This window comes from Streptomyces sp. NPDC058576 (assembly GCF_042718715.1).
Taxonomy (GTDB): domain Bacteria; phylum Actinomycetota; class Actinomycetes; order Streptomycetales; family Streptomycetaceae; genus Streptomyces.
In genome coordinates this window covers 1-115,343 of sequence record NZ_JBHXPF010000010.1, presented here as the reverse complement: position 1 = coordinate 115,343, position 115,343 = coordinate 1, and the positions used below count along the sequence as shown (strand labels likewise).

The 115,343-nt window shown below is 71.2% G+C and carries 104 protein-coding genes, 1 pseudogene and 1 riboswitch (1 of these 106 running past the window's edge); of the genes and pseudogenes, 83 read left to right on the top strand and 22 right to left on the bottom strand.

What is annotated here, in order from left to right; all coding sequences use genetic code 11:
- Positions 1–216, bottom strand: partial view of a hypothetical protein gene (locus ACFWRV_RS11145; RefSeq protein ID WP_384331646.1) — the 5' portion only. Its footprint begins 108 nt before the window's first position; the window shows 216 of its 324 coding nt (coding positions 1–216); its start codon is at positions 214–216; its stop codon lies beyond the left edge, outside the window.
- 288 nt (positions 217–504) lie between these two features.
- Here ACFWRV_RS11145 and ACFWRV_RS11140 point away from each other — a divergent pair, with 288 nt between their 5' ends.
- From ACFWRV_RS11140 to ACFWRV_RS11125, 4 genes are all read left to right on the top strand, one after another.
- Complete coding sequence (locus ACFWRV_RS11140) at positions 505–735, top strand: hypothetical protein (protein ID WP_384331643.1); 231 nt, start codon at positions 505–507, stop codon at positions 733–735.
- Positions 736–1,150: 415 nt separating this feature from the next.
- The gene (locus ACFWRV_RS11135; RefSeq protein ID WP_384331640.1) at positions 1,151–1,681 is read left to right on the top strand and encodes a DUF4396 domain-containing protein; all 531 of its coding nucleotides are present in this window, start codon (positions 1,151–1,153) and stop codon (positions 1,679–1,681) included.
- Positions 1,682–1,820: 139 nt separating this feature from the next.
- Positions 1,821–2,231: a four-helix bundle copper-binding protein gene (locus tag ACFWRV_RS11130; protein ID WP_384331637.1), complete on the top strand. Its 411-nt coding sequence runs from the start codon at positions 1,821–1,823 to the stop codon at positions 2,229–2,231.
- Positions 2,232–2,508: 277 nt separating this feature from the next.
- Entirely contained in the window at positions 2,509–2,607 is a 99-nt protein-coding gene (locus ACFWRV_RS11125) for a DUF6233 domain-containing protein (protein ID WP_384331634.1), read from the top strand.
- 545 nt (positions 2,608–3,152) lie between these two features.
- Here the strand turns inward: ACFWRV_RS11125 and ACFWRV_RS11120 are convergent.
- The 4 genes from ACFWRV_RS11120 to gcvT form a co-directional block, all read right to left on the bottom strand.
- The gene (locus ACFWRV_RS11120) at positions 3,153–4,538 is read right to left on the bottom strand and encodes an L-serine ammonia-lyase (protein WP_384331631.1); all 1,386 of its coding nucleotides are present in this window, start codon (positions 4,536–4,538) and stop codon (positions 3,153–3,155) included.
- A gap of 205 nt (positions 4,539–4,743) precedes the next feature.
- Complete coding sequence (gene glyA, locus ACFWRV_RS11115; RefSeq protein ID WP_384331628.1) at positions 4,744–6,003, bottom strand: serine hydroxymethyltransferase; 1,260 nt, start codon at positions 6,001–6,003, stop codon at positions 4,744–4,746.
- A gap of 19 nt (positions 6,004–6,022) precedes the next feature.
- Positions 6,023–6,400, bottom strand: coding sequence for a glycine cleavage system protein GcvH (gene gcvH, locus ACFWRV_RS11110; protein WP_384331625.1), 378 nt, complete (start codon positions 6,398–6,400; stop codon positions 6,023–6,025).
- Between the two features lie 111 nt (positions 6,401–6,511).
- Entirely contained in the window at positions 6,512–7,636 is a 1,125-nt protein-coding gene (gene gcvT / locus ACFWRV_RS11105) for a glycine cleavage system aminomethyltransferase GcvT (protein WP_384331622.1), read from the bottom strand.
- Between the two features lie 173 nt (positions 7,637–7,809).
- Positions 7,810–7,907, bottom strand: a riboswitch (glycine riboswitch).
- A 163-nt stretch (positions 7,908–8,070) separates the two neighbouring features.
- On the opposite strand from gcvT, the gene ACFWRV_RS11100 reads away from it, so the two are divergent.
- The 10 genes from ACFWRV_RS11100 (at position 8,071) to ACFWRV_RS11055 (ending at position 18,375) form a co-directional block, all read left to right on the top strand.
- Positions 8,071–8,745, top strand: a complete 675-nt coding sequence (locus ACFWRV_RS11100; RefSeq protein WP_384331619.1) for an AAA family ATPase — start codon at positions 8,071–8,073, stop codon at positions 8,743–8,745.
- An 87-nt stretch (positions 8,746–8,832) separates the two neighbouring features.
- A complete protein-coding gene (locus tag ACFWRV_RS11095) occupies positions 8,833–9,603 on the top strand; it encodes an enhanced serine sensitivity protein SseB (protein ID WP_384331617.1) in 771 nt (256 codons plus the stop codon).
- A 157-nt stretch (positions 9,604–9,760) separates the two neighbouring features.
- Entirely contained in the window at positions 9,761–10,549 is a 789-nt protein-coding gene (locus tag ACFWRV_RS11090) for an enhanced serine sensitivity protein SseB C-terminal domain-containing protein (RefSeq protein ID WP_384331613.1), read from the top strand.
- 217 nt (positions 10,550–10,766) lie between these two features.
- On the top strand, positions 10,767–12,437 hold the full coding sequence (locus ACFWRV_RS11085; RefSeq protein ID WP_384331610.1) for an ABC transporter substrate-binding protein: 1,671 nt from the start codon (positions 10,767–10,769) through the stop codon (positions 12,435–12,437).
- 85 nt (positions 12,438–12,522) lie between these two features.
- A complete protein-coding gene (locus tag ACFWRV_RS11080; RefSeq protein WP_384331607.1) occupies positions 12,523–13,527 on the top strand; it encodes an ABC transporter permease in 1,005 nt (334 codons plus the stop codon).
- A gap of 1 nt (position 13,528) precedes the next feature.
- Positions 13,529–14,491, top strand: coding sequence for an ABC transporter permease (locus ACFWRV_RS11075; protein WP_384331604.1), 963 nt, complete (start codon positions 13,529–13,531; stop codon positions 14,489–14,491).
- 6 nt (positions 14,492–14,497) lie between these two features.
- Entirely contained in the window at positions 14,498–15,490 is a 993-nt protein-coding gene (locus ACFWRV_RS11070; protein WP_384331601.1) for an ABC transporter ATP-binding protein, read from the top strand.
- A complete protein-coding gene (locus ACFWRV_RS11065; protein ID WP_384331598.1) occupies positions 15,487–16,716 on the top strand; it encodes an ABC transporter ATP-binding protein in 1,230 nt (409 codons plus the stop codon). Before ACFWRV_RS11070 ends, ACFWRV_RS11065 begins: the two co-directional genes overlap by 4 nt.
- 18 nt (positions 16,717–16,734) lie before the next feature.
- Positions 16,735–17,406, top strand: coding sequence for a trimeric intracellular cation channel family protein (locus ACFWRV_RS11060; RefSeq protein ID WP_384331595.1), 672 nt, complete (start codon positions 16,735–16,737; stop codon positions 17,404–17,406).
- An 87-nt stretch (positions 17,407–17,493) separates the two neighbouring features.
- Positions 17,494–18,375, top strand: coding sequence for a thioesterase family protein (locus tag ACFWRV_RS11055; RefSeq protein WP_384331592.1), 882 nt, complete (start codon positions 17,494–17,496; stop codon positions 18,373–18,375).
- 202 nt (positions 18,376–18,577) lie between these two features.
- Here the strand turns inward: ACFWRV_RS11055 and ACFWRV_RS11050 are convergent, their stop codons facing one another.
- Positions 18,578–19,201, bottom strand: a complete 624-nt coding sequence (locus ACFWRV_RS11050) for a TetR family transcriptional regulator (RefSeq protein WP_384331589.1) — start codon at positions 19,199–19,201, stop codon at positions 18,578–18,580.
- Between the two features lie 116 nt (positions 19,202–19,317).
- Between ACFWRV_RS11050 and ACFWRV_RS11045 the strand changes: the two genes are divergently transcribed.
- The 3 genes from ACFWRV_RS11045 (at position 19,318) to ACFWRV_RS11035 (ending at position 21,283) form a co-directional block, all read left to right on the top strand.
- Positions 19,318–19,473: a hypothetical protein gene (locus tag ACFWRV_RS11045; protein ID WP_384331586.1), complete on the top strand. Its 156-nt coding sequence runs from the start codon at positions 19,318–19,320 to the stop codon at positions 19,471–19,473.
- 62 nt (positions 19,474–19,535) lie between these two features.
- Entirely contained in the window at positions 19,536–19,937 is a 402-nt protein-coding gene (locus ACFWRV_RS11040; protein ID WP_384331583.1) for a hypothetical protein, read from the top strand.
- Positions 19,938–20,113: 176 nt separating this feature from the next.
- Positions 20,114–21,283, top strand: coding sequence for a cysteine desulfurase family protein (locus tag ACFWRV_RS11035; RefSeq protein ID WP_384331580.1), 1,170 nt, complete (start codon positions 20,114–20,116; stop codon positions 21,281–21,283).
- 6 nt (positions 21,284–21,289) lie between these two features.
- Here the strand turns inward: ACFWRV_RS11035 and ACFWRV_RS11030 are convergent, their stop codons facing one another.
- Positions 21,290–22,045, bottom strand: coding sequence for an N-acetylmuramoyl-L-alanine amidase (locus tag ACFWRV_RS11030; RefSeq protein WP_384331577.1), 756 nt, complete (start codon positions 22,043–22,045; stop codon positions 21,290–21,292).
- 61 nt (positions 22,046–22,106) lie between these two features.
- Between ACFWRV_RS11030 and mnmA the strand changes: the two genes are divergently transcribed.
- Positions 22,107–23,243: a tRNA 2-thiouridine(34) synthase MnmA gene (mnmA, locus tag ACFWRV_RS11025; RefSeq protein WP_384331574.1), complete on the top strand. Its 1,137-nt coding sequence runs from the start codon at positions 22,107–22,109 to the stop codon at positions 23,241–23,243.
- Between the two features lie 41 nt (positions 23,244–23,284).
- Here mnmA and ACFWRV_RS11020 read toward each other — a convergent pair whose 3' ends face one another.
- Positions 23,285–24,088 (bottom strand): alpha/beta fold hydrolase, encoded by an 804-nt coding sequence (locus ACFWRV_RS11020; protein WP_384331571.1) that lies wholly within the window; start codon positions 24,086–24,088, stop codon positions 23,285–23,287.
- Between the two features lie 74 nt (positions 24,089–24,162).
- Positions 24,163–24,498, bottom strand: coding sequence for a DUF427 domain-containing protein (locus tag ACFWRV_RS11015; RefSeq protein ID WP_384331568.1), 336 nt, complete (start codon positions 24,496–24,498; stop codon positions 24,163–24,165).
- Between the two features lie 139 nt (positions 24,499–24,637).
- On the opposite strand from ACFWRV_RS11015, the gene ACFWRV_RS11010 reads away from it, so the two are divergent.
- From ACFWRV_RS11010 to ACFWRV_RS10935, 16 genes are all read left to right on the top strand, one after another.
- Positions 24,638–25,177 (top strand): TIGR00730 family Rossman fold protein, encoded by a 540-nt coding sequence (locus ACFWRV_RS11010; RefSeq protein WP_384331565.1) that lies wholly within the window; start codon positions 24,638–24,640, stop codon positions 25,175–25,177.
- A 199-nt stretch (positions 25,178–25,376) separates the two neighbouring features.
- Positions 25,377–26,066, top strand: a complete 690-nt coding sequence (locus ACFWRV_RS11005) for an SDR family oxidoreductase (RefSeq protein ID WP_384331562.1) — start codon at positions 25,377–25,379, stop codon at positions 26,064–26,066.
- A 47-nt stretch (positions 26,067–26,113) separates the two neighbouring features.
- Positions 26,114–27,142 (top strand): methionine synthase, encoded by a 1,029-nt coding sequence (locus ACFWRV_RS11000; RefSeq protein ID WP_384331559.1) that lies wholly within the window; start codon positions 26,114–26,116, stop codon positions 27,140–27,142.
- Positions 27,143–27,174: 32 nt separating this feature from the next.
- On the top strand, positions 27,175–29,406 hold the full coding sequence (ligA, locus tag ACFWRV_RS10995; protein WP_384331758.1) for an NAD-dependent DNA ligase LigA: 2,232 nt from the start codon (positions 27,175–27,177) through the stop codon (positions 29,404–29,406).
- A gap of 374 nt (positions 29,407–29,780) precedes the next feature.
- A complete protein-coding gene (locus ACFWRV_RS10990; RefSeq protein ID WP_384331557.1) occupies positions 29,781–32,015 on the top strand; it encodes a putative bifunctional diguanylate cyclase/phosphodiesterase in 2,235 nt (744 codons plus the stop codon).
- 115 nt (positions 32,016–32,130) lie between these two features.
- Positions 32,131–32,427 carry an Asp-tRNA(Asn)/Glu-tRNA(Gln) amidotransferase subunit GatC gene (gene gatC / locus ACFWRV_RS10985; RefSeq protein WP_003966094.1) on the top strand — a complete coding sequence of 99 codons (297 nt, stop codon included), beginning with the start codon at positions 32,131–32,133 and terminating at the stop codon, positions 32,425–32,427.
- A 5-nt stretch (positions 32,428–32,432) separates the two neighbouring features.
- Positions 32,433–33,935, top strand: coding sequence for an Asp-tRNA(Asn)/Glu-tRNA(Gln) amidotransferase subunit GatA (gene gatA / locus ACFWRV_RS10980; protein WP_384331554.1), 1,503 nt, complete (start codon positions 32,433–32,435; stop codon positions 33,933–33,935).
- Positions 33,936–33,940: 5 nt separating this feature from the next.
- Entirely contained in the window at positions 33,941–34,174 is a 234-nt protein-coding gene (locus ACFWRV_RS10975; RefSeq protein ID WP_355083231.1) for a hypothetical protein, read from the top strand.
- Between the two features lie 16 nt (positions 34,175–34,190).
- Positions 34,191–35,699, top strand: a complete 1,509-nt coding sequence (gatB, locus tag ACFWRV_RS10970; protein ID WP_384331551.1) for an Asp-tRNA(Asn)/Glu-tRNA(Gln) amidotransferase subunit GatB — start codon at positions 34,191–34,193, stop codon at positions 35,697–35,699.
- 78 nt (positions 35,700–35,777) lie between these two features.
- Positions 35,778–37,037: an arsenic transporter gene (locus tag ACFWRV_RS10965; RefSeq protein WP_384331755.1), complete on the top strand. Its 1,260-nt coding sequence runs from the start codon at positions 35,778–35,780 to the stop codon at positions 37,035–37,037.
- Between the two features lie 132 nt (positions 37,038–37,169).
- Positions 37,170–39,278 carry a phosphocholine-specific phospholipase C gene (locus tag ACFWRV_RS10960; protein WP_384331548.1) on the top strand — a complete coding sequence of 703 codons (2,109 nt, stop codon included), beginning with the start codon at positions 37,170–37,172 and terminating at the stop codon, positions 39,276–39,278.
- A gap of 190 nt (positions 39,279–39,468) precedes the next feature.
- Positions 39,469–41,709, top strand: a complete 2,241-nt coding sequence (locus tag ACFWRV_RS10955; RefSeq protein ID WP_384331545.1) for an MMPL family transporter — start codon at positions 39,469–39,471, stop codon at positions 41,707–41,709.
- Positions 41,687–42,244 (top strand): GNAT family N-acetyltransferase, encoded by a 558-nt coding sequence (locus ACFWRV_RS10950; protein ID WP_384331542.1) that lies wholly within the window; start codon positions 41,687–41,689, stop codon positions 42,242–42,244. Before ACFWRV_RS10955 ends, ACFWRV_RS10950 begins: the two co-directional genes overlap by 23 nt.
- 81 nt (positions 42,245–42,325) lie before the next feature.
- Positions 42,326–42,970, top strand: coding sequence for a hypothetical protein (locus tag ACFWRV_RS10945; protein WP_384331539.1), 645 nt, complete (start codon positions 42,326–42,328; stop codon positions 42,968–42,970).
- A 210-nt stretch (positions 42,971–43,180) separates the two neighbouring features.
- A complete protein-coding gene (locus ACFWRV_RS10940) occupies positions 43,181–43,357 on the top strand; it encodes a hypothetical protein (RefSeq protein ID WP_384331536.1) in 177 nt (58 codons plus the stop codon).
- Positions 43,358–43,488: 131 nt separating this feature from the next.
- Positions 43,489–46,635: an AAA family ATPase gene (locus ACFWRV_RS10935; RefSeq protein WP_384331533.1), complete on the top strand. Its 3,147-nt coding sequence runs from the start codon at positions 43,489–43,491 to the stop codon at positions 46,633–46,635.
- 17 nt (positions 46,636–46,652) lie between these two features.
- On the opposite strand, the gene ACFWRV_RS10930 is transcribed toward ACFWRV_RS10935, so the two are convergent.
- From ACFWRV_RS10930 to ACFWRV_RS10920, 3 genes are all read right to left on the bottom strand, one after another.
- The gene (locus ACFWRV_RS10930) at positions 46,653–46,859 is read right to left on the bottom strand and encodes a DUF6191 domain-containing protein (RefSeq protein ID WP_384331530.1); all 207 of its coding nucleotides are present in this window, start codon (positions 46,857–46,859) and stop codon (positions 46,653–46,655) included.
- A gap of 39 nt (positions 46,860–46,898) precedes the next feature.
- On the bottom strand, positions 46,899–48,116 hold the full coding sequence (locus tag ACFWRV_RS10925; protein ID WP_384331527.1) for a PQQ-dependent sugar dehydrogenase: 1,218 nt from the start codon (positions 48,114–48,116) through the stop codon (positions 46,899–46,901).
- A 128-nt stretch (positions 48,117–48,244) separates the two neighbouring features.
- Entirely contained in the window at positions 48,245–49,201 is a 957-nt protein-coding gene (locus ACFWRV_RS10920) for an aldo/keto reductase (protein ID WP_384331752.1), read from the bottom strand.
- A gap of 167 nt (positions 49,202–49,368) precedes the next feature.
- Here ACFWRV_RS10920 and ACFWRV_RS10915 point away from each other — a divergent pair, with 167 nt between their 5' ends.
- The 11 genes from ACFWRV_RS10915 (at position 49,369) to ACFWRV_RS10865 (ending at position 64,861) form a co-directional block, all read left to right on the top strand.
- Entirely contained in the window at positions 49,369–50,316 is a 948-nt protein-coding gene (locus ACFWRV_RS10915) for a 2-hydroxyacid dehydrogenase (RefSeq protein ID WP_384331524.1), read from the top strand.
- Between the two features lie 409 nt (positions 50,317–50,725).
- Positions 50,726–53,548, top strand: a complete 2,823-nt coding sequence (locus tag ACFWRV_RS10910) for a putative bifunctional diguanylate cyclase/phosphodiesterase (protein WP_384331749.1) — start codon at positions 50,726–50,728, stop codon at positions 53,546–53,548.
- 218 nt (positions 53,549–53,766) lie between these two features.
- Positions 53,767–55,623, top strand: a complete 1,857-nt coding sequence (locus ACFWRV_RS10905; protein ID WP_384331521.1) for an acetolactate synthase large subunit — start codon at positions 53,767–53,769, stop codon at positions 55,621–55,623.
- 23 nt (positions 55,624–55,646) lie between these two features.
- On the top strand, positions 55,647–56,174 hold the full coding sequence (gene ilvN / locus ACFWRV_RS10900) for an acetolactate synthase small subunit (protein WP_003966072.1): 528 nt from the start codon (positions 55,647–55,649) through the stop codon (positions 56,172–56,174).
- A 117-nt stretch (positions 56,175–56,291) separates the two neighbouring features.
- Complete coding sequence (gene ilvC / locus ACFWRV_RS10895; protein WP_384331516.1) at positions 56,292–57,293, top strand: ketol-acid reductoisomerase; 1,002 nt, start codon at positions 56,292–56,294, stop codon at positions 57,291–57,293.
- A 288-nt stretch (positions 57,294–57,581) separates the two neighbouring features.
- Complete coding sequence (serA, locus tag ACFWRV_RS10890; protein ID WP_384331514.1) at positions 57,582–59,174, top strand: phosphoglycerate dehydrogenase; 1,593 nt, start codon at positions 57,582–57,584, stop codon at positions 59,172–59,174.
- 225 nt (positions 59,175–59,399) lie between these two features.
- Positions 59,400–61,868 (top strand): Tox-REase-5 domain-containing protein, encoded by a 2,469-nt coding sequence (locus ACFWRV_RS10885; RefSeq protein WP_384331511.1) that lies wholly within the window; start codon positions 59,400–59,402, stop codon positions 61,866–61,868.
- Between the two features lie 116 nt (positions 61,869–61,984).
- Positions 61,985–62,683 (top strand): hypothetical protein, encoded by a 699-nt coding sequence (locus ACFWRV_RS10880; RefSeq protein ID WP_384331508.1) that lies wholly within the window; start codon positions 61,985–61,987, stop codon positions 62,681–62,683.
- Positions 62,680–63,210 carry a hypothetical protein gene (locus ACFWRV_RS10875; protein WP_384331506.1) on the top strand — a complete coding sequence of 177 codons (531 nt, stop codon included), beginning with the start codon at positions 62,680–62,682 and terminating at the stop codon, positions 63,208–63,210. The genes ACFWRV_RS10880 and ACFWRV_RS10875 overlap by 4 nt, the downstream gene beginning before the upstream one ends.
- Positions 63,211–63,302: 92 nt before the next feature.
- Positions 63,303–64,085 carry an isoprenyl transferase gene (locus ACFWRV_RS10870; RefSeq protein ID WP_384331503.1) on the top strand — a complete coding sequence of 261 codons (783 nt, stop codon included), beginning with the start codon at positions 63,303–63,305 and terminating at the stop codon, positions 64,083–64,085.
- Between the two features lie 62 nt (positions 64,086–64,147).
- Positions 64,148–64,861 (top strand): nucleotidyltransferase domain-containing protein, encoded by a 714-nt coding sequence (locus ACFWRV_RS10865; RefSeq protein WP_384331500.1) that lies wholly within the window; start codon positions 64,148–64,150, stop codon positions 64,859–64,861.
- 15 nt (positions 64,862–64,876) lie between these two features.
- On the opposite strand, the gene ACFWRV_RS10860 is transcribed toward ACFWRV_RS10865, so the two are convergent.
- Positions 64,877–66,025: a PucR family transcriptional regulator gene (locus ACFWRV_RS10860; RefSeq protein ID WP_384331497.1), complete on the bottom strand. Its 1,149-nt coding sequence runs from the start codon at positions 66,023–66,025 to the stop codon at positions 64,877–64,879.
- A gap of 191 nt (positions 66,026–66,216) precedes the next feature.
- Between ACFWRV_RS10860 and ACFWRV_RS10855 the strand changes: the two genes are divergently transcribed.
- The 24 genes from ACFWRV_RS10855 (at position 66,217) to ACFWRV_RS10740 (ending at position 94,134) form a co-directional block, all read left to right on the top strand.
- A complete protein-coding gene (locus tag ACFWRV_RS10855) occupies positions 66,217–67,143 on the top strand; it encodes a proline dehydrogenase family protein (protein ID WP_384331494.1) in 927 nt (308 codons plus the stop codon).
- A 53-nt stretch (positions 67,144–67,196) separates the two neighbouring features.
- A complete protein-coding gene (pruA, locus tag ACFWRV_RS10850) occupies positions 67,197–68,828 on the top strand; it encodes an L-glutamate gamma-semialdehyde dehydrogenase (RefSeq protein ID WP_384331491.1) in 1,632 nt (543 codons plus the stop codon).
- A 247-nt stretch (positions 68,829–69,075) separates the two neighbouring features.
- Complete coding sequence (locus ACFWRV_RS10845) at positions 69,076–70,143, top strand: S1 family peptidase (RefSeq protein ID WP_384331488.1); 1,068 nt, start codon at positions 69,076–69,078, stop codon at positions 70,141–70,143.
- A gap of 173 nt (positions 70,144–70,316) precedes the next feature.
- Entirely contained in the window at positions 70,317–70,868 is a 552-nt protein-coding gene (locus tag ACFWRV_RS10840; RefSeq protein WP_384331485.1) for a GNAT family N-acetyltransferase, read from the top strand.
- Positions 70,869–71,206: 338 nt separating this feature from the next.
- Positions 71,207–71,335, top strand: coding sequence for a hypothetical protein (locus ACFWRV_RS10835; protein WP_384331482.1), 129 nt, complete (start codon positions 71,207–71,209; stop codon positions 71,333–71,335).
- 198 nt (positions 71,336–71,533) lie between these two features.
- Complete coding sequence (locus ACFWRV_RS10830; RefSeq protein ID WP_384331479.1) at positions 71,534–72,577, top strand: 3-isopropylmalate dehydrogenase; 1,044 nt, start codon at positions 71,534–71,536, stop codon at positions 72,575–72,577.
- A gap of 256 nt (positions 72,578–72,833) precedes the next feature.
- Complete coding sequence (locus ACFWRV_RS10825; RefSeq protein ID WP_384331476.1) at positions 72,834–73,937, top strand: branched-chain amino acid aminotransferase; 1,104 nt, start codon at positions 72,834–72,836, stop codon at positions 73,935–73,937.
- Positions 73,938–74,181: 244 nt separating this feature from the next.
- Positions 74,182–74,766 (top strand): hypothetical protein, encoded by a 585-nt coding sequence (locus ACFWRV_RS10820; RefSeq protein WP_384331474.1) that lies wholly within the window; start codon positions 74,182–74,184, stop codon positions 74,764–74,766.
- Positions 74,767–74,792: 26 nt separating this feature from the next.
- Positions 74,793–75,092: an RNase A-like domain-containing protein gene (locus tag ACFWRV_RS10815; RefSeq protein WP_384331471.1), complete on the top strand. Its 300-nt coding sequence runs from the start codon at positions 74,793–74,795 to the stop codon at positions 75,090–75,092.
- An 11-nt stretch (positions 75,093–75,103) separates the two neighbouring features.
- A complete protein-coding gene (locus ACFWRV_RS10810) occupies positions 75,104–75,772 on the top strand; it encodes a contact-dependent growth inhibition system immunity protein (protein ID WP_384331468.1) in 669 nt (222 codons plus the stop codon).
- Entirely contained in the window at positions 75,769–76,353 is a 585-nt protein-coding gene (locus tag ACFWRV_RS10805) for a hypothetical protein (protein WP_384331465.1), read from the top strand. The genes ACFWRV_RS10810 and ACFWRV_RS10805 overlap by 4 nt, the downstream gene beginning before the upstream one ends.
- A gap of 26 nt (positions 76,354–76,379) precedes the next feature.
- The gene (locus ACFWRV_RS10800; protein WP_384331462.1) at positions 76,380–76,763 is read left to right on the top strand and encodes a contact-dependent growth inhibition system immunity protein; all 384 of its coding nucleotides are present in this window, start codon (positions 76,380–76,382) and stop codon (positions 76,761–76,763) included.
- Between the two features lie 105 nt (positions 76,764–76,868).
- Complete coding sequence (locus ACFWRV_RS10795) at positions 76,869–77,900, top strand: agmatine/peptidylarginine deiminase (protein WP_384331459.1); 1,032 nt, start codon at positions 76,869–76,871, stop codon at positions 77,898–77,900.
- 38 nt (positions 77,901–77,938) lie between these two features.
- Complete coding sequence (locus ACFWRV_RS10790; protein WP_384331457.1) at positions 77,939–78,586, top strand: TetR/AcrR family transcriptional regulator; 648 nt, start codon at positions 77,939–77,941, stop codon at positions 78,584–78,586.
- Positions 78,587–79,039: 453 nt separating this feature from the next.
- Complete coding sequence (cimA, locus tag ACFWRV_RS10785) at positions 79,040–80,647, top strand: citramalate synthase (protein ID WP_384331453.1); 1,608 nt, start codon at positions 79,040–79,042, stop codon at positions 80,645–80,647.
- A 297-nt stretch (positions 80,648–80,944) separates the two neighbouring features.
- On the top strand, positions 80,945–81,919 hold the full coding sequence (locus tag ACFWRV_RS10780) for a LacI family DNA-binding transcriptional regulator (protein ID WP_384331450.1): 975 nt from the start codon (positions 80,945–80,947) through the stop codon (positions 81,917–81,919).
- A gap of 88 nt (positions 81,920–82,007) precedes the next feature.
- Positions 82,008–83,684, top strand: coding sequence for an ABC transporter substrate-binding protein (locus tag ACFWRV_RS10775; RefSeq protein ID WP_384331447.1), 1,677 nt, complete (start codon positions 82,008–82,010; stop codon positions 83,682–83,684).
- 42 nt (positions 83,685–83,726) lie between these two features.
- Entirely contained in the window at positions 83,727–85,013 is a 1,287-nt protein-coding gene (locus ACFWRV_RS10770) for an oligopeptide/dipeptide ABC transporter ATP-binding protein (protein ID WP_384331444.1), read from the top strand.
- Positions 85,010–85,990, top strand: coding sequence for an ABC transporter permease (locus ACFWRV_RS10765; RefSeq protein WP_384331442.1), 981 nt, complete (start codon positions 85,010–85,012; stop codon positions 85,988–85,990). The genes ACFWRV_RS10770 and ACFWRV_RS10765 overlap by 4 nt, the downstream gene beginning before the upstream one ends.
- Positions 85,991–85,993: 3 nt before the next feature.
- Positions 85,994–87,001 (top strand): ABC transporter permease, encoded by a 1,008-nt coding sequence (locus ACFWRV_RS10760; protein ID WP_384331439.1) that lies wholly within the window; start codon positions 85,994–85,996, stop codon positions 86,999–87,001.
- Positions 86,998–87,984, top strand: coding sequence for an ABC transporter ATP-binding protein (locus tag ACFWRV_RS10755; protein ID WP_384331436.1), 987 nt, complete (start codon positions 86,998–87,000; stop codon positions 87,982–87,984). The genes ACFWRV_RS10760 and ACFWRV_RS10755 overlap by 4 nt, the downstream gene beginning before the upstream one ends.
- A 33-nt stretch (positions 87,985–88,017) precedes the next feature.
- Positions 88,018–89,430: a GH1 family beta-glucosidase gene (locus ACFWRV_RS10750; protein WP_384331433.1), complete on the top strand. Its 1,413-nt coding sequence runs from the start codon at positions 88,018–88,020 to the stop codon at positions 89,428–89,430.
- Positions 89,431–89,583: 153 nt separating this feature from the next.
- On the top strand, positions 89,584–92,697 hold the full coding sequence (locus ACFWRV_RS10745) for a glycoside hydrolase family 3 N-terminal domain-containing protein (protein WP_384331431.1): 3,114 nt from the start codon (positions 89,584–89,586) through the stop codon (positions 92,695–92,697).
- Positions 92,698–92,754: 57 nt separating this feature from the next.
- On the top strand, positions 92,755–94,134 hold the full coding sequence (locus ACFWRV_RS10740) for a hypothetical protein (RefSeq protein WP_384331428.1): 1,380 nt from the start codon (positions 92,755–92,757) through the stop codon (positions 94,132–94,134).
- 124 nt (positions 94,135–94,258) lie between these two features.
- Here the strand turns inward: ACFWRV_RS10740 and ACFWRV_RS10735 are convergent, their stop codons facing one another.
- The 4 genes from ACFWRV_RS10735 to ACFWRV_RS10720 all read right to left on the bottom strand — a co-directional run bounded on the left by ACFWRV_RS10735 (position 94,259) and on the right by ACFWRV_RS10720 (position 99,231).
- Positions 94,259–94,705: a hypothetical protein gene (locus ACFWRV_RS10735; RefSeq protein ID WP_384331425.1), complete on the bottom strand. Its 447-nt coding sequence runs from the start codon at positions 94,703–94,705 to the stop codon at positions 94,259–94,261.
- 183 nt (positions 94,706–94,888) lie between these two features.
- Positions 94,889–97,381 (bottom strand): hypothetical protein, encoded by a 2,493-nt coding sequence (locus ACFWRV_RS10730; protein WP_384331422.1) that lies wholly within the window; start codon positions 97,379–97,381, stop codon positions 94,889–94,891.
- A gap of 148 nt (positions 97,382–97,529) precedes the next feature.
- Complete coding sequence (locus tag ACFWRV_RS10725) at positions 97,530–98,006, bottom strand: hypothetical protein (RefSeq protein ID WP_384331419.1); 477 nt, start codon at positions 98,004–98,006, stop codon at positions 97,530–97,532.
- A gap of 220 nt (positions 98,007–98,226) precedes the next feature.
- Positions 98,227–99,231: a YdcF family protein gene (locus ACFWRV_RS10720; RefSeq protein ID WP_384331416.1), complete on the bottom strand. Its 1,005-nt coding sequence runs from the start codon at positions 99,229–99,231 to the stop codon at positions 98,227–98,229.
- A gap of 150 nt (positions 99,232–99,381) precedes the next feature.
- On the opposite strand from ACFWRV_RS10720, the gene ACFWRV_RS10715 reads away from it, so the two are divergent.
- Positions 99,382–99,615 (top strand): hypothetical protein, encoded by a 234-nt coding sequence (locus ACFWRV_RS10715; protein ID WP_384331413.1) that lies wholly within the window; start codon positions 99,382–99,384, stop codon positions 99,613–99,615.
- Positions 99,616–99,746: 131 nt separating this feature from the next.
- On the opposite strand, the gene ACFWRV_RS10710 is transcribed toward ACFWRV_RS10715, so the two are convergent.
- Complete coding sequence (locus ACFWRV_RS10710; RefSeq protein ID WP_384331410.1) at positions 99,747–100,334, bottom strand: TetR/AcrR family transcriptional regulator; 588 nt, start codon at positions 100,332–100,334, stop codon at positions 99,747–99,749.
- A gap of 147 nt (positions 100,335–100,481) precedes the next feature.
- Here ACFWRV_RS10710 and ACFWRV_RS10705 point away from each other — a divergent pair, with 147 nt between their 5' ends.
- The 3 genes from ACFWRV_RS10705 (at position 100,482) to ACFWRV_RS10695 (ending at position 102,767) form a co-directional block, all read left to right on the top strand.
- Complete coding sequence (locus ACFWRV_RS10705) at positions 100,482–101,429, top strand: NAD(P)-dependent oxidoreductase (protein ID WP_384331407.1); 948 nt, start codon at positions 100,482–100,484, stop codon at positions 101,427–101,429.
- A gap of 24 nt (positions 101,430–101,453) precedes the next feature.
- Positions 101,454–102,326, top strand: a complete 873-nt coding sequence (locus ACFWRV_RS10700) for a GyrI-like domain-containing protein (protein WP_384331404.1) — start codon at positions 101,454–101,456, stop codon at positions 102,324–102,326.
- A gap of 198 nt (positions 102,327–102,524) precedes the next feature.
- Positions 102,525–102,767 (top strand): hypothetical protein, encoded by a 243-nt coding sequence (locus ACFWRV_RS10695; protein ID WP_093441505.1) that lies wholly within the window; start codon positions 102,525–102,527, stop codon positions 102,765–102,767.
- A 72-nt stretch (positions 102,768–102,839) separates the two neighbouring features.
- Here the strand turns inward: ACFWRV_RS10695 and ACFWRV_RS10690 are convergent, their stop codons facing one another.
- Both ACFWRV_RS10690 and ACFWRV_RS10685 read right to left on the bottom strand, forming a co-directional pair.
- The gene (locus ACFWRV_RS10690) at positions 102,840–103,112 is read right to left on the bottom strand and encodes a DUF397 domain-containing protein (protein WP_384331399.1); all 273 of its coding nucleotides are present in this window, start codon (positions 103,110–103,112) and stop codon (positions 102,840–102,842) included.
- Positions 103,113–103,153: 41 nt separating this feature from the next.
- A pseudogene (locus ACFWRV_RS10685) lies at positions 103,154–103,948 on the bottom strand (Scr1 family TA system antitoxin-like transcriptional regulator); the annotation flags it as partial.
- 113 nt (positions 103,949–104,061) lie between these two features.
- On the opposite strand from ACFWRV_RS10685, the gene ACFWRV_RS10680 reads away from it, so the two are divergent.
- The 5 genes from ACFWRV_RS10680 to ACFWRV_RS10660 all read left to right on the top strand — a co-directional run bounded on the left by ACFWRV_RS10680 (position 104,062) and on the right by ACFWRV_RS10660 (position 108,999).
- Positions 104,062–104,475 carry an ATP-binding protein gene (locus ACFWRV_RS10680; RefSeq protein WP_384331397.1) on the top strand — a complete coding sequence of 138 codons (414 nt, stop codon included), beginning with the start codon at positions 104,062–104,064 and terminating at the stop codon, positions 104,473–104,475.
- 110 nt (positions 104,476–104,585) lie between these two features.
- Entirely contained in the window at positions 104,586–105,551 is a 966-nt protein-coding gene (locus tag ACFWRV_RS10675) for an NAD(P)/FAD-dependent oxidoreductase (RefSeq protein WP_384331394.1), read from the top strand.
- Between the two features lie 137 nt (positions 105,552–105,688).
- The gene (locus tag ACFWRV_RS10670; protein ID WP_384331391.1) at positions 105,689–106,294 is read left to right on the top strand and encodes a dihydrofolate reductase family protein; all 606 of its coding nucleotides are present in this window, start codon (positions 105,689–105,691) and stop codon (positions 106,292–106,294) included.
- 413 nt (positions 106,295–106,707) lie between these two features.
- Entirely contained in the window at positions 106,708–108,231 is a 1,524-nt protein-coding gene (locus ACFWRV_RS10665) for a catalase (RefSeq protein ID WP_384331388.1), read from the top strand.
- Between the two features lie 159 nt (positions 108,232–108,390).
- Positions 108,391–108,999, top strand: coding sequence for a GNAT family N-acetyltransferase (locus tag ACFWRV_RS10660; protein WP_384331385.1), 609 nt, complete (start codon positions 108,391–108,393; stop codon positions 108,997–108,999).
- Positions 109,000–109,139: 140 nt separating this feature from the next.
- Here the strand turns inward: ACFWRV_RS10660 and ACFWRV_RS10655 are convergent, their stop codons facing one another.
- The gene (locus ACFWRV_RS10655) at positions 109,140–109,436 is read right to left on the bottom strand and encodes a hypothetical protein (protein WP_384331382.1); all 297 of its coding nucleotides are present in this window, start codon (positions 109,434–109,436) and stop codon (positions 109,140–109,142) included.
- 228 nt (positions 109,437–109,664) lie between these two features.
- On the opposite strand from ACFWRV_RS10655, the gene ACFWRV_RS10650 reads away from it, so the two are divergent.
- The gene (locus ACFWRV_RS10650; RefSeq protein ID WP_384331379.1) at positions 109,665–110,081 is read left to right on the top strand and encodes a VOC family protein; all 417 of its coding nucleotides are present in this window, start codon (positions 109,665–109,667) and stop codon (positions 110,079–110,081) included.
- Between the two features lie 270 nt (positions 110,082–110,351).
- Here the strand turns inward: ACFWRV_RS10650 and ACFWRV_RS10645 are convergent, their stop codons facing one another.
- Positions 110,352–110,921: an MSMEG_1061 family FMN-dependent PPOX-type flavoprotein gene (locus tag ACFWRV_RS10645; RefSeq protein ID WP_384331376.1), complete on the bottom strand. Its 570-nt coding sequence runs from the start codon at positions 110,919–110,921 to the stop codon at positions 110,352–110,354.
- Positions 110,922–111,132: 211 nt separating this feature from the next.
- Between ACFWRV_RS10645 and ACFWRV_RS10640 the strand changes: the two genes are divergently transcribed.
- The 4 genes from ACFWRV_RS10640 (at position 111,133) to ACFWRV_RS10625 (ending at position 115,293) form a co-directional block, all read left to right on the top strand.
- Complete coding sequence (locus ACFWRV_RS10640; RefSeq protein ID WP_384331373.1) at positions 111,133–112,200, top strand: FecCD family ABC transporter permease; 1,068 nt, start codon at positions 111,133–111,135, stop codon at positions 112,198–112,200.
- On the top strand, positions 112,197–113,285 hold the full coding sequence (locus ACFWRV_RS10635) for a FecCD family ABC transporter permease (protein ID WP_384331370.1): 1,089 nt from the start codon (positions 112,197–112,199) through the stop codon (positions 113,283–113,285). The genes ACFWRV_RS10640 and ACFWRV_RS10635 overlap by 4 nt, the downstream gene beginning before the upstream one ends.
- A gap of 19 nt (positions 113,286–113,304) precedes the next feature.
- Complete coding sequence (locus ACFWRV_RS10630; RefSeq protein ID WP_384331746.1) at positions 113,305–114,159, top strand: ABC transporter ATP-binding protein; 855 nt, start codon at positions 113,305–113,307, stop codon at positions 114,157–114,159.
- 102 nt (positions 114,160–114,261) lie between these two features.
- Positions 114,262–115,293 (top strand): iron-siderophore ABC transporter substrate-binding protein, encoded by a 1,032-nt coding sequence (locus ACFWRV_RS10625; RefSeq protein WP_384331367.1) that lies wholly within the window; start codon positions 114,262–114,264, stop codon positions 115,291–115,293.
- Positions 115,294–115,343 lie beyond the last annotated feature (50 nt).

Genomic DNA, 115,343 nt, shown 5'->3' with positions numbered 1-115,343 from the left:
TTCGGCGAGAACGCCGTACTGCCGTTCATAGCGGAACATCGCCGCGAGATCGGCATGATCACGCAAGTGCAGCACCTCTTCCAAAGAAGCCGCCGTCACCGGACGCGAGTCCTGCCCCCGGACCTCAACCTGCCGCGCGGCCCAGCCCTCGTCATCGGCCTCGAAATGCAGCCACAGATCTTCGTCCTCGTAGTAGGTCCGGAACCAGGTCGTCATGCCGCAATCCTGACCCACGACCTTGACCAAAGAGATAGGGGCACCCCCCCGCGGAAAGCAACATCCCGGCCGCCGGTCCTGGGACCGGGCATCTGCACGGTCTCGGAATCGACCCGGCCGACGGCAGCGTCTACGCCGGGGCCACCTCGGCGTCTTCCGCCTCAGCGGCGGGGAGGCGGTCCGGGTGGCCGATTGCTACCAGGACACCATGGGCTTCACCATCACCGGCCCATCCACCTTTCGGGCCAGCGGCCACCCCTCCCCGACCGGCGCTCGCCCCGCCTGGGCTTGATCCGCAGCACCGATGCCGGCCGCACCTGGAAGACCCTCTCCGCCGAAGGCGAGGCAGACTTCCACTCCCTGCAACAGGCCAGCGCAGCCGGCGCAGCCCTGTACGGCTTCGACAGCCAGAGCGGCCGGCTCTGGGTCAGCGCCGACAACGGCCGCAGTTGGAGCAAGCGCGCAAAGCAGCCGCTTCTCGACCTCGCCGCACACGCCGAGGAGACCGAGACGGTGTAGACCGCCACGGGCAAGGGCCTTGAGCGCAGCACCTACGGCGGGCGCACCTTCAGCGGTGTTCCCGCTGCCCCCGGCCTAGTCGCCGTCAACGCGCTCGAGCCCGGCCTGCTGGTCGCCCTCGCAACGGACGGCCGCGTTCTCAGCAGCCATGGTGGCCGTCCTTGGACCGAGCAAGGTCGCCTTCCCGGTGCCGGTGATCCCACCGTGCCGGACCGCTGTGACAGCGCAGCGACTGCTGGCCTCCGACCGTACCGACTCCATCTACCAGTCCACCGATGCCGGTCGCACCTGGAAGGCCCTCCACCAGCCGGCACCAACGACGGAGGACCAGCAGAAGAATACCCCTAGGGGGTATATGGTTCGGATGTGAGGCCCGGAGAGCGGACCACACTGGACGGGAATGGGGATGAAGGTTATGGACCACAGCACTCACCAAACCGGCCATGCACACGACCCGGCCGCCCGTGAGGGCCACCGTGCGCACGCCGATCAACACGGGGAGCACGCGCACGGGGCGTCCTGGCCGACGGCCGCCAAGGCCACCCTGCACTGCCTGACCGGCTGCGCCATCGGTGAGATTCTCGGCATGGTCATCGGCACCGCGCTGCTGTGGGGCAACGTGCAGACCATGGTCCTGACGATCTCGCTGGCGTTCCTCTTCGGCTACTCGTTCACGCTGTTCGCGGTCCGCCGGGCCGGCCTGGACTTCAAGAGCGCGGTCAAGGTGGCACTGGCCGCCGACACCGTCTCGATCGCCGTCATGGAACTGGTCGACAACGGCATCATCGCCCTGACCCCCGGCGCGATGGACGCCCACCTGTCGGACGGACTGCTCTGGTCGGCGCTCCTGGGCGGGTTCGTCGTCGCGTTCCTGATCACCACGCCGGTGAACAAGTGGATGATCGGTCGCGGCCAGGGCCACGCCGTCGTCCACGCTTACCACTGACCTCCTACGCGCATCGCGCCTGGTGCACCGCCTGGTGCACCAGGCGCGTTCGCGCTGATGGGAGTTAGCTGGAGGTATACCGGGGGCTCGAGAGGCGGCCAACCGGATCCGCCGACCCCACGGTGAAGGAGGCATTCCCATGTCCACCACCGTGAAGGACATGCTCGCCACCTACCCGGCCGACCTCGGCGACGTCGACCGCGAGAAGCTCACCCGCTGTATCGAAGAGTGCATCGCCTGCGCCCAGGCGTGTACCGCGTGCGCGGACGCCTGCCTGTCGGAGGGCATGGTCGGCGATCTCACCAAGTGCATCCGCACCGACATGGACTGCGCCGACATCTGCACCGCCACCGCGTCCGTGCTCTCCCGGCACACCGGCTACGACGCCAACATCGCCCGCGCCATCCTCAAAGCCTGCGCGACCGCCTGCAAAGCCTGCGCCGACGAATGCTCCTCGCACGCCGACATGCACGAACACTGCCGCCTATGCGCCGAAGCCTGCCGCTCCTGCCAACAGGCGTGCAACGAAATGCTGCATGCCCTCGGCTGACCGCCCCAGGGCCGCGTGATCCCCTGCGCCTGCCACGTCAGCTCCAGTGCGGGCCTGGCGCTGCTCGGCACGGTGCCCGACCGGCCTCCTGACCCGCCTCGGCTCCGGGGTCTGCGGGTGTACATCGAGAAGCAGATCGCGGAGACCGACACGGATAGGTACATGGTTGGGGCTTCAGCGCGACGCGACCTTGGAAGCCCTCGCCTGAGCCGGGCGACCGACTCGCCGCAGCGGTCGCGACGCCGGTGGCCCGAGGGGCAGCCACCTTCCTCCTCCTGTGGCCGCCCCGAAGCCGCGAGTTGCTCTTACCGACCCGGAGTCCGAGCCGTGTCCGCGATGCCGCCCCGACAGCGAACTGGGCATCGACGTGGGGTGACCCTCCGGTGACCACGCTGGCCACGGCATCGAACGTCGCTTGGAGTGCGCGGCGGTTGTCGGACCCCGACAAGCACGTCGGTCTGCGCCGGAAACTGGCATCGTCCACTCCAGCAGCGCAAGCAGTGGTCACCGGCAGCTGCGTGGAGACGGGCGCCGGTGGACGGCCGGTGGACAGACGCCTTCGGACGAGCCAGTACGAGGCCGCACGGGGAAACCTGCCGCACGTGGTCTGATCAGGCAAAACGTGACCAGACGGCACGGCGCGGCACCATCCGACATGAACGCTTTCGGTCTCGTAATGCGTAGGTCTCGCTACCCGACGCGTGTACCGGTTGCACTCCGTACTCGACAACGGTTAGGGCGCATGGTCGTCCTGGAGGCACCGCGCATTCCTCAAGAACGCGGCAAAGCAGGGACATCTCAGGGACTTTTCAGGGACTTTCACGTCTGTCCCAGGGAGGTTCCAGGGACTTTCCGCCGCGTAAGCAGGGAAGGCCCTGGCAGCGCTGAAAGACGCGAACGCGCTGGTCAGGGCCCATCTGTCTAGCATTCGATGATGTTCACCGCGAGCCCGCCCCGCGCCGTCTCCTTGTACTTCACGCTCATGTCGGCCCCGGTCTCCTTCATGGTCTTGATGACCTTGTCGAGGGAGACCTTGTGACTGCCGTCGCCCCGCAGCGCCATCCGCGCCGCGGTGACCGCCTTCACCGCCGCCATGCCGTTGCGCTCGATGCAGGGGATCTGGACGAGGCCGCCGACCGGGTCGCAGGTCAGGCCCAGGTTGTGTTCCATGCCGATCTCGGCGGCGTTCTCCACCTGCTCGGGGGAGCCGCCGAGCACCTCGGCCAGGGCTCCGGCCGCCATCGAGCAGGCCGACCCCACCTCGCCCTGGCAGCCGACCTCGGCGCCGGAGATGGAGGCGTTCTCCTTGAAGAGCAGGCCGATCGCGCCGGCCGCCAGGAGGAAGCGCACGACGCTGTCCTCCTTCTCGGCCTCCGTGCAGCCGCTTGCCGCGAAGTTCATGTAGTAGTGCAGGACGGCGGGGATGATGCCCGCGGCCCCGTTGGTGGGGGCGGTGACGACGCGGCCGCCCGCCGCGTTCTCCTCGTTGACCGCCATCGCGTAGAGGGTGATCCACTCCATCGCGTGTGCCTGCGGGTCGCCCTCGGCGCGCAGCTGGCGGGCCGAGTTCGCGGCGCGGCGGCGGACCTTGAGACCGCCGGGGAGGATGCCCTCGCGGGACATGCCGCGCGAGACGCAGGCCTGCATGACGCGCCAGATGTCCAGCAGCCCCGAGCGGATCTCCGCCTCGGTGCGCCAGGCCAGCTCGTTCTCCAGCATCATCGAGGAGATGGACAGGCCGGTCTCGCGGGAGAGCCGCAGCAGTTCGTCGCCGGTCCGGAAGGGGTGTTTCAGGACCGTGTCGTCCGGGACGATCGGATTCTCCCCGGCCACCGCGTCCTCGTCGACGACGAAGCCGCCGCCGACGGAGTAGTACGTCTTCTCCAGGAGCGGGGCGCCCTCGGTGTCGTACGCGAAGATCGTCATGCCGTTGGCGTGGTACGGGAGCGCCTTGCGGCGGTGCAGGACCAGGTCGTCGTCGAAGGCGAACGGGATCTCGTGCATGCCGAGCAGATTGATCCGGCCGCTGGAGCGGATCTTCTCGACCCGGCCGTCGGCGGACTCCACGTCCACGGTCTGGGGCGACTCGCCCTCCAGGCCGAGCAGGACCGCCTTGGGCGTGCCGTGCCCGTGGCCGGTCGCGCCGAGGGAACCGTACAGCTCGGCCCGTATCGAGGCGGTGTGCGCGAGCAGGCCCTCGTTCTTCAGGCGGCGCGCGAACATCCGGGCGGCGCGCATCGGGCCCACCGTGTGGGAGCTGGACGGGCCGATGCCGACCGAGAAGAGGTCGAAGACCGAGATGGCCACGGGAGGACTCCTTGGGGGGTGGGAAGACGCCGTTGTCTGCCTGGGTGGTGCGGGAAACGGGCCGGTGGTGCGGTACGGGCCGGGGTGAGGCCCGCGGGACAGGTGGGGCAAAAGGTGGAGCGGGGGACATGGGACGGGGCACCACGCTCACCTTGTTCAGTGTGCGCGGTGCCCCGCCCTTTTGCGCAGAACCGCGGGCCAGGTGCTACTTCAGGCCGGGGTACAGCGGGAACTTCTCGGCCAGCGCGACCACGCGGGCCTTGAGGTCGTCCGCGTCGTAGGACGGCTTCAGGGCGGCGGCGATGATCTCCGCGACCTCGGTGAAGTCCTCGGCGCCGAAGCCGCGGGTGGCGAGCGCCGGGGTGCCGATCCGCAGGCCCGAGGTGACCATCGGGGGACGCGGGTCGTTCGGGATGGCGTTCCGGTTGACCGTGATGCCCAGCTCGTGGAGCCGGTCCTCGGCCTGCTGGCCGTCCAGCGCGGAGTTGCGCAGGTCGACCAGGACCAGGTGCACGTCGGTGCCGCCGGAGAGGACGGAGACGCCGACCTCGGTGACGTCGGCCTGGACCAGGCGCTCTGCCAGGATCCGCGCGCCGTCCAGGGTGCGCTGCTGGCGCTCCTTGAACTCCTCGCCCGCCGCAATCTTGAACGAGACCGCCTTGGCCGCGATCACGTGCTCCAGCGGGCCGCCCTGCTGACCCGGGAAGACCGCCGAGTTGATCTTCTTGGCGAGCTCCTGGGTGGAGAGGATCACGCCGCCGCGCGGACCGCCGAGGGTCTTGTGCGTGGTGGTGGTGACGACGTGGGCGTGCGGCACCGGGTTGGGGTGCAGGCCGGCCGCGACCAGGCCCGCGAAGTGCGCCATGTCGACCATCAGGTACGCGCCGACCTCGTCCGCGATCCGGCGGAAGGCGGCGAAGTCCAGCTGGCGCGGGTAGGCGGACCAGCCGGCCACGATCAGCTTCGGCCGGGACTCCTTGGCGAGGCGCTCGACCTCCTCCATGTCCACGGTGCCGCTCTCGTCGACGTGGTACGGGACCACGTTGTAGAGCTTGCCGGAGAAGTTGATCTTCATGCCGTGGGTCAGGTGACCGCCGTGGGCCAGGTTCAGACCCATGATCGTGTCGCCCGGCTTCAGCAGCGCGAACATCGCGGCCGCGTTCGCCTGGGCGCCGGAGTGCGGCTGCACGTTCGCGGCCTCGGCGCCGAACAGGGCCTTGATCCGGTCGATCGCGATCTGCTCGACGACGTCGACGTGCTCACAGCCGCCGTAGTAGCGGCGGCCGGGGTAGCCCTCGGCGTACTTGTTGGTGAGGACGGAGCCCTGCGCCTCCATGACCGCGACCGGAGCGAAGTTCTCCGAGGCGATCATTTCGAGGGTGGACTGCTGACGGTGGAGCTCGGCGTCGACGGCGGCGGCGACGTCCGGGTCCAGCTCGTGGAGGGAGGAGTTCAGAAGCGACATCAGGGGGTCCCTTAAGGTCTCAGTTGCCGGAGAACGCGGTGTACTCGTCGGCGGAGAGCAGATCGGCCGGCTCCTCCGCGACGCGCACCTTGAACAGCCAGCCGCCCTCGAAGGGAGCGGAGTTCACCAGCGAGGGGTCGTCCACGACGTCCTGGTTGGCCGCCGTCACCTCACCGGTCACCGGCGCGTACAGATCGCTGACGGACTTGGTCGACTCCAGTTCGCCGCAGGTCTCGCCCGCGGTCACCGTGTCGCCGACCTCCGGGAGCTGGGCGTAGACGACGTCACCGAGCGCGTTGGCCGCGTACTCCGTGATGCCGATGGTGGCCACGCCGTCCTCGAGGGCCGACAGCCACTCGTGCTCCTTGCTGTACCGCAGCTGCTGGGGGTTGCTCATGACCTGAATTCTCCTGTACGCGGGGGAGTGCTGATGAACGGTGGTCTTACGGTGTGAGACGCGACGGCGTGACGTCAGTGACGCCCGAAGAGCCCGGCTCGTCCCGGGATATCACTTCTGGCGCTTGTAGAACGGCAGCGCGACGACCTCGTACGGCTCGTGCGTGCCCCGGATGTCCACGCCCACGCCCTCGGTGCCCGGGGCGGCGAAGGCCGCGTCCACGTACGCCATGGCGATCGGCTTGCCCAGGGTCGGGGACGGGGCGCCGGAGGTGACCTCGCCGATCACCTGGCCGTCCGCGACCACCGGGAAGCCCGCGCGCGGGACCCGGCGGCCCTCGGCGATCAGGCCGACCAGCTTGCGCGGCGGGGCGCTCTCGGCACGCTCGGCGGCGGCCCGCAGCGCCTCGCGGCCGACGAAGTCGCCCTCCTTCTCGAACTTCACGACCCGGCCCAGGCCCGCGTCGAACGGGGTGAGCGCGGTCGTCAGCTCGTGCCCGTACAGCGGCATGCCCGCCTCCAGGCGCAGCGTGTCCCGGCAGGAGAGCCCGCACGGGATCAGGCCGTGCGGAGCGCCGGCCTCGGTCAGCGCCCGCCACAGCTGCTCGGCGTGCTCGGGCGCGACGAAGAGTTCGAAGCCGTCCTCGCCGGTGTAGCCGGTCCGGGCGATCAGCGCCGGAACCCCGGCGACCGTGCCCGGCAGGCCCGCGTAGTACTTCAGCCCGTCCAGGTCGGCGTCGGTGACGGCCTTCATGATGGCGGGCGACTCGGGGCCCTGGACCGCGAGCAGCGCGTACGCGTCGCGGTCGTCGCGCACCTCGGCGTCGAAGCCGCTGACGCGCTCGGTGAGCGCGTCCAGCACGATCTGGGCGTTGCCCGCGTTGGCGACGACCATGTACTCGGTGGCCCCCGCCTCACCGAGCCGGTAGACGATCAGGTCGTCCACGATCCCGCCGTCCTCCTGGACGATCATCGTGTAGCGGGCGCGGCCGCTGCCGACGGTGGCGATGTTGCCCACGAGCGCGTAGCTCAGGAAGGCGGCCGCCTCCGGCCCGGTGACGGTGATCTCGCCCATGTGCGACAGGTCGAAGAGACCGGCCCGGGTGCGTACGGCGTTGTGCTCGTCGCGTTCACTGGCGTACCGCAGGGGCATGTCCCAGCCCGCGAAGTCGGTCATGGTGGCGCCGAGCGAGCGGTGCAGTGCGTCGAGGGCGGTGAGACGGGGGGCAGTGCTCATGGATACGGCTCCAGGGCATGACGACGTCAGGACGAATCCTCCCCATCTGTCATCGGAACCTGAGAGGTTCGCCGATAGCCCCTGGCGGGGTATGCCCCTGGGGGGCGCCCGGTTCAGGGGGCTCGGCTTGCACCTTGGGTGGAGCCGCTGGGCGGCTCGCTTTTCAGATCTGCCTCATCCACGCGGTACGGGGCCTGAGAGATTCAAGGGAGGATCTTGCTCCTTCGGCGCCCGGCTCACACTGTGGCCGGAACTCTCCCGCGCGGATTCGAACGGCCGGTATGCAGTTGGCGGGGTCATCATCGCACGCATTGGGGGAGAGTGGGGGGCCAGGTCCCCACGCAGGTGAAGACGGCGAGGTCGGTTGTGCCGTATTGCCTTTTCTTTACACTTCAGGGGCAGGCGAGGGTGACCCGACGGCAGGGGGATGGGCGATGACGGTGCAGCGGTCGGTACCGACCGCGGGGGTCGCGCACGGCGCGATGCCCGCACAGCCCGGCGCACCCGTGCGGGAGCTGCTGGGGACCCGCGCGCCGGTCGTACGCGATCTGCGCGGGCGCACGGGCTACGGCCCGCACAGCCTCGATTTCGCCGCCTGTGACATCGTCGTGGTCTCCGGACTCCCCGGCAGCGGGAAGTCCACCCTCATCCGCCGGGCCGTGCAGGCCCGGGCCATCGACTCCCAGAACACCCGCGACCGCTGGTCCGCCGCCCTGCCCCGTTTACTCCCCTACGCCCTCTACCGCCCCCTGGTGCGCGCCGCGCACTACCTCGGCCTCTGGAACGCCCTGCGCTCCGGCGAATCCGTCGTCGTGCACGACTGCGGCACCCAGACCTGGGTACGCCGCTGGCTCGCCCGGCACGCCGTGAGCCGGGGCCGCACCCTCCATCTGGTCCTGCTCGACGTGACGCCCGAGGTGGCCCGGCAGGGGCAGCGCGAGCGTGGTCGCGGCGTCTCCGGCTACGCCTTCGCCCGTCACCGGCACGCGGTTGCCCGGCTGCTCCGCGACACCGAACAGGGCCTGCTGCCCGCCGGCTGCACCTCCGCGGTGCTGCTCGACCGCGAGGGCGCGGGGACGCTCGGCCGGATCTCCTTCACGGACGCCTGAGCCCCGGCCGCCCGCTCCGGTTAAGGTGCTGGCCGGAGCAGAGGCCGCCGCGCGCGGCCGAGGCGGTGGAGAGAGGGCACAGAAGCAGTGGACATTCCGGTACCCGCACCGGCGCATCCCCAGCAGGGGTGGCCCGCCAACGAGCTCGAAGAGGTGCTGACGGCCTCGCTCGGCGTCCCGGACGCGGGCGGCCGCCTCGTTGAGGTGCTGGGCCGCAGCTCCGTCTGGGTGCCGCTGCCGAACGGCGGCACCCCCGCGAGCGCGGACCTCGATCTGCCGATGATGGAGATCGACGGCGCGGCCTTCGTCCCCGTCTTCAGCTCCGAGGCCCAGTTCCTCAGCTGCGTCGGCAGCCATCTGTCCTTCGCCGTCGCGCCCGCCCGCGACTTCGCCCGGGGCCTGCCCCCGCAGGTCGGCATCGCCGTGAATCCGGGCGGCGCCGTCGGCATACCGCTGCCGCCGCCCGCCGTCGCCGAACTCTGCCGGGCCGGCCGCACCGCCCTGGACGGGCCCGCCACCGGCGGCCGGGTCCGGCTGTTCGAGCCGGACTGGCAGCACGACCCGGTCGACTTCCTCACCGCGGTGTCCGAGGAGTTCGAGGCCACCGCAGTGGTGAGCACCGCCCGCCGGGCGCTGGCCAGCATCGAGGGCGGCGACCCGGTCCTCTTCGTCGGCGTCGAGTTCGCCACCTGGGACGGAGCGGGACAGAGCGCCCCCATGGACGCCATCGGCCGCGCGCTCGGCCGGGTCCAGGTGCCCTGGCCGGTCAACCTGGTCCTGCTCGACGTGGCCCAGGACCTCGTCGGCGACTGGATGCGGGAGAAGGTACGCCCGTTCTACCGGCGCGAGGGCCACTGATCCATCGGCGCGGGGGTCCGGGGGCCGGGCGCCGTCGGACCAGGGCGTCAAGTCGGTGTCAGAAGTGGCGCATAAGCTGGTTTGATGGCGTGGTCGCTCCCCTGTGCCCGGGGGCGACGGCGTGAAGGCGACGGATCGACGAGGGGCGGAACCCAGGGTGAGTGCGTCAGGCACTGCGGCGGCCGGCAAGGTCGAGCACCTGCTGCGCCAGGTGACCCCCGGGCGTTACGACGCCTACGAGGCGCTGCTCGCCGCGGTCGCCGAGGGCCGGATCTGGATGCTGCTCTGGCACGGCACGGCCGGCTCACCCGACGCCCAGTACGGAAACATGGAGATCGACGGCCTGGGCTACGCCCCCTGCGTCACCTCCGCCCAGGAGCTCTCCGCCAGCGGCTGGAACCGGGCCCACGAGCTGGTCACCGGGCGTGACATCGCCCGCGCCCTGTTCCCGGACCGCTGGGGCGTCTGGCTCAACCCGCACGCCCCCGGCGGCGGCGTCGGCATCCCCTGGCTCGACCTGCGCCGCATCGCCACCGGCCTGGACCGGCTGCCCGCCGGACCGCTCCGCCTGTCCGAGCCCGCCATCGAACTGCCCCAGTTCTACGCCCTGCTCACCCAGAACGCCCACCGCACCCCCGCGATCCGCTCGCTGCGCCGCGCCTGGGTGCACCCCGCGGTCGGCGTCCCGTATCTCGCGATCGGCCTCGACCTCTACGACACCGGCCGCGCCTCCGTCGAATCGGTGCGCGAGATGATGCGCCAGTCGGTCGGCGCGGTCCCCGAGGGGCTGCCCGTCTCCACCGTCGCCCTGTCCGACGAGTACGACCCGGTCGGCATGTGGCTGCGCGCGAACGCCCGCCCCTTCTACGACCGCGAGGCCCACGCCCCAGCAGGCCCGCCGTCGGCCGCCGCCCCCGGCTACGGATACCCGCCCCTTCCCCGCTGAGCTGCGACGGGCGGCAGATCCGGCCATCGGGTGGCGAACGCCCGCTGATGTCCGGCTTGTTAACTCGCACCGGGAGGATGTCCCGGAACTGGACGGTTTGTTAACTGTCCGGGTCTCGACTAGGTCTCACCGCTATCCGGACTGTTCTCTTGCGGCAGGCACCGTCTGTAGTGTGCGGCCATCAAACCTCACCACATGGCGAACCAGGGGTGGACCCATGCGAATATTCAAGTCCCGGGCTGTCCGGGCGATCACGACAGCGGTCGCTGTCGGTCTGATCGCCACGGGCTGTTCCAGCGAGCGGGACGAGGGCGGCTCCAAGGGGGGCGACAAGGACACCTTCGTCTTCGCCGGAGCCGGTGACCCCGGTTCTCTCGACCCGGCCCTCGCGAGCGACGGCGAGACGTTCCGCGTCACCCGGCAGGCCTTCGAGGCGCTCCTGGAGCACGAGCCCGGCGGCAGCAAGCTCGTCGGCGGTCTCGCCGAGAAGTGGGCGAGCGACGAGGCCGGCAAGGTCTGGACGTTCAACCTGCGCCAGAACGTGAAGTTCCACGACGGCGAGGCGTTCAACGCCGCCGCGGTCTGCGCGAACTACGACTACTGGTTCAACTGGAAGGGCACGTACCAGTCCAGCGCGGTCTCCTACTACTGGCAGACCATCATGGGCGGGTTCGCCAAGAACGAGGACCCCGAGACGCCCAAGCCGAACTACAAGTCCTGCACCGCCAAGGACGACAACACGGCTGTCATCGAGGTCAACGAGCCCTCCGCGAACCTTCCGGGCGGCTTCTCGCTCCAGGCCCTGGCGATCCACTCGCCGAAGGCCCTGAAGGAGTACGCGAAGCAGGACGCGAGCGCCAAGGGCGACGCGATCACGTACCCGAAGTACAGCCAGGAGGCCGGCACGGTCGCCGGCACCGGCCCGTACAAGATCACCAAGTGGAACAAGGGCAACAAGGAAGTCTCCTTGCAGCGCTTCGACGACTACTGGGGCGCCAAGGCCAAGGTGAAGAACCTGGTCTTCCGCACCATCTCCACCGAGGAGACCCGCCGCCAGGCGCTCCAGGCGGGTGACATCGACGGTTACGACCTGGTCGCGCCCGCTGATGTGACGACGCTGGAGAAGGAGGGTTACGAGGTCCCGACCCGTGACGTCTTCAACATCTTCTACGTCGGCATGAGCCAGTCGGCGAACCCGGCGCTGAAGAAGCCCGAGGTCCGTCAGGCGATCACGCACGCCATCGACCGCGAGAACCTCGTCAACACCCAGCTGCCCGAGGGCGGCAAGGTCGCGACCCAGTTCATGCCCGACACGGTCGCCGGCTTCTCGGACAAGGTGAAGACGTACCCGTTCGACACCGCCAAGGCGAAGGACCTCCTCAAGCAGGCCGGCGAGGAGAAGCTGAGCATCGACTTCTGCTACCCGACCGAGGTCACCCGCCCGTACATGCCTGCCCCGCAGGACATGTTCGAGCTGATGAAGGCCGACCTGGAGAAGGCCGGCATCACCATCAAGCCGAAGGCCATGAAGTGGGCCCCGGACTACCTGGACGCCACCGAGGCGGGCTCCTGCGCCCTGCACATGCTCGGCTGGACCGGTGACTTCAACGACGGCTACAACTTCATCGGCACCTGGTTCGCCGGACCGGACAAGCAGTGGGGCTTCAAGGACGAGAAGGTCTTCGACGCCGTGAACGCCGCTTCCGAGATCGCGGACCCGGCCGGTCGCACCGAGGCCTACAAGAAGGCCAACGAGGCGATCGCGGAGTACGTCCCGGGCGTGCCGATCTCGTCGTCGCCGCCGGCCATCGCGTTCGCCAAGAACGTCAACCCGCCGAAGGTCTCCCCGCTGACGCAGGAGAACTTCGCCGAGTACACCTTCACCTAATCGCACCCCAGCGGTACCGCCGGCCCCCACCCACCTGGTGCCCGGGCGGACCCGCATCGACGCACGTGAGAAAGGGGCATGCGGGGTGCTGCGACTCGTCGTAAGAAGACTTCTCCAGCTCATTCCCACCCTGCTCGGCCTGTCGGTTCTGCTGTTCCTCTGGCTGAACCGACTGCCCGGCGGACCCGCCACAGCGATCCTGGGCGAGCGGGCCACCGAAGCCGAAGTAGCGAGAATCAACCGCGCACTCGGGCTCGACGAGCCGGTGCACGTCCAGTACTGGCGGTTCCTCAAGCGCATCTTCGAGCTCGACCTCGGAACCTCCACCCAGACCGGACAGCCGGTGTGGGACGAATTCACCCGCGCCTTCCCCGCCACCGTGGAGCTGAGTCTCGCGGCGATCCTCATCGCCGTCGTCGTCGGCATCCCGATGGGCTACCTCGCGGCCAAGCACCGCGGCGGCTGGCTGGACGTCGCCTCCGTCTCCGGATCGCTGCTCGGCATCTGCATCCCGGTCTTCTTCCTGGCCGTACTGCTGCGCGGGATCTTCTCCGTACAGCTGCAGTGGTTCCCGAGCCAGGGGCGGCTCGACTCCGGCATCGACGCCACCGACGTCACCGGATTCGCCGTCCTGGACGGCCTGTTGACCGGCGAGTTCGACGCGAGCTGGAACGCGATCATGCACTTGATCCTGCCCGCCGTCGCGCTGGCCTCGATCCCGCTCGCCGTCATCGTCCGGATGACCCGCGCCAGCGTCCTGGAGGTGCTCGGCGAGGACTACATCCGCACCGCCGAGTCCAAGGGCCTCGACAAGAAGACCGTGCGGGGACGCCACGTGCTGCGCAACGCGCTGCTGCCCGTGATCACCGCGGTCGGCCTGCTGACCGGCAGCCTGCTCTCCGGCGCGGTGCTCACCGAGTCCGTCTTCGACTTCGGCGGCCTCGGCTCCTTCATCCGTACCGCGATCGACGGCCGCGACTACCCGGTCCTCGTCGGGTTCATTCTCTTCATCGCGATGGTGTACGTGCTGATCAACCTGCTGGTCGACCTCGCGTACAGCATCATCGACCCGAGAGTGCGGGTGCACTGACGTGACGATCCTGACCAACAAAGCAGACAAGATCGACCGTCTCGCGGAGCTGACCCAGAGCTCCGAGACCGTCACCGGCACCAGCCTGTGGCGCGAGGCGTTCCGCCGGATGCGCTCCAGCAAGATGGCGATCATCGGTGCGGTCATCATCGGCGCGTTCGTCCTCATCGCCATCGTCGGGCCGTTGGTGGCCCCGCACGGCGCCACCGCGCAGAACTGGCGCAGCGAGGTCTTCCCCAACCAGGGCAAGTTCGTCGGCATGCGCGGCGAGAACTGGTTCGGCCTGGACCACCTGGGCCGCGACATGTTCTCCCGCTGGCTCGTCGGAGCCCGCCAGACGCTGCTCGTCGGTGTGGTCTCCATGCTCATCGGCCTGATCGTCGGCGCGCTGGTCGGTGTGCTCTCCGGAGCCGCCGCGACGCTCGGCGGCAAGGCCGGGCAGCGCGTCGACACCGTGATCATGCGCTTCACCGACATCATGCTGTCGCTGCCGTCGCTGCTGCTGGCCGTCTCCATCGCCGCGGTGCTGGGCCAGTCGCTGACCACCGTGATGATCGCCGTGGGTGTCGTCCAGATCCCCATCTTCGCCCGCCTGCTGCGCGGTTCGATGCTGGTGCAGGGCGGCGCGGACTACGTGCTCGCCGCGAAGGCGGTCGGCATCCGGCGCAAGCGGATCGTGCTCACGCAGATCCTGCCGAACTCGCTGAGCCCCGTCATCGTCCAGGCCACGCTGAGCCTGGCCACCGCGATCATCGAGGCCGCGGCCCTGTCCTACCTGGGCCTCGGCAACCCCGACCCGGCCGTTCCCGAGTGGGGCGTGATGCTCTCCCAGGCACAGCGCTTCTTCGACAACGAGCCGATGATGGCCGCCTATCCGGCCATCGGGATCATCATCACCGCCCTCGGCTTCACCCTGCTCGGCGAGGCCATGCGCGAAGCCCTCGACCCGAAGTTGCGAGGCTGAAGTCCCATGTCACTGCTCTCCGTTGAGGAACTCAGCGTCACCTTCACCGCCCGCGGCCGCAAGGACGCCACGGCCGTGGACGGCGTCTCCTTCGAGGTCGACCAGGGCCAGGTCGTGGGCCTGGTCGGCGAGTCGGGCTGCGGCAAGTCGGTCACCTCGCTCGCCCTGATGGGCCTGCTGCCCCGCAAGGGCGCGAGGATCGGCGGCCGCGCCGAGTTCGACGGCCAGAACCTGCTGACCATGAACGAGCGCAAGCTCCGCGATCTGCGCGGCAGCCAGCTCGCCATGATCTTCCAGGACCCGCTCTCCTCGCTGAACCCGGTCGTCCCCATCGGGATTCAGGTCACCGAGATCCTCCAGCGCCACCGCGGGCTGAAGGGCGAGAAGGCCCGCAAGGAAGCGGCCTCGCTGCTCGACCGGGTCGGCATCCCCGACCCGGACCGGCGGCTGAAGGAGTACCCGCACCAGCTCTCCGGCGGTATGCGCCAGCGGGCGCTGATCGCCATGGCGGTCGCCTGCGCCCCCCGGCTGCTGATCGCCGACGAGCCGACGACCGCCCTGGACGTGACCATCCAGGCGCAGATCCTGGAGCTCCTGAAGGAGCTGGTCGACCAGGAGGGCACCGCCCTGCTGATGATCACGCACGACCTCGGCGTCGTCGCCGGCCTCTGCGACGAGGTCAACGTCCTCTACGCCGGCCGGGCGGTGGAATCGGCGGGCCGCCGCGAGCTGTTCGCCCACCCCAGCCACCCGTACGCGCACGGGCTGCTCGGCTCCATCCCGCGCCTGGACGCACCGCGCGGCGAGCCGCTGCACCCGATCCGCGGGTCCATCAACGACAAGATCGCCTGGGCGGACGGCTGCGCGTTCGCGCCCCGGTGCGACCACTACACGATGGAGTGCCTCACCGGCACCCCCGAACTGACCGAACCACGCACGGCCGGACACCAGGTGCGCTGCGTCAACCCGGTCCTGCCCAAGGCGGAGGTCCCGGCATGAGCCTGCTCGAACTGGACGGCGTCAAAGTCCACTTCCCGGTCAAGAAGGGCCTCTTCTTCGACCGTACGGTGGGCCACGTCTACGCGGTCGACGGCGTCTCGCTGTCCATCGAGGCCGGCCAGACGTACGGTCTGGTCGGCGAGTCGGGCTGCGGCAAGACGACCCTCGGCCGCGCGGTCCTGCGGCTGAACGACATCACCGACGGCGGGGTCGTCTTCGACGGCACCGACCTGGCGAAGCTGCCGTCGGAGGAGATGCGGGCCTTCCGCCGCCGCCTCCAGATGGTCTTCCAGGACCCGCTGGGCAGCCTCAACCCCCGGCAGAACATCGAGTCGATCCTGTCCGAGGGCATGGCCGCCCACGGCATCGGCAAGGACCAGGCGGAGCGCCGGGAGAAGATCAAGGACATCCTCGCCAAGGTCGGCCTGCCGTCCAACGCGATGTCCCGCTACCCGCACGAGTTCTCCGGCGGCCAGCGCCAGCGCATCGGCATCGCCCGCGCGCTGGTCCTGGAGCCGGACGTGATCATCTGCGACGAGCCGGTGTCCGCGCTCGACGTCTCCGTCCAGGCACAGGTGATCAACCTCCTGGAGGAGCTCCAGGAGTCCCTCGGCCTGACCTACCTGGTCATCGCGCACGACCTCGCGGTCGTCCGGCACATCTCGGACGTCATCGGGGTGATGTACCTGGGCGGGCTCGTCGAGGAGGCCCCGAGCGACGCGCTGTACGCGGGGCCCCGGCACCCGTACACCAAGGCGCTGATGTCGGCGGTCCCGGTGCCGGATCCCGAGGTCGAGGACCGCCGCGAGCGCATCCTGCTCCACGGCGACCTGCCCTCCCCGGCGAACCCGCCGGCCGGCTGCCGCTTCCACACCCGCTGCCCGTGGGTGCAGGAGACCAAGTGCGCCACGGAGCGCCCGCCGCTGCTGGACACCGGCGACGGCCACAAGGTGGCCTGCCACTTCACGGCCGAGATCGAGGCCGGGACGGTGAAGCAGACTCTGGCGACCGGGATCGAGGCGGTCACCGGCACGGAAACGGTGGCAGCCGAAGCGGTGGAGGTCTCGGAGGGCGAGACCGCCGCCGAGCCGGCGGACGTCGCTCCGGAGAAGGGGGAGACTCCGGAGGAGGAGGCTCCGGAGAAGGAGGAGCCCGCGACCGTACCGGCTCAGGCTCAGTCCGACGCGGGCAAGGCCGACCGGTCGGAGGACAGCCCCAAGGCCTAGGACCGGCACAATTGCCCGGTGCTCACCGAACTGTTCACGCCCTCCGTCCAGCATGCGCTCGATCTCGTCGGGATCTTCGTCTTCGCGATCTCGGGCGCCCTGCTCGCCGTCCGCAAGAACTTCGATGTCTTCGGCATCGCGGTCCTCGCGGAGGTGACAGCGCTGGGCGGAGGGCTGTTCCGCGACGTCATGATCGGTGCGATCCCGCCCGCGGCCTTCACCGACCTCGGCTACTTCATCACTCCGCTGTTCGCCGCCGTCCTGGTCTTCTTCCTCCACCCGCACGTGGAGCGCATCCAGGTCGGGGTCAACGTCTTCGACGCGGCGGGGCTCGGGCTGTTCTGCGTGACCGGCACGGTCAAGGCGTACGAGTACGGGCTCGGGCTCACCGCGTCGGCGGCGCTGGGTCTGGCCACGGCGGTCGGCGGCGGTGTGCTGCGCGACGTGCTCGCCAACGAGGTGCCCTCGCTGCTGCGCTGGGACCGCGACCTGTACGCGGTGCCCGCGATCGTCGGCGCGACCATGGTGGTCCTCTGCATCCGCTTCGACACGCTCAACGCGCTGACCAGCGGGTTGGCGGTGATCGCCGCGTTCGCCCTGCGACTGCTGGCGCTGCGCTTCCACTGGCGGGCGCCGCGTGCGTACAACCGGTCCTCCGCCCGGGCCGAGGAGGGCTCGGCGGCGACCTGAGGCGGGTCCGCCGGCGTGATGCGCCCGCCATGATTCGGCAACGAAAAAGCTACCGCTCAGTAATGCAGTCGATGTACCGTGCATGCCATGGCACAGGCAGCGACTGAGGCAGTGACCGGCGCGGCGCGGACCGCACGGGCGACCATCGGCGACAGCGAGTTCGACCGGGACACCGCGGTCACCCTGCGCGAGGACGGCGTCTACGACGCCGAGCTCTCCGCGGGCTGGACCATCATCCACGCCGTCAACGGCGGCTATCTGCTGGCCCTGCTCGGCCGGGCGCTGGGCGAGGCCCTGCCGCACCCCGACCCGTTCTCCGTATCGGCGCACTACCTCACCGCCTCCGCGCCCGGCCCCGCCGTGATCCGCACCGAGGTCGTCCGGACCGGCCGCACCCTCTCCACCGGCCAGGCCTCCCTCTTCCAGTACGCCGAGGACGGCACCGAGGTCGAGCGCATCCGGGTCCTGGCCACCTACGGCGACCTCGACACGCTCCCCGACGACGTCCGCACCACGGCCCTGCCGCCCGCCATGCCCGACCGGGACCACTGCCTCGGCCCGAGCGGCGGCGCGCCCCGGATCCCCGGCAGCTCCGCCATCACCGACCGCCTCGACATCAAGCTCGACCCCGCGACCGTCGGCTGGGCGGTCGGCGCCCCGTCCGGCAAGGGCGAGATGCGCGGTTGGTTCGGCCTGGCCGACGGCCGTGACGCGGACCCGCTGTCGTTGCTGCTCACCGTGGACGCCCTGCCGCCGACCTCGTTCGAGCTGGGCCTGACCGGCTGGACCCCCACCGTCGAGCTGACCACCCACATCCGCTGCCGCCCCGCCCCGGGCCCGCTGCGCGTCGCCATCACCACCCGTAACCTCGCGGGCGGCTTCCTGGAGGAGGACGCCGAGGTCTGGGACAGCGCCGACCGCCTGGTCGCCCAGTCCCGCCAACTGGCCAAGGCCCCGCGCGACAAGTAGGCGCACGGGGCGAGAGCCTGCCCCGCCCCGCCCCGCACCGCCCGGCCGCCGCATCCTCGTCGACCCGCGCCGCTGGACGAGCGGCCCCCGGGCGGCCGTCGACGGGGACGCCACCGCCGCGCTCGACTCTCCCGTAGCAGCAGGCCCGGGTGTCACAGCGGATCGAGGACTCCCGTCGACTCGCGGCCGGCCCGTGCGTGCCTCACGCCTCGTCCAGCCAGTGCGCACGGCCGATGGTGACCAGCCGCAGCCGCCGCCGGGCCACCCGGACGACCTCCGCCTCACCCGCCGGCCCGGCCTCCAGCAGGGTCGACGTGGTGACCACCATGTGGTCCACATAGAGGCCGCCGAGCATCAGGAGATCGTCCTCGCTCCAGCCGGCGGACCCCGCCTCCTGGCCGAGCGCGCACGCCACCTCCTCCGCGAACCGCCGCAGTTGGGCCGCGATCGCCTCGCGCACCGGGCCGACCCCGCCGTGCTGCTCGCGGGCGATGAACCGGAAGTGGGCGGGCTGCGCGCCGACATGGCGCGCTATCACCTCCACGCTGCGGTCCACGCGCTCCTCGCTGTCGCCCGTCTCCGCGAGCACCGCCGCGATCAGCCCGTGCAGGCTGCCCAGGGTCTCCTCGACCAGCGCGACGCCGAGCGCGGCGGTGTCCTCGAAGTGCCGGTAGAAGGCCGTCGGGGTGACTCCGGCGGCCCGGGTCACCTCGCGCAGTCCCAGGCTGCTCAGACTCTGGTGCTCCAGGAGGGCGAGCGCCGCGTCCAGGAGGGTCTGGCGGGTCCTGAGCTTCTGGGTCTGGCGGATTCCGACGGTGTGACTCATGCCATTCAGTAAACAACCGTTCTCCGAGTCCAGGGAAGGGTCAGGGGTTTAGACTTCCCAGTCAGTGAACACTCGTACTCCGAACGGCCTTCGTCGTCGCACAGAGAGGTTCCGCCGTGCTCGTCCTCGTCGCCGCACTGCTTCTGCTGGGCATCCTCCTCGGGGCGGTCGCCCACCTCCCGCTGCCGCTGACCCTGGCCGCCGCGGCCGTGATCGGCTGCTGGCTGCTGGTCTTCGCCGTGCGCGAGCGCACGGCGCGCCGCACCCACTGACCCGCCGCACCCGCACCCGCCGAGCCTGTCGTGTCCCGGACCGATCCGAAGGAGCTCGCACCATGACCCTCACGACCCTCATCGACCGCACCCGCCGGACGACCGACTCTCCTGCCGAGGCCCACGGGGATGCCGAGGTCGCCGACCTCGCCCCCGTCGCGGATGCGCCTGCGGGTCCGGACCCGGATGCGGATGCGCGTACGGACACCCCCGCCGCCCGTGCCGTGGGCCGCGAGGCGGACGGTCTCGCCGTCGCCTCCTTCGTCCTCGGCCTCGTCGGGCTGCTGGTCTTCAACATCGTGCTCGGACCCATGGCGATCGTGATGGCGCTGCTGGCCCTGGTCCGCCGCACCCGCCGCCGGGGACGCGCCCGCCTCGGCCTCGCCCTGGGCGTCGCCGACCTCGCCGTGCTCGGTGTCCTGGTCACCGTCAACGGCACCGTCGGCTGGAGCATCGGCGGCTGACACACGCCCCCCACGCGGCCCCGCGAGCCGCTCTCCCGTTCCGGATCGGGCTCCGGACCGGGGCCTGTCGCCGGTCTCCGAACCGGTCCGTCGCACCCCGTGCGGGCGTGCGCGGGGGCCGGGCCGTGACGCGCCCGGCGTGCGCCCCACCCCGGGCTCGTAGAATCGGCCCCACCATGGCTTACCTCGACCACGCCGCGACCACCCCGATGCTTCCCGAAGCGATCGGGGCGATGACCGCCCAGCTCTCCGTCACCGGCAACGCGTCCTCGCTGCACGCCGCCGGACGCCGGGCCCGCCGCACCGTCGAGGAGTCCAGAGAAGCCCTCGCCGACTCCCTCGGCGCACGCCCCAGCGAGGTCGTGTTCACCTCCGGCGGCACGGAGGCCGACAACCTCGCCGTCAAGGGCCTCTACTGGTCCCGCCGCGACGTCGATCCCCGCCGCACCCGGGTCCTCGCCGGCCCCGTCGAGCACCACGCCGTCCTCGACGCCGTCGACTGGCTCGCCGAGCACGAGGGCGCGAACGTCGACTATCTTCCCGTCGACCGCCACGGCCGGGTCCACCCCGAAGACCTGCGCGAGGCGATTCTCCGGGACCCCGACGACGTCGCGATGATCACCGTGATGTGGGCCAACAACGAGATCGGCACCATCATGCCGGTACGTGAACTGGCCTCGGTGGCGGCGGAGTTCGGGATCCCCATGCACGCCGACGCGGTCCAGGCCTTCGGCCAGCTGGAGGTCGACTTCGCCCGCTCCGGACTGGCCGCGATGACGGTCAGCGGGCACAAGATCGGCGGCCCGTTCGGCATCGGCGCACTGCTGCTGGGCCGCGACCACACCCCCGTACCCGTCCTGCACGGCGGCGGCCAGGAGCGGCACGTGCGCTCCGGCACCCTGGACGTGCCCGCCGTCGCCTCCTTCGCGGTCGCCGGGCGACTGGCGGCCGAGCGGCGCGAGCAGTTCGCCCGGCGCGTGGGCTCCCTGCGCGACGACCTCGTGGCCGCCGTGCGCCTGGCCGTGCCGGACGCCGTGCTCGGCGGCGACCCCGACCCGGCCGGACGCCTTCCCGCCAACGCCCACTTCAGCTTCCCCGGCTGCGAGGGCGACTCCCTCCTGCTGCTGCTGGACGCCCAGGGCATCGAATGCTCCACCGGCTCCGCCTGCACCGCCGGGATCGCCCAGCCCAGCCACGTGCTCCTGGCGACCGGGACCGACCCGGACCTGGCCCGGGGCACCCTGCGCTTCTCGCTCGGCCACACCTCGACCGAACAGGACGTGAAGGCGCTCGCCGAGGCGATCGGCCCGGCGGTCGAACGGGCGCGGACGGCCGGGCTCAGCTGAGAGCGCTCACCCCGAGGCCTTCGCGGAAGCGGAGGCGGAAGGTGTGGCCGAAGGGGTGGGCGGGGCCGCCGCGGCGCGGCGCACCAGCTCCAGGTAACGGTCCCAGTCCCAGTGCGGACCCGGGTCGGTGTGGTCGGTGCCCGGCACCTCCACATGCCCGATGATGTGCTCCCGGTCGATGGGTATGTCGTGGCGCGCGCAGATCGACGCCGTGAGCCGCGCCGAGGACGCGTACATCGCCTTGGTGAGGTCCTTCGGCCGGTCCACGAACCCCTCGTGCTCGATGCCGACCGCACGTTCGTTGTAGGCGCGGTTGCCCGCCTGGTACGCCACGTCCAGCTCGCGGATCATCTGCACCACCCGCCCGTCCTGCCCCACGATGTAGTGCGTCGCGGCCTGGTGGGCGGGGTTCTGGAACACCTTCACCGCGCTGTCGAAGCTGCCCTGGGTGACGTGGATGATCACCCGGTCGATGGCGAAGTCGTCAGGCCGGTCCGCACGCCGCCAGTTCGCCTCCGAGGCCGCCACCCAGGTCGCCCCCGCGTAGTCCAGCTCGCCCGGCTTCCGTGGCTTCTCGACGCCGGGCACCTGCCACCACAGCCGCTTCACCTGGTCGCGCGCGAGCACGGCGGCGGTGCCGGCGGCCGCCACCGCGCCGCCGCCGATCAGCAGTGCGCGGCGGCTGACGCCGTCCGCCGGCTTCTTCCGCGAAGGCTTTCCCGAACGCTTTCGCGCAGCCCGGGTGCTCCCGTTGTTCCCCATGTGATCGTCAACGCTTATCCGCGAGCGTTCGGTTCCCGGCGACCCGTACCCTGGAGGGGCTATGACTCAGACTTCCCAGCGCCCCCTGCGTGTCCTCGCCGCGATGTCGGGCGGCGTGGACTCCGCCGTCGCCGCCGCCCGCGCCGTCGAGGCGGGCCACGACGTGACCGGTGTCCACCTCGCCCTGTCCGCGAACCCCCAGTCCTTCCGGACCGGGGCGCGCGGCTGTTGCACCATCGAGGACTCCCGGGACGCCCGCCGCGCGGCCGACGTCATCGGTATCCCGTTCTACGTCTGGGACCTGGCGGAACGCTTCCGCGAGGACGTCGTCGAGGACTTCGTCGCGGAGTACGAGGCCGGGCGCACGCCCAACCCCTGCCTGCGCTGCAACGAGAAGATCAAGTTCGCCGCGCTGCTCGACAAGGCGCTCGCCCTCGGCTTCGACGCCGTGTGCACCGGCCACTACGCCACGGTGGTCCTCACCGAGGACGGCAGCCGTGAACTGCACCGCGCCTCCGACATGGCCAAGGACCAGAGTTACGTCCTCGGCGTCCTGGACGAGAAGCAGCTCGCCCACGCCATGTTCCCGCTCGGCGACACCCTCACCACCAAGGACGAGATCCGCGCCGAGGCCGAGCGGCGCGGCCTCGCCGTCGCCAAGAAGCCCGACAGCCACGACATCTGCTTCATCGCCGACGGCGACACCCAGGGCTTCCTGGCAAACCGCCTCGGCGGCCCGGCCGAGGGCGACATCCTCGACGAGTCCGGTACGAAGCTGGGCACCCACGAGGGCGCGTTCGGCTTCACCATCGGCCAGCGCAAGGGCCTGAAGATCGGCCACCCGGCCCCCGACGGCAAGCCGCGCTACGTGCTGGACATCTCCCCGGTGAACAACACCGTCACCGTCGGCCCCGTCGAGGCCCTCGACGTGACCTCGCTGACCGCGATCAAGCCCCGCTGGTGCGGAACGCCGCCGTCCGGCCCGGGGACGTACACCGCCCAGCTCCGCGCCCACGGCGGCGAGTGCGAGGTCACCGCCGAGCTGGTGGACGGCTCCGAGCTGAACGTCGCCTTCACCGAGCCGGTCCGGGGCGTCGCCCCCGGCCAGGCGGTCGTCCTCTACGACGGCACGCGCGTGGTCGGCTCGGCCACCATCGCCACGACGGTCCGCCGCGAGCGGGTTCCGGCGGGCGGCTGAGCAACCGGCGGCACGAGGCCCGACACCGGGCCCCGTGCCGCCTACGACGCCTGACGGTACGCGTACACGTCCGTGGCGAAGAAGTCCGTCAGCACCGGGGCGAGCACCTGGGGCGCCACCTCGCGCACCTGGCCCGTCAGTGTCCGGTGCCGGCCGCGCGGCAGGGCCTCGGCCAGGGTCCGGGTCGCCGCGCGCGCCGGGGCGCTGCTGAAGCCGCCGCAGATCACCAGGGTCCGGGCGGCGATCGCCGAGAACCGCTCGGCGGGGATCGCCCCGTCGCCCAGCAGCGCGTCGTCGTACGCCAGCGTGTGCGCCAGCGCCTCCAGCTCCGCCCACACCGGGGTCCGCCGCATCCGGGCGGCCGTCTCCTCGGCGACACCCGTCATGGACAGGAACAGGTCCACCGCCCCGCCCCGGTCGCGGGCGGCCAGCAGCCGGTGCAGCCGGGTCGTGCAGCGGGCCTTGAACAGCAGGCCGGACGCCCCCGGCGTGTAGGGCGGCTCATACACGGCGAGCAGCTCCACCGGGAGCCCGGCGGCCGCCGCCTCCAGGGCGAGCGCCCCGCCGGACGACATCCCGAAGACCGACGCGCCCGCCCCGGCCGCACCGACGACGGCGGCCAGATCCTCGACCTCCCGCTCCACCGCCCAGCCCCCGGCGTCACCGCTGGCGCCCCGGCCCCGCCGGTCGTAGGTGAGCACCGTGAAACGCGGCGCGAGCAGGGCGGCCAGCGGCGCCTCGGCCACGGCGGTGCCCAGCGCCCCGCCGACCAGCACCAGCGGCGGCCCCTCGCCCTGGCGGCGGTAGGCGATCGGCGTGCCGTCGGCGGAGAGAATCCTGTCCATGGGAGAGGAGACCGGGGCGGCCGCGGAAACTCATCGCTCCGCCCGGAAAAACTTCCCGGGCGGCGCATCGCGCGTCAGTCGGCCACCGCCTCCGCGGCGTAGAAGCAGAAGTGGTCCTTGATCGCGGCGACTTCGGACTTCGGGTCCGGGTAGGCCCAGACGAGATCGGCGGCCCCGGGCAGCGACCAGTAGGAAGCGTCCCCCTTGAACGGGCAGTGGGTGGTGGTGTCCGACGGGGAGAGCAGTTCGGTGCGGACGTCCTCGGGCGGCAGGTAGTAGCGGGGCGGGCAACCCGTCTCGCGGAGCACGAGCGGGCGGCGGCTCTCGGCCAGCACCTGGCCCTCGTGCACGGCCCGGACGTGCTCGGAGCCCTGCTCGACGGTGATGCGGTGTCCTCGGGTGGCAGTCATGCCTGTTTCAGCGGCGTACGGGCCCGTCTTCTTCCCCGTACGCCGGATCTTCCCCCCAACGGGTGCGCGAGGAACCGTCCGAGGCCGCGCCCGCGACGGGTGGGCGAAGAGGTGCCCGGGCGGGTCGTACGGTTGCCCCATGAACATCTGCGTCTTCCTCTCCGCCGCCGACCTCGACGACCGCTACACCGTGCCCGCCCGCGAGTTCGCCGAGCTGCTGGGCAGGGGCGGCCACACCCTGGTCTGGGGCGGGTCGGAGAGCGGGCTGATGAAGGTGGTCGCGGACGGCGTCCAGTCGGCGGGCGGGCGGCTGGTGGGGGTCTCGGTCGACTTCCTCGCCGCCAAGGCCCGGACCGACGCCGACGAGATGGTCATCGCCCGCGACCTCGCCGAGCGCAAGGCGCTCCTCCTGGAGAAGGCCGACGCCGTCGTGATCATGGTCGGTGGGACGGGGACCCTCGACGAGGCCACCGAGATCCTGGAGCTGAAGAAGCACGGCAAGCACACCAAGCCGGTCGTCCTGCTGAACACGGCGGGCTTCTACGACGGGCTGCGCCAGCAGTTCCAGCGCATGGAGGACGAGGGGTTCCTGCCCCTGCCCCTGACCGACCTCGTCTTCTTCGCCAAGGACGGCGTCGGCGCGCTGGCCTACCTGGAGGAGTCCGCCGGTCTCCGGTAAGGAGCCCGGATCCAGGGCGTGTCGTTCGGATCATGTCGGACTCGCGGGGTCCGGCACGCACTCCCCCAAGCTCTCGGCTCCGCTCGTCGAGCAGGGGAGGCCCCATCGCGTTGCCTCGATCCTCCGCCTTGCAGCTGCACGCACCGGACCCCGCTCCCTGATCCGACCTGACCCAAACGACACGCCCTAGGATCCCCCCATGGCTACCCACCTCATCACCGGCGCCGGCTCCGGCATCGGCGCCGCTGTCGCCCGCCGGCTCCAGGAGCGCGGCGACGACCTCGTCCTGCTCGCCCGCGACGCCGGCCGCGCCAAGGAGTTCGCCGACCGCCACCCGGGCGCGCGCACGCTCGTCGGCGACCTCGCCAACCCCGACCGGCTGTCCTGGGCGTTCGGCCAGCAGGCCATGCCCGAGCGGATCGACACCCTGCTGCACATCGCGGGCGTCGTCGAGCTCGGCGAGGTCGGGGAGCTCACCCCCAAGGCCTGGCACTTCCAGCTCAACGCCAACCTGATCGCCCCCGCCGAGATCACCCGCCTCCTGCTCCCGCAGCTCCGCGTCGCCCAGGGCCACGTCCTGTTCGTGAACTCCGGGGCCGGGCTCAACGCCCACGCCGGGTGGAGCGCGTACGCCGCGAGCAAGCACGGCCTCAAGGCGCTCGCCGACTCGCTGCGCCACGAGGAGCACGGCAACGGCGTCCGCGTCACCTCCGTCTACCCGGGCCGCACCGCCAGCCCCATGCAGGTCAAGGTGCACCAGCAGGAGGGCAAGGAGTACGACGCGGACCGCTGGATCGACCCCGAGTCGGTGGCCACCACGATCCTGATGGCGATCGACCTGCCGCGCGACGCCGAGGTCAACGACCTCACGGTCCGCCCCGGCCGCTGACGCGCCCTGCGGCGGAGGTTCCCCGCCCCGGACCGTAGGCTTCCCGCGTGAGCGAGAAGAGCAAGTTCAGCGGGTGTCCGGCGACCGGCATCGGGTCGATGCCCGGGGGAGACGCGAGGGAGGCGGCGAAGACCGTCACCGGCTCCTTCGCCGACGGCCAGGGCATGCCGCACCTGGCGGAACTGCCCGCGCGCGGGCCCGGCGCCGACATGATCGGCCGGACCATCGGCATGCTCGTCGAGATGTACGGGCACGTCGAGCCGAGCGGCTGGCGGATCAGCGACCGGCCCGGCCGCGACACCCGGCGTGCCCGCTCCTGGCTGGGCGAGGACCTGGACGCCCTGGAGGAGTTCACCCAGGGGTACGAGGGCCCGCTCAAGGTCCAGGCCGTCGGCCCCTGGACCCTTGCCGCCGCCCTCGAACTGCGCGGCGGCGAAGCCATGCTGGCCGACCCCGGCGCCTGCCGGGACCTGGGCGGGTCCCTGGCCGAGGGACTCCGCGCCCATCTCGCGGAGGTCCGCCGCCGGATGCCCGGGGCGAAGGTCGTCCTCCAGCTCGACGAACCCTCCCTGACCGCCGTCCTGCTGGGCCGGGTCCGCTCCGCCAGCGGCTACCGCACCTACCGCGCCGTCGACCGCCAGGTCGTCGAGGGCACCCTGCGCGACGTCCTCGCGGCGGCGGGCGAGGACGGCACGACGCTCGTCCACTCCTGCGCCCCCGAAGTGCCCTTCGCGCTGCTGCGCCGGGCCGGGGCCGACGGGATCTCGTTCGACTTCTCGTTGCTCACCGAGCGTGAGGAAGAGGCGATCGGGGAAGCCGTCGAGGGCGGCACCCACCTCTTCCTTGGCGTGGTGCCGTCCACCGACGCGGCCTCGGAGGCATTGTCAGACCCTGGCGGTAGCGTCATGGGGGTCAGGACGTTGTGGAGCAGGCTGGGGCTGAATCCGGGGACTCTCGCCGAGTCCGTCGCGATCACTCCGTCGTGCGGTCTCGCGGGTGCGTCGCCCGCGTACGCCCGCACCGCGCTCGCCCACAGCGCCAGGGCGGCGCGGTCGCTCGCGGACAACCCTGAGTGACGGGAATGACGGCCCAACGGGAGGACGGAACGATGGCGGGCGAACAGCGGGTGGAGCAGGAGAGCTCGGTTCCGGCGGACGTGCGGGAGAAGCACGCGCTGCTGGCCGAGCAGGTCGAGGAGCACCGCTTCCGCTACTACGTGAAGGACCAGCCGGTAGTCAGCGACGGCGAGTTCGACCGGCTGATGCGTTCTCTGGAGGCTCTGGAGGAGGAGCACCCGGCGCTGCGCACCCCGGACTCGCCGACCCAGAAGGTCGCCGGGCCCTACCGCACGGAGTTCACCTCCGTGGAGCACCGCGAGCGCATGCTCTCCCTGGACAACGCCTTCGACGACGAGGAGCTGGCCGCCTGGGCGGACCGGGTCGCCAAGGACGTCGGCACCCCGGACCACCACTTCCTGTGCGAGCTGAAGGTCGACGGCCTCGCCGTCAACCTCACCTACGAGCACGGCCGCCTCACCCGGGCGGCGACCCGCGGCGACGGCCGTACCGGCGAGGACATCACCCCCAACGTCCGGACGATCGCCGAGATCCCGCACCGCCTCAAGGGCGACGACATCCCCGCGCTCGTCGAGATCCGCGGCGAGGTCTTCTTCCCCATGGAGGGCTTCGAGGAGCTGAACGCCCGGCTGGTCGCCGCCGACGACAAGCCTTTCGCCAACCCGCGCAACGCGGCGGCCGGGTCCCTGCGCCAGAAGGACCCCAAGGTCACCGCCACCCGCCCGCTGCACATGGTGGTGCACGGCATCGGCGCCCACGAGGGCCTGAGCATCGACCGCCTCTCCGGGGCCTACGACCTCCTGCACGCCTGGGGCCTGCCCACCGCCCAGCACAACAAGGTCGTCGACTCCCTCGCCGGCGTACGGGAGTTCATCGCGTACTACGGCGACAACCGGCACTCCGTGGAGCACGAGATCGACGGAGTCGTCGTCAAGCTCGACGAGATCCCGCTCCAGGGCCGGCTGGGCTCCACCTCGCGCGCCCCCCGCTGGGCCATCGCCTGGAAGTACGCCCCCGAGGAGGTCAACACCAAGCTGGTCAACATCCGCGTCGGCGTCGGCCGCACCGGCCGCGTCACCCCGTACGCCCAGGTCGAGCCGGTCGAAGTGGCCGGATCCGAAGTCGAGTTCGCCACCCTGCACAACCAGAACGTGGTGAAGGCCAAGGGCGTCCTCATCGGCGACACCGTCGTCATCCGCAAGGCGGGCGAGGTCATCCCGGAGATCCTCGGCCCCGTCGTCGATCTGCGCGACGGCACCGAGAAGGCCTTCGAGATGCCGACCCACTGTCCCGAGTGCGGGACGGAGCTGCGCCCGATGAAGGAGGGCGACATCGATCTCCGCTGCCCCAACGCCCGCACCTGCCCCGCCCAGTTGCGTGAGCGGGTCTTCTATCTCGCCGGGCGCAAGAGCCTGGACATCGACCACTTCGGCTATGTGGCGGCCGCCGCCCTGACCCGGCCGCTGGAGCCCGCCGAGCCCGTCCTGCGAGACGAGAGCGACCTCTTCTCCCTCACCATCGACCAGCTGCTGCCGATCCGGGCGTACGTCCTGGACCAGGACAGCGGACTGCCCAAGCGCGACCCGAAGACCGGCGAGGAGAAGGTCGCGACGGTCTTCGCCAACCAGCAGGGCGAGCCGAAGAAGAACGCCGTGGCCATGCTGGAGGGCATCGCCGCCGCCAAGGAGGCCCCCCTCGCCCGGATCCTCACCGGGCTCTCCATCCGGCACGTGGGACCGGTCGCCGCCCAGGAGCTGGCCCGTCAGTTCCGTTCCGTCGACCGCATCGACGAGGCGACCGAGGAGGAGCTGGCCGCCGCCGACGGCGTCGGGCCGACCATCGCCGCCTCGGTCAAGCAGTGGTTCGCCGAGGACTGGCACCGCGAGATCCTGCGCAAGTGGCGCGAGGCCGGGGTGCGGATGGCGGACGAGGGCTCCGACGAGGACGAGGGCCCCCGCCCCCTCGAAGGACTCACCGTCGTCGTCACCGGCACGCTCGCGAGCCACACCCGCGACGGCGCGAAAGAGGCGCTCCAGGCCCTCGGCGCGAAGGTCGCCGGATCGGTGTCGAAGAAGACCGCCTTCGTGGTCGTCGGCGACAACCCCGGCTCCAAGTACGACAAGGCGATGCAGCTGAAGGTGCCCGTGCTCGACGAGGACGGATTCGCGATCCTGCTCGAACAGGGGCCCGAACGCGCCAAGGAGGCGGCCCTGCCCCTACCGGACGCCACGCCCATGGCCGACCCGGGAGACAGCGAGGAGTAGACGGGGAGGGGTGAACGGGGAGTGACCGCCCGCCGGGCGGCCGTTCGCCCCCTGTTCCCCGGATCGAGACGCCTTCGAGACGCTGCCCCGGCGTGGCGCGGCCCGTGCGGGGAAGGAAACGGGGCAGAGGGGTGAAGAAGGGTCGGCCGCTCCCCGATTGGCCCTGCCGCACCACCCGTTCGGGCCAATAGCAGATGGTGACGGGTGGTCGGTTCGCATTCGGGCAAGAGCTGTAGAGCGCTGCCCCTGGAAGCCTTTCGCGGCCTACTGTTGAGGGGTGCGCCTTCCGTGCACGGCTGCTCGACCGGGCCGTGGCGCCACGGGAGCGGGCGCCACCGAGGGCCATCGGCATCGCCGGCTGTGAGAGGGACGGAATGAAACCGACCGAGAGCGCCGCCCCGGTGTCGCGGCTGCAGGGCTTCGTCGGCCTCACGCCCCCGGTGGGCGCCGCCGTCGTGGGGATCGCCGCGTTACTGCTGGCGGTCGGGTCCTACCGGACCGTCCAGCAGGGCCACGCGCTCTTCCCGGACGGGGCGGTGGGCTGGTCCCTCGCGGTGCTCACCGGAATCATCGTCGGCCATCTGGTGGCCCTCGGCCGTGACCGGTGGTGGGGCGGTACCGGCTCCGGCGCCGCCCTCACCCTCGCCGTGCTGCTGCTGTACGGCTGGCTGCCGGCCGTCCTGGTCAGCCTCGCCGTCGTGGTGCTCGTCGGGACGGCCCGCCGGCACCGCTGGTGGCAGGGGCTGCTGCACGGCGGCGTCGACATGCTGGGCATCGGCGCCGCGGCGCTCGTGCTGGCAGCTTTCGGCGAGGTCCCGACCGTCGAGGAACCCTGGCGGCCACTCGACTGGGGCATCGCGGCCGTCCCGGAACTGCTCCTGACGGCATCCACGTATCTGCTCGTCACCCGGGTCCTGCTGTGGTACGCCCAGGCCCCGCACAACGGCGGGCTGCCCACCATCGCCCGGACCGCGATGCTGCGGCAGGGGCTCGTCGCCGTCGCGCTCCTCGGGCTCGCCCCGCTGATCTGCGCCGTCGCGATGTCCATGCCCATCCTGCTGCCGCTCTTCGCGGTGCCGCTGATCGCCCTGGACTCCACCCTCTGGATCGCCCGCGCCCGCGCCGAGGAGCAGCTGCGCGACCCGCTGACCGGGCTGCCCAACCGCCAGTGGCTGCTGGAGCGGACCTGGTCGGCCCTGGAGGACGCGGAATCCATCGGCACCCGCTCCGCGCTGGTCCTCATCGACCTGGACCGCTTCCGCGCGGTCAACGACACCCTCGGCCACCTTGCCGGGGACCGGCTGCTGCTGCAGATAGCGGAGCGCCTGCGGCTCGCCCTGCCGCGCGGCGCGGAGGCGGCCCGGCTCGGCGGCGACGAGTTCGCCGTCCTCCTGCCGCACACCGACTCCACCACCAGCGCCCAGCAGGTCGCCCGCCATCTGGTCGCCGAGCTGTCCTCGCCGCTCGACCTCGACGGGCTGACCCTCGTCCTGGAGGCCAGCGCCGGGGTCGCGGTCTACCCCGACCACGCCCTGGACGCCGAGGGCCTGCTGCGGCGGGCGGACGTCGCGATGTACCAGGCCAAGCGGGACCGCACGGGCGTGGAGGTCTACGAGTCCAAGCGGGACAGCAACACCCCCGACCGGCTCGGGCTGCTCGGCGATCTGCGCCGGGCGCTGGACGCGGGCGAGGTCGAGCTGCACTACCAGCCCAAGGTCCGCTTCGACGGGCAGGTCGCCGGTCTGGAGGCGCTGGTGCGCTGGGTGCACCCGGAGCGCGGCCGGGTCCCTCCGGACGAGTTCATCGCCATCGCCGAGTCCTCCGGGCTGATGCCGCACCTCACGGAGTACGTCCTGGAGACGGCGCTCGCCCAGGTCGCCCGCTGGCGGGCGCAGGGCCTGTTCGTGCCGGTGGCGGTCAACGTCTCCCCGCGCGACGTCCACACCCCCGGCTTCGCGGGAGGCGTCGCGGCCCGCCTGGCCCGCCACGGGGTGCCCGCGGGAGCGCTCCAACTGGAGATCACCGAGCATGTGCTCCTCGAGGACCCGCAGCGCGCCGCCGACACCCTGGCCGGGCTCACCGCGCACGGCGTGAAGATGTCCCTCGACGACTTCGGCACCGGCTATTCCTCCCTGGTCCACCTGCGCCGGCTCCCGGTCAGCGAGCTGAAGATCGACCGGTCCTTCGTGGCCCGGCTGGCGGTCGACCACGAGGACGCGGAGATCGTCCGCTGCACCATCGACCTGGCCCACTCGCTCGGCCTGGTCGTCGTCGCCGAGGGCGTCGAGGACGACGAGACGTGGGAGCGGCTGCGGGACCTGCGGTGCGACGCGGTGCAGGGCTGGCTGGTGGCGGCGGCGATGCCGCCGCAGGAGACGACGGCCTGGCTGCGGGCGCGCGGCGAGCACGGCTGGCGGCGGCCCGCGGAGCTGAGGGCCCAGGCAGCTGCGGCCGCCGCCGCGGGATCGGCGACCGCCTCGGCGACCGGCCCGATGAACGCGTCGCTGAACGCCTCGGTGAACGCGTCGCTGAACGGCGTGGTGAACGGCGTGGTGAACGGCGCGGTGAACGGTGTGGTGAGCAGCCCGTCGGAGACCGACACCCCCTGACGGCCGCAGGGGGTGCGGCCCGGAAAGGGCTAGCCCGATCGGGGCGGGGCACCCGTCCCCCGGAGACCCCATAGGATTGGGCCAAAACCACACACCAACCCCTGAGGATCGCTGCATGCCTGGCATCACGCGCGAGGAGGTCGCCCACCTCGCCCGGCTGGCGCGTCTGGAGCTGAAGGGCGAAGAGCTCGATCACTTCGCCGGTCAGCTCGACGACATCATCGGCGCGGTCGCCCGCGTCTCCGAGGTCGCCGACCAAGACGTACCGCCGACCTCCCACCCGCTGCCGCTGACCAACGTCATGCGCGCGGACGAGGTCCGTCCGTCGCTCACCCCCGCGCAGGCGCTCTCCGGCGCCCCGGCCCAGGAGCAGCAGCGTTTCAAGGTGCCGCAGATCCTGGGGGAGGACTAACCGCCATGACGGACATCAGCACCATCATCAAGCTCACCGCGGCCGAGATCGCCGCGAAGATCGCCTCCGGCGAGCTGACCGCCGTCGAGGTCACCGAGGCGCACCTCGCCCGGATCGACGCGGTCGACGAGAAGGTCCACGCCTTCCTGCACATCGACCGCGAGGGCGCGCTCGCCCAGGCCCGTGCCGTGGACGCCAAGCGCGAGGCGGGCGAGAAGCTCGGCCCGCTGGCCGGCGTCCCGCTCGCGCTGAAGGACATCTTCACCACCAAGGACATGCCGACCACCGTCGGTTCCAAGATCCTTGAGGGCTGGGTCCCGCCGTACGACGCCACGCTCACGCGGAAGCTGCGCGCCGCCGACGTCGTCATCCTCGGCAAGACCAACATGGACGAGTTCGCCATGGGGTCCTCCACCGAGAACAGCGCCTACGGCCCCACCGGCAACCCCTGGGACCTCACCCGCATCCCCGGCGGCTCCGGCGGCGGCTCCTCCGCCGCCCTCGCCTCCTACGAGGCCCCGCTCGCCATCGGCACGGACACCGGCGGCTCGATCCGCCAGCCCGCCGCCGTCACCGGCACCGTCGGCGTCAAGCCCACCTACGGCGGCGTCTCCCGCTACGGCATGGTCGCCTTCTCGTCCTCCCTCGACCAGGGCGGGCCCTGCGCCCGTACGGTCCTGGACGCGGCGCTGCTGCACGAGGCGATCGCCGGCCACGACCCGCTGGACTCGACGTCCATCGACGCACCGGTCCCGCCGGTCGTCGAGGCCGCCCGCAACGGCTCCGTACAGGGCATGCGCGTCGGCGTCGTCAAGCAGTTCCGCGGCGAGGGCTACCAGGCCGGTGTGCTCCAGCGCTTCGACGAGTCGGTCGAGCTGCTGAGGTCGCTGGGCGCGGACATCGTCGAGCTGGACTGCCCGTCCTTCGACCTGGCGCTCTCCGCGTACTACCTGATCGCGCCCTCCGAGTGCTCCTCCAACCTGGCCCGCTTCGACGCCATGCGCTACGGCCTGCGGGTCGGCGACGACGGCACGAAGTCGGCCGAGGACGTCACCGCGCTCACCCGCGAGGCCGGCTTCGGCGACGAGGTCAAGCGCCGCATCATCCTGGGCACGTACGCGCTCAGCTCCGGCTACTACGACGCGTACTACGGCTCGGCCCAGAAGGTCCGCACCCTGATCACCCAGGACTTCGCGAAGGCCTTCGAGCAGGTCGACGTGATCGTCTCCCCGACGACCCCGACCACCGCCTTCCCGATCGGCGAGCGCGCCGACGACCCGATGGCGATGTACCTCGCGGACCTGTGCACCATCCCGACCAACCTGGCCGGCAACTCCGCCATGTCGCTGCCCTGCGGCCTGGCCCCGGAGGACGGTCTGCCGGTCGGACTGCAGATCATCGCCCCCGCCATGAAGGACGACCGGCTGTACAAGGTCGGATCCGCCGTCGAGGCCGCTTTCGTGGAAAAGTGGGGACACCCGCTGCTTGAGGAGGCTCCGTCGCTGTGAGTGCCATGGCAAAGAAGGCCAAGAACTTCAAGAAGTCCAAGACGGGCGTGTACGTCGCGCTCGGCAGCACCGCGTTCGGCGCGATCAGCGTCGCCAAGCAAGCGAAGCTGGCCCGCAACGACAACGACGTGCTGCGACTCGTCGACGCGGCGGTCTCCGCGGCCGCCATCGTCACCGGACTCGCGATCCTCTATCGCGAACTGAAGCGTCTCGGCGACGACGACGTTCTGCTGGGCTGAGAGGGAAAGTTTCACCGTGACTGTCACTGACCTGGTGTCGTACGAGGACGCGCTCGCGTCCTACGACCCCGTCATGGGCCTCGAAGTCCATGTCGAGCTCGGCACCAAGACCAAGATGTTCTGCGGCTGCTCCACGGAGCTGAAGCAGGACGCCAACTCCCAGACCTGCCCGGTCTGCCTCGGACTGCCCGGCGCGCTGCCGGTCGTCAACGAGATCGGCGTGGAGTCGGCCATCAAGATCGGTCTCGCGCTCAACTGCGAGATCGCCGACTGGTGCCGCTTCGCCCGGAAGAACTACTTCTATCCGGACATGCCGAAGAACTTCCAGACCTCCCAGTACGACGAGCCGATCGCCTTCGACGGCTATCTGGACGTCCAGCTGGAGGACGGCGAGATCTTCCGGGTGCAGATCGAGCGCGCCCACATGGAGGAGGACACCGGCAAGTCGACGCACGTCGGCGGCGCCACCGGCCGTATCCACGGCGCGTCCCACTCCCTGCTCGACTACAACCGGGCCGGCATCCCGCTCATCGAGATCGTCACCAAGCCGATCGAGGGAGCCGGCGCCCGTGCCCCCGAGGTCGCCAAGGCGTACGTCGCCGAGCTGCGCGAGCTGATCAAGGCCCTCGGGGTCTCCGAGGCCCGCATGGAGATGGGCCAGATGCGCTGCGACGTCAACCTGTCGCTGCGCCCGCACGGCCGCGAGGCGTTCGGTACGCGCTCCGAGACGAAGAACGTGAACTCGCTGCGTTCCGTCGAGCGGGCCGCGCGCTTCGAGATCCAGCGGCACGCCGCCGTGCTGTCCTCGGGCGGCACGATCGTGCAGGAGACCCGGCACTTCCACGAGGAGGACGGCTCCACCACGGCCGGCCGCATCAAGGACAACGCCGAGGACTACCGCTACTTCCCCGAGCCGGACCTGGTCCCCGTCGCGCCCGCGCGCGCGTGGGTCGAGGAGCTGCGCGAGGGCCTCCCCGAGCTGCCCCGGCTGCGCCGGGCGCGGCTCAAGGAGGAGTGGGGCGTCTCCGAGCACGACATGCAGTCCATCCTCAACGCGGGCGCGGTCGACCTGATCGTCGCCACGATCGAGGCGGGCGCACCGGCGGACCAGGCCCGCAAGTGGTGGATGGGCGAGCTGGCCCGCAACGCCAACGAGACCGCCCGCGGTCTGGACGAGCTGCCGATCACCCCGGAGCAGGTCGCCCGGGTGGCCGCGCTCGTCGCCAAGGGCGACCTCAACGACAAGCTGGCCCGCCAGGTCATCGAGGGCGTCCTCGCGGGCGAGGGCGACCCGGACACCGTCGTCGAGACGCGCGGCCTGAAGGTCGTCTCGGACGAGGGCGCCCTGTCCACCGCCGTGGACGAGGCCATCGCGGGCAACGCGGCCATCGCGGACAAGATCCGCGGCGGCAAGGTCGCGGCGGCGGGCGCGCTCGTCGGCGCGGTCATGAAGGCCACCCGCGGCCAGGCGGACGCGGCCCGCGTGCGCGAGCTGATCCTGGAGAAGCTCGGCGTCGAGGGCTGATCACCCCGATCACCACCCGGAGGGGCGGTGCACCCGTGACACGGGGGCACCGCCCCTCCACCCGTCCGGAGAGACCCCCTGAACACCGTCACCGCCGAGCTCGTCTCCTTCGCCCTGCTCCTGGGCGTCCTCGCCTTCGCCGTGCTGCGCCCCCGGGGCCTGCCGGAGGCGACCGTCGCCGTGCCCGCCGCGATCCTCGTGGTGGCCGTCGGGGCGGTGTCCTGGCCCGAGGCCCGGGACCAGGTGGGCGAGTTGCTCCCCGTCGTCGGCTTCCTCGCCGCGATTCTCGTGCTGGCCCAGCTCTGCGCGGACGAGGGGCTGTTCCGGGCCGCCGGTGATCTGGTGGCGCGTGCCTGCCGGGGGCAGACCCGGCCCCTGCTCGGCGGCGTCTTCGTCGTCGCCTCCCTCATCACCGCCGTCCTCAGCCTGGACGCCACCGTCGTCCTGCTCACCCCGGTCGTCCTCGCCACCGCCGCCCGGGTCGGTGCGCGGCCCCGCCCGTACGTCTACGCCTGCGCGCACCTGGCCAACTCCGCCTCCCTCCTGCTCCCCGTCTCCAACCTCACCAACCTCCTGGCGTTCACCGCGAGCGGCCTCTCCTTCACCCGGTTCGCCGCGCTGATGGCGCTGCCGTGGCTCGCCGCCATCGCCGTCGAGTACGCGGTGTTCCGCCGCGCGTTCCGGTCCGACCTGGCCGCCGGGGCGCACGCGCCGGATCCCGAAGGGGAGCGCACGCCCGTCCCCGTCTTCACCCTCGTCGTGCTGGCGCTGACGCTGGCCGGGTTCGTCGTGACCTCGTTCGAGGGGGCCGAGCCGCTCTGGGCGGCGCTCGCGGGGGCCCTGGTGCTCGCCGTACGGGCGCTGGTCAAGCGGGAGACCACACCGGTCGCCGTCGTCCGCTCGGCCAACCCGCTGTTCTGCCTCTTCGTCCTCGCGCTCGGCGTCGTCGTCAAGGCGGTCGTCGACAACGGCCTCGGCGACGGGATCGCCGCCCTGCTGCCCGACGGCGACACCCTGCCCGCCCTGCTCGGCGTCGCCGTGGTCGCGGCCCTGCTCGCCAACCTGATCAACAACCTGCCAGCGATCCTCGCCCTGCTCCCGATCGTCGCGGCGGCCGGGCCCGGACCGCTGCTCGCCGCTCTGATCGGGGTGAACCTCGGGCCGAACCTCACGTACGTCGGATCGCTGGCCACGCTCCTGTGGCGGCGCATCCTGCACGCCCACGGGGACGCCCCCGAACTGGGCCACTTCACCCGGCTGGGACTCGCGACCGTACCGGCGACACTGCTGGCCTCCACCCTCGCGCTGTGGGGATCGCTGCACCTCATCGGGGTGTGAGGACCCCGGCCCGGGGGTTGGACTTCCGGTCCGGCCTGTTGGACGTTCACCACCGGGCCGTACGCAGTCCTTCCCGACGCCACCTGATCTGACTAGCTTCCGGGCTGTAACCACCGGAATCAGGAGGCTCTTTTGACCACGGACATGTCACGGCGACGGCTCTTCGCGCTGGGCGGCGGCGCACTCGGCGCCGCTGCGGCCGGATCGTTCCTGCCGCCGTCGCTCCAGGCCGCCATCGCCGCGCAGCCCGCCCACGCGGGGTCCGGCGGGGGAGGCCTCGGCTCCATCAAGCATGTGGTGATCCTGATGCAGGAGAACCGCTCCTTCGACCACTACTTCGGCACCCTGCGCGGCGTCCGCGGCTTCGGCGACCGCAACGCCATCGAGCTGCCCGGCGGCGGGACGGTGTTCGAGCAGCCCGGCGCGGCCGGGTCCACCGTGCTGCCCTTCCCGGTGCGCGGCGCGGCCGAGGAGCAGAAGAAGGACCTCCAGTACATCGGCGACCTCGACCACTCCTGGAGCGGGGGCGCCAAGGCCTGGGGCGGCGGCTGGATGAACGGCTGGATCAGCGCGAAGACCGCGGCGACCATGGCGTACTACGACCGCCGTGACATCCCGCTGCACTACGAGCTGGCCGACACCTTCACCGTCTGCGACGCCTACCACTCGTCCATCCACACCTCCACCAGCCCCAACCGGAACCACCTCTGGAGCGGGAAGACCGGCTTCGAGGCGAACGGGAAGCGGGCCGTCGGCAACGACGCGTACGACGAGGGCGGCCACCCCGGCTACGACTGGTCCACCTACGCCGAGCGGCTGGAGAAGGCCGGGCGCAGCTGGCGTACGTACACCGAGTGGGAGAACTTCACCGACAACCAGATCGAGTTCTACGCCACCTTCAAGGCGATCGCCCGCAAGGCGCTGGCGAAGACCGGCGGCCACACGTATATGGAAGCCTTCTACGCGAAGGTCCGGGGCGCGTCCGAGGCCGAGCGCACCCGGCTCCTCGGGCTGCTGGAGGAGGGCGTCGCCACCCTCACGAAGCAGGAGCGCAGCCTCTTCGATCGGGGGCTGCGCCGGGTGCCGACCGGGACGCTGGCGGACGAGTTCGCCAAGGACGTGGCGGCCGGGAAGCTCCCCGAGGTCTCCTACCTGGTCCCCTCGGCGCTCGACTCCGAGCACCCGAGCGTCTCCTCGCCGGTGCACAGCGCCACGATCGTCTACAAGATCCTGGACGCCCTCGGCAAGCACCCGGACGTGTGGCGGCACACCGCCGTACTGATCAACTACGACGAGAACGACGGCTTCTTCGACCACGTCCCGCCGCCCGTCGCACCCCCCGAGGTGACCGAGGAGCGGTGGGAGGACCGTCCCACCGGCCTGGGCATCCGGGTGCCGCTGCTGGTCGTCTCGCCGTGGACCGTCGGCGGGTACGTCTGTTCCGAGGTCTTCGACCACACCTCCGTGATCCGCTTCCTGGAGCGCTGGACCGGGGTGAAGGAGCCCAACATCGGCGACTGGCGGCGACGCGTCACCGGTGACCTCACCTCCGCCTTCGACTTCACCCGGGCCCGGCGGCAGCCCGCCGTGGAGCAGCCCGGCGTGATTCCGCCGCTCAGCGGACGCTGGCGGCCGAAGCCGCCCGCCGTCCAGCGCCTCCCCGAGCAGGAGCCCGGCGCACGCCCGGCGCGCCCGCTGCCGTACCAGCCGGACGCGGAGGCCCGGAAGGCGGACGGCGGACTGCGGGTGGAGCTGGACAACAGCGGCCGGTCCTCGGCGCACTTCGCGCTGTACCCGTACGCGGAGGAGTTCCCGGCCCCGCAGCACCAGGACGTCCGGGGCCGCGCGCACTGGACGGTCCCGGTGACGGGGGACGCGTACCGCTTCACGGTCACCGGGCCGAACGGCTTCCGTCGCGAGTTCGCCGGACCGGCCGGCGGGGGAGCGGAGGTCACCACCCGCATCGACCACCGCGACCGCGACATCCACCTCACCCTGCGCAACACCGGCCGCCGGACCCTGACCTTCCTGGTGCGGCCGCTCGGGTACGTCGACGAGGACGACGTGGAGGACTGGACCCGCCGCGTCACGGTCAAGCCGGGCCGCAGCCGGGCGCTCGTCCACTCGGCGGCCGACGCCCACGGCTGGTACGACCTCGCCGTCACCGCCGACGGGGAGGACGGCTTCCGGCGGCGGCTCATGGGACACATCGAGAACGGCCGGGCGAGCGTCTCGGGCTGACCGTCTCCGGCGAGGTCGCAGGGCCGGTGTGTTCCGCATAAGGAGCAGATCAGGCCCTGTGACCATGGCCACGAAACGGACAAAGGATCACGTCCTGATGACAGAGTGGCGGTCTCAGGTCATGAGACGTTTACGGGCAGATCACGTCATCTGTGGGTAAAGGTCCACGAACCCGCAGGGAGCTCGTCCGTTGGCTGCCATCGCCCGCTGGTGCATCAGGCACCGTCTCGTCGCCGTCCTCATCTGGCTCGCCGCTCTCGGCGGGACCGCCGCAGCGGCGGGCTTCGCGGGTTCGGCCTACTCCAACGACTACGAGGTCCCCGGCACGGAGTCCGGCCGGGCCACCGAACTCCTCTCGCGCGGCTTCACCGACCTCGGCGGCGACACCGACACCGTCGTCTGGCACACCACCGACTCCACGGTCCGGGCCGCCGACGTCGAGCAGACCATGACCCGCACGCTCCACGCGATCGAGGAGCTGCCGGGCGTCGGCGGGGTCACCGGCCCCTACGGCACCACCGGCCCCGGCCGGATCAGCGAGGACGGCCACACCGCCTACGCCGCGGTCACCTTCGACCGGCCCACCGACGAGATCCCCGCCTCCCAGGCCCAGGCCCTCGTCGACACCGCGAAGGCCGCCGAGGCCGACGGGCTCCAGGTCGAGCTGGGCGGCACCGCCGTCGCCCTCACCGAAGCGCCCTCCGTCCACCTCGCCGAAGGCATCGGCGTCGTCGTCGCGGCCGTCGTGCTCTTCCTCGCCTTCGGCTCGCTCGCCGCCAGCCTGCTGCCCATCGCCACCGCCCTGGTCTCCGTCGGCACCGCCTACGCGGGCATCGTGCTGCTCGGCCACGTGATGACCGTCGCCGACTTCGCCCCGATGCTCGGCATGCTCATCGGGCTCGGCGTGGGCATCGACTACGCCCTGTTCATCGTCACCCGGCACCGAAGAGGGCTCCGGCGCGGCATGTCGGTCGACGAAGCCGCGCAGAACGCCGTCGCGACCACCGGCCGCGCCGTCGTCTTCGCCGGGGCGACGGTCTGCATCGCCCTGCTCGGCATGCTCATCCTGCGGCTCGGCTTCCTCAACGGCGTCGCCATCGCCGCCTCGCTCACCGTGGTGCTGACCGTCATGGCCTCGGTGACCCTGCTGCCCGCGCTGCTCTCCCTCATCGGGATGCGGGCGCTCAGCCGCCGCGAACGCCGGCAGCTCGCCGAGCACGGACCGCGGCCCGAGCTGCCCACCGGCTTCGCCGCCCGCTGGTCCGCCTTCGTCGAGCGGCACCCCAAGCTGCTCGGCGGGATCGCGGCCGTCGTCATGGCGGTCCTCGCGCTGCCCGCCCTCGGCCTCCACCTGGGCACCTCCGACCAGGGCAACAACCCGGCCACCGCCACCACCCGGCAGGCCTACGACCTGCTCGCCGACGGCTTCGGGCCCGGCGTCAACGGCCCCCTCACCATCGCCGCCCAACTCGACGGCGCGGACGACCGGCTCGCGCTGGACTCGCTGCCCGAGAAGCTGCGCACCACCGAAGGCGTCGCGTCCGTCAGCCCGGTCACGTACAACAGCTCCGGCGACACCGCCTTCCTCACCGTCGTACCCGACTCGTCGCCCCAGTCGCAGGACACCAGCGAGCTGGTCGACCGGATCCGGGGCGACGTGCTGCCGCCGGTCCAGGAAAAGACCTCGCTGGAGGCCCACGTCGGCGGGGTGACGGCGAGCTACGACGACTTCGCCGACATCATCGTCGGGAAGCTGCCGCTCTTCGTCGGGGTCGTCATCGGACTCGGCTGCCTGCTGCTGCTCCTGGCCTTCCGCTCCATCGGCATCCCGATCAAGGCCGCCGTGATGAACGTGGCCGCCGTCGCCTCCTCCTTCGGCGTCGTCGTGGCCGTCTTCCAGTGGGGCTGGGGGAGCGAACTGCTCGGCCTCGGCAGCGCCGGACCCATCGAACCCTTCCTCCCCGTGATCATGGTCTCGGTGCTCTTCGGCCTCTCCATGGACTACCAGGTCTTCCTGGTCGGGCGGATGTACGAGGAGTGGCTGGAGACCGGCGACAACCGGCGCTCCGTCCGGGTCGGCCTCGCGGAGACCGGGCGGGTCATCAACTCCGCCGCCGTGATCATGATCTCCGTCTTCCTCGCCTTCGTGCTCAGCGGCGACCGGGTCATCGCCATGTTCGGGATCGCGCTGGCCACCGCCGTCGCCCTGGACGCCTTCGTCCTGCGCACCCTGCTGGTGCCCGCCCTCATGCACATGCTCGGCGGGGCGAACTGGTGGCTGCCGGGCTGGCTGGAGAAGCGGCTGCCCCGGATCAGCATCGAGCCGCCCGACTGCGTGCCGCTCCATGCGAGGATCCCTGAGGTGCGCGCCCCTCAGGAGGGCGTCGAGCAGGCCGAGAAGGAGCACGATGTTCGCCATATCCCTGGGTGACGACAAGGCGGAGCTGCGTCCGCTGGAGGTCTGGCAGGACGAGGAGTTCCTCGCCCACATGGACCGGGCCCGGGGCGCGGTCGACCCCTGGATCCCGTTCGCCTCCTTCGCCACCGACCGGGAGTCGGCGCGCGCCCTGCTCCGGCGGTACGCCGAGAAGCAGGCGGCGGACACCGGACGGCTCTACGGCATCTGGCTGGACGGCACCCTCGTCGGCGGCGTCCTCTTCCGGATCTTCGACGCGGAGTCCGGCAACTGCGAGATCGGCGTGTGGCTGGAGCCCGCCGCCCAGGGCCGCGGCCTGATCACCCGCGCCGCCGAGCGCCTGATCGACTGGGCGGTCCACGAGCGCGGCATGCACCGTGTCGAGTGGGACGCCTCCGCCGCGAACACGAAGTCGATCGCCGTGGCGAAGCGGCTCGGGATGACCCGCGACGGGGTGATCCGGCAGAACTACCTCTACCGGGGCGTACGCCACGACTCCGAGGTCTGGTCCGTCCTCGCCCCGGAATGGCGGGCCCGTACCGGTCGCTGAGAGCGAGCGGGCGACGGGTGTGGGCCTTGCGGGGCCCCGGCGTTAAGAGGGCTCTCATCCGGGCCCCCTAGCGTGCGGCGCATGAACACCACCCCCTCCAAGACGACGAACCCCGACGAGACGGCTGCCGCCGAGGACGCGGCGACGCAGGACGCCCTGACGAAGGACACCACCGGTACGTCGTCCGAGGCCGCTGCCGCCGACTCCGCGAAGGCCCCCGCGGCGGCTCCCGACGACCTCGCCGAGCAGACCGACGACGAGGCCGAGACCGAGGACGAGGACCTGGAGGCCGACCCCTTCGTGGCGGCCCGGCACGGTGTCGGCGCGGGCGCGGCCGCCGTCGTCTCCGCCGCCCTCGGCGTCGTCGCCCTGACCGGCGCGTGGACCGGCCGGGTCGCCGCCGAGCGCGAGACGCTCATCGGCCAGATCAAGACCTCCGGCGGCGGCGGCAGCGCGGCCCAGCAGATCTCCGAGATCTATGGGGACGCCTGGCACACCACCGCCCTGGTCAACGGCGTTTTCGCCGTCCTGGCCCTGCTCGTCGGCGTCGTCGTCCTGGTCCGCCCCGCCTTCGGTACCCCCTCCGAGCGGCCGCAGCCCGCCTGGGTCCGCGCGGTCGCCCTGGCCGGTGTCGCCCTCGGCGTCCTCGGCGTGCTGATCTCCGCGGTCATGTACTTCGACCTCTTCGCCGCCCTGCCCAGCGCGGGCGCCCCGGCCGCCGGCTGACCCCGGGCCGATGACCCCTAAGGCCACCGCCCACCCCTCGGACACGGGGTGGGCCCGCCTAAGGCCCCCACCGCCGCGAAGATGCGGAACTCGCCCGATGCGGGCGCCCCTCCTGGCCGACGACAGTGGACACACAGCGGAACACAGGGTCCGGCCGACCGGCCGGGCCCCCTCCGGTCCGCTGCCACGACCAGGAACCAGGGGCACACCATGTACGAGTACGAGATCTACCGCTCCACCTCCGCCGAGCTGATCCGCCGGGCCGACGCCGAGCGCGAGATCGGCCGGGCCCGCCGCGCCCGCCGGGCCGCCCGCCGAACCGGACGCCGTGATCCCGAGGGGAAGGTGAGGCAGGACGAGCGGGCCCGCTTCACCCCGGCCGCCTGACGGTGCCCCGGCCCGGGACGACCACCGAGCCGGCCCCCGGTCCCGCCGACGCTCCTTCCGGATCGCGTGCGGCGGGCGGGGAGGCGGCCCTACGGGGAGGCGTGGCATCGGCCGGGGACCGCGCCGGGAGCATGATCACCCTCCGCGAAAAGGCGCCCGCCGCCTCGCACGCGTATGCGATGCTCAGCGGCGTGGAGACCAGGTCAGTCAGCCCCGTGTTCGTCGGGCGCGCCGAGGAACTCGCTGCGCTCACCGAGGTGCTCGCGCGGGCCGCGTCCGGCGACCCGCAGGCGCTGCTGATCGGCGGCGAGGCGGGCGTCGGCAAGACCCGTCTGGTCGAACAGTTCGTCTCGGCGGCCGAGCGGCGCGACGCCGTGGTGGCCGTCGGGTCCTGCGTCGAGATCGGGGCCGACGGGCTGCCGTTCGCCCCCTTCCCGACCGCCCTGCGCGCCCTGCGCCGGGCGCTGCCCGAGGAGATGGCCGCCGCCTGCGCCGGGCAGGAGGGCGAGCTGGCGCGGCTCCTGCCCGAACTGGGCGAAGTCCACCGGGACGCCACCGACGAGCACAGCATCGCCCGCCTCTTCGAACTCACCGCCCGCCTGCTGGAGCGGATCTCCGCCGACCGCGTGGTCGTCCTCGTCCTGGAGGACCTGCACTGGGCGGACGCCTCCACCCGGCATCTGCTCGCCTATCTCTTCCGCACCCTCGGCAGCGGCCGCCTCATGGTCGTCGGCACCTACCGCGCCGACGACATCCACCGCCGCCACCCCCTGCGCCCGCTCCTCGCCGAGCTGGACCGGCTGCGCACCGTCACCCGCGTCGAACTCGACCGGTTCAGCCACGACGAGGTCGGCCGCCAGCTCGCCGGCATCCTCGCCGAGATCCCCGAGGCCGCACTCGTCGACGAGATCTTCGACCGCTCCGACGGCAACGCCTTCTTCGTCGAGGAGCTGGCCCGCTCCCTGGAGTGCTGCGGCGACAGCTCCGGGCTCTCCGAGTCCCTCCGCGACCTCCTGCTCGTCCGCGTCGAGGCACTCCCCGAGCACGCCCAGCGGATCGCCAGGATCGTCGCCGAGGGCGGCTCCTTCGTCGAACACGAACTGCTGGCCGCCGTCGCCGGCCTGGGCGAGGACGACCTTGACGAGGCCCTGCGCGCGGCCGTCGGCGCCAACCTCCTGCAGCCCGCGCCCGACAACGACGGCTACCGCTTCCGGCATTCCCTGGTCCGCGAGGCCGTCAGCGACGACCTGCTGCCCGGCGAACGCACCCGCGTCAACCGCCGGTACGCCGAAGCTCTGGAGGCCGACCCCTCCCTCGTCCGCGACGACGAACGTGCCACCCGCCTCGCCAGCTACTGGTACGCCGCCCACGACGCCGCCAAAGCCCTGCCCGCCGTGCTCCGGGCCGCCGTCGAGGCCCGCCGCCGCTACGCCTACTCCGAGCAACTGAGGCTGCTGGAGCGGGCGATGGGGCTCTGGGACGACGTCCCCGACGCGGTACGTGCCACCCTGCGCCCCTTCGACTACGCCGAGGTCTACCCGGCCTCCGGGTGCGACCCGGAGAACGCGCCGCTGCGCTACCTCGACGTGATGGCCGAGGCCACCGTCGCCGCCCACTTCGGCGGCGACCGCAAACGCGCCCTGGCCATCTCCAAGAAGGCCATGCGGGTCCTGGCGTCCGAGGCCGACCCGCTGCGCGAGGCCTGGTTCTGGGTGCAGCGGTCCCGGCTGATGCAGGGCCTCGACAAGGGCGACGGCTGGGAGGAGCTGGCCACCGCGCAGGAGCTGGTGCGCGGACTGCCGCCGTCCCCCGTGCAGGCCGACGTCCTGACCAATGTGGCGAGTTGGCGGGCGCTGCACCAGCCGGGCCCGCAGGCGCTCGCCGACAGCGACCGCGCGGTGGAGTACGCCCGGCTCGTCGGCGACGAGTACATCGAGCTGCACGCCCGCCTCACCCGCGGCTGGCTCACCGCGGAGGCGGGTGGCGTCGAGGACGGACTCGCCGAGATGTACGCGGTCCGGGACCGCGCCGAGCAACTGCACCTGATGAACCTCCTGGGCCGGGTCAGCGTCAACCTGCCCTCCTCGCTCGAAGCGATGGGCCGCTCGCTGGAAGCGGTCGCCGCCGCCGACCACGGCATCGAGATCTGCCACAGCCACGGGCTGGCCGACTCCGGGTCCTGGGTGTACTCCAACCAGGCGCAGTCGCTGTTCTCGCTCGGGCACTGGACCCAGAGCGAGGCCGCCGCCGCGTCCGCCACCCGCCTGGCGCTCGGCCCCAAGGCCAGGGGCCTCGCCGCGCTGCGCCGTACCGAACTGGCCATCGCCCGCGGCGACATCGCCGAGGGGGAGGAGCTGCTCGCGCTGTCCCGGAAGCACTTCGGGCAGCGCGATCCGCAGCTCCAGCACCTGATCGCCCCCGTCCGGCACGCCGTACTGCTGGCCGCGACCCAGGGCAGGCTGGCTGAGGCGCGGGCCGCGTTCGGGGAACTGGCCCGGGCGGGCTTCCCGCCCGGCACCCAGCGCTACGCCCTGCCGCTGATCCAGACCGCCGCCATGATCGAGGCGGACGCCCGCGGGCTGCCCGCCGCCGAACCGGACCGTCCGGAGCTGCTCGCCCTGATCCGCCGCAGCGTGAAGAACCTCCCGATGCTCGTCCCCGTGTGGGCGGCCCACGGCGTCTTCATCGACGCGGAGCTGGCCCGCGCGGAGGGCACGGACACCCCCGGCCACTGGGCACGCGCCGCCGAGGCCTTCGCTCCGCTGAGCCGCCCGTACGAACTGGCCCAGATCCACCGCCGCTGGGCGGAGTCCCTGCTCATCGCCCCCGGCGACCGGGCGGCCGCCACGGTCCTGCTGCACCGCGCCCTGGCGGCCGCCCGCCGCCTCGGCGCCCGCCCGCTCGCCGAGGCGGTCGAGCAGCTGGCGGCCCGGGCCCGCATCACCCTGGACGGCTCCGGCACAGTGCCCGGCCCCGACGCCGGGATCCACCCCGTCCTGATCGCCGCACCCGCCGGTGGCGGCCCCGAGCCGTCGCCGGCCGATGAGGAGGACCCCGCGATCGCCGCCGTGGCGTCCTTCGGGCTGACCCCGCGCGAGCAGGACGTGCACCGGCTGGTCGCGGCCGGACACACCAACCGACGGATCGCCGAGGAGCTGTTCATCTCCCCGAAGACCGCGAGCGTCCACGTCTCCAACATCCTGGCCAAGCTCGGCGTCTCCAGCCGCGGCGAGGCAGCCGCCCTCGCCCACCGGCTGAGGCTCTACCCGGCGGCCTAGGGCCCTGCGAGGCCCCTTCAGGGCCCCTCTGCGTCCTCGGCTTCTCCGCCGGGGGCCGCGCGCGGGTCCGGGGCACGGACGACGACCTTCCCCGAGGTCAGGTCTATCGGTCCCCGGTTCGGATCGCCGATGCCCAGATCGACCCGGCTCAGCTCCAGCCGCTTCTGCTCGTCGGAGGTGTGCTTGCGCCCCGGGGCGAAGAGCTCCTCGAAGAAATTGAACACCGGCCGTGCTCCCTCCGAACATGCCGCGCGGGCGGCCGGCTACTCCACTTCCACCTGGAGGATCCTGTCGTCCCCCGGCTTCTGCGTGCCCCGTCCGTCCGTGTTGCTGGTGACCAGCCACAGCCGGTCGCTCCCCGCACTCACCACGGTGCGCAGGCGGCCGTCCTCCTCATCCAGGAACGACTGGGGGTCGGCATAAGGTTCCTCGGCCTTCTCGCCCGCCAGCGGAATCCGCCACAGCCGCTCGCCGCGCAGCCCGGCCATCCAGATGGAGCCCTCCGCGTACGCGATCCCGCTGGGGGAGGCCTCCGAGGTCTTCCACTGGGCCACCGGGTCGATGAACCCGTCCTCGCCCTCCTCGCCCTCCACCTCGGGCCAGCCGTAGTTCCCGCCGGGCTCGATCAGATTCAGCTCGTCCCAGGTGTTCTGCCCGAACTCCGCGGTCCACAGCCGCTTCTGCGCGTCCCAGGCGAGCCCCTGCACATTGCGGTGCCCGTACGAATACACCACCGAGTCCGCCTCCGGATTGCCGTGCACGGGCTCCCCATCGGGGGTCATCCGCAGGATCTTGCCCGCCAGCGACTCCTTGTCCTGGGACAGCTCCGTGTCCCCGGCCTCGCCCGTGCCCGCGTACAGCATCTTGTCCGGGCCGAACGCGATCCGGCCGCCGTTGTGGATGGTGCCCTTGGGGATACCGCGCAGCACGGTGTCCGGGGCCCCGAGCTGCTGTCCCGCCGGGCGCTTCTCGTCGTAACTCATCCGCGCGATCCGGTTGTCGGACGTGGTGGTGAAGTAGGCGTACACCTGCTGGTCCGCGCCGAACGTCGAGGAGACGGCGAGCCCGAGCAGCCCGCCCTCCCCGGCCGGGGACACCCCGGGCACCGAGCCCAGCAGCGTCTGCTTCCCGCTCTCGCCGTCGATCCGGTGGACCGTGCCCTCGTCCCGCGAGGACACCAGCAGATCTCCGCCCGGCAGCGCGGCCAGACCCCACGGCGACTTCAGGTTCTCCGTCAGCGTCGAGACGACCTTCGCCGAGCCCTTCTCCGGCGGCAGGTCCGCCGACCGGCTCGGGGAGGCCGGGGGAGCGGAGCCGCCCGAGACGGTCGGGGAACCGGCGGGCCGCCCGGACGCACCACCGTCCCCGTCCCCGTCGCCGGAACACGCGGCGGACAGCAGCAGGGCGGCCGACGCCAGCGCGGCCACCGCCCCTCTGCGCACGGCCGGGGACTGCACACGTCCGAACAGAGCACCACGCACGGAACCGATCCTTTCGACGGTTGCCCGACTACCTGCTCCTGCACCGGGTTCCTTCACCCTGTTCCTACACCTCGGCCGGTCCAGAAGTTCCCGATCCGCCCATTCTCCCGCGACAGGGCCGGCGACGCTCAGTCCCACGACTCGCGGGCGGCGGGCAGGGCGTCGATCTCCGCCAGGTCCCGGTCGTCCAGGACCACCCGCGCCGCGCCGGCGTTCTCCACCGCCCAGCGCTCCCGCTTCGCCCCCGGCACCGGCACCACATGCGGCCCCTGGCGCAGCACCCAGGCCAGCGCCACCTGCGCCACCGTCGCCCCCCGGCGCTCCGCGACCCGCCGCAGACCGGCCACCACCGGCTGGTTCGCCGCCATCACCTCGGCCGTGAAGCGCGGATGCCTGGCCCGCAGATCCTCCGGCTCGAAACCCTGCCCCGGCTTCAGTGTCCCGGTCAGATAACCGCTGCCCAGCGGCATCGCGGCCAGCAGCCCGACCCCCCGCGCCACGCACCACGGCAGCAGCTCCGCCAGCGCCTCCCGGGACCACACCGACAGCTCCGCCTCGACGGCGCTCACCGGGAAGACCTGCTGGACGCGCTCCAACTGGCGGATCGTTCCCTCGAACGGGCTCTCGCCCGACCGGCGCGGGGCGCGCGCCCCCACGGCGCACAGCCCCAGCGAGCGCACCTTGCCCACGGTGACCAGCTCCGCCATCGCGCCCCAGGTCTCCTCCACCGGTACCTCGGGGTCGGCCCGGTGCAGCTGGTACAGATCGATCACATCGGTCTGGAGCCGCCGCAGCGAGGCGTCACAGGCCCGACGCACGTACCCCGGCCGGCCGTTCGCGACGATGTGCTGATCGCCCACCAGCAGCCCGCACTTGGTGGAGACGAACGCCTCCTCGCGGCGACCCTTCAGCGCCCGCCCCACCAGCAGCTCATTGGTGAACGGCCCGTACATGTCCGCGGTGTCGAGCAGCCGGACGCCCGCGTCCAGCGCCGCGTGCACCGTCCGCACCGAACGGTCGCCGAGCTGCTGCGACGCGCTGTAGCCCCAGCTCATCGGCATGCAGCCAAGCCCGACCGCACCCACGGCAAGCCCCGCCGCCCCGATAGTCCTGCACTCCAACTCCCCGAACCCTCCCTCAGGACTCCCGCGGTCACGGGGCCGCACCGCACCCCAAAGTAACCTCTGGCCTGCCCGGGTCTTTGCGCAGCCGACCTGGAGCGCTCGCACACCCGTCGCATAGCCTCCTGACCATGACTGCGACGACTGCCGACGTGTGGCTGCCCTTCCCGGCCGACGAGATCGACGGACTCCCTGAAGGGCCCAACTACCTCTTCTGGAACGGCGGCCCGGACTTCCCCGCCGATCCGGCCGACTGCGCCTACTACGTCGTTCCCTACATGCTGGGCCCCGAGGTCGCGCAGCGCCCGCTCGCCTCGATGGGCTCCGTACAGGTGGTGCAGACGCTCTCCGCCGGCATCGACCACGTGGAACCGGGCCTCGGACTGCTGCCCGCGGGGGTACGGCTCTGCAACGCCAAAGGGGTGCACGAGGCGTCCACCGCCGAGCTGACGCTCGCGCTGATCCTGGCCTCCCTCCGCGGCTTCCCCGGGTTCGTCCACGGCCAGGACGAGGAGGAGTGGCGGTCCGGCTTCTACCCGGCGCTCGCCGACAAGTCCGTCCTCATCGTGGGATACGGCTCCATCGGCTCGGCCATCGAGGACCGGCTCGTCCCGTTCGAGTGCGCGCGGGTCGCACGCGTCGCGCGCTCCGCCCGGGCCACCGCACGCGGTCCCGTACACACGCTCGACGATCTGCCCTCCCTGCTGCCCGAGGCCGACGTCGTGATCCTCTCCACCCCGCTGAACCCGTCCACGCAGGGGCTGGTGGGCGCCGACTTCCTCGCCGCGATGCCCGACGGCGCCCTCTTGGTCAACGTCGCCCGCGGCCAAGTCGTCGACACCAAGGCCCTGTTGTCCGAACTGGAATCCGGACGGCTGCGGGCCGCCCTCGACGTGACCGACCCGGAACCCCTGCCCGCCGGCCATCCTCTCTGGCATGCTCCGAATGTCTTGATCACGCCTCATGTGGGCGGGAGCACCTCCGCGTTCGAACCGCGCGCAAAGCGGCTGCTGGCCGCCCAGCTCACCCGGTTCGCCGCCGGGGAGCCGGTGCACAACGTCGTCACCACCACCGGCTGACCCCGCCGTCGCGGCCACGCTACGGGGTGGTCCGGATGCACGCAGTGCCGCTCACCTCGCCTTTCGTCACGGAGCGTAGAGAATCTATGGCCCTGAGTGACGGATCTGGTGTATCGTCCGATCCGGGGCGCTGCGCCGTGGAAGGGACGGCGCGGGGGGAGCATCGGAACGCGAGGGGGCGACGGGCGATGTGCTGGCCATGGAGAGACGAGCCGACGCGGACGGGCGGGCGATCGCGGCCGCCCGCGCCGACGGAGCGCACCACCCGCCGATGGCCGGATTCCTGCCCCGGAGCGGTGTCTTCGCGGAGGCCGTGCCCGCCACGGAGCGAGCGGCGCCGCAGGGGTCCCGCGAGGAGCCAGGTCCCGGGGAGCGCGTGCCCGGCGGACCCGGGCCGGGGAGCCCTCCGGTGAGCGCGCTGGGGGCCCTGCTCGCCCCACGGTCCGAGTCCGGCTCCACGGGGATGCGGTCCCGGATCCTGCTCGGCGTCGTCTGCGCGGGATATTCGGTGGGCGCAGCCGTCGGCTGGGGCTCACCGCAAGTAGCCCTCTTCATGGGGGACTTCGGCCTCGCCGCGGCGGCGCTGATCGCCGCGGTCTCCTGCTTCCTCTACGCACGGACGGGCGCGGGCCGGCTGCGGCCCGCCTGGCTGCTGTTCTCGCTCTCCTCCGCCATGGCGGCCTGCGGAAACGCCGTCTGGGGCTGGTACGAGGTGATCCTCGGCGTCCCGGTGCCCACCCCCTCCCTCGCCGACGTCTTCTTCCTCTGCTTCGCGCCGCCCGCCATCGTCGGGCTGCTCGTGCTGGCCAAGCGGCCCGTCACCCGGGCCGGGTGGGTCTGCCTGGCGCTGGACGCCTGGCTCATCGGCGGCTCCCTGCTGACGCTCGCCTGGAGCCTCGCCCTCGCGCACACCACGCATCTGGCGGGCGTCCAGGACGCCAGCGTGGCGCCCGCGGCCCTGTCGCTGGCCTATCCGCTGCTCGACATCGTGCTCGTCTCGATGGTGCTCGCCCTGCACTTCCGCCGGGCCGGGGTGAACCGCTCCGCGGTGAACACCGCCATCGCCGCCCTGGCGCTGACCGTGCTGAGCGACGCGGTGTTCACCTCGCCGCTGCTGCGCTCCACCTACCACTCGGGCCAACTGCTCGACGCCGGCTGGTTCGCCGGGTCGCTGCTCCTCGCCTACGCCCCCTGGGGCGCCCGGCGCGGAGCCCGGCCGACCGCCCGCCCCGGCCCCCCGCGAGCCATCGCCAGCCGCCCGATCGCCGGCTCCCTCGCCGCGCTGACCCCGTATCTCGCCGCCGCCGTCTGCACCCTCGGCATCCTGTACAACGTGGTCGAGGGCCGCCGGGTGGACCGGGTGGTGATCTTCACCGGCTGCACCGTCGTCCTGGCGCTGGTCGTCCGGCAGGGCATCATGCTCCTCGACAACATCTCCCTCACCCAGGAGCTGGCCCAGAAGGAGAACCACTTCCGCTCCCTGGTGCAGGGCTCCAGCGACGTCATCATGATCGCCGCGCCCAACGGCACCCTGCGCTACGTCAGCCCCGCCGCCGCCGGGGTCTACGGGCGCGAGGCGGAGGGGCTCGTCGGCTCGGAACTATCCTCGATCATCCACCCCGACGATCTCGGCCGGGTCGTCCACGAGGTGCGGCGCTTCCTCGCCGCCCCGCCCCACGAGGAACCCACCACCCGCATCGAATGCCGCTTCCGCTCGGGCACCGGCGACTGGCTCAACGTCGAGTCCACCGTCAACCGCCACCAGGGCGGCCTCCTGCTCAACAGCCGGGACGTCACCGAACGGGTCAGGCTCCAGGCCCAGTTGCAGCACAACGCCGAGCACGACCCGCTCACCGACCTGCCCAACCGGGCCCTGTTCACCGCCCGGGTCCGCCAGGCGCTCGGCGGCCGGCGCGCGAGCGACCCCGGCACCGCCGTCCTCTTCATCGACCTCGACGGCTTCAAGCAGGTCAACGACACCATCGGGCACCAGGCGGGCGACGAACTGCTCATCCAGGCCGGCCGCCGCCTCCAGGACTCCGTCCGGGCGGGCGACACCGCCGCCCGGCTCGGCGGCGACGAGTTCGCCGCGCTCATCCTGGGCGACGGCACCCGCGACCAGGGCGCCCGGGAGTACCAGGTCCACGAGATCGCCGACCGGCTGCGTCTCACCCTCTCCCAGCCCTACCGGATCGGCCCCAGCGAGGTCCGGGTGGCCGCCTCCATCGGGGTGGCCTTCGCCGAGCCCGCCATCAGCCCCACCGACCTCATGCGCAACGCCGACCTCGCGATGTACCGCGCCAAGGCCGGCGGCAAGGACCGCGTCGAGCTGTACGCCCCGCAGATGCAGGCCGACGTCGTACGCCGCTCCGAGCTGGCCACCCGGCTGCGCACCGCCCTGCGCGACGGCGAGTTCGCCCTGCTGCACCAGCCCGTGGTCCACCTCGCCAGCGGGTCCGTCGCCGCCGTCGCCGCCCAGGCCCGCTGGCGCTCCGCCCAGGGCATCCTGTTCACCCCCGCCGAGTTCCTCCGGGTCTCCGGCGACGACGACCGCACCGCCGAACTCGGCCGCTGGCTCCTGGAGGAGGCGGTGGCGCAGGCCGCCGACCGGGCCAGGGCCGGGCATCCCGTCGCCGTCTCCGTCCGGCTCTCCGCGGCCCGGCTGCTGGACGCGGCCCCGCCCCCCGGCTCCATCGAGGCGCTGCTGACCCGCCACGGCCTGCCCTCCGGCGCCCTGATGATCGAGGTCGCCGACAGCGACCCGCGCGTCTCCTTCGACGCCCTGGAGCAGCGCCTCGTGGCCCTGCGCCGACTCGGCGTACGGATCGCGCTCGACGGCTTCGGCAGTGGTTTCGCGGCGATCAACGCGCTGCGCCGGCTCCCCATCGACGTACTGAAGCTCGACCGGAACCTGGTGGAGGGGGTGGTCGAATCGGCCAGGCTGCACAAGATCACCAGTGGCCTCCTGCGGATCGCCTGCGACCTCGGCCTCCAGTCCGTCGCCGACGGCGTCGACGTCCCCGAGCAGGTCCTCGCCCTGCGCGCCATGGGGTGTACCCACGGGCAGGGGATGGCCTTCTCCGGCCCGCTCGACGAGTACCGGCTGCGACGCGCCCTGGTCCGCGGGGAGTTCCCCGTACCGGGCATTCCGAGCCCCCGGCCGGTACTGGCGGGCGGCTCGATCCCGCTGCTCACCGGATCACATACTGAGACGCCCGTCCCACCCACTTGACACGTCATGCGTGCTGGAGAGAGGGTCAATGCCATGCGCACCCGAATTCTCGTACTTGGAAAGCGCGTCGGCTGAAGCAGAGTCACTCCACGACACTCTGCGGACCACACCCGGCGCGCTCCCCTCGCTTGCCTCACGGCACGAGGGGTTTTTTGTTGCACTGACACCTCTCAAAACGCTGCAAAACACCCGCGAAAACCCTCAGCTTCGAGAAGAGAATGCCGATGACCGAGCAGGCCACCGGGGCCCACCACCCGCAGCCGCGCGCCCGTACCGGCGGACAGCCGTCCGTCACCGTTGAGCACGTCACGGGCGCGCAGTCCCTCATCCGCTCTCTCGAGGAAGTCGGCGCCGACACGGTATTCGGCATTCCCGGCGGTGCGATCCTCCCCGCCTACGACCCGATGATGGACTCCACCCGGGTCCGCCACGTCCTGGTCCGCCACGAGCAGGGCGCCGGTCACGCCGCCACCGGGTACGCGCAGGCCACCGGCAAGGTCGGCGTCTGCATGGCCACCTCGGGCCCCGGCGCAACCAACCTGGTCACCCCGATCGCCGACGCGCACATGGACTCCGTCCCGCTCGTCGCGATCACCGGCCAGGTCGCCTCCAAGGCGATCGGCACCGACGCCTTCCAGGAAGCCGACATCTGCGGCATCACGATGCCGATCACCAAGCACAACTTCCTGGTCACCAAGGCCGAGGACATCCCGCACACCATCGCCGAGGCCTTCCACATCGCCTCCACCGGCCGCCCCGGACCGGTCCTCGTCGACATCGCCAAGGACGCCCTCCAGGCGAAGACCACCTTCAGCTGGCCGCCCACCCAGGACCTGCCCGGCTACCGGCCGGTGACCAAGCCGCACGCCAAGCAGATCCGCGAGGCCGCCAAGCTGATCACCCAGTCCAAGCGCCCCGTGCTGTACGTCGGCGGCGGCGTCCTGAAGGCCGGGGCCACCGCCGAGCTGAAGGTCCTCGCGGAGCTGACCGGAGCGCCCGTCACCACCACCCTGATGGCGCTCGGCGCCTTCCCCGACAGCCACCCGCTGCACGTGGGAATGCCGGGCATGCACGGTGCGGTCACCGCCGTCACCGCGCTGCAGAAGGCCGACCTGATCGTCGCCCTCGGAGCCCGCTTCGACGACCGCGTCACCGGCAAGCTGGACAGCTTCGCCCCGTACGCCAAGATCGTCCACGCCGACATCGACCCGGCCGAGATCGGCAAGAACCGCGTCGCCGACGTGCCCATCGTCGGAGACGCCCGCGAGGTCCTGGCCGACCTGGTCCAGGCCGTCCAGGCCGAGCACACCGAGGGCAACACCGGCGACTATGCCGCCTGGTGGAAGGATCTCAACCGCTGGCGCGACACCTACCCGCTCGGCTACGACCTGCCCGAGGACGGCAGCCTCTCGCCGCAGCAGGTCATCCAGCGCATCGGGCAGCTCGCCCCCGAAGGCACGATCTTCGCGGCGGGCGTCGGCCAGCACCAGATGTGGGCCTCCCACTTCATCGACTACGAGCAGCCCGCCACCTGGCTCAACAGCGGCGGCGCCGGAACGATGGGCTACGCGGTCCCGGCCGCTATGGGCGCCAAGGCCGGCATGCCCGACCGCACGGTCTGGGCCATCGACGGCGACGGCTGCTTCCAGATGACCAACCAGGAACTGACCACCTGCGCGCTCAACAACATCCCGATCAAGGTCGCCGTCATCAACAACGGCGCCCTCGGGATGGTCCGCCAGTGGCAGACCCTCTTCTACAACCAGCGCTACTCCAACACCGTGCTGCACTCCGGCGCGGACACGGACGGCAACGCCGCCAAGGGAACCCGCGTCCCGGACTTCGTCAAGCTGTCCGAGGCCATGGGCTGCCACGCCATCCGCTGCGAGGACCCGGCCGACCTGGACAAGGTCATCGAAGAGGCCAACTCCATCAACGACCGCCCCGTCGTGATCGACTTCATCGTCCACGAGGACGCCATGGTCTGGCCGATGGTCGCCGCCGGCACCTCCAACGACGAGGTCCAGGCCGCGCGCGGCGTCCGCCCCGACTTCGGCGACAACGAAGACGACTGAGAGACAGAGAGAGAACGACTCCCATGTCCGAAAAGCACACGCTCTCCGTCCTGGTCGAGAACAAGCCCGGTGTCCTCGCCCGGATCACCGCCCTGTTCTCCCGACGCGGCTTCAACATCGACTCGCTCGCGGTCGGTACCACCGAGCACCCCGACATCTCCCGCATCACCATCGTCGTGAATGTCGAGGGCCTGCCCCTGGAGCAGGTGACCAAGCAGCTCAACAAGCTGGTCAACGTCCTGAAGATCGTCGAACTCGAGCCCGCCGCTGCGATCCAGCGGGAGCTCGTCCTGGTGAAGGTCCGCGCCGACAGCGAGACCCGCTCCCAGATCGTCGAGATCGTCCAGCTGTTCCGCGCCAAGACCGTCGACGTCTCCCCGGAGGCCGTCACGATCGAGGCGACCGGAGGGGCCGACAAGCTGGAGGCGATGCTCAAGATGCTGGAGCAGTACGGCATCAAGGAGCTCGTCCAGTCCGGCACCATCGCCATAGGGCGCGGCGCGCGCTCGATCACCGACCGGTCCCTGCGCGCCCTCGACCGCTCGGCCTGAGCGGACGGACCCGGGCGGCGCGCCGCCGCGCCGCTCGCATGGCGAGACCCGACAACGCATACGACGCACCCCGCCGTACGGTGGGACGCAACACCTGCACACCAAGGAGAAGACCCAGTGGCCGAGCTGTTCTACGACGACGATGCCGACCTGTCCATCATCCAGGGCCGCAAGGTCGCGGTTCTCGGTTACGGCAGCCAGGGCCACGCCCACGCGCTGTCGCTCCGCGACTCCGGCGTCGACGTCCGCGTCGGTCTGCACGAGGGCTCGAAGTCCAAGGCCAAGGCCGAGGAGCAGGGCCTGCGCGTGGTGACCCCCTCCGAGGCGGCCGCCGAGGCCGACGTCATCATGATCCTCGTCCCGGACCCGATCCAGGCCCAGGTCTACGAGGAGTCCGTCAAGGACAACCTCAAGGACGGCGACGCGCTGTTCTTCGGCCACGGCCTGAACATCCGCTTCGGCTTCATCAAGCCGCCGGCCAACGTCGACGTCTGCATGGTCGCCCCCAAGGGTCCCGGCCACCTGGTCCGCCGCCAGTACGAGGAGGGCCGCGGCGTTCCCTGCATCGTGGCCGTCGAGCAGGACGCCTCGGGCAAGGGCCTGGAGCTGGCCCTCTCGTACGCCAAGGGCATCGGCGGCACCCGCGCCGGCGTCATCAAGACCACCTTCACCGAGGAGACCGAGACCGACCTGTTCGGTGAGCAGGCCGTCCTCTGCGGTGGCACCGCCGCCCTGGTCAAGGCCGGTTTCGAGACGCTGACCGAGGCGGGCTACCAGCCCGAGATCGCGTACTTCGAGTGCCTGCACGAGCTGAAGCTCATCGTCGACCTCATGTACGAGGGCGGCCTGGAGAAGATGCGCTGGTCCATCTCGGAGACCGCCGAGTGGGGCGACTACGTCACCGGCCCCCGGATCATCACCGACGCCACCAAGGCCGAGATGAAGAAGGTCCTCACCGAGATCCAGGACGGCACCTTCGCCAAGGCCTGGATGGCGGAGTACCACAACGGTCTGCCCAAGTACAACGAGTACAAGAAGGCCGACAGCGACCACCTGCTGGAGACCACGGGCCGTGAGCTGCGCAAGCTCATGAGCTGGGTGAACGACGAAGAGGCCTAGGCCTCGGGGAGCGGGGCGGGTCCATCACGGGCCCGCCCCGCTCCGCGGTACCGCAGAGCCGCTCCGCAGCGGGGTTCCGGAGGGGCGTTCCGTACGGGTGTACACCACGTCCACCCTCGTGCGGGTGATCCTTCCACGGGGGCGCAGTACACGGCCCATCGCATGACTACACTTCTCAACACATACACGCGTCAGGGCCCACAGTGTCGTGCGTCTACCACGCGGCTAGCCCCTCCACCGCCTGCGGCCGTCGGGACGGCCGTCCGCACTGGACTTGTGAGGACTCACGTGAGCTCGAAACCTGTCGTACTCATCGCTGAAGAGCTGTCGCCCGCCACGGTCGACGCCCTGGGTCCGGATTTCGAGATCCGGCACTGCAACGGCGCGGACCGCGCCGAGCTGCTCCCGGCGATCGCCGACGTCGACGCCATCCTGGTGCGCTCCGCCACCAAGGTCGACGCCGAGGCCCTCGCCGTCGCCAAGAAGCTCCGGGTCGTGGCCCGCGCGGGCGTCGGTCTGGACAACGTCGACGTCTCCGCGGCCACCAAGGCCGGCGTGATGGTCGTCAACGCCCCGACCTCCAACATCGTCACCGCCGCCGAGCTGGCCTGCGGTCTGCTGGTGGCCACCGCGCGCAACATCCCGCAGGCCAACACCGCGCTCAAGAACGGTGAGTGGAAGCGCTCCAAGTACACCGGCGTCGAGCTCAGCGAGAAGGTCCTCGGCGTGGTCGGCCTCGGCCGCATCGGCGTCCTGGTCGCGCAGCGCATGTCGGCCTTCGGCATGAAGATCGTCGCCTACGACCCCTACGTCCAGCCGGCCCGCGCCGCGCAGATGGGCGTCAAGCTCCTCAGCCTGGACGAGCTGCTGGAGGTCGCCGACTTCATCACCGTGCACCTGCCCAAGACCCCGGAGACCCTCGGTCTCATCGGGGACGAGGCGCTGCACAAGGTGAAGCCCTCGGTGCGCATCGTCAACGCCGCGCGCGGCGGGATCGTCGACGAGGAGGCGCTGTACTCCGCCCTCAAGGAGGGCCGCGTCGCCGGAGCGGGCCTGGACGTCTACGCGAAGGAGCCCTGCACGGACTCCCCGCTGTTCCAGTTCGACCAGGTCGTCTGCACCCCGCACCTCGGCGCCTCCACCGACGAGGCGCAGGAGAAGGCGGGCATCGCGGTCGCCAAGTCGGTGCGCCTCGCGCTCGCCGGTGAGCTGGTCCCGGACGCGGTCAACGTCCAGGGCGGCGTCATCGCCGAGGACGTACGCCCCGGTCTGCCGCTCGCCGAGAAGCTCGGCCGGATCTTCACCGCGCTCGCGGGCGAGGTCGCGGCCCGCCTCGACGTCGAGGTGTATGGCGAGATCACCCAGCACGACGTGAAGGTGCTGGAGCTCTCCGCGCTCAAGGGCGTCTTCGAGGACGTCGTCGACGAGACCGTCTCCTACGTCAACGCCCCGCTCTTCGCGCAGGAGCGCGGTGTCGAGGTCCGCCTCACCACCAGCTCCGAGTCGCCCGACCACCGCAACGTGGTCACCGTGCGCGGCACGCTCTCCGACGGCCAGGAGGTCGCGGTCTCCGGCACGCTGGCCGGCCCGAAGAACCTCCAGAAGATCGTCGCCATCGGCGAGCACGATGTCGATCTGGCGCTCGCCGACCACATGGTCGTCCTGCGCTACCAGGACCGTCCCGGTGTGGTGGGCGCGGTCGGCAAGATCCTCGGCGAGGCCGGGCTGAACATCGCGGGCATGCAGGTGTCGCGGGCCGCGGAGGGCGGCGAGGCGCTGGTCGTCCTCACCGTCGACGAGACCGTCCCGCAGCCGGTGCTGACCGAGATCGCCGAGGAGATCGGCGCGTCCTCGGCCCGCTCGGTGAACCTCACCGACTGACGCAGGCGCACAGCAGCACGACCCCGCTCCGTACCCGGTAGCCGGGCCGCTCGTCCCGTACGAGAGGCCCCGCTGCCGGGTACGTTGCGTTGCGCGCGAGCTGAGGCCGCTCAACGCGCCGGGATGGGCCCGGGGTTGGGTCCTGGGGCCCACGACGTGAGCGCCCGCCGACCCTAGGGTGACCGGTTGTCATGTCACTCATGGGCACCGGGGGTCGGTTCACGTATGTCTGCTGTCGGTGGCATACCCGTAGCGGGAGGCCCGGCTTCTGCCGTCGCCCCGCGGCGTGAACTCCCGCGCCCGCTCGCCGTGGTGCGGGTGGCTCTCCTCGTGCTGTTCGGCGCGACGGTGCTCGGCGCGATCGGTCTGTCCGGCTCGGCTCTCGCCGCGGACGCGATGGGCGCCGAGGTGCTCGGCATCCTGCTGTACGCCTCCGCGCCCGGGGTGCTCGCGGCGCTGCTGGCCCGGCAGGTGCGGACCGGCTCCACACGGGTGCGGTGGGGCATCGTCGCCGTCCAGGTGTGGCTGATCCTGGGCGGCCTCGCCAACCTGGGCGACGGGTCCCCGGACGGGGTCACCCAGCTGGTCCTGCCGGTCCTGATCATCGTCCTGATCAACCGTGAGGGCAGCCGGGCGTGGTTCCGGCTGCCGGCCGCCGAGCGCGGGCAGCCGCCGAAGTTCTCGCTCCCGCACATGATCACGTGGAAGCGGGACCGGGGGCAGACCGCCCTGGAGTACCTGGGCCTGGTCCTGATCGTCGTCGCGCTGATCGGGGCCCTGACGGTGGGCGGTCTCGGCGGCCGGATCACCGAGGGCCTCCAGTCCGCGATCTGCTCGCTGACCGGCAGCTCCTGCCCGGTCTCCCCGGGCAGCGGCTCCGTCGACGCGGGCGACCGCCCGGGCGGCGGCACGGACGGGGGAGCCGACGGGGGAGTGGACGGAGGCGTTGACGGGGGAGCCGACGGGGGTACGTCGGGGAGCGCGGACGGGGGCGCCGACGGCGGTACGACGACCACGGGCGGCGCCACCGGAGGCGACGCGACGGGCGGCACGGGAGGCACCGGCGGCTCCGAGGGCTCGGGTGGCACCGAGGGCTCGGGCGGCTCTGAAGGCTCGGGTGGCACCGAAGGTTCCAACACGACCGGCGGCGGCACGGGAGGACCCGACGGCACCGGCGAGGACACCTACCCCGAGGACAGCGAGGAGCCCGAGGCCGCCTACGACGTACAGCCGGCGTCCGACGGCGGCGAGGGCGAGGACGGCGGCGAGCAGGCCGAGGAGAAGGAGGACTGCGGCGGCTGGGGCTTCTTCGGCTGCGCCTGGGACCGTACGACGCAGGTCTTCAAGGGGCTCGTGGTGGACGGGCTCTGGGGCGACATCACCGGGATCATCGACCTGTTCAAGCCGGAGACCTGGTCGGGCCTCGCCGACTACGGCAAGCAGCTCGGCGACCAGTGGGTCAAGGACTCCGCGGGCGCGGGCGACAAATGGGCGGACGGCGACTACCTGGGCGCGGTCTGGGACTGGGGCAAGGCCTCCGTCAGCACCGTGGTCACGGTCGGCGACGACGTCTTCGTCGGGGACGAGGTCCGCGAACGCTGGAACAACGGGGAGAAGACCCGCGCGGTCACCGATGTGATCTGGAACATCGGCTCGATCTTCATCCCCGGCTACAACGTCGGGAAGGTCGTCGGCAAGGTCGGCAAGCTCGGGGTGCTGGGCAAGGTCGCCGGAGCCGTGGGCCGCGCCGCCGACGACGCCGGGGCCGCGGCCCGCCGGGCCCGCGCGGCTGCTCAGGCCGGCGACCTCGACGGCGTACGGAAGGCGGCGAAGGAGGCCGACGAAGCGGCGGACACCGCCGAGGACGCGGCCCGCCGCACCGGCTGCGCGATCGCGGGCGGGCCGCCGCTCGTGCGGTACGGCACCGGCGGCGCGGGCGGTACCGGCGGGGTGCCGGGCGCGGGCACCGGCGTGCTGGCGGGCGGTTCCCCCGCCCGGGTCGTCCTCGCCGAGGGCGGCTGTGACGAGGCGGCCAAGAAGGCGGCCGCCGAGGCGCGGGCGGCGGAGCGGGCCGCGCACCTGGAGCAGAAGCGGCTGGAGGAGCCGGAGCGGGCGCGCAAGGCGGAGCTGGACAAGAAGCAGCACCCCGAGCCGCAGCGCAACGACACCTCCGACCCGCGCAACTACAACCCGCCGTCCTGGGCCGACGACCTCAAGGACCGTACGCTCGGGGACGCCGACGCGGGCGACGGCTACTGGGCGAGCCGGGACCGCAACCCCGCGCCGAACTGGAAGAACGAGTCCTGGCTCCGTTACCAGGAGCAGGTCACCGGCACCAACCGTGGCCAGGAGTACGTCGTCCCGCATCCGCGCGAGGGCAAGCCGGCGGTGGAGTACGACGGCTGGGACTCCTCCCGGCAGACGTTCCTGGAGGCCAAGAACGGTTACGGCAGCTATCTGTCCAAGTCCGACAGCGGCACGCTCACCCCGTCGGGCAAGGACAAGTTCGTCACCGAGGCCAGGTCCCAGGTGGAGGCGTCCGGCGGGCGGACCGTGGAGTGGCACTTCTCCGACCCGGACGTGGCCAAGGCCGCCCGCAAGGCGTTCCGCGACGAAGGGCTGCCGATCAAGGTGGTGCACAGCCCGACGAAGCCGGGCGACAGCACCAGGAAACCGGGAGCCTTCGACGAGTAGCCGTTGCCCGGTCCGAGGGCGCCGGGGCGAGTAGCCTGCAACGCGTGGTGACCCGGCCGCCGTCCGGCCGGGGGGGAACCGCGGGCAGCCGGCCGGCCGACGGAGGAGAGACGAGCATGCGACGTGTAGTGCGGGGCTTCTGGGGTCCCCGGCCGGAGCCGGCGAAGGCCCTGGCCGAGCGGTGGCGGCAGACCCTCGACGGGCTCGCCGAGCTGGTCCCGCAGGCGGCCGACGCCTGGAGCCAGGTCCACGGAAACGGGCCGGCCACCGCCTTCACCGCCGACGGCGACGCCCTGCTCGGCGCGGTGCGCACCGCCCAGAGCGCGGCCGACTGGTCGGACCTCACCGGCACCGGGCTGCGGCTCGTCGGCACCGGGGCGCCCGGCTGGCAGGCGGAGGTCAGCGGACTCGCGGGCGGCGCACCGGAGTTCCTGCTCCAGTCGCTCGCGATCATCCTGCACGCCCCGGACGAGGCCGTGGTCCCCGAGGAGGCGCTGCTGTCCCTCGTCGCCCGGGTGTGGCAGCCGGACTTCGGCGATGTGAGCGACGACGACGTCCTGGACGCGCTGGAGGACGACGCCGGGTACTCCGTCGGCGACCCGGTGGTCGGCCGCACCGGCTACCTCTCCCCGGCCCGCGCGGCCCTCGTCCCCGACGGTCTTGCGGTGGTCCGCGAACCCCTCTCCGGCGGCGGGGAGTTGCTGAGCATCGCGGCTCCGGGCGACAGCGCGAGGGTGGTGCAGGTGTACGAGCGGCTGCGCGAGGCGGGGGCGCTGGCTCCGCTGCCCCGCCCGATGGACCGGGCGACCCTGTGACCTCCCGGGCGGGCGAGGCCTTCGACGCGGAGCGTGCGGCGGCGGAGGTGGCCGAGCTGGTCGCCGCCCCCGTGCCGGCCGACGGCCCCACCACCGCCGAGGGCGACCCGGTCACCGGCGAGTGGACGGTCACCGTCGGGGAGGGCTTCCGGATCGTGCCGCTCTGGGAGGGCGACCCGCTCACCGGCGTGTACGCCCCCGAGTGGAACGACGCCGAGGAGGCCGCCGAGTCCCATCTCGCCCAGGTGGCACGGGTGTTGGGCGAGCACTGGGGGCCGCACCGCACGGTGCGGCTGGACGGGCCGCTGATGCGGCGGCAGGGCGGTTCCCCGGTGGAGCCGCTGTTCGAGGCGCTGTTCGCCGAGGACCTGTACGGAGACCTGGAGGTCTGGGGACCCGTCGGCTCCGGCGGCCGGTGGATCGCCCTGATCGCCGGCCACAGCGACGGGGACGCGCCGTTCGTGCTGGCTGCCCTGGTGAGCGACCGCCCGGTCCCCGAACCGGCCCCCTTCGACGGTCCGTTGTGAGGTCCGCCCAGCTCCGCCAGGCTCCGGCAGGCGGCGGCCGGAGCCGCTGATAAGGTCCCTCGACATCAGCTGTCCCGTGCTGGAGAAGGTTCATGAAACTGCTCCCCCTGTTCCTCCGGCGGCCGATCGAAGCGGTGTACGAGCGTCGGCTCGCCGCCACCCTGGTGGGCCTGCCGCGCCCCCAGCACGTCGGGATCATGGTCGACGGCAACCGGCGCTGGGCCCGCAAGGCCGGGCACACGGACGTCCGGGAGGGCTACCGGGCGGGCGGCGCCAAGGTGACCACGTTCCTGGGCTGGTGCGCGGCCGCAGGGATCGAGCACGTGACCCTCTTCATGCTCTCCGACGACAACCTGGGCCGCCCCGCGGAAGAACTCGGCCCGCTGATCGAGGTCATCGAGGACACCGTCCGCGACATCACGGCCGAGGGCCGGGACTGGGAGGTCCGGGCGATCGGCTCGCTCGACATGCTGCCCGGCACCAGCGCCCGGGTGCTCAAGGAGGCCACCGCCGCCACGACGGGGCGCGGCGGCCTCAAGGTGGACGTGGCGGTCGGCTACGGCGGCCGGCGCGAGATCGTCGACGCCGTGAAGAGCGCCTTCGAGGAGCACATCGCGGCCGGGGGCGACCCGGCCGAACTGGTCGCCCGGTTCGGCATCGACGACATCTCCCGGCACCTCTACTCGCCCGTCGCCGACCACACCGACTTCATCATCCGCACCTCCGGCGAGCAGCGCCTGTCTGGCTTCCTGCTCTGGCAGTCCGCGTACGCCGAGATGCACTGGGTGGACTGCTACTGGCCGGCGTTCCGGCACGTGGACTTCCTGCGCGCGCTGCGCTCGTACGCGAACCGGGAACGCCGCTTCGGCAAGTGATCCGGCCGGGCGGGCGCGGGGGCCGTGTCCCGGAGCCGGCGGGGCCACGGCAGAGTGGGGGCATGGACGTACTCGATCTTGCCCGCGCCCTGGTCCTGGAGCGCCACCCCGACGCCCGCGCCGCGTTCCTCGGCGGCAGTGTCCTGACGAGCCGGCGCACCGCCCGGTCCGATCTGGACGTCGTCGTGCTGCTCGACGGCCCGCCCGCTCCGTACCGGGAGAGCCTGCGGTACGGGAAGTGGCCGGTGGAGCTCTTCGTGCACACCGAGGACTCCTGGCACAGCTTTGTCACCCCGGAGATCGTGCAGCGGAACTCGGCCCTGTTGTGGATGTGCGCCGACGGGGCGCTGCTGCTCGACGCCGACGGGACAGGAGCACGGATCGCGGAGAAGGCGAAACGCCTCGCGGCCGACGGCCCGCCCCCGGTCACCGACACGGCGCTCGAAGACGCCCGGTACGCGCTCACGGACCTGCTCGACGACTTCGCCGTCGTCACGGATGCGGGGGAGCGGCTGTTCGTCGTGGCCGAACTCGTCCGGCGGACCGGCGAGCTGGCGCTGCTGACCCACGGCACGTGGCTCGGCGGCGGCAAGTGGCTGGCCCGGCGCCTCGAATCTGTCGTGCCGGACTTGGCCGCGCGCCTGGACGAGGCGGCGCAGGCCGCGCTGCGCGGTGCACCGGAAGGCCTCACCTCCCTGGTCACGGAGGTCCTGGACGCGGCGGGCGGCCCGGTGTGGGAGGGGTACCGCCGCAGCGGACCCCGTAAGACGGCCTGAACGAACCCACCGGTGTCACAGCCGGGCCCGCTTCACCGCCATGTGCAGCAGCAGCCGGTCCTCCCCGTCGTTCAGGTCGAGGCCGGTGATCTGCTGGATGCGGGAGAGCCGGTAGTAGAGCGTCTGGCGGTGGATGCCGAGCGCGGCGGCCGTCCGGCTCGCCTGGCCCGCGCAGTCCAGGAACACCTCCGCCGTGTGCGCCAGCTCCCGGTGCAACGGTGTGAGCAGCGAGGCGACCGCCGGGTCGCCGGGGTCGTTCCCGGTGCCCGGGAGGGCGGTCAGCAGGCGGTACGGGCCGATCGCCGACCACCGGGCGACCGGGCCGAAGCGGGTCTCGGCCCGGGCCGCGCGGGCCGCCGCCGTGGCCTCGTGCCAGGAGACCGTCAGCCTGTCCAGGCCCCGGCGCGGCGTGGCGATCCCCCCGGTGGCGGCCGGGGCCGCACCGGTGCGCAGCCGGTCCGCGGCGCTCAGGGCCGGGTCCAGGCGGTCCGGCGAGCGCAGCCGGACGAGCGCGGCCAGCGACAGCCTCCCGGCGGGCCCCGGCGCGTCGACCGTCGCCAGCGCGGCCGCCGAGGGCACGCCCCGTACCGACGGCGTGTCGTCCGCCCAGGGGGTCACGCACACCACCGTGTGCAACCCCTCCGCGTCCCTCCCCAGGGCCTCGCCCAGCGCGGCGACGGCGGTGTCATGCTGCCGGCCGGGACCCGCCGTGAGGACAGCGCCGAACTCCCGCGAGAGGTCCGCGCCCGCCCGCGCCTCGTCGAAGAGCAGCGCCCCGATCCGGGCGGCGACCTCCATCGCGGCGGTCAGCCGCTCCTCGGTCGGGCCCGGGTCGGCGTCGAGCAGCCAGACGTAGCCGAGGACGACGCCCCGATGGCGTACCGGAAGGCAGATGCGGTCCCGGAACACCCCGGCCTCGGGGGCGGCGGGGATCCGGACGGGCCCGGTCGCCCGGGTGATGCCGAACCCCTCGAACCAGGCGCGCACGGCCGGTGTGGAGCGGCGGGTCAGGATCGAGCGGGTGCGGACCGGGTCCATCGCGGTGTCGTCGTCGCTGTCGTGGGCTCCGAAGGCGACCAGGCCGAAATCCCGGTTCTCCAGGGTGGCCGGGGCGTCGAGGAGGGCCGAGATCTCGTCGACCAGTTCCTGGTAATCGCCTGTCACCCCGCCATTCTGCACCCCTTCACGGTCTTCTTCATACAGATGTCTGAGATGGTGGCCACGGATGCGTGACAGGTGTCGATGGCACAGCCCGCACCGGGTACCTAGATTTCACAGTGGTTATCCGTGCCGTACCGGTTCGTTCATGTTCGTACCGTTACGGCCCCTCGTCCGTACATTCGTGGAGGTACCCCGTGCTGGGTCCCGTGATTCTCGCGGCATCGCGCAGTGACAAGATGCGCCGGTTCGTCTCGGCCGCGCCCGGCACCAAGCAGGTCGTCGACCGCTTCATCGCCGGGGAGAGTGTCGACCAGGTCGTCCCGATCGTCGTGGACGCCGCGGACAGGGGCCTGGAGGTCACGCTCGACGTCGTCGGCGAGGACATCACCACCCCCGCGCAGGCCGAGGCCGCCCGCGACGCGTACCTGGAGCTCGTCGAGCGCCTGAAGGACCTGGACCTGGGCCCCCGTGCCGAGATGTCCGTGAAGCTGTCGATGTTCGGCCAGGCGCTGGAGGGCGGCCATGAGCTGGCCCTCGCGAACGTCCGCCCGGTCGTCGAGGCGGCGGCCGCCATCGGCACCACGGTCACCCTGGACGCCGAGGACCACACCACCCTCGACTCGATGTTCGCCATCCACGAGGAGCTGCGGAAGGACTTCCCGCAGACCGGCTGCGTCATCCAGTCCTACCTCTTCCGCACCGAGGACGACGCCCGCCGCCTCGCCGCCGCCGGCAGCCGCGTACGCATCGTGAAGGGCGCCTACAAGGAGCCCGCCACCGTCGCGTACCAGGACAAGGCCGAGATCGACAAGGCGTACGTCCGCATCACCCGCATCCTGATGGAGGGCGCGGGCTATCCGATGATCGGCTCGCACGATCCCCGTCTCATCGCCATCGCCCAGGAGCTGGGCCGCCAGGCCGGGCGCAAACTGGACGAGTACGAGTTCCAGATGCTGTACGGCATCCGCAGCGACGAGCACGTCCGGCTCGCGGCCGAGGGCCACCGGATGCGCGTCTACACGGCGTACGGCACCGACTGGTACGGATACTTCATGCGCCGCCTCGCGGAGAAGCCGGCCAACCTGCTGTTCTTCGGCCGCTCGATCCTCACCAAGGGCTGAGCAGCCCCCGGGCTGACCCACACCCCCGCCGACACCAAGGAGACAAGGCAACCATGGACGCCGTCACCCAGGTCCCCGCGCCGGTCAACGAGCCGGTCCACTCCTACGCCCCGGGCTCCCCGGAGCGCGCCCGCCTGGAGGTGAAGCTCAAGGAGCTCGCCGACAACCCGATCGACCTGCCGATGACCATCGGCGGCGAGAAGCGGATGGGCGGCGGCGAGCGTGTGAACGTCGTACAGCCGCACAACCACCAGGCCGTCATCGGCACCTTCGCCGGCGCCACCGAGCAGGACGCCCAGGACGCCGTCGACGCCGCCCTCGCCGCCGCGCCGGCGTGGCGCGCGATGGCCTTCGACGACCGCGCGGCGATCATCCTGCGCGCCGCCGAGCTGCTGTCGGGCCCCTGGCGCGAGACGCTGGCCGCCTCCACCATGCTCGGCCAGTCCAAGACCGCCCAGCAGGCCGAGATCGACACCCCCTGCGAGCTGATCGACTTCTGGCGCTTCAACGTGCACTACGCGCGCCAGATCCTCGCCGAGCAGCCCCCGGCCAACTCCCCGGGCGTGTGGAACCGCATGGACCACCGCCCGCTGGAGGGCTTCGTCTACGCGATCACGCCGTTCAACTTCACGGCCATCGCGGGCAACCTTCCCACCGCCCCGGCCCTCATGGGCAACGTCGTGGTGTGGAAGCCGTCCCCGACCCAGACCCACGCCGCCGTGCTGCTGATGCAGCTCCTGGAGGAGGCCGGTCTGCCCAAGGGCGTCATCAACCTGGTCACCGGCGACGGCAAGGCCGTCTCCGAGGTGGCGCTGAACCACCGCGACCTGGCCGGCATCCACTTCACCGGCTCGACCCCCACCTTCCAGCACCTGTGGAAGACGGTCGGCAACAACATCGCCACCTACCGCACCTACCCGCGGCTCGTCGGCGAGACCGGCGGCAAGGACTTCGTCGTCGCGCACCCCAGCGCCGACCGCGCCATCCTGAAGACCGCGCTGACCCGCGGCTCCTTCGAGTTCCAGGGCCAGAAGTGCTCCGCGTCCTCGCGGGCGTACGTCCCCGCCTCCATCTGGAACTCCGGTTTCCAGGAGGAGTTCGCGGCCGAGGTCGACTCCATCACGATGGGTGACGTCACCGACCTGAGCAACTTCATCGGTGCCGTCATCGACGAGCGCTCGTTCGCCAAGAACAAGGCCGCGATCGACCGCGCCAAGGCCGACCCGACCTGCACGGTCGTCGCGGGCGGCAGCTACGACGACTCGGTGGGCTACTTCGTCCGTCCGACGGTCATCGTGTGCACCGACCCCGAGAACGAGGTCTTCACGACCGAGTACTTCGGCCCGATCCTCGCGATCCACGTCTACGAGGACGAGAAGTACGACGCGATGCTGGCGCAGATGGAGTCGGTCTCCGACTACGCGCTGACCGGCTCGGTCATCGCGGGCGACCGCGCGGCCGCCGCGTACACGATGGACAAGCTCCGCTACGCCGCGGGCAACTTCTACATCAACGACAAGTCGACCGGCGCCGTCGTCGGCCAGCAGCCCTTCGGCGGCGGCCGTGCCTCCGGCACCAACGACAAGGCGGGCGCCCCGCAGAACCTCCAGCGCTGGACCCTGACCCGGGCCATCAAGGAGACGCTGGTCCCGCCGACCGACTACACCTACCCCCACCAGGGCTGACACCCTCCCGGGGCGCCGCAGCACGGCGACCCGGACCAGAGGTCTCCCCCGGGAGATCCCCTGAGCACCGCCCCCCGACCGGCCCCCCTGCCGGGCGGGGGGCGGTTTCCATGTTCGGGGCGGCTCCCAGGTGTGCGCGGGTCGGTCCAGGCGGCCGCCGGGTCACGCGGTCTTGTGGATTAGGTAATGGGCATGTCAAATTCCTTCTCGGTACGTCCCCACGCGTCACCCGAGAAGGAGTTCCCCCATGAGACGCAACTCCCGCGCGCGCTTCGGCGTTTCCCTGCTGCTCGTCGCCGGTGCCCTCGGCCTCGGAGCCACCCCCTCCACCGCCGCCGACACCCCCTCGCCCGCCCCCTCGGCGATCCCCGCCCCGTCCGCGTACGCGCTCGACGTCAAGGTCGACCGCGCGCTCGGCGCCGCCACCGCCGGAACCTACCTCGACGCGAAGACCGGGAAGCTGGTCGTCACCGTCACCACCGACCGGGCCGAGGAGCAGGCCCGCGCCACCGGCGCCACCGTCCGCCGGGTGGCCCGCGGCGCCGCCGAACTCCGGTCGGCCATGGAGACCCTGGAGGCCGAGGCCAAGATCACCGGCACTTCCTGGGGCATCGACCCGCGCACCAACCGGGTCGCCGTCGAGGCCGACTCCTCCGTCTCCGCCCGGGAGATGGCCCGCCTGGAAGCCGTCGCCGAACGGCTCGACGGCGCGGTCGACATCAAGCGCGTCCCCGGTGAGTTCCGCCGCGAGGTGCTGGGCGGCGGCGCGATCTACGGCGGCGGCAGCCGCTGCTCGGCCGCCTTCAACGTCACCAAGGGCGGGGCCCGTTACTTCGTGACCGCCGGACACTGCACCAACATCTCCGCCAACTGGTCGGCCACCTCCGGCGGTTCGGTGATCGGCGTCCGGGAGGGCACCAGCTTCCCGACCAACGACTACGGCATCGTCCGCTACACCGACGGCTCCTCGCCCGCCGGAACCGTCGACCTCTACAACGGCTCCACCCGCGACATCACCTCCGCCGCCAACGCCGTCGTCGGCCAGGCGATCCAGAAGAGCGGTTCCACGACCAAGGTGACCTCCGGCACGGTCACCGCCGTCAACGTCACCGTCAACTACGGCGACGGGCCGGTCTACAACATGGTCCGCACCACCGCCTGCTCGGCCGGCGGCGACAGCGGCGGCGCGCACTTCGCCGGATCCGTCGCCCTCGGCATCCACTCCGGCAGCTCCGGCTGCTCGGGCACCGCGGGATCGGCCATCCACCAGCCGGTGACCGAGGCGCTCTCCGCGTACGGCGTGACGGTGTACTGAGCCACGAGGGGCACGGCGTGAGGGTGTACAGAGCCACCACCCGTCGCCGGTCGCCCCGAACCGGTCGCCCCAGCCCGCCCGGACCACCGCACCCCCGGTCCGGGCGGGCCCGCGCGTGCGGGCAGCGCGGTAATGCGCTGTCGGCCAGGGAAGCGGCCTGGAAGGCTGACCCCATGGCCCAGCCTCCCGCAGTGCGCATTGCCCACACCTTCGAGCTCACCCCCGCCGAACTGGCCCGGATCCGCGATCTGCTCGACAGCGCCTTCGACGACGACTTCGCCGACGAGGACTGGGAGCACTCCCTCGGCGGCGTGCACGCCCTGATCCGCGACGCGGACGGCCTCCTGATCGCTCACGGCTCCGTCGTCCGGCGCCAGGTCCGGCACGCGGACCGCTCCTACCGCGTCGGCTACGTCGAAGCCGTCGCCGTCCGCGCCGACCACCGCCGCGAGGGCCTCGGACACCTGGTGATGGACGCCCTGGAGCGCGTCATCGACGGGGCGCACGACTTCGGAGCCCTGTCCGCCTCGGACGCCGGCGCGGCGCTCTACGCGGCGCGCGGCTGGCAGGTGTGGCCGGGCCGGCTCGGAGCCCTCGGCCCGGCCGGACCCGTGCCGCTGCCCGAGGAGGAGGGCAGCACCTATGTCCGCCCCGCGGCCGGGCGGCCCCTGCCGGCGCCCGGTGACCCGCTCCACTTCGACTGGCGGGACGGCGACCTGCTCTGACGCGGTCGGGCTGTTCCGCGTCTGCGGGCCCGCGCGCGGGCCGACTCCCTCCGACGCTGTGACCTGCGGCGATCCCTCGGGCCGTCTCAGATAGTAGGAAGTCCGACTAACTGTAGAGACAGAGCGGCCCGACTGTCCTAGCTTTGTAGGAGCCGAACGAATCGCTCGATCGAGCGACTGTGGCGGTCGCGGGCGCACGCCCCGAAGCAGGTAACCCCTGCGGCGTACGCTCCCCGCTCCTTCCGGCGCCTCGGAATCCGATCCCGGCCCGGCCTCCGCGCCGCACCGCGATGTGCGGCCCGCCCGGCACCCACGCGATCTCAAGGAGTCGATCCACCATGGCCCCCACCACCACCCGCCGCGTCCGTCACACTCCCCGCCCGTCCGAGTCGGACCGCAAGAACGCCGCCGCCGCTCTCCAGCGCGCCCTGGACCGCCGCGACAACGGCGGCTCGACCGGCCACTGAGCCGGGGCGCACCGCCGCCCGTCCGCAGACCGGCGGCCGGCGCGTCAGCGGCCCCCGTGCCGCCCGCTCGCACCCGCCCGTGAAACGGCCTCCGAGCGGCCCCGCGCACCGCCCGCCCGTACACCCGAACACCCTTGCTCCCGTCCGTATGGTGGACGTCGGATGTCATGGGGTGGGACGCACCGTTAGGCTTCCGGCATGTCTCGCAGCATCGATCTCGCAGTGATCCCCGGTGACGGAATCGGCCAGGAAGTCGTGGCCCAGGGCCTCAAGGTCCTCAACGCTGTCCTCCCGCAGGACGTGAAGCTGGAGACCAAGGAGTACGACCTCGGCGCCCAGCGCTGGCACCGCACCGGCGACACCCTCCCGGACGCGGAGCTGGAGGCGCTCAAGAACCACGACGCCATCCTCCTCGGCGCGATCGGCGACCCGTCCGTGCCGTCCGGCGTGCTGGAGCGCGGGCTCCTGCTGAAGCTGCGTTTCGCGTTCGACCACTTCATCAACCTGCGCCCCTCCAAGCTCTTCCCGAACACCGCGACCCCGCTCGCCGGCCGCCCCGACATCGACTTCGTGGTCGTCCGCGAGGGGACCGAGGGCCCGTACACCGGCAACGGCGGCTCGCTGCGCACCGGCACCCCCGCCGAGGTCGCCACCGAGGTCAGCCTGAACACGGCGTACGGCGTCGAGCGCGTGGTCCGGGACGCCTTCGAGCGCGCGGCGGCCCGCCCGCGCAAGAAGCTGACGCTGGTCCACAAGAACAACGTCCTCGTCTACGCCGGCCACCTGTGGAAGAACACCTTCGACCGGGTCGCCGCCGAGTATCCGCAGGTCAGCACCGACTACCTGCACGTGGACGCCGCGACGATCTTCTTCGTCACCCAGCCGGAGCGCTTCGACGTCATCGTCACCGACAACCTCTTCGGCGACATCCTCACCGACCTCGCCGCCGCCGTCTCCGGCGGCATCGGCCTGGCCGCCTCCGGCAACATCAACCCGACGGGCGCGTTCCCGTCGATGTTCGAGCCGGTCCACGGCTCCGCCCCCGACATCGCGGGGCAGGGCAAGGCCGACCCGACCGCCACGATCCTCTCCGTCGCCCTTCTGCTGCGCCACCTCGGCTACGAGGCCGAGGCCACGCGCATCGAGGACGCCGTCTCCGCCGATCTCGCGGAGCGCGACGGGGCCGTCACGCGCACGACCGACGAGATCGGCGACGCGCTCGCGGTACGCGTAGCGGGCTGACCCGACGACTCCACTGCGAAGCCGCCGGGTCGCACTCAGCGCCCGGCGGCTTCACCTGTGCGGCCCCCGGGTGCCACCATCGACCCCTGGACCGTATTCACCCCGTTTCGTGCACGGCCCCCCGCAAGCGATAATCGAACGCGGGGCCGTGGCTCGCGGTAAAGCTCGGACGTCCTAGGACCTGACCGAAAACGTCGGGCAGAGACGGGCGTGAGCGCGGTCCATCACACACAAGACCGGTGAAGGACACGCACTCATGACGACGCCCACGATCGAGCTCAAGCCCTCCTCGAACCCGCTGTCCGACGCGGAGCGCGAGGCGATCCTGGCCAACCCGGGATTCGGCCGCCACTTCACCGACCACATGGTGACGATCCGCTGGACCGAGGGCCGCGGCTGGCACGACGCCGAGCTGGTCCCCTACGGCCCGCTGTCCCTGGACCCGGCCAACATGACCCTGCACTACGCCCAGGAGATCTTCGAGGGGCTGAAGGCCTACCGCCAGCCCGACGGCACGGTCGCCTCCTTCCGCCCCGACGCCAACGCCCGCCGCTTCCAGCGCTCGGCCGCCCGGCTCGCCATGCCCGAGCTGCCCGTCGAGACCTTCATCGCGGCGTGCGACGCGCTGGTGCAGCAGGACAAGGCGTGGGTCCCGGCGCACGGCGGCGAGGAGTCCCTCTACCTGCGCCCGTTCATGATCGCCACCGAGGTCGGCCTCGGCGTGAAGCCGGCCAACGAATACCTCTTCCTGGTCATCGCCTCGCCGGCCGGCGCCTACTTCCCCGGCGGTGTGAAGCCGGTCTCCATCTGGCTCTCGGAGAACCGCGTCCGCGCCGTCCCCGGCGGCATGGGCGACGCCAAGACCGGCGGCAACTACGCCGCCTCCCTCCTCGCCCAGGCCGAGGCCGCCGCGCACGGCTGCGCCCAGGTCGCCTACCTCGACGCGGTCGAGCACAAGTGGGTCGAGGAGCTCGGCGGCATGAACCTCTACTTCGTGTACGCCCAGGAGGACGGCTCGAAGAAGATCATCACGCCCGCCCTCACCGGCTCCCTCCTCGCGGGCGTCACCCGCGACTCCCTCCTCAAGGTCGCCCGCGACCTCGGTTACGGCTCCGAGGAGGGCCGGGTCTCCATCGACCAGTGGCGCGACGACACCGCCAAGGGCACCCTCGTCGAGGTCTTCGCCTGCGGCACCGCCGCCGTCATCACCCCCGTCGGCCTGGTGAAGTCCGAGGGCGGCGAGTGGACCCAGAGCGAGGGCGAGCCCGGCGAGGTCACCATGAGGCTCCGGGAGCGCCTGCTCGACATCCAGCGCGGTGTCGTCGAGGACACCCACGGCTGGATGCACCCGCTCGGCTAGGACGTCCCGCCCACGCGCGTACCGGCCCCTGCCCCTGTCCGGGCGGGGGCCGGTACGTATTTCGAGGATCTGGAGTGGGGCCACGCTCGTGGTTTCCGGCGGTACGGCTCCACTGCAGGCCAGGAGCGGCACCGCGCCGACCGCCCAAGGACGCTCTCGGTGTGACCACTCGCCTCAGGTGCGACTCGAATGTGAATCCGCCATTTGTCGTCTACACCTCGGCACCTGAATGATGGAGCGAATCATGGAAGCAGGCCGACTTGGCGCGGCGGCATGGTCGGAGGCGCTCAAGCTGTACGAGTGGCTCTCCACATTCGTCGGTGTCGCTCGGCGTGAGCACGACGAGTGGTGGCTCGATGTGGGAGCGATCATGCGTCTGGAGACCCGCGACCCGCGGGGCTGGGAGTCCATCGACCCCTACGACGGGGAGGACGAGCGCCGGGAGGACCCGCTTTTCCCGTGGTTGGAGGCGCCCTCCGCATCTGCGGATGTGGAACGCTACAACAGGCGTGTCAAGGAGATTCCTCGCTCCTCGGTGAGGTCGCTTCTCGTTCTGCTCGGAGTCGCGGCGGGCGGCGTGGACGTCCCCAAGAGACTGGGGTGGGAGGAACGCAGGCCGGAGGTGGAACGGCGTGCCGATGTGATCCTGTCGCGTTTTCCCGACAGCACCCGCTTCTACACCAACCTGGGTGGAAAGGGCGACCATCCTGATTTCTACACACTGTCCTTCTGGGGCCACGCCTCCTTCAGTCGCTACGACTGGGACGCCGGACTGGTTGCCGTGAACGACGACGAAGTCGCCGTCTTCTGGAACTTCCAGAACACCTGATCCGCCACGCCGAACCGGAAGGCACCGTGCTCACCAGATCCGCCACGTATCCCGACCGGGAAACCGCTCAGTGGGCCGCCCAGCAAGTCGTCACCCGCAACGAGCAGGCCATCCACCGCTGGCCGGCGCAAGGTACGCGTCCCCGCCTGACCCTCGAAGCCTCCTGGCCTTCCCGCGAGGAGCCGGTCGGCCGCGTCCTGATCCAAGCCATGGCACTGGCCGGGCGTGGAGCCGTGGACGTGCGTGCGGCGCGGGTGGTGCTGCGGCGGGAGACTGCGAGCCCGCTCGGCTTCGTCGTGCACGCCACATTCCCGATCTATTTGTAGAGGCACCAGCCATGCCCATGAAGCCTCTGGATTTCGACCGCCGTTACGGCGGGCTCGACCAAGTGATGGACGCGTACGCCGGCCTCACTGCCGACGACGCCCCTGACCGGATCAGCCGGGCCCTCACCGCCTATCTGCGTCACACCTGGCACACCCGCCCCTGGGCCTTGTCGATCGCCGAGCAGCAGCTCCGCGCCTATGCCCAGAATCCGCCCGGCCGGCTGCGACACCGCCTCGGTGAGTTCTCCCCCGTCCCCGACATCGGTCTTCCGGAGGACGGGATCCAGCGATGGCTGCTGCAACTCGCCGACCACATCAAGCAGAGCGTCGAGGAGGGCCGCGTCCCGCCACCGGTGGCGGTGTCCGAGACTTACGGGGAGTGGCGCGCCCGCTTTCCCGAGCTTCATCAGTTCCTGGGCGGCTGGTTCTCCCAGGACATGCCCGATGAGTTCGAGGATCACACCTCCGCCGTACGCGACTACGCGGGGTCGGTCGCTCCGACTGTCCTGGCGCGCCTCGCCGGTGAGGTGGCCGAACTGCTCGCCCTAGGCCTGGAGGAGGTCGACTACGCGGTTGCCGTCGCGGAACTGGGCATGGAGGTGGACGCTCCGGCCCCCTACACGCCGGGCGGCTGGCTTGCCGGTGTCGCCGGTCAACTGCCGGACCGGAGCGAGCCGTGAAGGAAGACCGGCTCGATTCGGCGGCGTGGTCGGAAGGCCTGAAGCTGTACGAATGGCTCGTCACGTTCGTCAGCGTCGTTCCGCGCGAGCACGAAGAATGGTGGCTCGATGCGGGAGCAGCCATGCGCCGTGAGACTCAGGACCCGAGAGGCTGGGAGTCCATCGATCCCGACGAGGGAGAGGACGAGCGGCTGGAGGACCCGCTGTTCCCTTGGCTGGAGGCCCCCTCCACGCCCGCGGACGTGGAACGCTGCCGTCGGCTCGTGGGGGAGGTCCCCCGCACTTCGGTGCGGTCGCTTCTCGTCCTGCTCGGAGCCGGAACATCCCGACTGGATCTCTCCAGGTCCTTGCGCTGGGATGAACTCAGGCCGGAGATGGAACGGCGTGCCGATGTGATCCTTTCGCGCTTCCCTGAGAGCACCCGCTTCTACACCAACCTGGGCTGGCAGGGCGACCGTCCCGATTTCTACAAACAGTCCTACCGCAGTCACTCGCCCTTCAGCCGTAGTGACTGGGACGCGGGACTGATCGCCGTGAATGACGATGAAGTCGCCGTATTCTGGAATTTTCTGAATGTCTGAACCATCCTGCTGAACCGGAAGGCACCGTGCTCACCAGATCCGAGGAGGGCCGCGTCCCGCCACCGGTGGCGGTGCCCGAGACTTACGGGGAGTGGCGCGCCCGCTTTCCCGAGCTTCATCAGTTCCTGGGCGGCTGGTTCTCCCAGGACCTGCCCGATGAGTTCGAGGATCACAGCTCCGCCGTACGTGACTACGCGGGGTCGGTCGCTCCGACTGTCCTGGCGCGCCTCGCCGGTGAGGTGGCCGAGCTGCTCGCTCTCGGCCTGGAAGAGGTCGACTACGCCGTCGCCGTTGCCGAGCTGGGCATGGAGGTCGAGCCGCCGGATCCCTACACGGCGAGCGGCTGGCTGGCCGTCGTCGCAGGGCTCCTGGCTGGGCCCCGCGCCGAGTACGACCGAGGAGGCGAGTGAATCCGGCCGAATGGAGCGCCGCTCGAACGCGGCGTGACCAGCCCTCCCGCAAGGCTCCCAGCGTGGTTAGAGTGGCGTTCTAAAGTCGTCGTCCCAGGAGCCCCCATGCCCGCCACCCCCGCCCCCTTCCGCATGCCCCCCGAGTGGACCCCGCACGAGCGCACCTGGATGGCCTGGCCGGGGCCCAACCCCACCTTCGCCTCCGGTGCCGAGCTGGACGAGGCCCGCCGCGCCTGGGCCTCGGTCGCCCGGGCCGTACGTCGCTTCGAGCCGGTCACCGTGGTCGTCGGGCCCGGTCAGGAGGAGGGGGCGGCGGCGCTGCTCGGGCCCGACGTCGAGCTGGTCGTCCGGCCGCTCGACGACGCCTGGATGCGGGACATCGGCCCCACCTTCGTCACCGACGGCCGCACCCTCGCCGCCGTCGACTGGACGTTCAACGGATGGGGCGCCCAGGGCTGGGCCCGCTGGGAGAGCGACCAGCACATCGCCCGGGCCGTCGCCGAGCTGGCCGGGACCCCCGTGCACTCCTCCCCGCTCGTCAACGAGGGCGGCGCGATCCACGTCGACGGCGAAGGCACCGTCCTGCTCACCGAGACCGTCCAGCTCGGCAAGGAGCGCAACCCCGGCTGGAGCAAGGAGCAGGTCGAGGCCGAGGTCCACGCCCGCCTCGGCACCGAGAAGGCCATCTGGCTGCCCCGCGGGCTGACCGGCGACTACGGGACGTACGGCACGCTCGGCCATGTCGACATCGTCGCCGCCTTCGCCCGCCCGGGCACCGTCCTCACGCACGTCCAGCCCGACCCGGCCCACCCCGACCACGAGGTCAGCCAGGAGCTGCTGGCCGTCCTGCGCGCCGCCACCGACGCCCGGGGCCGCGCCCTGGAGGTCGTCGAGGTGCCCGCGCCCACCGTGCTGCGCGACGAGGACGGCGAGTGGGTCGACTACTCCTACATCAACCACTACCTCTGCAACGACGCCGTGATCCTCTGCGCCTTCGACGACCCGCGCGACGAGGAGGCCGCAGCGATCTTCCGGGGCCTCTTCCCCGACCGTACGGTGACCCTCGTCGACGCCCGTACGATCTTCGCCGGCGGTGGAGGCATCCACTGCATCACCCAGCAGCAGCCGAAGATCTGAGCCCCGGGCCCGAGGGCCCCTGCCGAAAGTCCGGTCCCATGACCCCCGCCCCCCGCCGCACCCACCACGCCGCCCCGCCCCGCGAGGACGTCCTCGCCGCCGTCATGGCCACTGTCGCCGAGCGCGGGCTCGACGGGCTGACCATGGCCGGGCTCGGGCGCGAGGTGGGGATGAGCAGTGGGCACCTGCTCTACTACTTCCGCACCAAGGACGAACTGCTCCTCCAGACCCTGGAGTGGAGCGAGCGCCGCCTCGGGGCCGAGCGAAGCGGCCTCCTCGCCCGGCCGGGGACGGCCCGGGGGCGGCTGGAGGCGTACATCGACCTCTACCTCCCCGCCGGGCACCGGGACCCCCACTGGACGCTCTGGCTGGAGGTCTGGGGCCGCTCGCAGAACGCCGACGACGACGCCCGCGCCCGGCAGGCAGCCATCGAGGGGGTCTGGCACCGCGACCTGGTGGCGCTGCTCGCCGAGGGGATCTCGCGCGGCGAGTTCCGGCCGGTGGACGCCGACCGGTTCGCGGCCCGGCTGCGGGCGCTGCTCGACGGGTTCTCCATCCACGTGACGGTCGGGATCCCGGGGACGGGCCGGGAACAGGTGCTCGCCCAGGCGGCGGAGTTCCTGGACGAGACGCTGACGCCGGGGTCCTCGAAGAGCGGTGCGACCAGCGTCACGACCGCATACTGAGACACCGGCGTCACGACGGCGTCACTGTGCGAGACTTCTGCCGTGTCCTCGTTCGTCATGATTATTGGCAGCAGGCGCGCCGGTCCGCAGTGACCGCCCGTACCACCCCGTACGGCGCGGCCATAGTGCCCCAGACCCGCGCGCAGACCTCTCGCACCCGCGAGGGGTTTTTTCGTTTTCCGGCCCGCACCCGGGCCAAGGCGGCGCGCGCGGGATGATGGGGGCAAGTGGAACTGGGGCGTGTTCCGGGTCCCCCGGCTGCGCGGCGACGCCCAGCACGCACGCTCGCCGCACGGCGACGCAGGACAGGTGGCTCCGCCACATGACCTGCGACACCGCACGCCGATCGCACGCACCGAACGCCGCCGCGCCCGCGCTTCGCGCGGACGACGGGGGACCCGGAACACGCCCCAGACCGTCCGGATCCACTCATCCGACAGGAGCCAGATCAGCATGACCACCAAGGCCAACGCCACCGACGACAGTTTCCATGTCTTCGACACCACACTGCGCGACGGTGCTCAGCGTGAGGGCATCAACCTGACGGTCGCCGACAAGCTGACCATCGCCCGTCATCTGGACACCTTCGGTGTGGGGTACATCGAGGGCGGCTGGCCGGGGGCCAACCCCCGCGACACCGAGTTCTTCGCCCGAGCCCAGCAGGAGATCGAGTTCGAGAACGCCCAGCTCGTGGCGTTCGGCGCGACCCGCAGGGCCGGCGGCAGCGCGGCCGAGGACCCCCAGGTGAAGGCGCTCCTGAACTCCGGCGCCCCGGTGATCACGCTGGTCGCCAAGTCCCATGACCGCCATGTCGAGCTGGCCCTGCGCACCACCCTGGACGAGAACCTGGAGATGGTCCGCGACACCGTCTCCCACCTGCGCGAACAGGGCCGCCGCGTCTTCGTGGACTGCGAGCACTTCTTCGACGGCTACCGCGCCAACGCCGCGTACGCCAAGGCCGTGGTGCGTACCGCGTACGAGGCGGGCGCCGAGGTCGTCATCCTCTGCGACACCAACGGCGGCATGCTCCCCGCCCAGGTCCAAGCCGTCGTCTCCACCGTCATCGCCGACACCGGCGCCCGGCTCGGCATCCACGCCCAGGACGACACCGGCTGCGCCGTCGCCAACACCCTGGCCGCCGTCGACGCCGGCGCCACCCACGTCCAGTGCACGGCCAACGGCTACGGCGAGCGGGTCGGCAACGCCAACCTCTTCCCCGTCGTCGCCGCCCTGGAACTCAAGTACGGCATGAAGGTGCTGCCGGAGGGTGCGCTCGCCGAGATGACCCGCATCTCGCACGCCATCGCCGAGGTCGTCAACCTCACCCCCTCCACCCACCAGCCCTACGTGGGCGTCTCGGCCTTCGCCCACAAGGCCGGGCTGCACGCCTCCGCGATCAAGGTCGACCCCGACCTGTACCAGCACATCGACCCGGAGTTGGTCGGCAACACCATGCGGATGCTGGTCTCCGACATGGCCGGCCGCGCCTCCATCGAGCTGAAGGGCAAGGAGCTCGGCATCGACCTCGGCGACGACCGCGCTTTGGTCGGCCGGGTCGTGGAGCGGGTCAAGGAACGCGAACTCCAGGGCTACACCTACGAGGCCGCCGACGCCTCCTTCGAACTCCTGCTGCGCGGCGAGGTCGAGGGCCGGGCCCGGCGCTACTTCCGTACGGAGTCCTGGCGGGCGATCGTCGAGGACCGACCCGACGGCACCCACGCCAACGAGGCCACCGTGAAGCTCTGGTCCAAGGGCGAGCGGATCGTCGCGACCGCCGAGGGCAACGGCCCGGTCAACGCGCTGGACCGGGCGCTGCGCGTCGCCCTGGAGCGGATCTACCCGCAGCTCGCCAAGCTGGAGCTGGTCGACTACAAGGTCCGCATCCTGGAGGGCCGCACCGGCACCGAGTCCACCACCCGGGTGCTCATCACCACCGGGGACGGCACCGGCGACTGGGCGACCGTGGGGGTCGCCGAGAACGTCATCGCCGCCTCCTGGCAGGCGCTGGAGGACGCGTACACCTACGGACTGCTGCGCGCGGGCGTCGAGCCCACGGAGTAGCCCGGCCCGATCGCGTACGCCCAGGAGCCGCCGCCCGTCATCGGGCGGCGGCTCCTTCGCGTCTCAGCAGCGGCCCTGAACCGTTCAAGAGATGAACGCACAACGCCGCCTGCCCGCCCGGCAGTTGAGACCCACCCAATCTCGACGTGAAGTATTGACGGCCCTGTGTCAGCGCGGTTAACTCACGCCGCAACGCCGGTACCGGTTCCGGAACCGGTACCGAAGCGCCTCTCCCCGCATGCCCCCGCCCTGCCCCCGCCTGCCCTCTTCCGCCTTGCCCGGCCCCTGGAGGCCCAGATGCGCGTCACCATCGCCGATGTCGCCCGCGAGGCCGGCGTCAGCAAGACGACCGTGTCGCGGGTCATCAACACCAAGGGCGAGGTGGACCGCTCCACGGCCGCCCGGGTTCGTGAAGTGATCGCACAGCTCGGCTACGTGCCCAGCTCCGGAGCCGTCGGTCTCGCCCGCGGCTCCAGCCGTACGGTCGGCATGCTCGTGCCCTCGCTGACCTGGCCGTGGATGGGCGAACTGCTCCAGGGCGTCGTCGACACCGTCGAGGCCGCCGACTACGGGCTGCTGCTGTTCACCTGCAACCGCGGGGCCGAGTCCGTCCAGCGCTTCACCAGCCAGGTGTCGGCGCGCGCCTTCGACGGGCTCGTCGTCGTGGAGCCCGAGAACACCCTCGGCCACCTCACCGAACTGCACCGCGACGGCCTGCCGATCGTGCTCATCGACGACCGCGGCCACCACCCCGAATTCCCCTCCGTCGTGACCACCAACCACGAGGGGGGCGCGTCCGCGGCCCGCCACCTGCACGCCGCCGGACGCTCCCGGCCCCTGGTCCTGACCGGCCCCCAGCACTTCGGCTGCGTGCGGGACCGGCTGGGCGGATTCCGCTCGGTCCTGCCCACCGATCTCGTCGTCGAGGGGGACTTCACCGAACGCGGCGGCCGGCTCGCCGTCGAGCAACTCCTCGCGCGCGGCGTGGCGTTCGACTCCGTCTTCGCGCACAACGACATCAGCGCGGCGGGCGTGCTCCGCGCCCTGCGGGCCGCCGGACGCCGGGTCCCGGACGACATCGCCGTCGTCGGCTTCGACGACATCCCGATGGCCGAACACACCGAACCCCCGCTGACCACCGTGCGCCAGCCCACCCGCCGGATGGGCGAGACGGCGGCCCGGATGCTGCTCTCCCACCTCGGCGGCACGCCCGTACCGGACGGACCGGCCGTGCTGCCCACCGAACTGGTCGTGCGCCACTCGGCGCCGTGACGGACCCGGCCGCCCGGCCGCACCCCGCCCCCGCACCCTTCCGCCCGCCGGGATCTCCCAGACCCGGCAGCCCCTTCCTGGAGTCGCCATGTCCGTACGCCGTCGCACCACCCTCAGAGCGGTCGCCGCAGCCACCGTCGTGGTGGCGCTCGCCGCCGGTTGCTCGAACGCCAACTCGGGTGCCAACAAGGGCGGCGGGGCCGCCGGGGTGCTGACCCTGGGCAAGCCGGACGGGCCGCAGACGAACAACAGCAACCCCTTCCTCACCACCTCGGCCGGAGCGGTCCTCGGCTACCGCCACATGATCTACGAGCCGCTCGCGATGACGAACATGATCAGGCCCACCGAGAAGGCCGACCCCTGGCTCGCCACCGAATGGGCCTGGAAGGACAACTTCACCGAGGTCACCTTCACCCTGGACGAGCGGGCCAAGTGGGCCGACGGCAAGCCCCTGACCGCCGCCGACGTGGAGTTCACCTTCAACCTGCTGAAGAAGCATCCGGCGCTCAACGGCGACGGGGTTCCCTTCGACGGGATCGCGGTGAAGGGCAAGCAGGTCGTGCTGACCTTCAAGGAGAGCCAGTTCGTCAACCAGAACAAGATCATCCAGACCTTCATCGTGCCCAAGCACATCTGGGAGAAGGTCGACAACCCGGAGACCTGGCCCAACCGCACCCCGGTCGGCTCCGGACCGTACAAGCTCAAGACGTTCACCCCGCAGACCACCACCCTGACCGCCACTCCGACGTACTGGAACGGCGACACCAAGGTCAAGGAGCTGCGCTACACCGCCTACAACGACAACAGCGCCGCCACCACCGCCCTGGCCACCGGCAAGATGGAGTGGTCCTTCGTCTTCATGCCGAACCACAAGCAGCTGTTCATCGACAAGGACCCCGAGAACCACCAGCTCTGGTTCCCCTCCGGCCTCGGCATCCACGGCCTGTGGTTCAACACCACCCGCAAGCCGTTCGACAACCCGGCCCTGCGCAAGGCGATGGCCATGGTCGTCGACCGCAAGGCCATCCACGTCCAGGCACAGGCCACGCTCTACCCGGAGATCACCAACCCCACCGGCATCCCGCTCCCCGCCGGTGAACCCTTCCTCGCCCCCGAGTACGAGGACGCCACCACCAAGCCCGATGTGGCCGGGGCCAAGAAGCTGCTCGCCGAGGCCGGGTTCACGCTCAGCGGCGGCGTGCTCAACGACCCGGGCGGCAAGCCGGTGAAGCTCACCTTCACCGACCCGGCCGGATGGAACGACTACATCACCGGGCTCGCGATCATCAAGGACAACATCAAGGAGATCGGCATCGAGGCCAAGGTGAAGACCCAGACCGCCGAGGCCTGGGGCACCGACGTGGCCAACGGCAACTTCGACGCCACCCTGCACTGGACCAACAGCGGCGCCACCCCCTACGACATGTACCAGAACATCATGGACGGGGCGATCGCCCAGCCCATCGGCAAGAGCTCCCAGGCGGGCAACTTCGGGCGCTTCAAGAACCCCGAGGCGACGGCCGCGCTGAAGGAGTACGCCAACGCCACCGGGGACGCCGCCCGCACCAAGGCCCTCGACACCCTGCAGAAGATCTTCGTCGAGCAGGCCCCTATGATCCCGACGGCCGCCGCGCCCATCGGGGCCGAGTACTCCACGAAGAACTGGATCGGCTGGCCCACCGAGGCCAACCCCTACGCCCCGCCGCAGCACACCCAGCGGACCGCGCTGGAGATCGTGCTCAACCTCAAGCCCTCCACCAAGTAGGCACGGGGAAAGACCGGACGGGAAGAAGACGGGAAACCGGCCATGACCAGCGATCAGCCCGAGCACGCGCGGACCGGCTCCGAGATCACGCGGACCGGCTCCGAGCCCGCGCCCACCGGCACCGACGTGGTGCTCGAAGCGCGCGGAGTCACCAAACACTTTCCCCTGCGCCGCACCGCCCGCGACCTGTTCGCCCGCGAGCGCCGCAGCGTCCACGCCGTCGACGACGTCTCGCTCCGGCTGAGACGCGGGACCGTCACGGCCCTGGTGGGGGAGTCCGGCTCGGGCAAGTCCACCGTCGCCCGGCTGCTCGCCCAGCTCCATCCGCTCACCTCGGGCGAGATACGGCTGGGCGGGGAGCCGGTGGTGGCCGGTCGTGGCCGGTCCTTCCGCCGTTACGTCCGCCGGGTCCAGCTCATCTTCCAGGACCCGTTCGCCTCGCTGAACCCGGTGCACACCGTGCGCTACCACCTGACCCGCGCCCTGAAGATCCACGGCCGGGCGGGCAGCGGGGAGGCGGAGCTGGAGGAGAACCTGGCCGCCCTGCTGAACCGGGTCCAGCTGACCCCTGCCCAGCAGTTCCTGGACAAGTTCCCGCACGAGCTGTCGGGCGGGCAGCGCCAGCGCGTCGCCATCGCCCGGGCGCTCGGCGCGGACCCGCAGGTCCTCCTCGCCGACGAACCCGTCTCGATGCTCGACGTATCGATCCGGCTCGGCGTCCTCAACCTGCTGCGCGACCTCAAGAAACGCCTCCACCTGGCGATCCTCTACATCACCCACGACATCGCCTCCGCCCGCTACTTCGCCGACACCACCCTCGTGATGTACGCGGGCCGGATCGTCGAGGGCGGCGACAGCGAGCGCGTCACCCAGCACCCCGCCCACCCCTACACCCAGCTCCTGATCGCCTCCGCGCCCGACCCGGACCGGATCGTCGCCGAGGAGGAACAGGAGGAGACCGGCACCGGCGAGCCGCCCTCGCTGATCACCCCGCCCGCCGGCTGCCGCTTCCACCCCCGCTGCCCGCAGGCGATGGAGCGCTGCCGCACCGAACCTCCGCCCCGCTTCGACCTGCCCGAGGGCCAGTGGGCGGCCTGCTGGCTGTACGAGGGCGCGGCGGCGCACCCCACGGACCGGCCCGGGGGCGTCAGCGGCACGGCGACGGCTGCGGCAGCGGACAGCCCGGCAGCGGACACCCCGACCGCAGGCCAACCGGCCGCAGGCACCCAGACCGCAGGCACCCCGGCCACAGGCCAACCGGCCGCAGGCACCCCGGCCGCAGGCACCCCGGCCGCAGGCACCCCGACCGCGAAGGAGGCCACCCGGTGAAGTACCTCCTCCAGCGCCTCGCCTTCTACGCCGTCACCGCGTGGGCCGCGATCACCATCAACTTCCTCATCCCCCGGCTCATGCCCGGCGACCCCATCCAGGCCCTGCTCAGCCGCTACCAGGGGCAGCTCGACACCAAGGCCATCGACTCGCTCAAGGCCCTGTTCGGCCTCGACGAGCAGCAGTCGATGTGGCAGCAGTACACCGACTACTGGGCCCACCTCCTCGACGGCGACCTCGGCCTCTCCTTCACCTTCTTCCCCACCCCGGTCAGCGAGGTCATCGGCCAGTCCCTGCCCTGGACGCTGGCCCTGGTCGGCACGACCACGCTCATCAGCTTCGTCCTCGGCACCGGCATCGGCGTCTACAGCGGCTGGAAGCGCGGCTCCTGGCTGGACGGGCTGCTGCCGGTCACCACCTTCATCTCCTCCATCCCGTACTTCTGGCTGGGCCTGGTCGCCATCGCCGTGTTCGCCGAGAAGTGGTCGCTGTTCCCCAACTCCGGCGGTTACGACAACGCCCTGGTCCCGGCCTTCGACTGGCCGTTCATCTCCAGCGCCCTCTACCACGCGGTCCTGCCCGGCGTGACGATCGTCCTCAGCGCGGTGGCCGGCTGGATCCTCGGCATGCGGAACATGATGGTCACCGTCTCCTCCGAGGACTACGTGGTGGTGGCGCAGGCCAAGGGCCTGTCCGAGCGGCGGGTGATGTTCGGCTACGCCGCTCGCAACGCGGTCCTCCCCAACATCTCCGGCTTCGCCCTCTCCCTCGGCTTCATCGTCGGCGGCACCCTGCTCGTCGAGATGGTCTTCACCTACCCGGGCATCGGCTTCCAGCTGCTCCAGGCGGTCGGGGCCAAGGACTACCCCCTGATGCAGGGCGTCTTCCTCATCATCACGCTCTCCGTCCTCGCCGCGAACCTGCTGGCCGACCTCGTCTACGCCGCCCTCGACCCCCGTACCCGGAAGGAGGCATAGGGCATGTCCATCACCGCCACCGACGCAGCCGTCCTCGACGGCGCGCCCCCGCCCGTGGCCCCCACCCGCCGGGCCCGGCTCCGGTTCCTGCGCGGCGGGAAGACCCGCACCGGCCTGATCATCCTGGCGTTCTTCGTCCTGCTGGCCGTCGCCGGACCGTGGCTCGCCCCGTACGACCCCGACGCCATGAGCGACCAACTGCTCCAACCGCCGTCCGGCGAGCACTGGTTCGGCACCACGCACACCGGTCAGGACGTCTTCTCGCAGATCCTCGTGGGCACCCGCGGGGTCCTCGTCGTCGGGCTGCTCGCCGCCGTCATCGCGACCGCCCTGTCCGTCCTCATCGGGGTCAGCGCCGGATTCCTCGGCGGGGCCGTCGACGAGATCCTCTCGGCGCTCTCCAACATCTTCCTGGTGCTGCCGGGACTCCCGCTGATCATCATCGTCGCGAGCTTCGTCCCCGACACCGGCGACATCGTCATCGCCGTCGCCATCGCCCTGACCTCCTGGGCCTGGGGGTCGAGGATCCTGCGCGCCCAGACGCTGTCACTGCGCCGCCGCGACTACGTGGAGGCCGCCCGCGCCACCGGCGAGTCGACCCCGCGCATCATCCTCTTCGAGATCCTGCCGAACCTCACCGCCGTCATCGCCTCCGGATTCGTCGGCACGGTCATCTTCGCGGTCCTCACCGAGATCACCCTCGCCTTCATCGGCGTCGCCGACATCTCCCACTGGAACTGGGGCACCGTCCTCTTCTGGGCCCAGTCCAACCAGGCCCTCGCCCAGGGAGCCTGGTGGTGGTTCGTCCCGGCCGGCCTGTGCATCGCCCTGCTGGGCACCGCGCTCGCCCTCATCAACTTCGGCATCGACGAGTTCGTCAACCCCCGCCTGCGCACCGCCACCGGATCCTCCCGGAAGGTGAAGATGCGCGTCGGCTTCACCCCCGTGGCCCGGAAGTCTCCCGGTACGGGCCACCCCGGGCAGAACAGCAGCAAGGAGCCGCGCCCATGAGCGCCGAGCCGGTCCTGACCATCAGCGGACTCAACGTCGACTACGGCACCGACGCGCACGCCGTCCACGCCCTGCGCGACATCGACCTCACCCTGCACCGGGGCGAAGTCCTGGGCCTGGCAGGGGAGTCGGGCTCCGGGAAGTCCACCCTCGCGTACGCGGTGACCCGGCTGCTCTCCCCGCCCGGCGTCATCACCGGGGGAGAGGTCCACTACCACCGGCCGGGCGGCGACCGCGTCGACATCCTCTCCCTCGCCCCGGACCAGCTGCGCGCCTTCCGCTGGCAGGAGCTGTCCATCGTCTTCCAGGGGGCGATGAACTCCCTCAACCCGGTCCACACCGTCCACAGCCAGCTCACCGACGTCCTCGCCGCGCACCGCCCCGAGCTGAAGAAGCGCCAACGCACCGGACGAGCAGAAGAGTTGCTCAGCCTGGTCGGCATCTCCGCCGACCGGCTCGCCGCCTACCCGCACCAGCTCTCCGGCGGCATGCGCCAGCGCGTGATGATCGCGATGGCCCTCGCCCTGGAACCCGAGATCGTCATCATGGACGAGCCGACCACCGCGCTCGACGTCGTCATGCAGCGGCAGATCCTGCGGCGGCTCGTCCAGTTGAGGGAACAGCTGAACTTCTCGGTCGTGTTCATCACCCACGACATCTCCCTCCTGATCGAATTCTCGGACCGGATCGCGATCATGTACGGGGGCCGCATCGTGGAGCAGGCGGGTGCGGCGGAGATCTACCGCGACCCCCGTCACCCCTACAGCGACGGGCTCCTGCACTCCTTCCCCGCCCTCCACGGCCCGCGCCGCGAGCTGACCGGCATCCCGGGCTCCCCGCCCCACCTCTCCGCGATGCCCACCGGCTGCGCCTTCCACCCGCGCTGCGGCAAGGCCTTCGCGCCCTGCGCCGCGGAGATCCCGCTGCTCGCCCCGCCCGCCGACGGACCCGGCCGCGCGGTCGCCTGCCATCTGCACGCCTGACCAGGCCCCTCCCCTCCCTACGGACGGAGACCGATGAACCTCGTCACCACCCCGCAGCGCATCCTCTCTCCGGCCCCGGTACGCGGACTCCCGGCCGACTTCCGCTGGGGCGTCGCCACCTCCGCGTACCAGATCGAGGGTGCGGCCACCGAGGACGGCCGCACCCCGTCCATCTGGGACACCTTCTGCCGGGTGCCCGGGGCGGTGGAGGGCGGCGAGCACGGCGACGTGGCCTGCGACCACTACCACCGGATGCCCGAGGACGTGGAGCTGATCGCGGGCCTCGGCGTCGACACGTACCGCTTCTCGCTCGCCTGGCCCCGCATCCAGCCGGGTGGCCGGGGCCCGGCGAACGCCAGGGGCCTGGACTTCTACAAGCGGCTGATCGACGAGCTCCAGGGGCGCGGTGTCACTCCCTGGATCACCCTGTACCACTGGGACCTGCCGCAGGAGCTGGAGGACGCGGGCGGCTGGCCCGTACGGGACACCGCCCTGCGCTTCGCGGAGTACGCCGCCCTCGCGTACGAGGCCCTCGGTGACCGGGTCGAGCACTGGACCACGCTGAACGAGCCCTGGTGCTCCGCGATGCTCGGTTACGCCTACGGGGTGCACGCCCCGGGCCGCCGCGACCTGGGCGACGCCATGGCCGCCGTCCACCACCTGCTCCTGGGCCACGGTCTGGCGGCCGGCGCGCTGCGGGACGCGGCCGGGGGCGACCCGCTGGAGCTGGGCATCACCCTCAACCTCGGCACCGCAACGCCCGAGACCGGCAGCGAGGCCGACCGGCAGGCGGCCCGCCGCGCCGACGGCATGGGCACCCGCCTCTACCTCGACCCGCTCGCGCGCGGCCGCTACCCCGAGGACACCGTCGCGGACCTGGCCGCACAACAGATCGAACTCCCGGTCAGGGAGGGCGATATGGCAGCCATCGCCGCCCCGCTCGACGTTCTCGGCGTCAACTTCTACCGGGGCATGCAGTTCTCCGGCGTCACCGAGGACGGCTCGACCACCGACGCCGAGGGGCTGCCCGTCACCCGTGTCGTGGAACGCGATCTGCCGCGCACCGCGATGGACTGGGAGATCACCCCGACCGAACTCACCGATCTGCTCGTGCGGTTGGAGCACGACTACGGGCTGCCGACCGTCATCACGGAGAACGGCGCGGCCTTCGACGACACGGTCGCCGCCGACGGCTCCGTCCCCGACGCCGACCGCACGGCCTACCTCGCCGACCACATCGACGCCGTCGTCGCCGCCCGCGCCCAAGGAGCGGACGTCCGGGGCTACTTCGCCTGGTCGCTGATGGACAACTTCGAGTGGGCCTACGGCTACGACAAGCGGTTCGGCATCGTCCGCGTCGACTACGCCACCCAGGCCCGCACGCTCAAGGACAGCGCCAAGTGGTACCGCGACACGATCCGCCTCACCCGCGACGGCAACGCGTGAAGCGCCGGCACCGTATGGCGCGCGTCGGCATCGTATGACGCGGGCCGGCACCGCCTGGCGCGTCAGCACCGCGTGACACGCCGGCACCCCTGATCCGTCACCACGTTCCGCACCCCCGTCACCCCCGTCCCTCGACAGAGAGCGCTCCCAAAAATGTCCCGCACCCCGCACCTCCGCCCCCGAAGGGGCAGAAGCAGACCCGCGACCGCCGCTTTCGCCGCCGCTGCCGTCCTGGCCACCCTGCTCGCCGGATCGGCCACCGGCCCCGCTGCCGCCGCCGACGAACCCGCCCCCGTCCTGATCGACCGCTTCGAGGGCGAGGTGCCGCTCGGCGGCCAGCCGCCCGCCGACGCGATCTTCACCTGGGGCGGCGACGCGGACGACCACCCGCAGCTGAAGCTGGCCGAGCGCGCGGACGCCCCCGAGGGCCAGCAGGTCCTCGAAGGCTCCTACGACATCAGCGCGTACGGGGGTTTCAGCCACGAGTTCGCCGTGGCCACCCCGCCGCAGAACTGGACCGCCCACCAGGGCATCCGCTTCTGGTGGTACGGCCAGAACACCGCACCCCTGCCGCCCGGTTCCGGCAAGAAGATCAACTTCGAGATCAAGGACGGCGGCGCGAACGGCGGCGCGTCCGAGCTGTGGACCACCTCCTTCACCGACGACTGGGAGGGCTGGCACCTCGTCGAGATCCCGTTCGCGGACTTCGTCTACCGGGCCGACTACCAGCCCGTCGGCGGCATCGACCAGGTGCTCGGCCTCAACGAGATGTGGGGCTACGCCGTCACCCTGCCCGGCGGCGCGCCCGGCGAGTTCGCGATGGACGCCGTCGAGCTGTACGGCAAGGCGGACCCCGCGCTCACCGCGAGCCTCGTCACCGACACGGCCGTACGCCCGGTGAAGAACGGCGCCGACGCCGACATCACGCTCTCCGTCGCCACCACCGGCTCCGTCCCGACCGAGGAGCCCGTCACCGTCACGTACGCCACCCAGGGCGGCACGGCCGAGGCGGGCAAGGACTACACCCCGGTCAACGGCAGCCACACCTTCCCGGCGGGCACCGCGTCCGGCACCACCCACAAGGTCACCGTCCGCACCGCGAAGGCGTCGAAGCCCTCCGAGGCCAGGACGATCCCGCTGGAGCTGACCGTCACCGGAGCGAAGGCCCCCCGGGAGAACCCGCAGGTCGTCATCGACGCCCACGGACTCCCGTACCAGAAAGCCGAGTTGCCCGTGAAGCAGCGGGTGGCGGACCTGCTGGGACGCCTCTCGCCCGCCGAGAAGGCCGGCCAGATGACCCAGGCCGAGCGCAACGCGCTCCGCAGCCCCGGGGACATCGCCGCCTACGACCTGGGCTCGCTGCTCTCCGGCGGCGGCTCGGTCCCCACCCCCAACACGGCGGCGGCCTGGGCCAAGATGGTCGACGCCTACCAACTGCGGGCCCAGGCAACCCGCTTCCAGATCCCGCTGATCTACGGCGTGGACGCGGTGCACGGCCACAACAACGTCGTCGGCGCGACGATCATGCCGCACAACATCGGCATCGGCGCGGGCCGCGAACCGAAGAGCGCCGAGAAGACCGGCGCGATCACCGCGAAGGAAGTCCGCTCCACCGGCGTCCCATGGGACTTCGCGCCCTGCGTCTGCGTCACCCGTGACGAGCGCTGGGGCCGCGGTTACGAGGCGTTCGGCGAGGACCCGGCGCTGGTCGAGGCCATGGAGACGGTCATCCAGGGCATGCAGGGCAGCCCGTCCGGCAAGGACCTGCACCGCAACGACAAGGTGCTCGGCAGCGCCAAGCACTTCGTCGGCGACGGCGGCACCGGGTTCGGCTCCTCGACCACCGGCTCGTACACGACCGACCAGGGCATCACCAAGGTCACCCGCCAGGAGCTGGAAGCCGTCCACCTGTCGCCGTTCGAGGAGTCGGTGAAGCGGGGCGTCGGCACGATCATGCCCTCGTACTCCTCCCTCGACATCCTGGGCGACGACCAGGGCCCGGTGAAGATGCACGCCCACGCCGAGATGATCAACGGCGTCCTCAAGGACCGGATGGGCTTCGAGGGCTTCGTCATCAGCGACTGGCAGGCCATCGACCAGATCCCCGGCGACTACCCGAGCGACGTCCGTACGTCGGTCAACGCCGGACTCGACATGATCATGGTCCCGACCGCGTACCAGGACTTCACCAGGACCCTGAAGGACGAGGTCGCGGCGGGCCGGATCAGCCGGGCCCGCATCGACGACGCGGTCGCCCGCATCCTCACCCAGAAGTTCCGCCTCGGCCTCTTCGAGAAGCCGTACGCGGACACCACCCACCTCGACAAGGTCGGCTCGGCCGAACACCGCGCGGTAGCCCGCGAGGCGGTCGCCAAGTCCCAGGTCCTGCTGAAGAACGGCGACAAGGACACGGGCGCGGTCCTGCCCCTCAAGCCGAGCCAGAAGGTCTACGTCGCCGGGTCCAACGCCGACGACATCGGCAACCAGGCCGGCGGCTGGACCATCAGCTGGCAGGGCTCCTCCGGGAAGACCACCACCGGCACGACGATCCTGGAGGGCATGAAGAAGGCGGCGAGGACCCCGGAGGCCGTGACCTACTCGCGCGACGCCTCGGCCGCCACGGACGGCTACGACGTCGGGGTGGTGGTCGTCGGTGAGACCCCGTACGCCGAAGGCATCGGGGACGTCGGCAACGGCCACGACCTGGAGCTCAACGCCGCCGACCAGGCAGCCGTGGACAAGGTGTGCGCGGCCATGAAGTGCGCGGTCCTCATCGTCTCGGGCCGTCCCCAGCTCATCGGGGACCGGCTCGGGGACATCGACGCCCTGGTCGCCTCCTGGCTGCCGGGCTCCGAGGGCGACGGCGTGGCCGACGTGCTCTACGGCAAGCGCGCCTTCACCGGACAGCTCCCGGTCACCTGGCCGAAGGCGGAGGCCCAGCTCCCGATCAACGTCGGGGACGCGGCCTACGACCCGCAGTTCCCGTACGGCTGGGGCCTGACCACCCTGAAGAAGCCCCCGGCCGGCGGCGAGCTGACCCTCGCGGCCCTAGCCGTCGCCGCCCAGGTCGCCGAGAAGGCGCACCTGGGGAAGACCCCGGCGGGCAAGGCGATCGTGGACCGGGCCCGGCTGCTGGTCCAGCAGAAGATCAACGGGAAGTTCTCCCAGGCGGTCTCCCAGCCCTTCGCGGAAGCGGACCACCTGCTGCTCACCGGTGATCTGACCGGCGCCGTGGCCAAGCTGCGCACGGCGTACCGAGCCGCCTGAGAAGCGTGACTCCGGGTGGGCGACGGCGTTCGTCGCCCGCCTGGAGTAGCGTTAAGTATGAGGAAAAGGCTTTTCCCCGCGCTGCTGGCGGGCCTGCTGCTCATCCTCGCAGCGGCGGCTCTCGCCCTGACCTCCCCCGCGTCGGCCGCGCCCGCCGCGACCCCGCAGGAAGCTGCCCAGGCCCTGCGCGACGACCCGGTCTACGTGGACCCGGGCGCTCGCGATCAGCTCTCCGTCGCTGACGAGAAGGCCCTGGAGAACAAGATCACGGACGCCGACAAGCCGGTGTTCGTGGCCGTCCTCCCCGATACCCCCGCCTTCCCCGAGGAAGGCCTGCTCCCGACCCTGCGCAACGACACCGGCATCACCGGCGTCTACGCGATACGCCTCGGCGACGGCTTCGACGCGGGCGCGGACCCGCAGGTCATGCCCACCCGGGCGGTCGAGAACCTCACCGCCGCCGTGGAGAACCCCACCACCGCCGGCAACGCCGACGCCCAGCTCAACGCCTTCGTCGACCGCGCCGTTGAACAGGCCCGGGGCACCGCCCCCGCCTCCTGGTCCGGCGGCGGAGGCGCGTCCGACGAGTCCGGGGCCCCGGTCGGCGGCCTGATCACCCTCGGCGCACTCGTCGCGGCGGGCGGCGCGGGCGCGTACGCGATCTCCCGCCGCAACAAGCTCCGCAAGGAGGAAGAGGAGCGCGCCGCCCTCGACAAGCTCCGGGTCGTCGTGGACGAGGACATCACCGCGTACGGCGAAACCCTGGAGCGCCTGGACTTCCACCCCGCCGAGAAGGGCGCGGACGACACCATGCGCGCCGACTACGAACGGGCCCTGGACTCCTACGAGAGCGCCAAGACCAAGATGGACCGGGCCACGCACCCCTCGGACGTACGCGGAGTCACCCAGTCCCTGGAGGACGGCCGCTACTCCCTCGCGGTCCTGGAGGCCCGCCGCGCCGGCACGGAGCTACCGGCCCGCCGCCCGCCGTGCTTCTTCGACCCCCGCCACGGCCCCTCGGTCGCCGACGTGCTCTGGACCCCGTCCGGCGGCGCGGCCCGCGAGGTCCCGGTCTGCGGCGCGGACGAGGCCCGGCTCGGCCAGGGCGAGGACCCCATGAGCCGTACGGTCGACGTCGGCGACGGCAACCGCCGCCCGTACTGGGAAGCGGGCCCGGCGTACGGCCCCTGGGCCGGCGGCTACTTCGGCGGCGGCCTGCTCCCCGGCCTCCTGGTCGGCACCATGCTCGGCTCGATGCTCGCCACCCCCGCGTACGCCTCCGAGTACGGCGGCGGTGACTTCGGCGGCGGCGCGGGCGGCGACTGGGGCGGCGGCGACGCCTCCGGCTCCGACTTCGACTCCTCCGGCTTCGGCGGGGGCGGCTTCGGCGACGGCGGCGGCTTCGGGGGCGGCGGCTTCGACGGCGGGGGCTTCTGAGCCTCCCGTAAGCCTCCAGGGCCTCCGGGGTCCTCCTCCAGCGCCCCGGGTTCCGGTGGATCCCCTCAGCCGGGGCCCGGGGTCCATGACGGCGGGCTCGGGGTCGCACGGAGTCGCTCCGCACTCATCCGATGGTGGGGGGACCTGGGGGGATGGTGTCGGCGGTGGGGCATTCGAGTTCGGTGGCGACGTAACGTGCCTGGTCTGCGACCAGCTGGGCGAGAAGCTTTTTCGCGTCGTCGCTTTTTACCGGGTCGGGGTTGTTGAGGGAGACTTTGAGGGTGAGGAGTTTTAGGCGACCGGTATCTCCGTAGCATCCGCTGAAGAACAGCCCCGCTTCCCGGTCGCTTGTGTAGCCCCTGGATTCGCCGAGCCGGATGGGGATGCGACCGGGTTCGGCTATCCGCTGGGATATGGAGTGGGGGGTGTTTTGTCCGCTGTGCCCGTACTCGAAGCTGAGGGACGTTCCGCCAGACCTGGCGGTACACCAGCCGTGGCGCCCCGTGGGCGGGCGTGTGCCTATGGCGTTGTCGGCGTCTTCCGAGTAGTCGATGTCGTTCTCGAGGAACAACTCAGTCGCCGGTTTCCCTGGGAGTGCTCCGCCGCAGATGCGCTCTGGGATCGGTGTGGTCGAATGGGTGGCTGTCCACCACCATGCGCCACCGCCCGTGAGAATGAGTGCTGCGCAGACGATGGGGACGATGCGTCGGCGTGACCGCGACGGCATCGCAGCGGATTCCGATGCTTCTGGCATCTATTTTCCCCCACCCTTCGGGCCAGTATTGAAGCCGGCTCCCCTGCCGACGCCTTCGTCGTATCCGGCGTTCGCCTCGTTGGACGCGTCGTCGCCGAATTTGTCCTGCTCGGTGGTCGAGAGGCCGGCTTCTTTGGCTCCAAGGGCCGCTGCCCTTCTGGCTGCCTCGGAACTTGCGGCGCGCTGCCGTTCGAGGTAGTCGTCGGCGTCTTCCTTGCCTTCCCCGGACTTATCGTGTTCATACGAATCCATAACGCCCTCCTTGATGTCTTCGACGACCCAGGCCAGTGGTGCCCCGACCGCCGTGGCCTCCAGTGGCTTGCTGAGGAGACCGAACCCCCGGTCGGCCCATTTCGTGCCGTCCGCGAGGCCGTCGTTGAAGGCTTTGTCACCTGCGGTCTTCTCTATGTACATCGCTTCGGCGCGGGCCTCCGAGACGATGCCGGCGATGGTCGCCCCCGGCTTGGTGAAGGTTTCCACTTCCTGTCGCACGTCGCCGAAGTCCTGCCGCCTGCCCCCGTCGACGTAGGTGTGGGCCACCTCGTTCATGAGGTCGGTCGTCGTGGCCTGCTGGGCGTTGACGATGGCGCCGTAGGCGTCGGGGTCCTTCCCGACGCTGCTGAGGAAGTTCAGCAGGGGTCCGCCGTTGAGATCCGCCAGGTCGGCGTCCGAGCCGTGTGTTTCGATGCGGGATCCACCCATGCCCTTCTGGAAGTCCCGCATGTATTCGGCAGTCATATCGCCGAGGCTGTCGTTCATGGGGGCGAGTATCCCGCTCTTGCCGTCCGGCTTGACAGCGATGAGGTCGTTGCCGGGGTCGCTCCCGAACTTCTCCACCACCCGGTGCATGAGCTGCGCCTGTTCCTCGGAGTGCGGAACGGGCTTGCTGGTGTCGTCGTCGTATGCGCGCCCCGATACCGCCGATTCGAGTGCATGGCCGAGCGCGTCGGGGCCGGACGACTTGGCCTTCTCCGCTGCTTTGTCCCAGGCGTCCTGGGCATCTCCGTCACCGATCTGCGGGGTGTCCTCCGAGCGGTCGTCGAACCAGGGGTAGTCCTTGTCGGTGAACATGTCGAAGTAGTCGGCGTGCGTCTTGCCGTCGATACCGTGCGTCGGCTTGAGGTCCTTGAGCCACACGTTGCCATCGGAGTCCTCGCGCAGGTTCCAGTTGGCGAGATTCTCCGCGCTGTAGCCGCCCCCGACCTCGCGCTCGAAATATGCCTTGTCCATCTTCTGGCCGTCCAGCGAATACGGCGTCATCTTGCCGTCGAAGAAGTCCTTCGAGGCCTCGGGGCTGTTCCCCAGGCCTTCCAGGATTCCGGTCATCGGATTGAAACCGCTTGCGCCCCCCTGCCCGGAGGGGTTGAGGCTCAGCCCGATGTAGGGCTCGTTGGCCGGTGTGTTGCGCTCCCATTTATTCGGGTCCGCGGCGTGCAGTTGTGCCGCATGCTCCGCGATGGGGGTCAGGAAGCGCCGGTCGTACTCGCCGTACCGGAGGATGTTGCTCAGAACCTGGTAGCCGTAGGGCTGATAGTTCGCGCGCCGGCCCGGGTCGATGTCGATGAGGCTCGACCCGACCTTACGCAGATCGGTCTGCCACTTCTCCGAAAGATGCGGCTTGTTGTCCGGGTCGGTGGCCGTGGCCAGAGTGAACCCGAGTTCCTTCTGCAGTGCCTGGACGGCAGCGATTCTGACCTTGCCGTCCCCTTCGGAGTGAAGCGTCAGATCGGCGAAGAACTCCACGCTGCGCTCAGGCCCGAGGCGCTGGTAGAACCCCGTCGCGAAGTCGGGCGAGTCCCGGTGATCGTGCATGATGCGACCAAGCTGCCTGAGCTCCGCATCGGTTGCGCCGTCACCCTTCGCGGCGATCTCGACAGCGCGCGCGGCGTGCATGTCGCCTGTACTGGCGTACTTGGGCGGGTTCGCCTGGTGCGGGTCATCCCCCAGATTGGCGCGCATGGTCTTCGCGACATCTTGATCGGCCTGATCGGCCTCATCGAGGACCGCGCGGATCCGGTCCTCGATGTAGCCGATGTTCTGCTGCTCCTGGTGGACCGACCGGTGGTATTCGGGGTCCTTCTTGGCTGCTGCGTCAACCGATTCAGCGATCGGCTCCCTGGCCCTGACGGTGCCTGTGGGGCTCACGATCACCTTGCGTTGCGGAGCCTCCGTGTCGACGATCTTTTTGAGATTGTCCTGAGCCTTCTTGAAAGCCGAGTATCCCTCGCCCATGACCTGCGCCGCTGCTTTGGCCGACTTCGCGAGATCGTCGAACTCTTTGGCCGTCTTGGCTATGAAGGGCTTCGACACGTCTGCGTTGACCCCGGACCAGACAGCCTTGTCCGACCTGGCCCGCATGGTGTCCCGGGCATCGGCCGCCAGCGTCGTCAGCTGCGAGGCCATCCTCTTCCAGTCGTCCACCGCCGACTTCAGAGTACCCAGCGGCAGTTGGTAAAGGTCCTCGAAACTGAGCGCCACGATCTCCCCCGGCATCCCCAGCGTTCCCGAAGGGGAGCGCCCTTCAGCATGCTTCCGGTGGTGATGCTAGGCGGGCGTCCGCTGCACGCCGTGGAGTCGGATTCAATCTTGATGTTCTCCATACGGGAGGTGGGCATTCACGCCATCGCCCGTGCCCCGGTTCCTACCTGAAGTATTCATTGAGTCGAGAAACGGGCACGGGTGACCCGTCGCGGCCACGGAAGGACGCGGCGATGTCCGCGTCATCCTGCGCGTGCGACTTCTTGGTGAAGTCCAGATGATTGGAAATGTGGGCACAGGCCTGCAAGAGCGTTTTCGTGCGGGTAGTCCACAGTTCCACCGCCAGCTCCAGAACCGGGCCGGTGGCGAAGCTGTGAGTTTTCAGCGACGCGGCCGCCTGCATCGTGGTTCCGGTCCCGTCCTTGCCCGCACCCGCACCGGCTATGTCCCCTTGCCTGCCGAGCCGCCCGTGGAGGACGAAGGCATCATGACCGACGGCTCCCAGATCGTCCTGGGTAACCACCAAGTCCCCCTGCCCACCCGCCGCGCCGACACCGGCAGGCGCTTGATTCAGTTGGGTGCGCGCCGCGTGCCGCGCCTCCACCTGTGCCTTGGCCTGCTCCCACTCGTCCCACGCCATGTGCTCTTCCCTTCCTCGGACCGTTGTCCCGACGGCGCATTGACCCACCACCCAACATCTTGTATCGGCATGACGGGAAGGGCGTCGGGATCGTGATTTCCCACAGGCGACTTTCAGGGTCACGAGCGGCGACGACTTCCCCGGTCCTGACACGGTTCCTCCGGCCTTGGCGGGGCCGGTTTCTGAAGCCCTCAGGGAAGTGGTCACCCGGCTCCTGCCCTCAGCTCGCCCACCACGCGGCCACCCCGCCGAGGACGATGATCACGCACATCGCCGCATTGCTCTGCCGGTAGTCCACGAGGATCGCGGCGAACTCGCGGAGCATCGCGTTGGGCCAGAAGTACGCGGCCGTGGGGGAGCCCACCACCTGCCCCCGGATGCGGACCCGTCGGGCGATGAGGGCGGCCCGGAAGGCGTGGTAGTTGTTCGTGACGACCACGCACCGGTAGTCGGGCTTGGCCGCCTCCATGATCTCCCTGCTGAAACGCAGGTTCTCCTCGGTGTTCCGTGAGCGGTCCTCCCGCTCGATGAGGCCGGCCGGGAAGCCCTCGGCCACCAGGTGGTCGGCCATCGCGTGGGACTCCGGCAGCTTCTCGTCGGGCCCCTGTCCGCCCGAGGTGATCAGCACGGGCGACCCGCCGCGCCGGGAGAGCCGCTCGTGCACCTCGCGCCCCCGCTTCAGCCGGCTCGCCAGCAGCGGGGGCACCGTGGAACCGCCGATCAGCCCCGAACCCAGCACCACCACGAAGTCGGCCTTCCGGCGCACCTGGAGCCGCCCGTACAGGAACGCGTAGCAGACGAAGCACAGGAACAGGAACGAGAAGTACAACGCCAGCCCACCGGCCGCCCAGGCCAGCCCGATCAGCACCGGAGTCCGCAGCGCGGCGGCCGCGACCAGCAGGGCGACCACGCCGAGGACGGCGAACGCGGCCAGCAGCGACAGCAGGTGGGAGGGGCTTCTCCCCTCCTTGCGCAGCATGCGTACGCCGTTGAGGAACAGGAAGCACACCAGCACGAGCAGGGCCAGGGCCCCCAGTGCCACCAGCGCCCCGACGACGTAGGGCACCGCGGGCGATCCGGAGCCGACCAGCCGGTACACCAGGGCCCCCAGCGCGCAGAGCACGGCGAGTCCCAGGAACACGGCGTTGCTGAACTTACGGCGCTCGCGCAGCACGCTCACGCAGAAGACGAGGAAGAGGAGCGCCGCGGGGGCGTAGGCCAGCATGCGCACAGACTAGGCAGTGGGCCGGAGCCCGCCTACGGCGAGGTGGGGTGGCCGTGCGCCGCCTCGGTTTTCGCCTCCGCCGCACGGAGCCGTGCCGGTGATCGCCGATCGGGGCGTGCCCTTTGCGGGGTCTCGGCCGTTGAACGGGGCATGAAGAAGCGAAGCGTACTCGCCGCCGTCACCCTCGCCACCGGAGCGGTCATCGCCGCCATCGCCCCGCACCCGGGCGGCGGGGACACCGCACACGCCGCCGAACCGGCCGTCTCGCTGGGCGCGCTGGACGACGTCGGCGAGCTGGGCAAGCTGGTCGACGGCGCGGCCGGGGCGACCACCTCCACCGCAGGCACCGTCACCAGCACCGTGGAAGACGCCAAGCTCAGCTGAACCGGCTGGGAACGGACAGGGGCGGCCCTCCGGCCGCCCCTGTCCCCGTTGCCGGCACGCTGCCGACAGCCCCGGCGGACCGTGCGCGCCGGAGTGCTGAGGGCGGGAAAGCCCGGGAGCGCGGCCGCCTCTCAGCGGTCGGCCGCGCCGATCCCGTACGACCTGATGAGGCGGGCCAGTTGGCGTCCTGTCGCCAGCAGGGGTTCCTCGCTCCGGTTGACCTGGGCGGTGACCTCGGCGCCCTCGATGGCGCTGATCACGGCGGTCGCCAGCTCCCGGGCGTCGCCCGCCGGGAACCCGCGGCTCAGCAGCTTGTCGAGGACGAGCCGCTGCCAGCCGTTCAGGGCGTCGGCGCACGCCTGCTGGAGGTCGGATTCGCCGCCGAGCGTCTCCAGGGCCGCGGCCGTCACCGGGCAGCCGTCCACCCAGCCCGACTCCTTGAGCCCGGCCGCCAGCTGGCGGGTGCAGGAGACCACCGCGTCCGCCGGGTCCGGCTCGCCGTCCAGCGCTTCCTTCAGGAGCGCCGCGAACTCCTGCTCGCCGTGCCGGATCGCGGCGACCGCGACGGCTTCCTTGCCGCCCGGGAAGAAGTGGTAGATCGAGCCGAGCGTGGCCTGCGACTCCGTGGCGATCTGCTTGATGCCGGTGCCGACGTACCCCTGCCGCTGGAGAAGGCGCGCGGTCGCCACGACGATCCGGTCCCGCGTGCTGGTCTGCATGGCGTCACTGTAGCGGGCACTGAGTAGAGCGTTCGTTCTAGAGCTGTGCTAGTTTCGCGGCACGCTCTGGATAGAGCGTTCGTTTTAGTCATGGGCAGGGCGGGGGAGTGGCTTCCGCCTGCCCCTGCCGACCCGTTGGAGGCAGCAATGAGCAGGGCAGCGACGGAGCACCCGGGCGCCGTGACCGTCATCGGGCTGGGACCGATGGGCCGGGCGATGGCCGCGGCCTTACTCGACCGCGGTTACGGGGTCACCGTGTGGAACCGCACCGCCTCCCGCGCGGACGACCTGGTGACCCGCGGTGCGGTCCTCGCGTCGAGCCCCGCCGACGCCGTCGCGGCGAACGAGGTGGTCATCCTCAGCCTCACGGACTACGCGGCGGTCCGCGCCGTACTGGAGCCGGCCGCGCGTGCCCTGAACGGCAGGGTCCTGCTCAACCTCACCTCGGCCACGCCCGAGGAGGCTCGCGACGGAGCCCGCTGGGCGGCCGAGCGCGGTGCCGTACAGCTCACCGGCGGGGTCAACTCGTCGCCCACGGGGATCGGGCAGCCCGAGTCGGCCACCTTCTACAGCGGGCCGCGTGAGGCGTTCGACCGGCACGGGCCGGTGCTCAAAGCGTTGACGGGCCGGGTCGAGCACCAGGGCGAGGACCCGGGGCTCGCCGCGCTGTACTATCAGCTCGGCATGGTCATCTTCTGGACCTCGATGCTGAGCTTCTGGCAGGCCGCCGCCCTCGCCCGCGCGAACGGTCTGACGGCGGCCGACATCCTGCCGCACGCCGAGGAGACGGCGAGCTCGCTCGCCGAGTCCTTCGCCTTCTACGCCGAACGCATCGACGCCGGAGCGCACGACGGCGACGTTGACCGCCTGGCCATGGGGTTGGCGAGCGCCGAGCACGTTCTGCACACCAGCGCCGAGGCGGGCGTCGACACGACCCTCCCGGCCGCGGTCGTCGACCTGTTCCGGTGGGGCACGGAAGCGGGCCACGCCGAGGACAGCTTCTCGTCCCTGGTGGAGCTGATGGCGAAGCCCGGGGGCCCGACCGAACCGGGCACGAACGGTCGGGTCCGGCAGAGTGGCTCCTCCCTACGGTGAACGGGCAAGGGAAGGAGTCAGGAGTTGCTGGAACGGCTGAACGACGCGATGGAGCACATCGAGGCGCACCTCGGTGAGCGCATCGAGGCGACGGACCTCGCCCGCATCGCGATGACCTCGGAGTACCACTTCCGCCGGATGTTCTCCGCGCTCGCGGGCCTCCCGCTGGCGGAGTACATCCGCCGCCGTCGCATGACGGTCGCGGGAGCCGAGGTCCTCGCCGCCCCCGACCGGACGCTGCTGGAGGTGGCGGTGCGGTACGGCTACGACACGGGGGAGGGCTTCGCCCGTGCCTTCCGGGCCGTACACGGCATCGGACCGGGCGAGGCGCGGCGAACGGGCGCGGTTCTACGGTCCCAGCAACGCCTGACCTTCCGACTCGTCGTCGAAGGGAGTAGCGCCATGCGCTACAGGCTGATGGAGAAGAACGCGTTCCGGGTGGTCGGGAAGAAGGCCCGCGTCCCGCTCATCCACGAGGGGCCGAATCCGGCCATCGCGGAGTTCATCCGGGGCATCGGCCGGGAGGAGCTGGAGCGCATCGCGGCCCTCTCGGACCAGGAGCCGGCGGGCATCGTCGGGGTGAGCGACCAGCTCGACCCGAGCCGCGCGGAGGGCACCGAACTCGACTACTACCACGGGGTGGTGAGCGGCGCGGAGCCTCCGGAGGACCTGGACGCCCTGGACGTGCCGGCAGGGGCGTGGGCGGTCTTCGAGAGCGAGGGCGAGTTCCCGCAGGCTCTCCAGTACCTCTGGCGGGACGTGTTCACCCAGTGGTTCCCGTCGAACCCGTACGCGTCCAGGCCCGGCCCGGAGATCCTGCGGGTGCGGCTGTCGGAGGACGGGAAGCGGGCCGAGGCGGAGCTGTGGATCCCGGTGGAGCGGTCGGCCGAAAGCTGACCATGCGGTACGAAATATGCGGCACGGCAGAGGTTTACGGCCATGGGGCATATGCGCCGCCTTATTGGTCCAGACCTATTGTGCGGGCGTGCACGGCTCACTAGCTTTCTCCTGGCGGCGCGCGCTGTTCGGATCGGCTCGACTCATTCATTCACTGACGCACAGTCATGTGCGTTGACTGAAAACGGAGTTACCGACATGCGCAGACGCATTGCCGCACTCGCGGTGACCGTGGCGACCGCCGGAGCGATGCTCCTCGGCACCGCCTCGACCGCCTCCGCCACGGGCCCCGGCTTCTGGCTCCGCAGCCACCACGCCAGCCTGGCGGAGTGCCAGGCGGTGGGGAACGCGGGCGCTGACAACGCCCTCTGGAGCCGGGTCTTCATCTGCAACCCGTTCGCCGGGAAGCCGGGCGTGTACGAGTTGTGGGTGCGCTACTGAGGCTGAGGTAGCGGGCGGACGGTGAACCGCCCCGGCTGCGGCGGCGGCCGGGGCGGTTCACTGTCGGACTGCTCAGAGGGCGGTGCCGCTGCCGTGGACGAAGGCGCTCCAGGTGGCGGGCTCGACGGTGAGGACGGGACCGTCGGTCACCTTGGAGTCGCGGATGTGGATGGCGGTGGGGTGGGCGGCGACTTCGACACAGGCTCCGCCGTCACCGTCGCTGTAGGTGGACTTGCGCCAGTGGTAGGCGACTTCGATGCAGTCTCCGCCGTCACCGTTGCTGTAGCTGGACTTGAACCAGTGGAGGGCTGTGGGGTCAGGGGAGGGGTGTGCTGCGCGGGGCATGTCTCTCCAAGCAGTGCGTCAAGCAGTGCATCCAGTAGCCGGGAACTCTCCTCGACGGTGAGCGCCTGGGAACGCAGCATCCCATACCGCTGCATAAGAGCGCTGACGTCAGCTGGCTCGTCGTACAGCTCTGCGCGCAACTGGCCGCTGATGTAGGCGAGCTGATCGTGGTCGGGGGTCTCCAGCAGGATGAGCGGCCCCGAGAGCCCGGCGTGCCGAGGGGTGTTGCGGGGCATGATCTGAAGGGTGACGAACGGCAGATCCCTGCAGCGCCGCAGATGGAGAAGCTGCTCCCGCATCACTTCGGGGTCACCCAGCTGGGTGTGCAGGATGCTCTCCTCCAGGATGAAGTGGAGGAGAGGCCGGGGCTTGCGCTCCAGGATCTTCTGGCGGTCGAGCCGGTTCGCCACCCGCTTCTCAATCTCCTCCTCTTCGGTCGGCGGGTAGTTGCAGTCGAAGATGAAGCGTGCGTACGCCTCGGTCTGGAGCAGTCCCGGAACGAGCTGGGTCTCGTACCAGAGCAGGCTCAGGGCGTCCTGCTCGTACTGCACAAAGTCCTTGACCAGCGCCTGGTAGCGCTCCTTCCGCGGGATCCTCTCCACCGCGACCCGCAAAACGCCCTTGGTGTCCAGCAGTTCATCGAGCTGGATGGCGAGGTCTGACTGAAGCGCTCGTCGCCCCTGCTCGATCGAGGCGATCGTGTCCTCGCCCACCCCGGCCTGCTCGGCGAGGGCGGCCTGTGTCAGCCCGGCGAGTTTGCGGAAGTGGCGCAGCTGTGCCCCGACCAGCTGCCATGAAGTAACCCGCCTGATGCCGCTCTGCTTTCCCGGTTGCATGACCTGGCTCTCCCCGTTCCGGCCCCGCTGTCAATCCGTCAGAACCCGTACAAAAGCTTTTGTACGTCTCTCCACTCTGCTTCAGCGTAGTAACTCCGTGTGAGCGTGGAAGCATGAACGAGACAACCCAACTGCCCTACTTCCGTGCCGCCTTCTACTGCCGCGAGCGCAGGTCGATCCCTGTCGTACGCAAGTTCGCCCGCAAGGCGCTGATCGAGTGGGAGTGTGAGCAGCGGGCCGACGATGTGCTGCTCTGTGTGACCGAGCTGGCGACCAACGCGCTCCGGCACGGCGTGCCCCCGGGGCGTGGCTTCAAGGTCCACATCTACCTGGAGCGGGTCGAGAACATGATCCGCGTCGAGCTGCACGACAGCGGCGACGGTGAGGTGCGCGCGGCGGACGAGCCGCCGGAGGCCGACGACGAGGGTGGACGCGGGCTGCTGCTCGTCGCGGCGCTGGCGGACACGTGGGGCGTGGCCGAGCGGAACCCCGGCAAGGTCGTGTGGTGCGAGTTCAGTGCCGTTTGACTTGCTGTTCCGGCAAGGATGTTTGTCGTTTCGGCCGCATGCGCGCACTCTCGTCATCGAGCGGAGGTTGGCGGAGGTGATCCGCGACCTCGTGACGAAGGAGGAGCGACATGAAGCAGCAGCGGTTCGACGTGGTGATCGTGGGCGGCGGGGCCGCCGGCCTGAGCGGGGCGCTCGCGCTGTCGCGGGCCCGGCGCTCGGTTCTGGTGATCGATGCGGGCGAGCCTCGTAACGCGCCCGCCTCGCACGTGCACAACTACCTGGGCCGCGAGTCCACCCCGCCCGGCGAGCTGCTGGCGATCGGCCGCGGCGAGGCCGCCGGGTACGGGGCGGAGATCGTCGAAGGCCGGGTGGCCTCGGCCGAGCGGCTGCCCGGGGCAGGGGAGCGGGGCTTCCGGGTGGTGACCGAGGACGGCCGGAGCGTCGAGGCGCGCAGGCTGCTGGTGACGACGGGGCTCGTCGACGAGCTGCCGCCCGTGCCGGGTCTGGCGGAGCGGTGGGGGCGCGAGGTGCTGCACTGCCCGTACTGCCACGGCCACGAGGTGGCGGACCGCCCGATCGGGGTGCTCGCCACCGGCCCGCTCGCCGTGCACCAGGCGCTGATGTGGCGGCAGTGGAGCGACGACGTGACCCTCTTCCTGCACACGGGGCCGGAGCCCACGCAGGAGGAGTACGAGCAGCTGGCGGCCCGGGGCGTCGCGGTCGTGGACGGTGAGGTGGCGGGGCTGGAGGTGGCGGACGACCGGTTCACCGGCGTCCGGCTGGCGTCCGGCCGGGTCATCCCGCGCGAGGCGCTGGTGGTGCAGGCCCGGTTCACCGCCCGCTCGGCGGTCCTGGAGTCGCTGGGGCTGGAGCCGGTGGCGCAGGAGATGGGCGGGGTGGTGATCGGTTCGTACATCCCGACCGACCCGACCGGCGCGACGGAGGTCCCCGGGGTCTGGGCGGCGGGCAACGTCACCCGCCTCACCGAACAGGTGATCGGCGCGGCGGCGGCGGGCCTCATGGCGGGGAGTGCGGTCAACGGGGACCTGATCACGGAGGACACCCGGCTGGCGGTGGCCGCCCGGCGGGCTTAGCGGCTCCTCACGGGCGAGGGTGTAGTCGGGACGTCCGGTCCCATGGCCGACCCGTCATCGACAGAGCCGAACGGATCCGATGAGTTCGCGGCCCGCGGCCGGTCCCCATTCGTGACACCCGAGAAAGGGACACCGCCATGTCAGAGCTTCTCGTCGACTTCATCACCTCTCTCGACGGCTACGCATCGGGAGAGGGCTGGCCCGGGTTCTGGGGCCTTGAGGGCCCGGAGTATCTCGCCTGGCTCGGCGAGCAGCCCCAGGTCACCCATCTCATGGGAGCGAACACCTACCGACAGATGTCGGGCTTCGCCGCCGGCGAGGTCCCGAACGGGCAGGACGAGTTCAGGCCCGAAGAGGAGGCGTCCGTCGACGAGCTCACGCGAGCGCCCAAGGTGGTGTTCTCCTCCTCACTGGAGGAGCCGCTGACGTGGGCGAACTCCACGCTCGTCCGCGACGACGCCGTCGAGACGGTCCGCGCCATGAAGGAGAACGGCACGGGGCTCCTCAGCACGATCGGCAGCCTCAGCGTGTCCCGGTCCCTGCTGCGGGCCGGGCTCGTCGACCGCTTCCGGGTCGTGATGTTCCCGGTGATCACCGGGGCCACGGGCGCGGAACGCATCTACGACGGTTATCCGGACGTCGCCCTCGACATGATCGAGCACCGGACCTTCGACGGCCGCATCCAGCTCGTCGAGTACAAGCCCCGCGTGCTGGAACACCCGCCGCTCGGCGCCCCTGCGTGACATCGCCCCGCCCGCAGGTACCGAACGCCGCCGCCCGCCGCCGCCCGGCGTAACGCGGGCAGGCGAGCAGTGGACCGCAGGGTGACGCGGGCAGGCGTCATGACGGGCCGCAGGGGCGACGGCGGAGCCGGGCGGGTATGACGGCCGGGGCCCGGCGGATGTGTGAGTTCCGGATACGGGGATACGCGGAGGGTCCCGGTGCCACGAGGGTGCCCGGCCTCGGCAAGGGCAAGGGAGATCTCCGTGGGCCCCTTGGTCTCGGGAAACGGGGCCCGCTGACCCGGCTGCCCACGACGGCTCGACGGGACGATTCGTCTGCATATGCCTACATTGGCAGAGGCGCGACAGGGTAGCCGTGGAGCAGAGCCGAAGGCCTCTACGCCCGCGCAGGACCGACAAGAGGATATGAGGACATGACGGACACCACCCGCAAGCCGACCACCTCCGACTCCGGTGCCCCGGTGGAGAGCGACGAGCATTCGCTCACCGTCGGCCCGGGCGGGCCGATCCTGCTCCAGGACTCCTACCTGATCGAGCAGATGGCCCAGTTCAACCGCGAACGCATCCCCGAGCGCCAGCCGCACGCCAAGGGCAGCGGCGCGTTCGGGAAGTTCGAGGTCACCGCGGACGTCTCCGCGTACACCAAGGCCGCGCTCTTCCAGCCCGGCACCACCACCGACCTGGTCATCAGGTTCTCCACCGTCGCCGGGGAAAGGGGCAGCCCGGACACCTGGCGGGACCCGCGCGGCTTCGCGGTGAAGTTCTACACCAGCGAAGGCAACTACGACATGGTGGGCAACAACACCCCCGTGTTCTTCGTGAAGGACCCGATGAAGTTCCAGCACTTCATCCGGTCCCAGAAACGCCGGGCGGACAACAACCTGCGCGACCACGACATGCAGTGGGACTTCTGGACCCTCTCGCCGGAGTCGGCGCACCAGGTCACCTGGCTGATGGGGGACCGGGGCATCCCGCGCAGCTGGCGGCACATGAACGGCTACACCTCGCACACGTACATGTGGATCAACGCAGAGGGCCAGCGGTTCTGGGTGAAGTACCACTTCAAGACCGACCAGGGCGTCGAGACGTTCACGCAGGACGAGGGCGACCAGATGGCCTCGGCGGACACGGACTACCACACGCGTGATCTCTTCGAGCACATCCGGGACGGGGAGTACCCGAGCTGGACGCTGAAGGTCCAGGTCATGCCCTACGAGGATGCGAAGGACTACCGGTTCAACCCGTTCGACCTGACCAAGGTGTGGCCGCACGGCGACTACCCGCTGATCGAGGTCGGCCGGATGACGCTGGACCGCAACCCCACGGACAACCACGCCGAGATCGAGCAGGCGGCCTTCCAGCCGAACAACTTCGTCCCCGGCATCGGCCCGAGCCCGGACCGGATGCTGCTGGCGCGACTGTTCAGCTACGCGGACGCGCACCGCTACCGCATCGGCGCCAACTACCAGCAGCTGCCGGTCAACGCCCCCGTCGCGCCGGTGCACACGTACTCCAAGGACGGGGCGATGGCGTACCGGAAGACCTCCGACCCCGTCTACGCCCCGAACTCCAAGGGCGGCCCGGAGGCCGACACGGCGCGCTACGGGACGCCGCCGAGCTGGTACGCCGACGGGGACATCACCCGGGCGGCCTACGTCGACCACGCCGAGGACGACGACTGGGGCCAGGCGGGCACGATGGTCCGCGAGGTCCTCGACGACGCGGCCCGGGACCGGCTGGTGGACAACGTGGTCGGCCACCTGCTGAACGGCGTGAGTGAGCCGATCCTCCAGCGGGCGTTCCAGTACTGGACGAACATCGACGACACGATCGGCAAGCGCGTCGAGCAGGGCGTACGGGCCAAGTCCGGCGAGAAGGACCCGAAGGCGGGCGGGCAGGGCAACCCGGCGCGTTCGTCGATGCAGCACAAGGCGTAAGGGCGCGCGCGAGACCCTGAGGCCCGGCCGCCGGCCCCCCTCCGGGGAGTCGGCGGCCTCGTCCGTCCTCAGTGCTGGACCGGACCGCCCACCGGGACGGGGTCCACGTGCCCGGTGGCCGGGGACCCCGCTCACCGCTCAAGATCATCAACGTGCAGAATGACCCTTATGTCGATAACGAACACTCCGCAGGCGGCCACGCTCGACGACGCCCCGGAGATCAGCCGCACCCTGGCCCGTGCCTTCGCCGACGACCCGATGATGGGGTGGTTCTTCCCCGGTGGGCCCGCGCGCGAGGGCGACCTGGTCCGCTACTTCACCACGATCTTCACCCGGCAGTACGGCCGCTACGGGGTGTGCGAGCGCACCGCGTCGGCTGCCGCGTTCTGGGTGGCGCCGGAGGGGCAGGAGAAGACCGTTCCCGACGCGGACACGGTCGCGGAGCTGGAGGCGATCCTGGGCGACCGGGCGCCGCTGTTCCGGGAGGCGGTCGCGGCGGCCGCCGAGCAGGGCCCCAAGGAGCCGCACTGGTACCTGGCGGTCGTCGGCGCGGACCCGGCCGCCCGGGGCCAGGGGCACGGGGCGGCGCTGCTGCGTTCCGGGCTGGCCAAGGCGGATGCGGCGGGGCTGCCGGTCTACCTGGAGTCCTCCAAGCCGGACAACCTGCCGTTCTACGAGCGCTTCGGCTTCACGGTGCAGGCGGAAGCCCAGCTTCCGGGGGGCGGGCCGGCGCTCTGGGTGATGCGGCGCGAGCCGCGGGCCGCCTGACCGGACGGGTGAAGGAGCGCCAGCTCGGGGGCGGGAACGCTTCTTCAAGCCTCGGCCGAGCAGAAAGCGCGGTCAGTCGAGGAGCGCGATCAGTCGAGGGGCGCGGTCAGTCGGAGCGCGCGGCCAGTCGGAGCGCGCGGTCAGTCGGGGAGCGCGGTGAAGAATGCTTTCTCCGAGCTGGGGCGTCCTCCTGACCCGTCCGCCCGCCCGACCGGCGAACGGCGGGCATCGGCCCAGATGGCTTCCAGCCCGAGGGGTGGCCGCACGTCGTGACTGCTCCAGGGCTGCCAAGGGTCTGCCGTCGCACGGGAGTCGCCGTGCGGTGGCGCCCCCGGCGGGGCGTCGCGTTCGATACCGTCGAGCCGCCGCTCGAACTCCGCCTGCAGGCGGTTCATCGTGGCGAGGAAGTCCCTGAGCAGGATGGTTTCTTCATTCACGGGTCGGCACATTCCTCTGCGAGACTTCGGCTGTCACATCCCGAGAACGACAGGGCCGGGTCGAGGGGACGCGGCATTCGGGTGACCCCGCGCTCGGGCGAGCCCCACGATCTACGGCTGGGGGCGTAGGGCGAACGCCCGATGCGTGGGTGATCCCCGGCTCCGTAAGGTCCGTGGACGAGCGGTCCTCCGCGATCGATGGACCCACGCCCACCAGGAGATTCCCCGATGCCGGCAGACGCCACGGCCCATCTGCGCATAGCCCGCCCGTCCCGCGACCTCACCGCGGCGGAGCGCTTCTGGGTCGCGGGGCTCGGCCTCGCCGTCCAGTACCGCCACGAGGCGGACGGGACCGCCGGCCGCCACTCGCTGCTCATGGTCGGCTGGCCCGACGCCGCCTGGCACCTGGAACTCGTCCACGACCCGTCGGCCCCGGTCGAACCGCGCCCGACGCCCGAGGATCTGTTGGTGGTCTACCTTGGCGAAGAGGTCCCGGACGCCTTGGTGGAGCGGCTCGAACGGCACGGCGGCACCCGGGTGCCCGCGCACAATCCGTACTGGGACACCTGGGGCGTCACCCTTCAGGACCCGGACGGCTACCTGCTGGTGCTGTCGACCCGGACGTGGTCGTCGGCCGCCGATTGAGGGTGCGGGACGCGTCGACGTGCCCGCAGCTCTTCGTTGGATCGTGCAAGTGCCTGGCGGAACTCTTCGGCTGTCCCCAGGACCGGTTCGTCGACGTCTACGCGGTCGAGCCGAGGCACGCCGAAGCGCTGGCCGCCTGGACGGGGCTGGGTTTCGACCTCGACGCGTTCGACTATTTTCTGTCCGTCACCGCAGATCAGAGCGCGTGGACATGCGTGCTTCCGGTGGAGGCCGAGGACGGGATTCCTGCACAGCGGACCGGCCGACCCGTCACCCCGCCGCTTCCGCCCCCGCCCACGTCTGAGGCGCCCACACCCCCGACCGCTTCAGCGACGCCGGGCAGTGGCGGAAGATCTCGTCGATCTCGACCACCAGGGCCAGCTTCGGGCGCTGCCCCTTCACCGCCATCGCGTCGAAGAACGGGGCGTCCGTGAAGATGCGGGCGCGACCGTTGATGCGCAGGACGTCCATCGCGCCCGGTATCAGGTAGAGCAGGCCCACGCGCGGGTTCGCCAGGATGTTGTGGAAGCTGTCCGCGCGGCGGTTTCCCGGGCGGTCGGGGAGGGCGATCGTGCCCCGGTCCACGACATGGGTGAAGCCGGGGGTGTCGCCGCGCGGGGTGGAGTCGCAGTTGCCGTCCGCGTCGGACGTGGCCATGGCGCAGAACGGCGAGCGGGCCAGCAGGTCCAGATCGTCGTCCGTGAGCCGGTCGTGCACCTTGTCGATGACGATCGGGTGCGGCGTGCCCAGCAGCTCCCGCAGTTCGTCCGCCGAGCCCAGGGGCACGGCCCCGGCCAGCGGACCGGTGACGGGGGCAGTGGGGTCGGCGGCGTACGACAAGGAAGTGCTCCGGAGCTCGTGGGGTGCGGCAGCACACGGTCGAACGGGCGCTGTTAGGGTGACCTTACTTTGGGGTCCCTTCTGTGCTCCGCCCGGGGTGGACCGGCGACGATGCCGTCTCCCGTACCCCAGGGGCGCCCCCGCGCCGACGAGACAAGTGTGAGGAACCGACAGTGCACCACCGCATTCCGGCTGCCCCGGCGGCCGGGTCGTGAGCGGCCCGGCTCTCCTGGACAAGGAGAAGCAGCCGGCCGGCGGCAAGGAGACGCGGCGGGGGCGCAGCCGCCCCGTGCTCGCCCTCGGGCTGCTCGCCGCCCTCGCCGTGCTCTTCCTCACCGTCGTCGCCAGCCTCGCCATCGGCTCCGGCGACGTGCCCTTCCGCGATGTCGTCGACGGCGTCCTCGACCCGGACACGGCCGTCAAGGGACAGCTCATCGTCCAGGAGGTCCGCATCCCGCGCACCGTCGCCGGGCTGCTCGCCGGTGCGGCGCTCGGCCTCGCGGGCACGGTGATGCAGGGCGTCGCCCGCAACCCCCTCGCCGACCCCCAGCTCCTCGGCATCAACGCCGGCGCGTCCGTGGCCGTCGTCTGCTCGATCACCCTGCTCGGGTTCACGGTCGCCACCCAGTTCATCTGGTTCGGCTTCCTCGGCGCGCTGCTCGCCGCCCTCCTCGTGTACGGGGTCGGCTCGCTCGGGCGGGAAGGCGCTACGCCGGTCAAGCTCGCCCTGGCGGGGGCCGCGACCGCCGCCGTCCTCACCTCCGTCACCAGCGCGATCCTGCTCCAGGACCGGGGCAGCTACGACCAGTTCCGGTTCTGGCAGCTCGGCGCGCTGACCGCCCGCGGCTCCGAGGTGCTCTGGCAGGTCTCGCCGTTCATCCTCGTCGGCACCGTCCTGGCGCTGGCCCTCGGACCGCAGCTCAACGCCCTCTCCCTCGGCGACGACCTGGCCCGCGGCCTCGGCCAGCGCGTCGGGATCATTCGGATGGTGTCCGCCCTCGCCGTGGTCATCCTCTGCGGCGCGGCCACCGTCGTCGCCGGGCCCATCGGCTTCGTCGGGCTTGCCGTACCGCACGCCGCCCGCCTCATCACCGGCCCCGACTACCGCTGGGTGCTCCCGTACAGCATGGTGCTCGCCCCGGTCATGCTCCTCGTCGCCGACATCGTCGGACGGGTCATCGCCCGCCCCGGCGAGGTGCAGGTCGGCGTGGTCACGGCCGCCATCGGCTGCATCCCCTTCATCTGGCTGGTCCGGCGCAGGAAGCTGGTGGAACTGTGAGCCGGGCACCCGTCGTGGCGAAGGGCGCCCCGAGCGCGGACCAGGAGCGCCTCGCCGACGCCGTACGCCAGGTCTCCGCCGTACGCGGCCGGGGCCTGCGCCGCTCCCTCCTCGTCGGGGCCGGACTGCTCGCCGCCGCCCTCGTCATGTTCGGCGTCTCGCTGAGTTACGGCGACATGGTCATGCCGATCGGCAAGGTCGTGGCCACCCTGTTCGGGGGAGGCGACGGCGGATCGCAGTTCGTCGTCCTGGAACTGCGGCTGCCCCGCGCCCTCCTGGCCGTCCTCGTCGGCACCGCCTTCGGTCTCTCCGGAGCCGTCTTCCAGACGGTGCTGCGCAACCCGCTCGCCAGCCCCGACCTCATCGGTATCAGTGCCGGGGCCAGCGCCGTCGCGGTCACCGCCGCCCTGCTCTTCCAGGTCAGCGGACTCGCCCTCTCCGCGAGCGCCCTCACCGGATCCCTGGTGGCGGGGGCCGCCATCTACCTGCTGGCCTGGCGGCAGGGCATCGCCGGACAGCGCCTGGTCCTCGTCGGCATCGGCGTCGGCATGGGGCTGTCCAGCATCGTCTGGTACGTGATGGCCCGCTCCGAGGTCACCGACGCGCAGGAGGCGTTCCGCTGGCTCGCGGGCAGCCTCAACGGCCTCTCCTGGAGCCAGGTGTGGCCCCTGCTCATCGCCCTCGCCGTCCTCGTGCCGCTGACCGTCCTCGCCGCCCACGCGCTGCGCCCCCTCCAGCTCGGGGACGACGCCGCCGCCGGGCTCGGGGCGAAGGTCGAAAGCGGGCGGCTCGCGCTGTTGGCCTGCGCGACCGCGCTCGCCGGGGTCGCGACCGCCGCCGCCGGTCCCGTCGGGTTCGTGGCCTTCGTCGCCGCCCCGATCGCCCGCCGACTGGTCCCGGGCCGCGGCGCGGCCCTGCCGCAGGCGGCCCTGACCGGGGCGCTGATCGTCCTGGTCGCCGACTTCGCCGCGCAGCACGCGCTGCCCTCCGTACAGCTGCCGGTGGGCGTGGTCACCAGCATCATCGGGGCGCCGTACCTGCTCCTGCTCCTGGCCCGCGCCAACCGCGTCGGCAGCGGGGGCTGACATGGACAACTCCCAGGGCATGGCGACGTATCGAGAAGACGACGACGAAAGGCGTGGCCCTGTCGTGGCCGAACACACTCTGGAAGCCCGGGACGTCCGGCTCGGCTACGGCGAACGCGAGATCGTCCCCGGTCTGAGCGTGGCCGTGCCACCCGGGAAGATCACCGTCATCGTCGGCCCCAACGCCTGTGGGAAGTCGACCCTGTTGCGGGCGATGGCCCGGCTGCTGGCCCCCTCCGCCGGTGCGGTGCTCCTGGACGGCCGGTCCATCCAGGAGATGCCGACCAAGGAGGTCGCCTCCGTGCTCGGCATCCTGCCGCAGAGCCCCACCGCCCCGGAGGGCATCACGGTCTCCGACCTCGTCGGGCGCGGCCGCTACCCGCACCAGGGCTGGTTCCGCCGCTGGAACCGCGAGGACGACGAGGCGGTCGCGCAGGCGCTGCTCTCGACCGATGTGCTCGAACTCGCCGACCGGTCGGTGGACGAGCTGTCCGGCGGCCAGCGCCAGCGGGTGTGGATCGCCATGGCGCTCGCCCAGCGCACCGACATCCTGCTGCTCGACGAGCCGACGACCTTCCTGGACGCCAGCCACCAGCTGGACGTCCTGGACCTGCTCACCGACCTCAACCGCGAGCAGGACGTCACCATGGTGGCCGTGCTGCACGACCTGAACCTGGCCTGCCGGTACGCGGACCACATGATCGCGATGAAGGCGGGGCGGATCGTCGCGGAGGGCCGGCCGGTCGACATCGTGACGGCGGAGCTGGTCGGCGAGGTCTTCGGCATGCGCTGCTCGGTGATCGAGGACCCGGCGTCGGCCACCCCGATGGTCGTGCCGCTGGGCCGCCACCACATCAAGGACCGGGCCGCCTGAGCCTCGTGCGTACGGGAGCGGACACTCGGGCGTCCGGGGGAGCAGGGCACCCGGGCACACCCGATGGCACCGTTGTCATTAGGTGAGGCTAACCTAAAGGGTATGAACGCTTCCGCTCCCCGCGCCCGGCGCGCCCGCCGCACCCCCGTCCTCGTGGCCGGGGCCGTCGCCGCCCTCCTCGTCGGCCTCTCGGCCTGCGGCTCGTCGGACGACTCCGACAGCTCCGCGTCCTCCTCCGCCTCGGGCGGTGCGTCCGAAGGCGCCTTCCCCGCGAAGGTGGCGACCAAGTTCGGCGAGGTCACCGTCGACGAGCAGCCCAAGCGCATCGTCGCGCTCGGCTGGGGCGACGCCGAGACCGTGCTCGCGCTCGGCGGCCAGCCGGTCGGGGCCAGCGACTGGCTGCCCTTCGGCGGCGAGGGCGTCGGCCCGTGGGCCAAGGGCATGTACGACAAGAAGCCCGAGATCATCGGCACGATGGAGCCGGAGTTCGAGAAGATCGCCTCGCTCCAGCCCGACCTGATCCTGGACACCAAGTCCAGCGGCGACCAGACCCGCTACGACACCCTGAAGAAGATCGCCCCGACCGTGGGCGTGCCCAAGGGCGGCGACCAGTACAAGCTCTCGTGGGAGCAGCAGACCACGATGATCGCCGCGGCCATGGGCGTGCCCGAGAAGGGCAAGGAGCTGATCGCGGAGACCGGTAAGAAGTTCGAGGCCGCCGCGAAGGCCCATCCGGAGTTCAAGGGCAAGACCATCACGGTCGGCTCGCGTACGTCCGAGGGCTTCGGCGTCTACGTCGGCGGCACCGGGCGCATCGACTTCGTCGAGCGGCTCGGCTTCACGAACAACCCGAAGGCCGAGGCCCAGGCCGGTGAGGGCTTCTCCGTGTCCGTCTCCAAGGAGAACCTGGACCTGCTCGACGCCGACCTCACGGTGATGACCCCGATCGGCATCCCGGCCACGGACATCAGCGGCGACCCGCTGTACGAGGCCGTTCCGTCGGTGAAGGCAGGCAACGACATCGTCTTCGACGACAAGGACATCTCGCAGGCGTTCGCCACGGACTCGGTCCTGTCCGTCTCGTACGCGCTGGAGAAGGTCGTCCCGCTCTTCGCGGAGAAGGTCGCGAAGTAGCCGTCCGACCTGCACACGCGCAGCGCCCCGCCCCCGGATCTCCCGGGGGC

Bases quoted from the DNA above. Each gene is read 5' to 3' on its own strand.
- ACFWRV_RS11135 (WP_384331640.1), top strand. From the start codon at position 1,151: ATGGACCACAGCACTCACCAAACCGGCCATGCACACGACCCGGCCGCC.
- ACFWRV_RS11130 (WP_384331637.1), top strand. From the start codon at position 1,821: ATGTCCACCACCGTGAAGGACATGCTCGCCACCTACCCGGCCGACCTC.
- glyA (WP_384331628.1), bottom strand. From the start codon at position 6,003: ATGTCGCTTCTGAACTCCTCCCTCCACGAGCTGGACCCGGACGTCGCC.
- gcvH (WP_384331625.1), bottom strand. From the start codon at position 6,400: ATGAGCAACCCCCAGCAGCTGCGGTACAGCAAGGAGCACGAGTGGCTG.
- gcvT (WP_384331622.1), bottom strand. From the start codon at position 7,636: ATGAGCACTGCCCCCCGTCTCACCGCCCTCGACGCACTGCACCGCTCG.
- ACFWRV_RS11100 (WP_384331619.1), top strand. From the start codon at position 8,071: ATGACGGTGCAGCGGTCGGTACCGACCGCGGGGGTCGCGCACGGCGCG.
- ACFWRV_RS11085 (WP_384331610.1), top strand. From the start codon at position 10,767: ATGCGAATATTCAAGTCCCGGGCTGTCCGGGCGATCACGACAGCGGTC.
- ACFWRV_RS11070 (WP_384331601.1), top strand. From the start codon at position 14,498: ATGTCACTGCTCTCCGTTGAGGAACTCAGCGTCACCTTCACCGCCCGC.
- ACFWRV_RS11065 (WP_384331598.1), top strand. From the start codon at position 15,487: ATGAGCCTGCTCGAACTGGACGGCGTCAAAGTCCACTTCCCGGTCAAG.
- ACFWRV_RS11055 (WP_384331592.1), top strand. From the start codon at position 17,494: ATGGCACAGGCAGCGACTGAGGCAGTGACCGGCGCGGCGCGGACCGCA.
- ACFWRV_RS11050 (WP_384331589.1), bottom strand. From the start codon at position 19,201: ATGAGTCACACCGTCGGAATCCGCCAGACCCAGAAGCTCAGGACCCGC.
- ACFWRV_RS11040 (WP_384331583.1), top strand. From the start codon at position 19,536: ATGACCCTCACGACCCTCATCGACCGCACCCGCCGGACGACCGACTCT.
- ACFWRV_RS11035 (WP_384331580.1), top strand. From the start codon at position 20,114: ATGGCTTACCTCGACCACGCCGCGACCACCCCGATGCTTCCCGAAGCG.
- ACFWRV_RS11030 (WP_384331577.1), bottom strand. From the start codon at position 22,045: ATGGGGAACAACGGGAGCACCCGGGCTGCGCGAAAGCGTTCGGGAAAG.
- mnmA (WP_384331574.1), top strand. From the start codon at position 22,107: ATGACTCAGACTTCCCAGCGCCCCCTGCGTGTCCTCGCCGCGATGTCG.
- ACFWRV_RS11020 (WP_384331571.1), bottom strand. From the start codon at position 24,088: ATGGACAGGATTCTCTCCGCCGACGGCACGCCGATCGCCTACCGCCGC.
- ACFWRV_RS11015 (WP_384331568.1), bottom strand. From the start codon at position 24,498: ATGACTGCCACCCGAGGACACCGCATCACCGTCGAGCAGGGCTCCGAG.
- ACFWRV_RS11010 (WP_384331565.1), top strand. From the start codon at position 24,638: ATGAACATCTGCGTCTTCCTCTCCGCCGCCGACCTCGACGACCGCTAC.
- ACFWRV_RS11005 (WP_384331562.1), top strand. From the start codon at position 25,377: ATGGCTACCCACCTCATCACCGGCGCCGGCTCCGGCATCGGCGCCGCT.
- ligA (WP_384331758.1), top strand. From the start codon at position 27,175: ATGGCGGGCGAACAGCGGGTGGAGCAGGAGAGCTCGGTTCCGGCGGAC.
- ACFWRV_RS10990 (WP_384331557.1), top strand. From the start codon at position 29,781: ATGAAACCGACCGAGAGCGCCGCCCCGGTGTCGCGGCTGCAGGGCTTC.
- gatC (WP_003966094.1), top strand. From the start codon at position 32,131: ATGCCTGGCATCACGCGCGAGGAGGTCGCCCACCTCGCCCGGCTGGCG.
- gatA (WP_384331554.1), top strand. From the start codon at position 32,433: ATGACGGACATCAGCACCATCATCAAGCTCACCGCGGCCGAGATCGCC.
- ACFWRV_RS10975 (WP_355083231.1), top strand. From the start codon at position 33,941: ATGGCAAAGAAGGCCAAGAACTTCAAGAAGTCCAAGACGGGCGTGTAC.
- ACFWRV_RS10950 (WP_384331542.1), top strand. From the start codon at position 41,687: ATGTTCGCCATATCCCTGGGTGACGACAAGGCGGAGCTGCGTCCGCTG.
- ACFWRV_RS10945 (WP_384331539.1), top strand. From the start codon at position 42,326: ATGAACACCACCCCCTCCAAGACGACGAACCCCGACGAGACGGCTGCC.
- ACFWRV_RS10940 (WP_384331536.1), top strand. From the start codon at position 43,181: ATGTACGAGTACGAGATCTACCGCTCCACCTCCGCCGAGCTGATCCGC.
- ACFWRV_RS10935 (WP_384331533.1), top strand. From the start codon at position 43,489: ATGATCACCCTCCGCGAAAAGGCGCCCGCCGCCTCGCACGCGTATGCG.
- ACFWRV_RS10915 (WP_384331524.1), top strand. From the start codon at position 49,369: ATGACTGCGACGACTGCCGACGTGTGGCTGCCCTTCCCGGCCGACGAG.
- ACFWRV_RS10905 (WP_384331521.1), top strand. From the start codon at position 53,767: ATGCCGATGACCGAGCAGGCCACCGGGGCCCACCACCCGCAGCCGCGC.
- ilvN (WP_003966072.1), top strand. From the start codon at position 55,647: ATGTCCGAAAAGCACACGCTCTCCGTCCTGGTCGAGAACAAGCCCGGT.
- ACFWRV_RS10885 (WP_384331511.1), top strand. From the start codon at position 59,400: ATGTCTGCTGTCGGTGGCATACCCGTAGCGGGAGGCCCGGCTTCTGCC.
- ACFWRV_RS10880 (WP_384331508.1), top strand. From the start codon at position 61,985: ATGCGACGTGTAGTGCGGGGCTTCTGGGGTCCCCGGCCGGAGCCGGCG.
- ACFWRV_RS10870 (WP_384331503.1), top strand. From the start codon at position 63,303: ATGAAACTGCTCCCCCTGTTCCTCCGGCGGCCGATCGAAGCGGTGTAC.
- ACFWRV_RS10865 (WP_384331500.1), top strand. From the start codon at position 64,148: ATGGACGTACTCGATCTTGCCCGCGCCCTGGTCCTGGAGCGCCACCCC.
- pruA (WP_384331491.1), top strand. From the start codon at position 67,197: ATGGACGCCGTCACCCAGGTCCCCGCGCCGGTCAACGAGCCGGTCCAC.
- ACFWRV_RS10845 (WP_384331488.1), top strand. From the start codon at position 69,076: ATGAGACGCAACTCCCGCGCGCGCTTCGGCGTTTCCCTGCTGCTCGTC.
- ACFWRV_RS10840 (WP_384331485.1), top strand. From the start codon at position 70,317: ATGGCCCAGCCTCCCGCAGTGCGCATTGCCCACACCTTCGAGCTCACC.
- ACFWRV_RS10835 (WP_384331482.1), top strand. From the start codon at position 71,207: ATGGCCCCCACCACCACCCGCCGCGTCCGTCACACTCCCCGCCCGTCC.
- ACFWRV_RS10830 (WP_384331479.1), top strand. From the start codon at position 71,534: ATGTCTCGCAGCATCGATCTCGCAGTGATCCCCGGTGACGGAATCGGC.
- ACFWRV_RS10825 (WP_384331476.1), top strand. From the start codon at position 72,834: ATGACGACGCCCACGATCGAGCTCAAGCCCTCCTCGAACCCGCTGTCC.
- ACFWRV_RS10820 (WP_384331474.1), top strand. From the start codon at position 74,182: ATGGAAGCAGGCCGACTTGGCGCGGCGGCATGGTCGGAGGCGCTCAAG.
- ACFWRV_RS10810 (WP_384331468.1), top strand. From the start codon at position 75,104: ATGCCCATGAAGCCTCTGGATTTCGACCGCCGTTACGGCGGGCTCGAC.
- ACFWRV_RS10795 (WP_384331459.1), top strand. From the start codon at position 76,869: ATGCCCGCCACCCCCGCCCCCTTCCGCATGCCCCCCGAGTGGACCCCG.
- ACFWRV_RS10790 (WP_384331457.1), top strand. From the start codon at position 77,939: ATGACCCCCGCCCCCCGCCGCACCCACCACGCCGCCCCGCCCCGCGAG.
- cimA (WP_384331453.1), top strand. From the start codon at position 79,040: ATGACCACCAAGGCCAACGCCACCGACGACAGTTTCCATGTCTTCGAC.
- ACFWRV_RS10780 (WP_384331450.1), top strand. From the start codon at position 80,945: ATGCGCGTCACCATCGCCGATGTCGCCCGCGAGGCCGGCGTCAGCAAG.
- ACFWRV_RS10775 (WP_384331447.1), top strand. From the start codon at position 82,008: ATGTCCGTACGCCGTCGCACCACCCTCAGAGCGGTCGCCGCAGCCACC.
- ACFWRV_RS10770 (WP_384331444.1), top strand. From the start codon at position 83,727: ATGACCAGCGATCAGCCCGAGCACGCGCGGACCGGCTCCGAGATCACG.
- ACFWRV_RS10760 (WP_384331439.1), top strand. From the start codon at position 85,994: ATGTCCATCACCGCCACCGACGCAGCCGTCCTCGACGGCGCGCCCCCG.
- ACFWRV_RS10755 (WP_384331436.1), top strand. From the start codon at position 86,998: ATGAGCGCCGAGCCGGTCCTGACCATCAGCGGACTCAACGTCGACTAC.
- ACFWRV_RS10750 (WP_384331433.1), top strand. From the start codon at position 88,018: ATGAACCTCGTCACCACCCCGCAGCGCATCCTCTCTCCGGCCCCGGTA.
- ACFWRV_RS10745 (WP_384331431.1), top strand. From the start codon at position 89,584: ATGTCCCGCACCCCGCACCTCCGCCCCCGAAGGGGCAGAAGCAGACCC.
- ACFWRV_RS10740 (WP_384331428.1), top strand. From the start codon at position 92,755: ATGAGGAAAAGGCTTTTCCCCGCGCTGCTGGCGGGCCTGCTGCTCATC.
- ACFWRV_RS10730 (WP_384331422.1), bottom strand. From the start codon at position 97,381: ATGCCGGGGGAGATCGTGGCGCTCAGTTTCGAGGACCTTTACCAACTG.
- ACFWRV_RS10725 (WP_384331419.1), bottom strand. From the start codon at position 98,006: ATGGCGTGGGACGAGTGGGAGCAGGCCAAGGCACAGGTGGAGGCGCGG.
- ACFWRV_RS10720 (WP_384331416.1), bottom strand. From the start codon at position 99,231: ATGCTGGCCTACGCCCCCGCGGCGCTCCTCTTCCTCGTCTTCTGCGTG.
- ACFWRV_RS10715 (WP_384331413.1), top strand. From the start codon at position 99,382: ATGAAGAAGCGAAGCGTACTCGCCGCCGTCACCCTCGCCACCGGAGCG.
- ACFWRV_RS10710 (WP_384331410.1), bottom strand. From the start codon at position 100,334: ATGCAGACCAGCACGCGGGACCGGATCGTCGTGGCGACCGCGCGCCTT.
- ACFWRV_RS10705 (WP_384331407.1), top strand. From the start codon at position 100,482: ATGAGCAGGGCAGCGACGGAGCACCCGGGCGCCGTGACCGTCATCGGG.
- ACFWRV_RS10695 (WP_093441505.1), top strand. From the start codon at position 102,525: ATGCGCAGACGCATTGCCGCACTCGCGGTGACCGTGGCGACCGCCGGA.
- ACFWRV_RS10690 (WP_384331399.1), bottom strand. From the start codon at position 103,112: ATGCCCCGCGCAGCACACCCCTCCCCTGACCCCACAGCCCTCCACTGG.
- ACFWRV_RS10680 (WP_384331397.1), top strand. From the start codon at position 104,062: ATGAACGAGACAACCCAACTGCCCTACTTCCGTGCCGCCTTCTACTGC.
- ACFWRV_RS10675 (WP_384331394.1), top strand. From the start codon at position 104,586: ATGAAGCAGCAGCGGTTCGACGTGGTGATCGTGGGCGGCGGGGCCGCC.
- ACFWRV_RS10670 (WP_384331391.1), top strand. From the start codon at position 105,689: ATGTCAGAGCTTCTCGTCGACTTCATCACCTCTCTCGACGGCTACGCA.
- ACFWRV_RS10665 (WP_384331388.1), top strand. From the start codon at position 106,708: ATGACGGACACCACCCGCAAGCCGACCACCTCCGACTCCGGTGCCCCG.
- ACFWRV_RS10660 (WP_384331385.1), top strand. From the start codon at position 108,391: ATGACCCTTATGTCGATAACGAACACTCCGCAGGCGGCCACGCTCGAC.
- ACFWRV_RS10650 (WP_384331379.1), top strand. From the start codon at position 109,665: ATGCCGGCAGACGCCACGGCCCATCTGCGCATAGCCCGCCCGTCCCGC.
- ACFWRV_RS10630 (WP_384331746.1), top strand. From the start codon at position 113,305: ATGGCGACGTATCGAGAAGACGACGACGAAAGGCGTGGCCCTGTCGTG.
- ACFWRV_RS10625 (WP_384331367.1), top strand. From the start codon at position 114,262: ATGAACGCTTCCGCTCCCCGCGCCCGGCGCGCCCGCCGCACCCCCGTC.